The organism is Paenibacillus mendelii (assembly GCF_024498075.1).
Lineage (GTDB): Bacteria > Bacillota > Bacilli > Paenibacillales > Paenibacillaceae > Paenibacillus_Z > Paenibacillus_Z mendelii.
In genome coordinates, this window is record NZ_JANHOF010000001.1 from 1,497,525 (window position 1) to 1,583,036 (window position 85,512).

At 50.3% G+C, this 85,512-nt stretch carries 71 protein-coding genes, 1 rRNA gene and 1 pseudogene (1 of these 73 cut by a window edge); 15 read left to right on the top strand and 58 right to left on the bottom strand.

The window, feature by feature from the left end:
• The 5 genes from NNL21_RS06830 to NNL21_RS06850 all read right to left on the bottom strand — a co-directional run.
• Nucleotides 1–525, bottom strand: partial view of a carbohydrate ABC transporter permease gene (locus NNL21_RS06830; protein ID WP_204816640.1) — the 5' portion only. Its footprint begins 372 nt before the window's first position; the window shows 525 of its 897 coding nt (coding positions 1–525); it begins with the start codon at nt 523–525; its stop codon lies off the left edge, out of view.
• Nucleotides 526–537: 12 nt separating this feature from the next.
• Entirely contained in the window at nt 538–1,494 is a 957-nt protein-coding gene (locus NNL21_RS06835) for an ABC transporter permease (protein ID WP_204816824.1), read from the bottom strand.
• A gap of 113 nt (nt 1,495–1,607) precedes the next feature.
• A complete protein-coding gene (locus NNL21_RS06840) occupies nt 1,608–3,422 on the bottom strand; it encodes a cache domain-containing sensor histidine kinase (RefSeq protein WP_204816641.1) in 1,815 nt (604 codons plus the stop codon).
• The gene (locus NNL21_RS06845) at nt 3,422–4,441 is read right to left on the bottom strand and encodes a response regulator transcription factor (RefSeq protein WP_204816642.1); all 1,020 of its coding nucleotides are present in this window, start codon (nt 4,439–4,441) and stop codon (nt 3,422–3,424) included. Before NNL21_RS06845 ends, NNL21_RS06840 begins: the two co-directional genes overlap by 1 nt.
• Before the next feature lie 123 nt (nt 4,442–4,564).
• On the bottom strand, nt 4,565–5,923 hold the full coding sequence (locus NNL21_RS06850) for a sulfatase family protein (RefSeq protein WP_256555071.1): 1,359 nt from the start codon (nt 5,921–5,923) through the stop codon (nt 4,565–4,567).
• 85 nt (nt 5,924–6,008) lie between these two features.
• Here NNL21_RS06850 and NNL21_RS06855 point away from each other — a divergent pair, with 85 nt between their 5' ends.
• On the top strand, nt 6,009–6,875 hold the full coding sequence (locus tag NNL21_RS06855; protein ID WP_204816644.1) for a helix-turn-helix transcriptional regulator: 867 nt from the start codon (nt 6,009–6,011) through the stop codon (nt 6,873–6,875).
• 198 nt (nt 6,876–7,073) lie between these two features.
• Here NNL21_RS06855 and NNL21_RS06860 read toward each other — a convergent pair whose 3' ends face one another.
• The 3 genes from NNL21_RS06860 to NNL21_RS06870 form a co-directional block, all read right to left on the bottom strand.
• Nucleotides 7,074–8,309, bottom strand: a complete 1,236-nt coding sequence (locus NNL21_RS06860) for a Gfo/Idh/MocA family protein (protein ID WP_204816645.1) — start codon at nt 8,307–8,309, stop codon at nt 7,074–7,076.
• 375 nt (nt 8,310–8,684) lie between these two features.
• Nucleotides 8,685–9,065, bottom strand: a complete 381-nt coding sequence (locus NNL21_RS06865; RefSeq protein WP_256555072.1) for a zeta toxin family protein — start codon at nt 9,063–9,065, stop codon at nt 8,685–8,687.
• Nucleotides 9,058–9,234 carry a hypothetical protein gene (locus NNL21_RS06870; RefSeq protein ID WP_204816646.1) on the bottom strand — a complete coding sequence of 59 codons (177 nt, stop codon included), beginning with the start codon at nt 9,232–9,234 and terminating at the stop codon, nt 9,058–9,060. The genes NNL21_RS06865 and NNL21_RS06870 overlap by 8 nt, the downstream gene beginning before the upstream one ends.
• A 337-nt stretch (nt 9,235–9,571) precedes the next feature.
• On the opposite strand from NNL21_RS06870, the gene NNL21_RS06875 reads away from it, so the two are divergent.
• The gene (locus NNL21_RS06875; protein ID WP_204816647.1) at nt 9,572–10,495 is read left to right on the top strand and encodes an ATP-dependent DNA ligase; all 924 of its coding nucleotides are present in this window, start codon (nt 9,572–9,574) and stop codon (nt 10,493–10,495) included.
• A gap of 172 nt (nt 10,496–10,667) precedes the next feature.
• Here the strand turns inward: NNL21_RS06875 and NNL21_RS06880 are convergent, their stop codons facing one another.
• The 8 genes from NNL21_RS06880 to NNL21_RS06915 all read right to left on the bottom strand — a co-directional run bounded on the left by NNL21_RS06880 (nt 10,668) and on the right by NNL21_RS06915 (nt 22,183).
• Nucleotides 10,668–11,342 carry a Sir2 family NAD-dependent protein deacetylase gene (locus NNL21_RS06880; protein WP_309145307.1) on the bottom strand — a complete coding sequence of 225 codons (675 nt, stop codon included), beginning with the start codon at nt 11,340–11,342 and terminating at the stop codon, nt 10,668–10,670.
• Nucleotides 11,343–11,768: 426 nt separating this feature from the next.
• Nucleotides 11,769–13,886, bottom strand: a complete 2,118-nt coding sequence (locus NNL21_RS06885) for a DUF5054 domain-containing protein (RefSeq protein WP_204816648.1) — start codon at nt 13,884–13,886, stop codon at nt 11,769–11,771.
• A 26-nt stretch (nt 13,887–13,912) separates the two neighbouring features.
• Nucleotides 13,913–14,806 (bottom strand): carbohydrate ABC transporter permease, encoded by an 894-nt coding sequence (locus NNL21_RS06890; RefSeq protein ID WP_204816649.1) that lies wholly within the window; start codon nt 14,804–14,806, stop codon nt 13,913–13,915.
• A gap of 20 nt (nt 14,807–14,826) precedes the next feature.
• Nucleotides 14,827–15,717, bottom strand: coding sequence for an ABC transporter permease (locus NNL21_RS06895; RefSeq protein ID WP_204816650.1), 891 nt, complete (start codon nt 15,715–15,717; stop codon nt 14,827–14,829).
• Between the two features lie 78 nt (nt 15,718–15,795).
• On the bottom strand, nt 15,796–17,454 hold the full coding sequence (locus NNL21_RS06900; RefSeq protein ID WP_204816651.1) for an extracellular solute-binding protein: 1,659 nt from the start codon (nt 17,452–17,454) through the stop codon (nt 15,796–15,798).
• 166 nt (nt 17,455–17,620) lie between these two features.
• A complete protein-coding gene (locus tag NNL21_RS06905) occupies nt 17,621–19,369 on the bottom strand; it encodes a sensor histidine kinase (protein WP_256555099.1) in 1,749 nt (582 codons plus the stop codon).
• Entirely contained in the window at nt 19,369–20,751 is a 1,383-nt protein-coding gene (locus tag NNL21_RS06910; protein WP_204816653.1) for a response regulator transcription factor, read from the bottom strand. The genes NNL21_RS06905 and NNL21_RS06910 overlap by 1 nt, the downstream gene beginning before the upstream one ends.
• A 994-nt stretch (nt 20,752–21,745) precedes the next feature.
• Complete coding sequence (locus NNL21_RS06915; RefSeq protein ID WP_204816654.1) at nt 21,746–22,183, bottom strand: phytanoyl-CoA dioxygenase family protein; 438 nt, start codon at nt 22,181–22,183, stop codon at nt 21,746–21,748.
• A 64-nt stretch (nt 22,184–22,247) separates the two neighbouring features.
• Here NNL21_RS06915 and NNL21_RS36465 point away from each other — a divergent pair, with 64 nt between their 5' ends.
• Complete coding sequence (locus NNL21_RS36465) at nt 22,248–22,391, top strand: adenylyl-sulfate kinase (RefSeq protein WP_373567528.1); 144 nt, start codon at nt 22,248–22,250, stop codon at nt 22,389–22,391.
• A 110-nt stretch (nt 22,392–22,501) separates the two neighbouring features.
• Entirely contained in the window at nt 22,502–22,771 is a 270-nt protein-coding gene (locus NNL21_RS36470; protein WP_309145313.1) for a hypothetical protein, read from the top strand.
• Here NNL21_RS36470 and NNL21_RS06925 read toward each other — a convergent pair.
• The 29 genes from NNL21_RS06925 to NNL21_RS07065 form a co-directional block, all read right to left on the bottom strand.
• Complete coding sequence (locus tag NNL21_RS06925) at nt 22,750–24,552, bottom strand: ABC transporter ATP-binding protein (RefSeq protein ID WP_204816655.1); 1,803 nt, start codon at nt 24,550–24,552, stop codon at nt 22,750–22,752. The genes NNL21_RS36470 and NNL21_RS06925 overlap by 22 nt on opposite strands.
• Before the next feature lie 13 nt (nt 24,553–24,565).
• Nucleotides 24,566–25,501, bottom strand: a complete 936-nt coding sequence (locus NNL21_RS06930) for a phosphoenolpyruvate carboxykinase (ATP) (RefSeq protein WP_204816826.1) — start codon at nt 25,499–25,501, stop codon at nt 24,566–24,568.
• 109 nt (nt 25,502–25,610) lie between these two features.
• On the bottom strand, nt 25,611–25,751 hold the full coding sequence (locus NNL21_RS06935) for a paeninodin family lasso peptide (protein ID WP_204816656.1): 141 nt from the start codon (nt 25,749–25,751) through the stop codon (nt 25,611–25,613).
• Nucleotides 25,752–25,781: 30 nt separating this feature from the next.
• Nucleotides 25,782–27,722, bottom strand: coding sequence for an asparagine synthase-related protein (locus tag NNL21_RS06940; protein ID WP_204816657.1), 1,941 nt, complete (start codon nt 27,720–27,722; stop codon nt 25,782–25,784).
• Nucleotides 27,723–27,864: 142 nt separating this feature from the next.
• Nucleotides 27,865–29,031 carry a nucleotidyltransferase domain-containing protein gene (locus NNL21_RS06945; RefSeq protein ID WP_204816658.1) on the bottom strand — a complete coding sequence of 389 codons (1,167 nt, stop codon included), beginning with the start codon at nt 29,029–29,031 and terminating at the stop codon, nt 27,865–27,867.
• 2 nt (nt 29,032–29,033) lie between these two features.
• Nucleotides 29,034–29,447, bottom strand: coding sequence for a lasso peptide biosynthesis B2 protein (locus NNL21_RS06950; protein ID WP_204816827.1), 414 nt, complete (start codon nt 29,445–29,447; stop codon nt 29,034–29,036).
• Between the two features lie 43 nt (nt 29,448–29,490).
• Complete coding sequence (locus tag NNL21_RS06955; protein ID WP_204816659.1) at nt 29,491–29,787, bottom strand: lasso peptide biosynthesis PqqD family chaperone; 297 nt, start codon at nt 29,785–29,787, stop codon at nt 29,491–29,493.
• Nucleotides 29,784–30,731: an HPr kinase/phosphorylase gene (locus NNL21_RS06960; RefSeq protein WP_204816660.1), complete on the bottom strand. Its 948-nt coding sequence runs from the start codon at nt 30,729–30,731 to the stop codon at nt 29,784–29,786. The genes NNL21_RS06955 and NNL21_RS06960 overlap by 4 nt, the downstream gene beginning before the upstream one ends.
• A gap of 101 nt (nt 30,732–30,832) precedes the next feature.
• Nucleotides 30,833–30,970 carry a paeninodin family lasso peptide gene (locus NNL21_RS06965; protein ID WP_204816661.1) on the bottom strand — a complete coding sequence of 46 codons (138 nt, stop codon included), beginning with the start codon at nt 30,968–30,970 and terminating at the stop codon, nt 30,833–30,835.
• Nucleotides 30,971–30,999: 29 nt separating this feature from the next.
• The gene (locus NNL21_RS06970) at nt 31,000–32,940 is read right to left on the bottom strand and encodes an asparagine synthase-related protein (protein ID WP_204816662.1); all 1,941 of its coding nucleotides are present in this window, start codon (nt 32,938–32,940) and stop codon (nt 31,000–31,002) included.
• Entirely contained in the window at nt 32,937–34,199 is a 1,263-nt protein-coding gene (locus tag NNL21_RS06975; RefSeq protein WP_256555073.1) for a sulfotransferase family protein, read from the bottom strand. Before NNL21_RS06975 ends, NNL21_RS06970 begins: the two co-directional genes overlap by 4 nt.
• Nucleotides 34,196–37,144 carry a chitobiase/beta-hexosaminidase C-terminal domain-containing protein gene (locus NNL21_RS06980; RefSeq protein ID WP_256555074.1) on the bottom strand — a complete coding sequence of 983 codons (2,949 nt, stop codon included), beginning with the start codon at nt 37,142–37,144 and terminating at the stop codon, nt 34,196–34,198. Before NNL21_RS06980 ends, NNL21_RS06975 begins: the two co-directional genes overlap by 4 nt.
• Nucleotides 37,145–37,167: 23 nt before the next feature.
• Entirely contained in the window at nt 37,168–38,508 is a 1,341-nt protein-coding gene (locus tag NNL21_RS06985; protein WP_204816664.1) for a UDP-glucose dehydrogenase family protein, read from the bottom strand.
• 72 nt (nt 38,509–38,580) lie between these two features.
• The gene (locus NNL21_RS06990; protein ID WP_204816665.1) at nt 38,581–39,951 is read right to left on the bottom strand and encodes a sugar phosphate nucleotidyltransferase; all 1,371 of its coding nucleotides are present in this window, start codon (nt 39,949–39,951) and stop codon (nt 38,581–38,583) included.
• A gap of 14 nt (nt 39,952–39,965) precedes the next feature.
• Nucleotides 39,966–40,922, bottom strand: coding sequence for a polysaccharide pyruvyl transferase family protein (locus NNL21_RS06995; protein WP_204816666.1), 957 nt, complete (start codon nt 40,920–40,922; stop codon nt 39,966–39,968).
• Nucleotides 40,923–40,977: 55 nt separating this feature from the next.
• Nucleotides 40,978–41,562 carry an acyltransferase gene (locus NNL21_RS36185; RefSeq protein WP_309145308.1) on the bottom strand — a complete coding sequence of 195 codons (585 nt, stop codon included), beginning with the start codon at nt 41,560–41,562 and terminating at the stop codon, nt 40,978–40,980.
• A 23-nt stretch (nt 41,563–41,585) separates the two neighbouring features.
• A complete protein-coding gene (locus NNL21_RS07005) occupies nt 41,586–42,929 on the bottom strand; it encodes an oligosaccharide flippase family protein (RefSeq protein ID WP_204816667.1) in 1,344 nt (447 codons plus the stop codon).
• 31 nt (nt 42,930–42,960) lie between these two features.
• Nucleotides 42,961–43,848, bottom strand: a complete 888-nt coding sequence (locus tag NNL21_RS07010) for a glycosyltransferase (RefSeq protein ID WP_204816668.1) — start codon at nt 43,846–43,848, stop codon at nt 42,961–42,963.
• Entirely contained in the window at nt 43,845–44,888 is a 1,044-nt protein-coding gene (locus NNL21_RS07015) for a glycosyltransferase family 4 protein (protein WP_204816669.1), read from the bottom strand. Before NNL21_RS07015 ends, NNL21_RS07010 begins: the two co-directional genes overlap by 4 nt.
• A gap of 2 nt (nt 44,889–44,890) precedes the next feature.
• Nucleotides 44,891–46,111, bottom strand: a complete 1,221-nt coding sequence (locus NNL21_RS07020; protein WP_204816670.1) for a glycosyltransferase family 4 protein — start codon at nt 46,109–46,111, stop codon at nt 44,891–44,893.
• Nucleotides 46,108–47,418 (bottom strand): O-antigen ligase family protein, encoded by a 1,311-nt coding sequence (locus NNL21_RS07025; RefSeq protein ID WP_204816671.1) that lies wholly within the window; start codon nt 47,416–47,418, stop codon nt 46,108–46,110. The genes NNL21_RS07020 and NNL21_RS07025 overlap by 4 nt, the downstream gene beginning before the upstream one ends.
• A gap of 32 nt (nt 47,419–47,450) precedes the next feature.
• Complete coding sequence (locus NNL21_RS07030) at nt 47,451–48,707, bottom strand: glycosyltransferase (RefSeq protein WP_204816672.1); 1,257 nt, start codon at nt 48,705–48,707, stop codon at nt 47,451–47,453.
• 20 nt (nt 48,708–48,727) lie between these two features.
• Nucleotides 48,728–49,420 (bottom strand): sugar transferase, encoded by a 693-nt coding sequence (locus NNL21_RS07035; protein WP_373567535.1) that lies wholly within the window; start codon nt 49,418–49,420, stop codon nt 48,728–48,730.
• On the bottom strand, nt 49,404–50,303 hold the full coding sequence (gene galU, locus NNL21_RS07040; protein WP_204816673.1) for a UTP--glucose-1-phosphate uridylyltransferase GalU: 900 nt from the start codon (nt 50,301–50,303) through the stop codon (nt 49,404–49,406). Before galU ends, NNL21_RS07035 begins: the two co-directional genes overlap by 17 nt.
• 258 nt (nt 50,304–50,561) lie before the next feature.
• Entirely contained in the window at nt 50,562–51,203 is a 642-nt protein-coding gene (locus NNL21_RS07045) for a CpsD/CapB family tyrosine-protein kinase (protein ID WP_204816674.1), read from the bottom strand.
• Nucleotides 51,184–51,942 carry a YveK family protein gene (locus tag NNL21_RS07050; RefSeq protein ID WP_204816675.1) on the bottom strand — a complete coding sequence of 253 codons (759 nt, stop codon included), beginning with the start codon at nt 51,940–51,942 and terminating at the stop codon, nt 51,184–51,186. The genes NNL21_RS07045 and NNL21_RS07050 overlap by 20 nt, the downstream gene beginning before the upstream one ends.
• A gap of 240 nt (nt 51,943–52,182) precedes the next feature.
• Nucleotides 52,183–52,851 (bottom strand): response regulator, encoded by a 669-nt coding sequence (locus tag NNL21_RS07055; RefSeq protein ID WP_204816676.1) that lies wholly within the window; start codon nt 52,849–52,851, stop codon nt 52,183–52,185.
• 5 nt (nt 52,852–52,856) lie between these two features.
• The gene (locus NNL21_RS07060) at nt 52,857–53,552 is read right to left on the bottom strand and encodes a sensor histidine kinase (RefSeq protein WP_204816677.1); all 696 of its coding nucleotides are present in this window, start codon (nt 53,550–53,552) and stop codon (nt 52,857–52,859) included.
• A 722-nt stretch (nt 53,553–54,274) separates the two neighbouring features.
• Nucleotides 54,275–54,787 (bottom strand): acyltransferase, encoded by a 513-nt coding sequence (locus NNL21_RS07065; protein WP_256555075.1) that lies wholly within the window; start codon nt 54,785–54,787, stop codon nt 54,275–54,277.
• A 436-nt stretch (nt 54,788–55,223) separates the two neighbouring features.
• Between NNL21_RS07065 and NNL21_RS07070 the strand changes: the two genes are divergently transcribed.
• Both NNL21_RS07070 and NNL21_RS36740 read left to right on the top strand, forming a co-directional pair.
• Entirely contained in the window at nt 55,224–55,736 is a 513-nt protein-coding gene (locus NNL21_RS07070) for a hypothetical protein (protein ID WP_204816679.1), read from the top strand.
• A gap of 62 nt (nt 55,737–55,798) precedes the next feature.
• Nucleotides 55,799–56,026, top strand: a pseudogene (locus NNL21_RS36740) (IS630 family transposase); the annotation flags it as partial.
• Between the two features lie 361 nt (nt 56,027–56,387).
• Here the strand turns inward: NNL21_RS36740 and sigK are convergent.
• Together sigK and NNL21_RS07080 are read right to left on the bottom strand one after the other, a co-directional pair.
• Nucleotides 56,388–57,086 carry an RNA polymerase sporulation sigma factor SigK gene (sigK, locus tag NNL21_RS07075; protein WP_204816681.1) on the bottom strand — a complete coding sequence of 233 codons (699 nt, stop codon included), beginning with the start codon at nt 57,084–57,086 and terminating at the stop codon, nt 56,388–56,390.
• Between the two features lie 131 nt (nt 57,087–57,217).
• Nucleotides 57,218–57,961, bottom strand: coding sequence for a phytanoyl-CoA dioxygenase family protein (locus NNL21_RS07080; protein WP_204816682.1), 744 nt, complete (start codon nt 57,959–57,961; stop codon nt 57,218–57,220).
• Nucleotides 57,962–58,108: 147 nt separating this feature from the next.
• Between NNL21_RS07080 and NNL21_RS07085 the strand changes: the two genes are divergently transcribed.
• The 3 genes from NNL21_RS07085 to NNL21_RS07095 all read left to right on the top strand — a co-directional run bounded on the left by NNL21_RS07085 (nt 58,109) and on the right by NNL21_RS07095 (nt 61,266).
• The gene (locus tag NNL21_RS07085; protein WP_204816683.1) at nt 58,109–58,924 is read left to right on the top strand and encodes an AraC family transcriptional regulator; all 816 of its coding nucleotides are present in this window, start codon (nt 58,109–58,111) and stop codon (nt 58,922–58,924) included.
• A 366-nt stretch (nt 58,925–59,290) separates the two neighbouring features.
• A complete protein-coding gene (locus tag NNL21_RS07090) occupies nt 59,291–60,259 on the top strand; it encodes an acetylxylan esterase (RefSeq protein ID WP_204816684.1) in 969 nt (322 codons plus the stop codon).
• 269 nt (nt 60,260–60,528) lie between these two features.
• Complete coding sequence (locus NNL21_RS07095) at nt 60,529–61,266, top strand: histidine phosphatase family protein (protein ID WP_204816685.1); 738 nt, start codon at nt 60,529–60,531, stop codon at nt 61,264–61,266.
• Nucleotides 61,267–61,364: 98 nt separating this feature from the next.
• Here NNL21_RS07095 and NNL21_RS07100 read toward each other — a convergent pair whose 3' ends face one another.
• The 3 genes from NNL21_RS07100 to NNL21_RS07110 all read right to left on the bottom strand — a co-directional run bounded on the left by NNL21_RS07100 (nt 61,365) and on the right by NNL21_RS07110 (nt 66,236).
• Complete coding sequence (locus NNL21_RS07100; protein WP_204816686.1) at nt 61,365–62,090, bottom strand: NAD-dependent protein deacylase; 726 nt, start codon at nt 62,088–62,090, stop codon at nt 61,365–61,367.
• A gap of 172 nt (nt 62,091–62,262) precedes the next feature.
• Nucleotides 62,263–63,414: a sugar phosphate nucleotidyltransferase gene (locus tag NNL21_RS07105; RefSeq protein ID WP_204816687.1), complete on the bottom strand. Its 1,152-nt coding sequence runs from the start codon at nt 63,412–63,414 to the stop codon at nt 62,263–62,265.
• A 203-nt stretch (nt 63,415–63,617) separates the two neighbouring features.
• Entirely contained in the window at nt 63,618–66,236 is a 2,619-nt protein-coding gene (locus NNL21_RS07110; RefSeq protein WP_204816688.1) for a glycoside hydrolase family 2 protein, read from the bottom strand.
• Nucleotides 66,237–66,518: 282 nt separating this feature from the next.
• Between NNL21_RS07110 and NNL21_RS07115 the strand changes: the two genes are divergently transcribed.
• Nucleotides 66,519–67,661, top strand: a complete 1,143-nt coding sequence (locus tag NNL21_RS07115) for a GntR family transcriptional regulator (protein ID WP_204816689.1) — start codon at nt 66,519–66,521, stop codon at nt 67,659–67,661.
• A gap of 113 nt (nt 67,662–67,774) precedes the next feature.
• Here the strand turns inward: NNL21_RS07115 and NNL21_RS07120 are convergent, their stop codons facing one another.
• From NNL21_RS07120 to NNL21_RS07145, 6 genes are all read right to left on the bottom strand, one after another.
• Nucleotides 67,775–68,161, bottom strand: coding sequence for a hypothetical protein (locus NNL21_RS07120; RefSeq protein ID WP_204816690.1), 387 nt, complete (start codon nt 68,159–68,161; stop codon nt 67,775–67,777).
• The gene (locus tag NNL21_RS07125; RefSeq protein WP_204816691.1) at nt 68,145–68,753 is read right to left on the bottom strand and encodes an HNH endonuclease signature motif containing protein; all 609 of its coding nucleotides are present in this window, start codon (nt 68,751–68,753) and stop codon (nt 68,145–68,147) included. Before NNL21_RS07125 ends, NNL21_RS07120 begins: the two co-directional genes overlap by 17 nt.
• Nucleotides 68,750–71,890 (bottom strand): ATP-binding protein, encoded by a 3,141-nt coding sequence (locus NNL21_RS07130; protein ID WP_204816692.1) that lies wholly within the window; start codon nt 71,888–71,890, stop codon nt 68,750–68,752. Before NNL21_RS07130 ends, NNL21_RS07125 begins: the two co-directional genes overlap by 4 nt.
• 82 nt (nt 71,891–71,972) lie before the next feature.
• Nucleotides 71,973–72,593 (bottom strand): hypothetical protein, encoded by a 621-nt coding sequence (locus tag NNL21_RS07135; RefSeq protein WP_204816693.1) that lies wholly within the window; start codon nt 72,591–72,593, stop codon nt 71,973–71,975.
• Between the two features lie 14 nt (nt 72,594–72,607).
• On the bottom strand, nt 72,608–74,869 hold the full coding sequence (locus tag NNL21_RS07140) for a dynamin family protein (protein WP_204816694.1): 2,262 nt from the start codon (nt 74,867–74,869) through the stop codon (nt 72,608–72,610).
• Nucleotides 74,862–77,249, bottom strand: coding sequence for a dynamin family protein (locus NNL21_RS07145; protein WP_204816695.1), 2,388 nt, complete (start codon nt 77,247–77,249; stop codon nt 74,862–74,864). Before NNL21_RS07145 ends, NNL21_RS07140 begins: the two co-directional genes overlap by 8 nt.
• A gap of 474 nt (nt 77,250–77,723) precedes the next feature.
• Between NNL21_RS07145 and NNL21_RS07150 the strand changes: the two genes are divergently transcribed.
• From NNL21_RS07150 to NNL21_RS07170, 5 genes are all read left to right on the top strand, one after another.
• Nucleotides 77,724–79,535 (top strand): sensor histidine kinase, encoded by a 1,812-nt coding sequence (locus tag NNL21_RS07150; protein ID WP_204816696.1) that lies wholly within the window; start codon nt 77,724–77,726, stop codon nt 79,533–79,535.
• A complete protein-coding gene (locus NNL21_RS07155; protein ID WP_204816697.1) occupies nt 79,532–81,109 on the top strand; it encodes a response regulator transcription factor in 1,578 nt (525 codons plus the stop codon). The genes NNL21_RS07150 and NNL21_RS07155 overlap by 4 nt, the downstream gene beginning before the upstream one ends.
• Nucleotides 81,110–81,233: 124 nt before the next feature.
• Nucleotides 81,234–82,577 (top strand): ABC transporter substrate-binding protein, encoded by a 1,344-nt coding sequence (locus NNL21_RS07160; RefSeq protein WP_256555076.1) that lies wholly within the window; start codon nt 81,234–81,236, stop codon nt 82,575–82,577.
• A gap of 125 nt (nt 82,578–82,702) precedes the next feature.
• Entirely contained in the window at nt 82,703–83,584 is an 882-nt protein-coding gene (locus NNL21_RS07165) for a carbohydrate ABC transporter permease (RefSeq protein ID WP_204816698.1), read from the top strand.
• A gap of 25 nt (nt 83,585–83,609) precedes the next feature.
• Nucleotides 83,610–84,440, top strand: coding sequence for a carbohydrate ABC transporter permease (locus NNL21_RS07170; protein WP_204816699.1), 831 nt, complete (start codon nt 83,610–83,612; stop codon nt 84,438–84,440).
• Between the two features lie 200 nt (nt 84,441–84,640).
• Here the strand turns inward: NNL21_RS07170 and NNL21_RS07175 are convergent, their stop codons facing one another.
• Together NNL21_RS07175 and rrf are read right to left on the bottom strand one after the other, a co-directional pair.
• A complete protein-coding gene (locus NNL21_RS07175) occupies nt 84,641–84,844 on the bottom strand; it encodes a hypothetical protein (RefSeq protein ID WP_204816700.1) in 204 nt (67 codons plus the stop codon).
• 348 nt (nt 84,845–85,192) lie between these two features.
• Nucleotides 85,193–85,309 (bottom strand): 5S ribosomal RNA (gene rrf / locus NNL21_RS07180).
• Nucleotides 85,310–85,512 lie beyond the last annotated feature (203 nt).

The window sequence follows — 85,512 nt, forward strand, 5'->3', positions numbered from 1 at the left end:
CTCCAATAATTCATCCGGGAACGTGGTACGAAAATAGGTTCTGGCAATGATTACATTCCATACCCCGATCGCTCCAGGTAACAATAAGGCCCATCTCGTATTTAACAACCCCAGATCCTTTACGAGCAAATAGGAAGGGATCAGACCGCCAGAAAAGAGCATCGTAAATACGAGAAGCGCCATGATCCAATTTCGGATATAGAAATCTTTTCGTGAAAGCGGGTACGCAGCCATCAAAGTAAACACGACGTTGATAGCTGTCCCGACTCCTGTATAGAACAGCGAATTCACAAAGCTTGTCCCAATCAGCTTGTGCTTGAATACCGCTTGGTACCCTTCCAGCGAAAAGTCGACCGGCCACAGCCACACCTTCCCCGACATGACGGATTCAGGCGAGCTGATTGAGGCGCTTACTATGAAAACCAACGGATACAGCACCGATACGGTAAAAAGGAAGAGCGTAGTATTAACTACAATATTGAACAACCGATCTCCATTCGACTCTTTAATTGCCTTGCTTTTCATCTCTCTCCCCCTTTACCAAAGGCCTTCTTGTCCGACTTTTTTCGAGAGCCGATTGACAAAGAGAAGCAGGACCAGGCTAATGACGGATTTAAACAGTCCGATTGCCGTTGAATAAGAATAATTGATTACCGTTGATGCAAGCCCCACCTTATACACATAGGTATCGATCACTTCCGACACGTTCAGATTGAGTGGATTTTGCATAAGCAGCACCTTCTCGAATCCCGTGTCCAATATCCGACCCGTATCCAGAATAAGCAGAATGACCGCAATGGGAAGTATCCCTGGCAAATCAATATGCATCATGCGCCGAGCCTTGCTCGCTCCGTCCATCACTGCCGCTTCATGAAGCGAGGGATCAATCGAGCTCAATGCAGCCAAGTAAATAATGCAGGAAAACCCGACATTTTGCCAAAGCCCGGACCACACGTATATGGATGTAAAGTATCCCGGATTGCCTAGAAAATTGATCGGCTCCATGCCCATAAACTGCAGGATACTGTTAACCACGCCCGTACGCGGGTCCAGCACTTGAAAAATTATGCCGACCATGACAACTACCGAAATAAAGTGCGGAGCGTATGTAATCATTTGCACGGACTTCTTGAAGAACGCGTGCTTCACATAGTTAAGGCATAGTGCCAGCAAAATCGGAAACGGAAAACCGACCAGCAGCTGGTAGAGGCTTAACCAGATCGTGTTTTTCATGATGCGCCAGAACTCGTACGATTCGAAAAACCGTTGAAAATATTTGAGACCGACCCACTCGCTTCCTATGATCCCTTTGGTAGGCACGAAGTTTTTGAACGCGATGAGCGCGCCATACATGGGCACATACTTGAAAATCACGATGTACAGGACAGGAAGGAGCATCAACACGTACAGCTGCCAACCTTTTTTCATGCTGCGAAGCAACGCATTTCCACTTTTGGAGGTCGTCAAGTCTACATGATGCCTTTCCCTGCTCATATCCAATTCTAAATCTCCCTTCTTCGAATGTTGTAAGCTGCTGCAACTTGATTACATATTAGCTCCGCTGCGACTGGTATACATCATCAAAATTTATGGTCATATGAACGATTTTACGTTATCGATAACTTGCCGGTCGTTTGAGCGGCAGGCATCCGAAGCAGGACTGTAGTCCCTTCTCCAAGCACGCTGTTAATGGCCAGCCCGTACTCGTCCCCGAATACCATCCGTATCCGGCTATGGACGTTTAATAATCCGATCCCGCTATCAGTTTCGGACTTACTACCGAGCATTTGCGAGGGCTCATGCCTCATCAGCCTGCTTTGTATCTCTGACAAACGCTCGGCAGACATGCCAACTCCGTTATCCGAAATCACGATCAGGAATAAATCGTCCTCAAGCTTGGCATCGATTTTAATCGTATGGTACTCATCTATGCCATCAGGAAAAGCATGTTTAAAAGCATTTTCTACGACAGGCTGCAGTGTCAGTGTGACCATCTTCTCCAGAAGAAGCTCGGATGGAATGGCGATATCTAGCGGAAACTCCCGTTCAAAGCGATGGTTCATGATCGTCATATAGTGGAGCAAATGCTTCAGTTCATTGGCAACCGTAACCTCTTCGAGATCCGTTCGAATCGCATAGCGAAGCATATAGGCTAGAGCCCTCACAATTTCTCTTATTTCTTTGGAATCTTGTATGATGGCATAGCTGACGATCGTTTCTAACGTGTTGTACATGAAATGGGGATTGATTTGCAGCTGCAAGGCCTGAAACTCCGCCGTTTTTCGATGCAGAAGATTCGCCCTGTTTTCCAATTCCGTCTTGTACACTTGATCCACTAAACCGGACAATCGATCCACCATGATGTTATAACTTAGAATAAGCCTGTCCCGTTCGTCTTTCTTGCCGAGCAGAGGAACACGCGTCCAATTTCCTTTTTCCGTTTCGCGCATGGCCGCGACTAGTAATTGAATCGGCTTGGTAATTGATCTGCCGAATTTGAAGGCTACGAGCAGCGCAGCGAAGCATGTCAGAATCGCGGATACGATTGTCGTTTGTCTGACGTTCATGATCGGTTTTCTCGTCTCCGCAAGCGAGGTGGTGGCAACAAGCGTCCAGCCGGAATATTCCGATCTCTTGTTATAGAAGACGCGGCTAATTCCTTCATGCTCGGATATGACAGACGAGTTTTGATGATCCATGATCAGCGTAAACAAATCGCCGTCCAGCTGTTTGCCGATCTTATCGGAGTTGGGATGGAAAATAATTCTTCCTCTATCGTTTACAATAAAGAAATACCCGCTGTCACCAAGATGAATGTCCTCCCATAGCGTTTTTAACTCCTCGATCCTCAATTCGATACCCAATATTCCCTTAAATGCTTTCGAGGTTTGCCGATTGGCAATTTTCCGCGTCAACGCAACCGTTCCGTCTACAAAGCTGTAATCCATAACCGTCATCCGTCCGTCTTCTCTGGTTTGCTGCTTCAGTTCTTCAAGACTGTCCTGAATAACCTCATCTTTGGAGGCGGTAACATTGTTGATATCCGATATGATTTTCCCGTTGTAGCTGAGCAAATATACCATAACAATTTCAGGATTGATGATCATGACGGGACGGATTACCCGCTCAATCATTTCATTGGACTTCGAGTAATATTGAAAGGCGTTTTTGGCGTCAAGCTCAAGAAATTCTTTAACAAGCGAGGAAGTAAGCACGGAAAGGGTCGCACGCTCGTATTTTTCCAGATAGAGGTCCGTGTGGTGCAAGGCATTATTCACCAGCTGCGTCAACATATCCTTATTGTAGCGCTCCAACTCGGCGGATGAACGGACGTATATAGAGACGCTCGTAATCGTGAGGGCAAATAGAATCAGAACGACAAAGCTCGTAAAAATTTTGAAAGCCAAATTCGATCTGAACATTACTTGATCCCCATCATGGTCCGGTATTCGGTCGGCGAATATCCGGTCATCCGTTTGAAAACTTTATGAAAATATGTATAGTTGGGAAAGCCGACCTCAAGTCCGACATCCACTACTTTGTACTGCGGCATCTCCAGCAATGTTCTCGCAAGCTCGATACGTTTGCGCATACGGTATTGCACAAACGATTCTTTGGCTATTTTCTTGAAATAATGACTGAAATACGCGGGCGTTAACCCGATCTTCTCCGCAATGTTCTCCAGACTGACATCCTCTTTAATATGCAAGTCGATATACTGAATCGCTTCATCGAATAGCTTCTTTTGGTTTCCGCCTCTGTAATCGACAATTTGTTTGGCAATCTCGCGAATCGCGTTCTGAAAATATTCGGCTCCCTCATGGATGCTTAATACGGAGACGACGTTATGCGGCAAGGCAATTGTAATGCCTCGTGCTTGAAGCCTTCTTAACAAAATATCCAGTCCGTCGGAAACGAGCTGTTGACATTGACTCACTTGAACGCCTTCTTCCGCGTAAGTTGTCTTCCAACGCTCGAGCAATTCCGCCAGCCGGCAATCATCCAATGTCCATATCGCCTCCTCCGCTTCCTTCAGCCACTCTTCGTACAAAGAAAGAGAAACGGAGGTATGTTTACGCAAAGAAAGCAGCTTATCCAGAACCGGATAGAGCTCCGTTTCTGTAACCGGTTTCAATAAATACTCCTTAACTCCGTAGGAAATGCATTGCTTCGCATAATGGAAATCATCGTAACCGGATATGATGACGACGCTCGTATTCGTCTTTGTTTCATGGATCGTTTTACTAAGCTCCAAGCCATCCATTTTGGGCATCCGGATGTCGGTTAGCACGATGTCCGGAGAAACATGCTGCATTGTTTGAATAGCGTCATGCCCATTATTCGCGGAATACACTTCCAGCGCGGCATCATATTGCTTCACTAGTTTTATGAAGCCTTTCCGAATCATCGGTTCGTCGTCTACAATAAGGACTCGCTGCATAGGAATGCACCTCTCTATCATGATAAAAGCTCACCTCATTGTCAGCGATTAGGGCGCCGACAATATAGGTGAGCGTAGCACAAAACATACCGGAACGTCTGCCATTCTGCCCGTGGAAAAATATTACACAAACAATTCGGCGTAAGGATCACGGACTCGCTTCATCCAGGCAGCCAGTTCCTGCTCAAGCATATCCATTTGCGGCCGGTATCGGGGATTGGAGGCCAGATTGTTCAACTCCCACGGATCGTTCGCAAGGTCAAACAATTGCACGTAATCGCTTCCTTGACCCGTGTCCGCCGAACGGCGGTAACGGATCATTTTGTAGCGATCGTCCTTCACCATGCGTTGAATATCTTTATATAAGGAATATACAGTATTCCTTCCCTTGTCCGTCTCGCCTTGGAGCAAAGCTTTCATGCTCCTTCCCTCGATATTAGCAGGCACTTCAATGCCCGATAGATCGCACAAGGTCGGAAAAATATCAAACTGATAGACATTCGCTTCGATGCGCTGCTGCGCAGGGACCCCGGGTCCTTTGATCAAACATGGTACACGAATGCTGTGATCATACATATTTTGTTTGCCGAACAAGGCATGCTGACCTACGGCAAGGCCGTGATCCGACGTATAGACGATCAGCGTGTTATCCTCTTTTCCGCTTGCGGTCAGTGTTTGCAATACTTTACCAATATGATCGTCCATATGGGAAATCATCGCGTAATAATCGGCAATATGCTGACGAACCTCCCCTTGCTTGCGCGGATATGCGGCCAGTTTCTCGTCACGGATATCGAGTTCTCCGTTATCGAATGGATGCTCCTCCATATAGCTTGGGGGTAGCTGCAAGCTCTCCGGGTCGTACATGCTGGCATACGGCTCGGGTGCCGTTCTCGGATCATGCGGAGACGTATAAGCTAAATAAAGGAAAAAAGGGGCCTCACTATCGTATAGCTCTATAAAATCGATAGCCGAATCCGTAAATAGATCCGTCGAAAATTTCATTTCGAGCCTACGTGCTTCAGGCGGATATAGTCCGTCTGCGTTGTAATCGAAAACGGGCACCTGCCGATGATCGCTCATCCCTCCGAAAAAAAGGGCATCGCCGCTGCAGAAGCCGGCGGAGAAGCTGGCCAAATCGTTGTGCCACTTGCCGATCGCGTGCGTATTGTAGCCATGTGCACGGAACCATGACGGCATCGTAGCCGCTCCTTGACGAATGACATTTGTTCTCGCATGATCGCCGATTTTCTGGCTTTCCGTTGCCTGAAAAATATGAGTGCCCGTATTTACGCAAGCTCTGCAGGGAACGCAAACGGCACCGTCGACTCCTCCGATAATATGGGTCGCAGCCATCATTGTACCAGAACCGGCCAAAGCATCCAGCACCGGCGTTTGTACCGCCCTATCGCCGGCTACCCCGAAAGCGTTATACCGGTGATCGTCAGCAATGATGAAGATTACATTAGGTCTCGCAGCCATAAGCTCCTCCTTGAATTCCATGTCATGATGGCTATAATTATAGACGTCATGGTTTGCAATCTACATGGCATAAAGGAGGAATCGCATGTCAAAAAGTCTAATGAATCACGAGGCTTCCGTCTTCTTGGACTCCCTTCTTCATTTGGCGCTTTCCACACAAATGTTCCCTATCCATACTTGCTTTAACGTGACGGTTCCCTCATCTTGGCGCATCGAGGAACGCGTGCTCGATGAGATTCATATTTTGTATGTCAGAAGCGGACGCGTCACGTATCAGATTGACGGCGATCCGGTGAAGCTTACGGCAGGCAACCTGCTGTTTCTGTCCGACGGTATGGTACATTCGGCGTACAGGGATCTAAACGAACCTTTAAGCATCATCCCGATTCGATTCAAAATAAGCCAATATGGGGATGATAACGGGAATTTCTTCACAACGCCGATCCCATGCTACTTCTCCTTCCTGCCGCGGGACACGCATAAATTCCGCTTGCTGTTCGAGGCAATTCACCGCCATTATTGTCTTCCTCCTTCCATAAGAAGGGATGCATTGTGTCACTCTTCCATCTGCCAAGCTTTGGCCGAAATGTCTCTTGAACTGGAAGTATTCGAACCATGCAAGCCAATTCATCCTGCCATCCTGCAGATCAAGAACCATATGGATACGAATCCGGCCGACCGGCTTTCGGTGAAAGAGCTGGTTGCTCAATCCGGACTAACGCCCAAGTATTGCTCGCAGTTGTTTCAACAATTGTTCGGTCTAACTATCAAGGCGTATCAGATCAAAGCTCGTATCGAATACGCTCGTTATTTGCTGGAGCATTCGGATCAATCCGTCAAAGAAATTTCGTTTCATCTCGGTTATCCCGACCCCTTCGTTTTCTCAAAGCAGTACAAAGCCGTCACGGGTATAGCGCCTTCCAGAACGCTGCGGGAGGGGCCCTTTAAATAGCTTGCCAACAATGCGATGTGCATTTTAATAAATCGCTGCTATTTGAATTTCATTCCAATGTGTATATGGTTTATAGCTATATAAGAAAACAGACGTCCGGGCTTAACGAAATCGTCTGTTTTGGGTTGAGGCGGGCTTTCTGTACTGAAATAGGCTCGATACAATTATTGCCGCTCGCAATATTGGTGTCCTTCCAACCTAAACTTTCTCCTTCACCTCGAACCCAGAAGGCAGCTGAAAACGACTATAGTCCTCCATGCGCACAGGCGTGGTTGGCGAAGCCCATGCGAATGAACATTCCGAAAAAAGTACTCCTCGTTCAGTAATCTCTTTCATCCGTGCCGACAACCTTGGCAGCAGGCATACAGAAGATTGACCTTCTTCCCGTTCCACAATGAATTCAGCTGGAATCCGCCGAACGGCTAAGGAGGACTCATAAGCGCCGTTGGATACGAGGACGAAGCTCCGGCAAGCGTCAATCGGTGAAAACAGAGGCATGTCGTTATCCTCGATCGCCTGCATCAGGTTCAGATACATGCCGCACATCATATTCTCACTTCCATAGGAACAAACCTCTTCCTCATGACCATGGCGGATCATCAGCTTATTATCGTAGGACCAGCTCATTTCACCATCCGTCCCGGTGACCGAAATAGAAGGAATCTCGTCGTTCTCATGGCACAGCATCGCGTAATAGGAGACGGTAGCGCCGCCAACGGTACGGATGCGCATACAGGATATGTCATCGCCTTCGATCTCATTCACGTGATACAGCTCCGCTTGCACCGATTCGGGCAGCATGAGGGAAGGATCCGCGGCTCCCGCGGCAAGCAGACAATTATTCAATAAATGGGCAAGCGGATTGTTAAACGTTCCATCCAGCACATATTGTCCACGATGAGTAAGCTTGCCCGCCCACGGGGTTCGATCATAATAAGCTCTCGACCGCTTCCACATGCCGACACCGGTTACCTGCGAGACTTGTCCGATCTCTCCGGCGCGAAGACGCGCCAGCAGCTCCTTGAATGCCGAACCCGCCGTGTGCTGGAAATTCACCTGGCACAATCGGCCGCTAGCCCGCTGAGCTGCAATCATTGCATCTATGTCCTGTATCGTTACCGCGGGCGGCTTCTCCACTAGTACGTGGAAGCCCATCTCCATCACCCGGATGCACATTGCCTTATGTGCTGCGATCGGCGTCGCGATCACGACGAAGTCGACTTCCGGATGCTCCGCAAGCATATGCTCATAATCTATGTAATGAGTGGCGCCGTTCGCGGTCAATTGATCAAAATATTCCTGATGGGCAACCGTATTCAGTTCTGCAAAAGCGGTGACTTCTACCACCCCTTCATGGGCCAAATCCATAAGCACGTTGACATGCGCTGCACCGAAGCCCCCAATACCAATAATTGCGGCACGATAGGTTCTCATCAATGATTCCCTCCAATTGAGTGACGATTCCAGTGTTAAGGGTGCGGAAAAGGTTATGATCGGCGGATCTCACTCTTCAGCCCTAAGATTCGACAGCAAGTTCCATATTCCTTCCATTTGAATGTTCTGTGCGTGTAAGAAGTCGCCACCAAGTGATTAGAACCACACAAAAAATCGCTCGGATAAGCCGAACAGTTTTATCAACTGTACCTCAATGTGCGCTGCGAGCCTATACCGGATGCGCAAAGATCCAATAATTAATAAATGAACCGGCCACATTGTATCTGTGATCGGTTCATTTATGTTGGGAATATTCAATATGCAGTTGTTGCTCGATTGCTTTTACCCATGTCGGAATTGGGACTTCCCGGTATCTCATAGCTTTACTGTCAGCATCAGCTTCCAAAACAATCTCACCGCCTGACGAAAATCCCCCAACCCTACATAGAACATGATTACCTCAAAACCGTTATCTTTTGCCTCACGCATCTGACGAATGACATTACCGCCTGCCAGAGTCGTCTCTACTGAAAAATCTCGCTTGTTACGATTGCAATCCCTAGCCAACTTGATTGCTTCTTTTCCTGCTGATATCTTACGTCGCTCTGGGTTTTTATTATCAATCCCGCGAGCTAATGCATCTGGATCAATATTAACACTTACTCCAAGTCGGTCTATAATTAGATTACGGATCGTACTCTTACCACTGCCATTGCTCCCTGCAAAAATAAACATAACTGCATTTGGCTCATCCATGAGAAAGATCTCTTTCATCTATTCTTTCAACGTCACCATTATTGTACTCTCTCACAAAATGACCTTCTCTTGTCATATAAACAATATAGGTGCCATTTGCTTTAGCGTCCAGTTTGGCGCGATCACCCGTTAAATTAATTAACTTACTCAGATCCTTTGTGCGATTCATGACTCTTCCACCTTCCTTATCAACGAAAATCCACGAAGCAAATGCCTCTCCTACCGGAAATATATCACAATCTTATAGTCACAAGTACGTCGTATGGTTTAACTTTTCAACATTCATTGGTAAAGAACAGCGAATGTACTTTAACGTTTATGTCATTGCCAAAAGATATGAACTTTATCTCACTAAAAAAACTTCATGCTCTTCCTTGTTTCGTTCCGATCGGGCAGTGAAGCGATATGTCCTTATCGTTCCTTCCTTTTCACTCATTTGGACATATTAATATCGCTCCCCTTATTTTCATATGGTTTCGATCCTCTAATTTGTGAGAAGATTAGTAATGGTGATGCTAATGCTCTTTACTCAGATTAATCCTATGCTTGTTACCATGGGTACACAGGCGTTTGATGCAAATGATTGGATATTTGAACCGAAGTATGACGGGTGGAGAATCCTGATTCATAAAGAAGGCAAGCGGGTCGAAGCCTTTACACGGAACGGCCGAAATGTGACGAGTAAGTTCCCAGAACTTCGGAAAGCTATGGATGCCATACATGCGCATACAGTAATTTTGGATGGTGAAGGGGTCTGTTTCCGTGACGACCGAACAATATTTGACGACTTCGCATATCGTGGGAGACTCAGCGATCCCATAAAGATTGAGGCAGCGCGCCAGACACATCCCGCGACATTCGTCATTTTCGATGTGTTATACGCCTCCAGTGACCGTCGCAATGAATTGCTGCTGGAGAGAAAACGGATTCTTAATGAAATCGTTGAACCGTCCCAACAGTTTATCCCAACCATGTACGTTCATGAACACGGGAAACGTTTAAGCACCCTCTCTGTCGAACGGGATTGGGAAGGAATTGTGGCGAAACGTCAAGACACAACCTACATCACGGACATACGAACAGCTAATTGGCTGAAGATTAAGAATTTCAAAATGATTGATACTGTCATTCTCGGGTATCGGACCGTACCAACTTTCGCACTTGTAGTCGGGCTTCATTTTCGCACGATGAGAAACAAACCTGTGGCTGTGGTTGAGTTTGGGTTTACAGCTGATGAACGACTGGCCTTCCTTCAAACCGCGGAGAAGATCCAGACGAATTATAAAGACGGCACACAGTATATTGAACCCGTATTGTGCTGTAAAGTTAAGTACCTGGAACGAACTGAAACTCATCATTTGCGGACAACTTCGTTCAAGGGATTTTTATTTGACAAAAAACCTGAGGATTGTTGGTGGCTATATCGATAACAGGACGTACAAGTTAAGACATCGGAGCTGGGTCCAGACTTACACGCTCAAAGAGACCGGACACATTGTATCTGGGGCCGGTTCATCGATGGTAAGGGATTAAGAGTGAAGACTGTCAACAACTTCACAGCCTCCGTCATCGTTCTTCAACCCATTTGTTGATCCGTGTTGCTCAATACTTCACCAATGGAAGATCCAATGATCTTGTCTGCGTACTTATCAAGAGGAGTGGGGTCATGGTTGACAATAACCAGCTTAGCGCCGCGTTGTTTTGATTGGCCGGGCTTACGAGAAGGGAAGATCCTAAAACAATAATAAGGTCTATGCGCTCTAATAAGTTCTCAGCAAGATCAAGTGATGTTTGAGGCAGCATTTCTCCAAATAGGACTACATTCGGACGTAAAAAACCTCCGCAGCTGCATGAAGTTATTGCGTCTGGAGGTAGATAAAGCTGAGATTCATATTGCTTTTTGCAATTCATGCAGCGCAATGTTCCAAGATCACCATGAATCTTTGCAATACGCTTCGTTCCGGCTTGTTCATGATAATTCTCCACATTTTGTGTAATAACGCCTCTGATCACCCCTCTGCTTTCCCATTTTGCGAGAATCCGATGACCTACATTGGGCTGATGATTCATCATTTCTTGGATGCGCCATTGATAAAACCTAATAAACTCAGACCGATTCGAATCGATGGCCTCGATGTCCGCAAGTTCGATAGGATTACGATTATTCCACATTCCTCTGTCAGCAGATCGAAAATCTTGCAGCCCGCTTTCTGTTGACATGCCGGCTCCAGAGAAGATGACTGTCGAAACGGATTCCTTAAGTAATTTTGTTAGCAATGGATTCACCCCTATAGTACAGTCTTCATGGCTTCGATTGCCCGGAGCTTCAATTCCTTATCCATTCTCCATCTTCGTGGATGTGAATAACGTCCTTTGTCGTCTATTGCACAAACACGACGCTTTTTTATGCTTTCCGACCAGTAGAATGACGAACTAACAGAATTTCCTTGTCACTGATAAACCGAACCATTGTAGCAGTAACTTTCTCAGGATATTATTTTCGTGTCATCCTTATTTCCTCACTTCTTATTTTTACCTTCTTATACCAAATATATTGTATTCATAGGATCTTATTTTATCAATTGCATAATGTGAAACGCCTACGCTCACTCGATGCTTACTGTATCCAAAAATCCCTATCAACAAAACAAAGAGACCCTCACAGGATCTCTTTGTTCAATGAAATGGAGCTGTTCACTCCCACTAATAACTGTTTAGCTGAAGCTGGAATCGGAACCTGCAATCCTCTCCAAACCACATGGGGAAATTCGTTCCCCACGCGTTGTTATATAGCAGGACGTGAATTCCTCCTTCTAAGGGAGAAAAGGTATTATCGAATTGCAGCAGCCTTCTCTCTCCCATTGCCAGAACAGGAGCATCATAGGTCGCCACGGATGCCACTCCGTCCGAACCTTGATAGTGAACGCCGGTTGATACGGAATGAAGATTCCGGTTCCCGTTCTTCACCACTTCTAGAGGGGAAATCAACTGACCCATCTTATCCATCTTCCATAAGTTACTGTTCGCAACCAACGGGGCAAACGAGAACCAGATCGCTTCAGGAAGACGGCTTGCTTGCTTGGAATACCAATTCAGAGCGATATCAATCTTTGCCTCTACCTTGCTAAATGTATACGTTACGCAAAGTTTACGGGGAGCGCCCAACCGCGCTGCTGCTTCTTCCGGCAGAGTCAGCTCCAGCTCGACAATATCTGATGATGGTCCATATTCCCCACGTATAGCCCGCAATTGGGGAGAAAATAATTGATGGCGGGGTGTCGGCAAGGCATTCTCCATCCCCGGCTTGCCAAAGTCAGCATCCGACCAGCCATGCGTTACTGCCCGATTCACAACGTATTGTTCAAACCACGTATGATAATTTTCCACCCCGAACGATTCATAGATGAATGTGCCTAACGGATGATGATCATCTGCCCAGACCTTGTCCTTCTGGTCCATCAAACTAATTATGGAGCCATCTCGGCCGAACACCACTTGGAACAAACCAAGCCGATAACAAGTATGAGCAGTCATCTCGCTCCAATCCTTCGACATCCCTGCCTGCGGCTTCAAATGCTCCAGCACCTCGCGCATTTCTTGCTGTTTATCTTTTTCTAACCCGCTTATAGCCTGCTCCAGATAATTCCGCTGCTCCTGCCAGGAGCTCTCGAATAATCGATAAGACCTTCGACCGGTGCTGACATGTCCCTCGAATTGCGCCTTGGACATCTCATCTTCGGGATTCATCGCGAATGCACCGATATACTGATACTTAGCGGGTATCGCCTCTTGCGTAACGATATCTCTTTCTCTCGCCTCGGCAAAGCTTTGCGAGGTGTAGGATACGTAATCACCCAGAAACTTTTTCTCATCCATCCCCCATGTATGCTCTGCCACTAGGAGAAGGTTATTGGAGAAGCGATCACACTCCTCTGTTCCTTCGATGAGCCGCCCTTCGTCCAGCCAGCGCGCTCTTATTCGCTGCATTTCGCGGAAGTTAGCTATTTTTATCGGGTCGGAAGCCACTCCATGAATCCACGAATCACCAATCTCCTCCGTCAAGACGGGAAGGGTGTGCTTGAAGGCGAGCAGTTTAGCCGCGAATGCATCCATCGTCGATGCCTGCACGCGAGCACCCGGAAACCGCTCACGCAGCCTTTCGAATTCTTCGCGGACGTCCTCCATCGACGGCGGTCCGTTATTATCTCCGGTATGGGCAAAATACAACGCATCCTGCAGTCCGGGAACCTGCACAGTATTTCCGTAATTATCCGCATAATTCACGATGAGGTCGGAACCATCGGCAGCCCGCCACACAAACAGCGACGGGACACTTGGCACTCGGGAGGCCGGATTTACGCCTAGATGCAAGTAATGGATCCCTTGCGCGGACAGGTACGGAATGATGGACCGGGTATGCCCGGGAACATCTGTCATTTTCGCCGTTATCGTCTTCCTGCCATACTGCTTATCCAGCCGATCCGCAATCGATAGTCCATGTTGGAACAAGGAGGAGTCAAGCAGCTCGGTATGCGTTGTGAAGGGAAGTCCATGCCACGCGATATGTCCGTTCCGGATGGCCTTCTCCATCCGCTCCTTCTCTATGGGCGAAGCATCTGACAGGTACTCTTGAATCAGCCATGACCCCGTCGTCCAGATGAAGCCTGCCTCCTCCCCAGCCTCGGCAAATTCCTCTGCCAAGGACAACGCCTTTGGTATAAAATCTTCCTTATATTTGCGTATTACATTGGCGGCAAAGTCTGTAAATCCGATATCCAGATGGGTTTTGAACACCACATGTACGGTCTTGATCCCGGTCATGATGATTACACTCTCCTCCTATATACTTACTCTTTAACGGAACCTAGCACGATCCCATGGACAAAATATTTTTGCAGGAACGGATAGATGACCAGCAGCGGGATCATGGCAATGATTAATTTGGCCCCATTAAGCGTTCGGTCCGATGCTTTACTAAGTCGAATGAGGTCATCCGTTGTCATCCCTTTCATTAACTCCGGATCAATTCGTACAACAAGCTGCTGAATATACGTCTGAAGCGGATAGTTCTCCGGCTTACTCATGAAAATAAGTCCATCAAAGAAAGAGTTCCAATGGCCAACGATGCTAAACAACGTCACTGTTGCGAGCGAGGGCAATGAAACCGGGAGAAACACCTTGAACAGCGTCTGCCAGGGTCCGGCGCCGTCGACAACGGCCGCTTCATCCAGCTCCTTGGGTAAGTTGCGGAAGAAATTCATAATTAGAATGACATTGAATATCGGTACCGCACCCGGCAGAACGAGCGACCACAGCGTATTCTGGAGATGAAGCTCCGTGACCGTCATGTATAAGGGAATCAGCCCGCCGGAGAATAGCATGCAGAATACCAAGTACCACATATAAATATCGCGACCCGGGAATATTCGGCTAGGCTTGGACAAGGGGTACGCCATAATAACGGTGAGCGCCATATTAATGAAGGCACCTAAAAGCACTCGTTCCACGGACACCCTGAAGGCCGCAAAGAACTTATGATCCTCTAAGATGATTCGATAGGAAGTCAAATTAAATCCCTTCGGCCACAGCAGTACGTCTCCAGCATTCGCAGCCGACTTCTCACTGAAGGAAATCGCCAGCGTATGTACCAGCGGGAACAGCGAGATGAATGAAATGATGGCAAGAAGAACTACAATGGTAACGTCCGTACTCTTGCTGAACAACGTTGTTGATTTGACCATATCATTTCTCACCACTTTAGTTAGAATATTCGATAGTTCGCATATTTCGAGGCCAATTTATATGAAATCATGATCAGTATAATTGCAACTACGGATTTCAAAAGTCCGACGGCCGTTGCCAGCCCATATTGGTTCTCAATTAATCCCATGCGGTACACATACGTGTCTATAATATCGCCTGACGAGTAGACGAGTGGATTGTAAAGGTTAAAAATTTGATCAAAGCCCGCATTCAAGACATTTCCTAAGCTTAACGTGACGAGCAGAACAATCGTAGGTGTAATACCAGGCAGCGTAATGTGAATGAGCTTCCGGAAGCGATTGGCGCCATCGATCTCGGCAGCCTCATATAAAGACGGATTAATACCGGTCAATGCGGCCAAATAGACAATAGCCGAAAAGCCGAATTCCTTCCAAACGTCACTGCCTACTACAATGGGCCGAAACCAAGTATTGCTCGCCAGAAACATAACCGGCTCAAAACCGAATAATTTGAAGATCATATTCATTACACCATCCAGCGACAGCATGGAAACCATAATACCCGCTAAGATGACCCAGGACATGAAATGTGGCAAATAGACAATCGTTTGAACAAACCGTTTGAACCAGCTCACTCTGACCTCATGAAGCAGAAGAGCAAATATAATGGGAACGAACGTCCCGACTACAATCTTGGAAGTAGCGATTACGATCGTATTGATAAATACCTGTTTGCTGTCTGGGATATCCATCATAAATTTAAAATTCTCGAGTCCGATCCAATCTTGTTCCCAAATTCGGATACCAGGGATAAAGTCTTGAAAGGCGATCACGATGCCGAACATGGGAATAATGGAAAATATGAACAGGAGAATAATACCTGGCAGCAGCATTAGATGATAATTCACAATAAAGCTTCTGTTCCTCATATGTCCCTGCCACCTGTCATTGGATAAGCAAGGGTCGCTCCTTTGTAAGGCTGAAGAGCGCCCCTTGCTTGACTCCGCTTATTTTTTTATTTCTTCATTAATTTCCTTCAAAACTTCGTCTCCGCCGATTTTCTTCCATTCCTTCACAAAATCATCGAATTTATCAATGGGCTCGTCACCGAGTACGATTTTCAAGAAGGTTTCATTCTCGAGCTTCGTCAATATCGCCCACTTGCGCTGCATCGTGGCTGTTTTACCAAAATAAACGTTCCTCACGATATTGAATTTGTCCGAACCAAGCTCCGCCGTTCCATCCACTCTCGCTGCTGCGTTCGACCATGCCGGAATATCCTTCTTCGGATTTTCTTTGTTTTTCAAATAATCGTCATAATAGCCCTTTAATTCATCATTCAATCCGGAGGGATCTTGGGCATCGAGGGCCTTCTTCAGTTTGACATACACATCATACGCTGCATTCTCACTGTCCAATTGCAGACCGAACGGCCATACGCCCCAATTAATGCCCAGCCCTTTATAGATATCGGCTGAACCCGGGTCCAGGAGACGAATACCTTCGGTTTGCACGTTCAACACCTTGAGAACGGCTTCCGGATGCTTGTAGTTCTTATTCACGACAAGGAAATTCGCCGTTGGATCTTGATCATAAATATTAAATTTGCCTTCACTGTCGAGCGGTCCGGTAAATGGCCTCCACTCTGCTTTCATATCATTCTTAACGGAATCCGGCAGCGGTCCGTACGGGCTCCACCATGGACCGAACATAATCCCAACCTTGTTGCCGGCAATGAGCTCATTCGGGTCTTTGCGCACAGCAAATTCTTTATCGAGGATTCCTTTTTGGTATAATTCCTGGAGCTTCGCCAATGCTGTTTTCATCTCTGGAAGGGTTGAGCTGTACGCAACCTCACCGCCCGCGTCGTTGATGAACTGTCCTTTATACGCTTTGTAAGCACCGAATATTGGGTCCAACGTATTTGGCGAGTTCCAGCCCGTAAGCTGGGGAAGTGATGTGAAGCCTACTGTATCTGCCTTGCCGTTTCCATCGGGATCCTTCTCAATGAACGCCTTGGCTACAGACTCCAGTTCATCCATTGTCGTCGGCATCTGCATGCCAACCTTATCGAGCCAATCTTGTCTAATCCAAGTGAAGCTATGCTGCCCACCAATCTGAGTATCGGGGAAGGCATACAATTTGCCGTCAAAGGTAGCTCTGCTCAGCACTCGATCGCCATACGAATCATAGTAGCCTTTAACGAGGTCGCCAACATAATCCTTGTAGACATCTGTTAAATCCGCAACTAAATCCGCTTTGACCAGCTGCTTTAATTGTTGTTCGTTGACGATGAAAGCATCCGGCAGATCCTGACTGGCGATGGTGACACCGATTTTTTGCTGGTAAGCGTCTCCCGTCTCGGTTTGCCAGGCGAACGATACTTTAACATTCAGCTTCTTCTCCAAGTAACGGAAATACTCATTATTCTCCAATGTATCTCCGTTAGGAAGCTTCAGATCCTTCGTATTGTAATTCTTCGCAATCTTGAGCGTAACGGGTTCGTTATACTTGCCGTGAGGATCCTTGTCTGCCGGATTATTGGTTGATGCCGCTTCTTTATTGCCCGATGAAGACGAGTTATTCGCTGTATTATTCGAATTCCCGCATGCCGTCAACAAGAGTAAAAGTGATGCTAACAACAGTAATGTGACCCTCTTCTGCATACTCTGTTCCCCCAGTTATCAATTTGTGTAACACAGCTATCGTAATTCACCCGGCTCGTTTCGCGAATGAGAACACAGTCGAATTCATGGCGAAAATGGTTGCTTCGATTGAAAGGCCATCATTTTCGACGAAATTCATACCTCTACCGACCAATTCCAACCACGATTAGGATTCTAGCGACAGGGGAATAGAAAGGGTAACAATTGTTCCCTGGCCGACCGTACTGGATATCTCAAAGGTATAGCGGTTCTCGTAATGCGCTTCAAGCATTCTCCGGACATAATTGAGTCCAATACCGAGCCCTGTCCGCTTACTCTTCTGGTTCTCATCCGCTAATAAGCAATCGATCTCTTCTGCCGTCATCCCGCTTCCGTTGTCCATAATATGGATGACCATAGCCGTGTCAGCCTTCGTTATCTTCACTTCGATGAGTCCCTTATCCGTATCGATTCCGTGATAGAGCGCATTCTCAACCAATGGCTGTAAGATGAACTTCGGGATCGTCAACGTCGAGGCTAGAATCGTCTCATCCACCTGGAACAGAACATCAAATTCATAGTCATACCGGATTTGCTGAAGCTCAATATAGTCCTTGAGAGCCGCTAATTCTTCCTTGAGCTCGACCGTCTCGCCTCTTTTATCCAAATTATAATGAAGCACCCTCGTGAAAATAGAAACCATTCGGTCAATATCCTCTTGGCCGTTCATTCTCGCCATGAACTGTATGGAATTGAGCGTATTATGAATAAAATGAGGATTAATCTGATGAAGCAGCTTCTCCACCTCTAATTGTCTCTTGGCTCGCTCGCGGTTCTCGACCTCTAGAAATAAGAATTGAATGCGCTCCCGCAATTGATTCATCTTCTTCACGAGAACATCGAATTCGATAATTCGGGTCAATGTCATCGGTTTATTGGATTGAAGCACATCGACCTGCCCAATATCATGTCCGATCTTCTTCAATGGCCGATAAACGGACTTCCAAATGACTGCTGCAAATATGATACTTATGGCAATTCCCCCAAGCAAGACAGCGAGAAACTTGGTTAACCAATTATTAAATTCCTTGTTAATCTCGCCTTTATGGATCGTGACAATCAAGCTCCACCCTTGCTCGCTGTCGACCTTATACAAATAATAGTCGTCCGTCTTAAGTGAAGCGCCCATCTCCTGCAGCTGCTGAAGTCTTGCTCCTTTCGGGAACTCTCTATTTAAATCCGTAAAGACAATTTGCCCCGTTTGGTCCAACAGGACATGCGAGACCTCCATGCCATATTGATGCTTGCTAAGCAGCTTCTCGAAGAGCTTCACATTCGTTTCCATGTAAACGTAGTACGAGCCGCTCTCACTCGGAGCACCCGGAGATTCGACAGGCCGCACCAAGGAAAAGACGTCGTATTCCCCATACCGATAGGCCGTCTTTCGCGGTCCGTAGAAGGTAACGCCATTTACTTTGGAGGATAGCGTTGTGGCGTCATTATCGTTCATGAACCCGTCCCGAACCACAAGGTTGTTGAACATAACCTTTCCACTATCGTCATAATAGAGAATGACACCCAGAAAGGGATTCGTAAAATTAACGAGATTCAAGTTCTTCTGTATCTCTTGCCGCAGGGCGTACTTCTGGAAATTGCTCGGATTGATTAAGAGATCATAAAAGTTCTGTCCCACGCTTCCCTCCATGGAGAGCTGAAGCGAGGCGTACTCCATATTATCAAGCGTGCTCTCAAGTCCTGATTTCACATTAATCAGCGTATTCTTGATACCGCTTTCAATCTTGTTGCTATAAATCTCCTGAATGGCTACATAGCTAATCGCGCCCAGCAGCACAAGGGGGATAAAGACAATGAGCATCAATACCGAGAATAGCCGCCTGCGTAAGGATACATTGATGTCAGTTCGCATGAGTCGCATCACTTGTTTATTTCTCCTTGCTGCATTCTTTTCCGGTACTCCGTCGGATTCAGACCATATTGAATACGGAACAATTTGCTGAAATACTTCTCGTCTTTGAAGCCGCTCTTCAAGGCAATTTGATAGACCGGCTCATTACTTTGCACCAGCAAATGCGCCGTCTTGGCGATCCTGCCTGCCCTCACATAATCACCGAATGCCATGCCAAGGATGTCCTTGAAGCATTGACTAAAATAACTGCTGCTCATCAACAGCCTCGAAGCTAGCTCGTCCCTGTTCAAGCTGACATCATGTCCTTCTTGAATATAGATCACAGCTCTAGCTATCGTCGTGATTACAGCTGGCGAGTAGGGAATTAATTTCATTTGCTGCATGAGCCGCTCCCTTATGAAATCCAGCCTTTCCTTCCATTCATACCAAGCCGCGAAAGCCTCATTCCTTATTTCTATTTCCCATCCGGTTCGCACAATGGCCTGCCAAGGCTGCAGGCAAGTAAGCAACAGTTGAAACAATTCAGCAGGATCGATTCTGCTATTCACGGTTAGACGAATAGCGTCTTCATAAGCAGCTTCATTCGTCATCCATTCCTGTGCTTCCCAAACCTGAATCACTTGGGACTGTTCTGCCGCGCCCTTGGAGCATTCGTACGGGAGAGTTAGCTCGTAATAGGATTGTCCCGCCTTCCGTTCGTAGAACAGAAACACGGGGATAATCTTGCTCAAATGACCGCTCAGAGCGGCTGCATTACTTGCGGTTCTGTCCATTATTCGAACCACAGCCCAGTCTCCCTGTTGATACCAGGTTCCGGTCGGCTTCCTATCGGCCTCCAGCTCCATGACAGCGGGAACAAACCACGAATGGCCGGAGATTTCTACCAGGCTGTCTTCCGCTGCCCATCCATGACCGATGATCAACTCTTTACGATGCTCCCCCTTGAGATCGGCAAATACATATCCGCTGAAGCTCGCCTGTTTCACAGCCGGTATAAAGCGATGCGTCTTCTCATACGAGACTCTTTCGATGATCCTCGTAAAGATATCATCCAATTTATCTTGTTCGAATTGTGTTTTTACGATGTAATCAATCGCCCCAAGGCGCAGCGCCTCTTGTACATATTCAAAGTCCTGGTGACAGGTCAGCACAACGATCCATACATGGGGATAGTGTTGGCGGACAGCCTTCATCAAATCAAAACCATCCATGACCGGCATCGAAAGATCGGTGAATAAAAAATCCACATGATGTTCCTTCAGAAAGTCCAACGCGCTCTTCCCATTGTTCGCCTCACCAATGACCTCCATACCGAATTTGCTCCACGGCAGCAAGGCTATCAGTCCTTTACGAATTAGCTTCTCATCGTCTGCAATTAATACATTGAACATCTCTTAGGCCTCCCTGCGAAGCAGTAATGTCGTGCGGTGTAAACATATGATAATGTACATTATCCCATTTTTCTTCCGTTGTCCACAGATGGATGAGTGGGCAGATCGGGAAGAAAAACAGAAAAACACGCCATGATGAATGGCGTGTTTTTCAGGAATAATCCTTTTATTCGAAGACGCTTATAACACAAAGACAGCCGCAAATGATCACGTATTGAATTCTTGTTCCCATCCGGTATTACCGGTCATCCAGCTCGACAGATCTACCGTATTACCAAGCGTAGTAAAGCCATCTTTGTTCAGGAGTTGTTCTTGATTATCAAACAGATCGTCGATTGTAAGGTCTTTCTTCCAGAAATCTTTGGTTTTTGATCCGATAAAATTCAGGGCTGCCCGGCCGGTGGTATGCTCCCCAAATAGTAGACAGGTGAAATAATAAAAACCTGATGCTATGAGGGGAGCATTTTCATGTCTAGAGTTCAATATAACGCGAAGGAGAAACTCGCCAGTATCGAAGAGATCGAAAGTGGTGAACTTGGCCTCATGGCCGCTGCGTATAAATGAGGGATATCCAAAACAACCTTGGTGAAATGGCGACGTCGGTATGAAGTCTATGGTTTCGAAGGGTTAGAGGTAGGTTCGAACAGGCACCCGCAGCTATTCCGCAGAACTTAAGCTTCAGGCGGTGTTGGATTACATCGAGGGGGAACTATCCCAATACGATCTCATTGATAAATACAAGATTGCGAGTAGAACAGCTATCGAACTGGGTGAAGAAATACCGGAACAGCGGTCAAGATGCGCTGCAGGATGGCCGTGGCCGTAATAAGGCAGAAGCGGAGTTAACCGACGCAGACTCGGTAATTCGTTGAAGGTATTATTTCATCCGGCCTGACCAGTCCTTCTGCGTAGAAAGAGACCCGATTATGCGTCTCTAAATAAGATGATTGTCTACATCGGTATAGCTGCAATAAACCGTTCTGGAGTTGCTGCCTTAATACAGATCGATTTTTCGTTTCAAATCTTTCCGCAGCGTTATATTGGAATCGTGCCGTATATAATGGCAAACATAGGATCTGCGGAATCTGTCCTTTGTTTTGTTGAGAGTAGAGGAATGGACGAGCAAACTGTGAAAAAACAGTATATCCCCTTTTTCCAATACAACGGGTATTTCTGCCGTCAAATCCACGCCTTCCGTTTCCATTGTCCAATCCGCGTGCTCCAAGATGTTTTTCACCTTTCCGTGTGGGAGCGGTCCTAGCTTGTGACTGCCTGGAATAACCCCGAGGTATCCGTTTTCTTCATCATTTTTCTCCATCGCAATGGACACAGCAATCATTGTATTCGGTTCATGATGAATATATTCGAAATCTTGATGCGCTGCTTGTCCTTTTGAGCCAAAAAGCGGCCATATTTCACGGCAGCATTCCATGGTAACGAGGCAAGACAGTCAGCGGAGAACCCGTCACAATAGATGTGCGCTCTGATTCACCGGTTTGTCCGGCTCGGAAAAATCGACGCTCGCGTTCGCTTTGGAAAAGGAGCTTCATGCTAGAAATATCGCTTCCTATGTCTTGGATGGGGACAATATCCGGCATGGCCTCAATCGCGACCTCGGATTTTCGAGTGACGAACGGTAAGAAAGCATCCGCAGAATCGGGGAAGTTTCGAAGTTGTTCGTGGACGCCGGCTTTTTGTCTTGTCGGCTTTCATCTCGCCGGACGAGAAAGACCGCCTGATGGCCAAAGAGATGTTCCAGCCGGGCGATCATATCGAAATTTACGTGAAATGCTCGTTGGAGGAATGCGAGAAGAGGGATCGACGGCAAATACGACATCCCCGGCAGTCCGGATCTGATCATCGATACGGAGCACATGACGGTCGACCAGTCGCTGGCCTTCCTATTGGCTTACCTGGTGGAGCGGAACTACCTCGCAAGCTGTTGCTCTTCCTTGTGCCGCTGCTTGCGGGGCGTTACCGGCTATTTCGTGGATTTGGTTATGCGTGTACCCCGGCTTGAAACTCCAGCAGTTTGCCGAACGTCCCCTTGGTGTCCGCGGAGAGCTGTTGAAATCCGCCCCGCTGGATCACCTGCCCTTTTTCCAAAACAAGCACTTGATCTGCGTTCCGGATGGTCGACAGCCGATGGGCGATGACGATGATCGTCGTTCTGCCCTTCAGTCGATCCAATGCGTTCTGAATTTTCGCCTCGTTCTCGCTATCCAGCGCGCTGGTCGCCTCGTCCAGAATAAGAATCGAAGGCTTCCGCAAAATCGCCCGGGCCAATACGATCCGCTGCCGTTCCCCTCCCGAAAGCCTCACCCCGCGGTCTCCGAGGACCGTATCCAGTCCCTGGGGCAAATTCCGCACGAATTCATCCGATGCGGAGAACTGCAGAGCCTCCCACATTTGTTCCTCGCTTGCATTAGGCGAGGCGATGAGCAGGTTTTCCCGGATGCTTGCATGGAAAAGGAACGGGTCCTGCGAGACGTAGCTCACGGACCGCCTCAGCGAGAAGCTATCGTCATTCGCAAGACTTTCTCCATCTACCAGAACTTCTCCCTCTTCCGGCCGGATGAGTCCGATCAGAATATCGATCAAGGTGCTCTTACCGGCGCCTGATTTGCCGACGATGGCCGTCATGCTGTTAACCGGGATCGATAGGCTAATATCATGAAGGGCATAGGAGGAGCCGCCGCCGTCATAGCGATAATAAATGCCGTGGCATTCGATCCCTTTCCCCATGCGCACGGGTTTGCGCTTGGATGAGATGTCGAAAGAATCCAGTTCCTTGGCCAGCGCGCAGTCCCTTTGAAGCTCCGCAAGGCTCTTAAAGGCGGGCAGCGACTGGGCGATCTGCTCCCAGTTAGCCTGCAGAGTCGAAAACTTCGGCCATAACCGGGAAAAGATCACGATAATCAACACGAGCTTCTCGGCCGGTATAAGGAAGACTTTCAAGGATAAGAAAACAAACAGCGAGATTAGAATAACGGATGTCACCTTGTAAACATACTGGGAGGCGGACTGCGTTTTCCCGAAATGAACGAGATTATCCTCCATTTGGCCGCAAAGTGTACGGAACCACGTCAAATGCTTCGCTTCCGTCATGTTGCTTTTAATGTCCTTCATGCCGTTGAAATGATCGGTCATCCCGCCGATATAATTTTGCGCGAGCTCCGATGTTTGATCCCCTATGGTTTTCGATCGTTTAATGAACTTGCTGGAATAGACCGCAACCGCCAAGCCACAGATCAGGACCATGGCCGTAAGCTTTACCGACAACCACAGCGCAAAGCCGATCTGGACTGCGGTAAACAGAAGCGTCGTCGTTAATCGCAGCACGAGATAGGTGCTCATGCTGACGCGCATCAGCTCGTTCGTCATGACATGCGTGAAGTCGGATCTTCTATTTCTCAGAAAGAAAGCCCAATTCGCCTGCAGCAAGCCTTGATAAATTTCCACGCGAAGGTACCTAATAAATCCGTGTTGAATTTCCAAATTCAAATTGGTTTGCTTGCGCTGCATAAGGGCATGACCTGCAATCAATAGAATGAACCCGCCCAGCAGCACAGGCAGTCTCATCCCTTCCGGAATGGCCTGCAGCGGATTGACCAAATACGAAACGAACGGAATTCCGCTCGTATCCATGTGAAATATCCCGATCAAACCGAGCGCGGGGACAAGCAGGAAGATGCCGATGCCCTCTAGGAAGCTGATGAGCGTCATGCCGATCAGATTGACATAAAGCTTGAATCCGGCAAATTCGCGCAGTTTTTTGATGTATATCAGCAGATGTCTCAATTCCGGTCTCTCCTTATCCGTGCGAAATCTTCGCGTCTTCATTTACCGCATTCAGAATTCGGCTTACCAAATCGTCAATGGTAAATCCAACAGCCGGCCTGCGCAATTGGTACATGCTGACGCGATCGAGGACTGATACGGAGGTAGAGAAATGCCAATGCTCCAATCCCAGATGAGCGATCAGGAAAGGGCGGTAGGTATGATAGCGGAGGATAGGCAGCCGATCCAGTCCCTGGAGATGACGAAGCTCCGTCGCTTCCTTGTCCGTCTTCGCGAGTTCGAAGATGCCTGCCAGCGGAATAGGCTCCTTGCAGAACCCGGACGTTACGGGTATCGCATATTTGGTCTCGTACAGCGGAAAATAGCGTTCGGACTGCATGCCGAGCTTGTCTAGGCTTTCCTGCCAGAGCTTTTGCTGCGGATAAGCGGGAATGACGAAGGGGACGCGGACGCGTTCAAGCGTTACGGCAATGACATCGTCGGTTAGAAGCGGATAGCCGAGCCTTAGAAAGGCGGCAGCAAGGGTCGATTTGCCAGCGCCGGAATCGCCTACGAACGCATAGGCCTTGCCGTTAATGACTACGGCGCTTCCGTGAAGAGGCAGCAGCTTGCGCTGGAACAGCAGCGCACCCATACAGGTTCCGAGCAGATACAGCCGTACGGCGGTTTCTTCGGCACCGGTCGCCGGAGAGAAGCTGATTCGGTTTCCTCCCCGCACGCTGTAAATCCCCGTGCCGTCTATGTTGAGCATAAATTCGCCGTTGTCAAACGCATAATAATCGTCGTTGCCTTTTCGCTTATTCCATGCGCAAGTCAAGTCTGCCTTCTCGATATAAACATCCGCGTCGCAGGCTTGATCCGTTTCACGCAGCAGCTCCGGCAAAGCGATATCGCTCGCGATCGTCAGCCCGAATGCTTTGTAGATCGTCCGTATGGCAGTAGGGTTCATTTTCATCACCTTTTTTCTCCAGTAGAATCGAACTAAACAATAATGAAGAAGCCCTTATACGCTTTTATTCGCATAAGGGCCAAATGGTGCTGTCAGGGATCACGGGCATTTACGATTCATGGGCCTGTCCGTTATTGCTGCCTTTGCCGTTCTTGTCCGGGTACACCCCGTTCGGTCCGCCCATCGTCATGTTGACGTCGAGTACTTCCAACGTTGGCTGCTGCCATTCATTCCGCGTTTGCTTTTCCATCTGTTTCACCTCCTCTCATAGTATCGCTTATTATTGGAATTGCCGCAGGAATCGGTATGCAATCAAGGCTCGCATCAATAACCTGGCATCCGTGTCGTAAGCGTACTCCGGCTTGGGGGTTTGTCCGATTTTCTCGAGCGACGTCTTGATCTGATCCACGTTCAAATAATGCGAGGCGACGGGATCGCGGCATAACTTCCGCAGCTCTTCGATAAAACAGCGCCACATCGGAATCATGCGATGAATCCAATCCGCCCCTTGAACGCCGCGAACGCGTTGGTTTAACCGAACGTCATCAGGCAAATACGATTCGGTCGCCCTTCGGACGAGCGAACGGTCCATCCCGTTCTGGACATACTGCTCGATCGGCACGGACAGGCAGAAGCGAACCACTCTCGGATCGGCTGTCGGGTCCCGTTCCCAAACGGAGTAGTGCAAGGAAAACTTGGTTATGGATGTACCTTGATGGTTAGAGGCTGCCAAATTTCCGAATTGATAGTCTCTCGCCTCGAACTCGTCGAATGAGGCGCCTTCCAAGCCGACATCATGAAGGCGAAGCTTTTCGAAAACGTTCGTTCTTGCCGCCAAATCCGGATGGATGACATTCGGAATTTCGTTCTTCGGCCTTCTGGAATAAAAAGATCGGGTCGCATATGGAAAGGCTTGTTTGCCGATGATGGGTAGCAACCGGGATCTTCCGATATTCATTCGTCTTCCATAATGCTTGAGCTCGCGGTAAAAATGGAACCAGCGCAGCTTCCTTAAAAGTTTGGCATAATAATCCATGGCCGGGCCCCAGGAAATGGAGTAATTCCCCCGCGCGCCAGTCAAAAGCACGCCGACGCCATCCTGCTGAGCTTTTTCAAGAATCCCTTTGATCCAGAACGAATTCTCGAAGAACTTATAAGGCGCCTCCAGAAGCCCAATCAAATCGTCGATTTCATCGAACGAGTTTCTGCCTGGAAAATCCAAGCCGTTGTGCGTGATATTCCCTACGTGCCGTACTGCGGCTTGAATGTAAGGACTTTCGTCGGCAACCATCCTTCTCGAGGTCCAATCCACGAAATCGGGCGAAGGAACGTAACTGTAGGTATGCAAGGTTTTCCCTTCTTTAAGCAAAGGGTTCGCGGCAAAGCCGACAACTGCGCCGGAGTCCAATCCTCCGCTTAAGCTTGCGCCGACCTGCCGGAATGTCCGAAGCTTCGACGTGACGGCTTCCTGGAAAACGTCTCGAAACGCTTCCTCGTATTCGCCGTTCGTTTTCAGCCGAAGCTGCTCCCGAGGCGCTTCCAACGAATCGTACTGCCCCAGCGCCAATTTCCCGTCCTCGACCGTAAGCCAGTGTGCTGGAGGCAGCTGCTCGATATCGCGGTATACCGTGGCATTCACCTCGATGGAGTCGAGAATAATGGGAATAGCCAGAAACTCCGCAAACCATGACTCGTTAAGCGCCTTCTTGACGCCGGTTAGTTCGAATAACGGATTGACCGCTGTGCAAAAAGCGAACTGCCGCTCTTGCCGGTGATAATACAGCGTACGGCTTCCCAATAAATCGCGGGCTCCGAACAGAAGGCGCTTCTTCTCATCCCAGAGGACAAAGGCGAAATCGCCGATCAAATAGCGAGGGGCTTCCCTCTCCCATTTCAGGTATGCCAATAAAATAAGCTCGCTGTCGGTCATCCCTTTCCGCCGGTCATGATCAACCTGCAGCCGGTTAAACAATTCCTCCCGGTTGTCGATGATCGCATCCGCGGTTATGGCCAGCCGTTTGAGACCGTCATAATAGGGCAGACGTTCATGGACCGATTCCGGTGTAATCCATTGGGCATGGCAGCCCAGAAATACGGGTCCGTTTTGCCAGATTTGCACGTCATCGGCCGGGTATCTTCGCAATGCTTGCATAAGCTTCTTGCTGTCCTCTATCGATACAGTCTCTTCGTCATAACAAAGAATGCCGGCAATTGCGCTCATATTTCCTCCGATGTTGCTTGACATCCCGCTGTGCGGAATCGTTTTATCATATCCGGCAGTAAAAATGCCTTATTTTTATATTATTTCGAATATTCACTTTACTTTAAGGGGGTCGTCCCTGGATTAGCATGTGGAGGGCTTATCAGGCTCCCTGCCTCACCTGCCGCCATAACCAAACGAACGGCCTTAAAGGAAAATACAGAAAATGCAAGGACTTCGGAAGCGGCAGCGCCTCTGTATCCCGGAAGCTGGGATATAACTGACTGATCAAATAAACCGACTTTTGCCACTTCGTCTTCAATGCAAACAAATATCGTTTATACGTTCTGTCCAATTCCTTGGAGCCCGGCGCAAAAGAGACCATGTCCCGGATGAAATAGAGCGCACGCTGCGCCAGTTCGCGCTGATGCGCGCCTAGGAGCATCGGCCCTGCTTCATGCGGAATCGGCGTACGGAACAAGCCGGAGGCCAGCGTAAGCGCCTGCCCGCCCAAATGCAGACAGTGGTAACGGCGCATGAGCGGGATGAGCATGCCCCAATTCAAGTTTCGGCGCGCCATCCTGTCGATGTCCGCCAGCCAGCGGAGCCGAAACCAGCCGTGACGGGCGCCATGCGATACGAGATACATGAAGAGGTCTTCGCTCCCGAGCAAAAAGACGTCATGTTTGGATAGCGGGCTGCGCCTTCTCCGTTTCCAGAGCTCTTCGAACGGCGGTTCTTTCCCCATGTCGGAATTGAGCCGCCAATGAATTTCCAATTGAATTCTCGTTTGCGGGTGCGTAAAGGAAATATGGTGAACCTTCCACTTCCAGTTGAATACGCGCGGAACGCTTTTATCGCTATTATAGCCAAGCTGTAGCAGCATGTTCTCCACGGTCTCGACGTCGGCCATCGGAATGAGAATGTCCAAGTCCTTGGACGTCCTGAGAGAGAGATCCCCGTATAAATCCTGGGCAAGCACCGGCCCTTTCAGGACTAACGGAAGTACTCCGTTCTCCTGAAGGGTCCTGCAAACCCGTTCCATTTCTCCGCTTAAACGAAGCATTTGAAACGTATTTTGAACGAAATCGCGATGAAGGACTTGCAGAACATCGGCAGGAATCAATTCGCTGGTTTTCATAGTGGCATACAGCTGCGGATAAACCCGGTGATGTCGGACCAGTGCCAGAAATTGATTCCAATCGATGTTCGGCAGCGATGGTTTATCCGATTGCTGCGCTTGTGGATCGGCACCCGTCCGCATGAACGCCAGCATGATGTTTAATTCCTCCGGAAAAGCCCTTAAATCAAGCGTACAATCGTTATCCATATTCAGGCACCTTCCATCCTCTCCGCGCGTTTTTCCGATCCGAATAAGGCCACCGCCGTGAACATCCGCATTTCCTCGGCTCCGGTCACATAGAAGGGCCCGCTTCGAAGCCAAGCATGAGCGATCATCTTCCCTTCGGCATCCCTCGCCGTTCCCAAATAAAGCGTACTCTCGATCTTCCGCCGTTCCAGCATTTTTTTGGCGGCGATCGCCCTGACCAAACATTGGCTTTCCCAGAACGTGTGGCGGCTCATGACCCTGACCGCCTGCGATACGCAGCGGATTGTGTTCTCATCCGACGGAATGCGAGCCAGCGGCGTTTCCATCATGCGTTTTCCTAGGGAAGGCGCGATCCTGGAGAACGGCATCGCTTTCATCACGCGCGCCAACCCCAAATACATCAGCGCTTCCAGCATCAGCCACTTCCTCTCCCCAGGCAATGACAGAAACTTCGCCAGGTTACGCTTCACCTTTCCGGACCTCGATCAACGCTTCCTCCTGCAGGTTCCTCAGAAATGCGGCCACCTGTTCCTCGCAAGCCGAGCGCTCGACGTTGTATTCGGACACAAGCTCGTCAACCAGCTGTCTTACCGGGATTGGCGAAGCGATAAGCTCCCAAACCCTGCCGCCGACCGCGCCAAGATTGTAATATTTTCCGGAATCGACGCAGAACATGACCTTCTCTCCGCTCATGTCGCTAACAACGCTGCCCGCCGACTGAACGACCGTTTGTTCTTCAACGTTTGAATTCGTCATTTGTCTTCCTCTCCTTCTCTAATCGTTTGAATGATCTCGGATACAAGTCGATTGGCCGTAACCCCTTCAAGCGGCCTGTTTAATTGATACCCCTTCATTTGCTTAGCTATGCCCTCCGAAACCTTGAAATGCCATTGCTCCAGCCCGAGACGGCGAATCCGTCTGTTCCGGTACGTATGAAGCAGCATGACGCCAAGCCGCTCGAGATTCGGCAAGGGTCTAACGCTGACTGCTTCCGCCTGCGACTTTACCAGCTCGAACGCTCCCTCAAACGGGATTGGACCGTCGCAAACTCGGGTGGCCACCGGCTCGGCGTATTTCGCGATTTCCCGGTAACCCGGCCGATAATTCCCTCGCTCCATGCTCATACCAAGATCGAGGCATTCCCGCCACAGCTTCTGCTGCGGATAGGATGGCGCAACCACAGGCATTCCGCCGTCGCCCGCCAGGGTAACCGCAATGACGTCGTCGCTTATAAGGCGATGCCCCTCACTGACAAAAGCGGCCGCGAGCGTCGATTTCCCCGCTCCCGAATCGCCAAGAAAGGCATACGCTTTGCCGTCGATTTCGACCGCGCTTCCGTGCAAAGGCAGCGTATTTCGAATCATCAGCAGCGTATCCATGCAGGGGCCCAACAAGTACACGCGAACTTTCTCCGGATCCGCTCCCGCAAGAGGAGAAACCGTAATTTTGCGTCCATCCTCGATGCAATAAAAGGCCGTCTCCGGAATAAGAAACAGAAACCGGTTATCGATGCGCGCGAAATTACTGCCGGCGGACTCCAACTGGACCCATAACCGGTCCGGAACGCCCGCTTCAATGACGATATCCGCATTTGCACGTTCTTCCACATCAACGGATACGGGCAGCTCAGGCAGCGGAATTTCGCTTGAAATCCGTAAGCCGAAGGCCCTATATTCGGTTTGCTGCGCCACTGATATCATACCGTTCACCTCTTTCGCCGTTAATGAGGGAAGATGTCCTTATATAATCCTTAGTGGATGGTATAAGGACACATAAGGAATAAATGAAAAGAAAAGTAAATTTAGCTTGGATTGTAGATGTCCATATCGTCTGTCGTAACGAAGTCGATCGTTGTGTTGCCTTTGCCATACATCGTTTCACTTACGTTGAGGGATTCCAGAGTCGGAACCATCCATTCTTTTTTCGCTTCGTTTGTCATGTTTCTCACCTCCCTTCAGTATTTTCCCTTCACTGCATTCGTTTCAGGAACCGGTATATGATCAGGCTCCGCATCAGCATTCTCATCTCCGGCTGGAAAGCCTGCTCCGGACGCGGTTCCACGCCGAGCCGCAAAACGGCTTCTTTGATCCGGTCGACATAGAGATAAGCTGCCGCAACGGGATCGTCGTAAAGCTGCCGCAGCTCGCTCTCGAGTAATTTCCATCCGGGAATGATGCGGTGTACCCAATCGGCTCCCTGTACGCCCCGCACGCGCTGATTCAGCCGTACTTCGTCGGGCAAATAATGCTTCGTCGCCCTCCGGATCAGTGCGCGATCCAAGCCGTTTCGAACATATTGCTCCACCGGCACCGAGAAGCAGAAGCGAACGACCCTGGGATCGCAGGTCGGATCTCGCTCCCATACGCCGTAGCGCAAGGACAATTTAGTTGCCGATGCGCCGTTCTTGTTGCCGACAGGCAAGCTCTTCATCTTTTCCTTCCGAAGCTCCAGCGGATCGGCGATCATGGAGCCGTTCACGCCGATCCCGCTGTCCCGAAGCTTGGCGAACACGTCGGTCCGCCTGGCAAAATCGGGATGGATCAGCATCGTCGGAATGTCGGTTCCGCCGTCCGTGTTCGAACGTTTGGCGAGGATGGGGAAGGCCTCTTTGCAAATAATGGACATGAGGCGCTTTCCGCCAATTCCTTTATTGGCGCTGTACAGACGAAACTCGCGCATGAATTGCTGCCATTTCAGCTTCCTTAGCAGCTCCGCGTAATAATATACGGCAGGTCCCCACGAGACCGTGAAATTCCCTCTCGCTCCGGTTAACAGGACGCCTACTCCCTGCTGTCCGGCCTGCTCGTGCATCCCTTTCAGCCAGAACGAATTCTCGAAAAACTTATAGGGCGTCTCAAGGATGTCCAGCCAATCGTCCACCTGGGACATCGGACTGATCCCCTCGAAATCCATATACCGCTCCGAGATGTTTCCCGCATGGCGAACCGTGGCTTGAATGAACCGGCTCTCGTCGGCTGTCGCGCTTGAAGGCGTCCAATCGGCAAAATCGTGTGTTGGGATATAGCTGTAGGTATGCAGCGATTTCCCTTCTTCCCGCAAAGCGCGCGCCGCGAAGCTGGCGACCGCTCCCGAGTCCAAACCGCCGCTTAACGTTGCTGCCACCTGGCGATGCGTCCGGAGTCTGGACTTCACCGCTTCCCCGAATACGTCCCGGAACGCCTCCTCGTACTCTCGGTCGGATTTGAGCCGCAGCATCTCCTTCGGCTCGAGGGAGCCGTGAGCGGAGAGCGAGACTCGTCCGTCCGAGACGGTAACCGTATGCGCCGGCGGCACTTGATGAATATGCCGGTATGGCGTGGAGCCGACGTCCGTTGATTCGTACATTTCCGGAATGGCCATGAATTCCGCGAGCCAAGGCTCGTAAAGCTCCTTCGCGACATCCGGCAGCGCAAACAAGGGCGCGATCGTTGTTCCGAAGGCAAAACGCCGGGCATCGCGATGATAATACAGGCAGCGGTTACCGAACAAGTCCCGCGCGCCGAAGAGGAGCCGCTCCTGTTCATCCCAGATGACGAAGGCGAAATCGCCGACCAGATGCTTCGGAGCTTCCCGCCCCCATTTCCGGTAAGCAAGCAAGATAAGCTCGCTGTCGGTCATGCCGGCGCGATCGGTAGGACGAACCTGCAGCAGGTCAAACAATTCCCGGCGATTGTCGATAATGGCATCCGCAACGATGGCCAGCCTAAACGCCGGATCGTAATAGGGCAGCCGTTCGTGTACGGACTCGGGCGTAATCCATTTGGAACGGCAGCCGAGAAAGATAGGACCGTCCGTCCAGGTTTGGACATCGTCGGCGTCGTACCGCTCCATGGCTTCCATCATGGCGCTGCCGTCCTCGAACCCGGCAGGCTGCCCGTCGAACCTGAGCAGGCCGGCAATGGCGCTCATTTCTTCCCCCCGCCGCTGGTCAAGTAGGTCGACGCCAGTGTCGACAGCCGGCTGCCGAAGGGAATCAGCGATTTCAACCGGGAGATTTTTCGGTTCATGGCATCCAGCTGCGATTTTAGATGCCTCTTCTCCATGGCGCCGAGCTCCAGGCGCTTCTCGAGCGCGCGCACAGTCATCTGCAACTGAAGCGTATTGTCCGGGCGGGTCCCGTCAACCGGAACGAACTGGTGCTCCGTCAACGCCAAGCTTCTTCCTGCGGCGGCTTCGGATTTCATCGCATAGCCCTCTTCCCATCTGCAGCCCGTCGCATCCGCCAATTGCTTGGCGCGCAGCGCGATCAGCTCTGTATCCGGCTCCATCTCGAAGCGTACGCCCGTCAGCTTCTCGGCCTCGTCCAGCTGCTCGGCATAGCCGAGATCGTGAAAGATTTGCGCCCCGAGCGCCCGGCCGTACAGTTCGATCTCCCGCTTGTCCAATACCCCTTTCCAGATGGCGACTGATTCCTGATTGGGTTCCGTATGGTTCGCCACGAACGGATCGCCTACGCCCATGCTGAAGTATAAGTCGGACTTGGCGGAGTTCATGAAGTTCCCGTACTTTTCCATTCCCTCTTCGTAATCGCAGCCGAGAAACCGGCAAACCTCCGATAATTGCGCCTTGGGATCCGCCACCAGTCTTTCGTAATGCAGCCGATGCGCGTACAGGTTATCTTTGGCGAAATATTGATAATACCGGAACAACCCAACGGTAAGATCGGCGATTTTCATATCGAAGCCCGGATTGCGCAGGCCTTCCGTCAAATCGAAGCCTACGCCTCTTTGCTGGTTCACCTTCTTATAAGAGGCGAGCACCGAGAACGGGTTCCGGATGAGCCAGATCCGCCTGGAATGCGGAAACAGCGCGTCCAAAAATTCCAGCAGATAGTAATAACGGGGCGACTTGTCGATGACCAGCTCCGCTCTTGCACTGCTTTGCAGCAAGCCGTTATATACCTGAAGCGCGAATGCCCTGCATGCGTCTTCGAAGGTTTCATGCGGCAGGACGCCGTTGAAAAATTGGGATACGATGCCTGTTCCGCCGTATGCCCTGCGCTGCGGCGATTGCAGGTCGACCAGACTCATCAGAAACCACATTTCCTGCGTCGCGAACATTTTGCTGTGATTTTGGAGCATCACCGTAGCCAACGAACTTCCGCTTCTGGGCGTGCAAAGCAAGAAAACAAGATTGTTGCCTTTCGAATCGATCAAATCACTCTTCACCCTTTGCTGAAATCATAGTAATATTTCGGCCGTTCCCCGAGAATCAGCTTGTAGACATCATAGTTCGTATCCATGATGCCCTTCAGATAATCCTTATAGGGCCGGTCCGTGACGTTTACGAGCCCGGAGTTGTAATGTTCTCCCCATTCGCCCTGCCAGTATCTGCCGAGACTGGCTTGATCCACGTAATTAAACACATGCGCGCCGACAATGTAAGGCAGGGTGACGGCCTTCTCCACATAATTCCGGTAACGCATCCCTCTCTGGAACTGGTTCGACGCCGAATTCGGAAGGAGAGGGTTCAGTCCCTGCTCACCGGTGCCGTACCCGAATTCGCTGAGCAGGATCGGTTTGCCGCCCGACTTCGTGTAGACATCCTCCAAGAGGTCGGTCTCAATCTTATAGGTATAATAGTTGATGCTGATGACATCGACGTATCTGCCTTGCGCTTCGGCGAGCGGATCCCGGAATTTCTTGTTATGGAAGGACGTCGTAATCCACCGGTCTCCGAGCAGCAGATGATTGGGATCGTATTTGCGATAGATCCGTGAAACGGTCCCAAAAAACGTATCCAGGTAATAAGCGAAAAAATCGTCCATGTCGCGCCAAGACGCCGACGTTTTTATCGGCAGTTCGGCTTCGTTCATGTCTTCGAACGAGTTGAACTTCGTGCCCCAGGCGGCGTTGAAGGCGGCGACAGTATGATATTTATCCCTCAGCGTCTGGACCAATTTCCCTTTGATGGCGGCCGAGCTCGCCTTCAGCTTCGGTACGTTGGAATAAAATTTATGAAAATCGTATTCGTTGTCGATGAAGTACCCGACCAGCATCCGGTCGTCTTTATGCGGCGTCAGCGTTTTTTTGAACGCGTCATCGATCTTCGCCTCGGCATTCGGCGCAAAGATATCGAAGATCGAAATACCGTCCAGCTTGGCCCAGCTCATGCTGTTCAGCGGAAGCATTTTTACGTAAGGCATTTTGCCCATTCCGCCGTATTTCTCGGGCGAATAGCCGCCTATGCCGGTAAAGCCCCATTTTTGAAGCCGTGATACCGCTTCCGAATAGACGGAATGCTCGGTGGGGAAAACGCCAGTCTTGCGGTAAATATTGGCCATATAGAAGGAGAAGTTGTCCTTCCCGATAAAAGCGCGCTTATAATCGCCCTCGTACGGGGGAATGGATTCGAACTTCTGCTCCCGTCCCGTTACCCTCGTATACGTCTCATTGGCCGTGACGCCGTTCACCGCCAGGCTGAAATAGAGATTCCCGTTCGGCGTCGTCATGACTTTGCGGCCGTCCAACTGCTGGATCGCAAAATAACCTTTCGCTTTCAAGCCATTTTTCTCGGCGCTGCCGGCCAGTCCGCCGTAATTGTCGCGATCGGCAGGAGGCTTAAGGCTGTCGTAATAAGCGTCATCCGCTTGGGTGTCCGCAGCCAATTCCGTGTCACTCGTCACCTTCCCGGCGAATTTCGCATTCTTCATCTGACCGTACTTATCGACCACGACATCACTGCTGGCATTAACCGTGAATTTACGGATCGGGCTCGGCATCATGCCGTCCTTGACCGCGTACGTTTCCACGACGTTATAGCCCGTAAGCTGCAGCGGCGCTCCGTAGGGCAGGAAATCGGGTCCCTTGTTCAAACGGTAATAGATGCGCGCGTCTTGCGTTTTCGTCGACAATTCGGTCTTGACCGCCCCGGCGGTTTGGGATGAAACGAGCTTTACGGAGGCCGTGTTTTGATTAAGCACGACCTTGGAAACCTGCGGTGACCAGGCTTTGACCGATCCGACCAGCATGATTTTCAAAAACCGCGTATTCGCGGGCGTGGACGAAACTTCATACGCGTACGGCTGCCAATTGCTTTGCTGGTAGCCGGCCGGTCCCGCTTGCGCGGAAATCTCCGTATACTGTTTGCCGTCAGGCGATACGAAGAACCGTTGGGCTTCGACCGGAACTCCCGTAAAGAAGCTGCTGTAGACCGTGAAGGAACCAATATCGTAATCTGTATGGTAAACGATACTGCCCGGCCCCGTGGTGGAGCGCGTTACTCGGCCCCTGTCGTTGTCGAAGAAACCGGGGTTGTTCTTGGCGATATACAGATTGGAACGGCTGGCCATTTGTTTGAAATTATCCAGCGTATCGACCATGCCGACAGGCGCATCGGCCGTAGAGGCCGGGGTGTACAGGTAAGTTGAAACCATGCCGGCCGCCGACTTGCCCGAGTCCGAATGGTTTACGGCGGTCGTCTTCAACAGCAGATTGCCGAGTACCGGAATTGGAGAATTGTAATGCTTGCGGGTCAGCGAAAACCGCGGATCGCTACCATCGGTCGTATAGTATACCGTTTCTCCCGCTTCTCCCCTGTTCAGCAAGATCATGCGGCCGTAAGGCACCGTTCCCGATGGAACGCTGGCATCTACGTTCGAAGGACCGTTGAGCACGACCTTCCCTATCGAAGGCGATGGGTCGGTGATCTTGCCTTGAAAGGTGATTTTCAAATATTTCGTGTTCACCGGAAAGCCCCTCGACTCATACTCGACGGCGTTCCCGCCGCTTTCATGGATGTCCGGCGTGATCTCCTTGTAGGTCTTTCCGTCGCCGGATATCGAAATGGTTGGATGTACGTATTTATGACCTGCCGTGTAATAAGCGTAAATCGAAAAGGAACGAAATAAGCTATTCTTTTGGGCCTTGTAGACCATGTATTCGCCTAAAACGCCGCTTGGCTTCACGCGCGTCGAATCCAGGGGATTGCCCGGAAGCTTCTGCAGCTTGAGCGAATCCGAATGTTTGTAGACTGCGTTCCAATTCTGAAGGGAATCGACTTCGATTTCATAGGAAGGCGAGATGCCGTCTCCCAAAACATGTACCGGGATCAGGCACACGAACATCCCGTATACCATCAGACACACGAATAGACACACTAATTTCTTTTTCACGATTTTTCTCCTTTTTTGCCCCTTTAGTCGCTCAGGGCTGACATTTCCTCCTTGGCCCCTTGGTTCAGACGCGGCCGGCCGATGGAATAATAGATGAATGACGTTTCCGCTAAATCGTCTTCCTTGAATACGTTCCGCCCGTCGATCAAAATCGGCTTTCTTAGTATTGTTTGCAGCATTTTGAGGTCCATATGAACGAATTCGTCCCATTCCGTCAGCAGGCACAGCGCATCCGCGCTCGTTGCGGCCTCCAATGCATCGTCGCACCACATTACGCCGTTATTCCCGTACATGCTTTGGAAGTTTCGAATCGCGATCGGATCGTAGGCCTTCACGCGAGCCCCGCTCCGGACCAAATACTGAATGATCTCGAGCGCCGGCGATTCCCGGACGTCATCGGTATTCGGCTTGAAGGCCAGCCCCCAGACGGCGATCGTCTTCCCCTGCAGTTCCCCGTCGAATATCGTTTCCAGCTTCCGGATGACGCTCATCCGCTGATCCTGGTTCACTTCTACGACCGCACGAAGCAGTTTGAATTCATAATCGACGTGACCCGCGATTTGGATCAGCGCTCTCGTATCTTTCGGGAAGCAGGAGCCGCCATAGCCGATCCCGGCTTTAAGAAACGCTGAGCCGATCCGTTTGTCGTACCCCATGCCTTCCGCGACGCGGGTGACGTCGGCGCCGACCTTCTCGCAAATGTTTGCGATTTCGTTGATGAACGATATTTTCGTCGCCAGAAAAGCATTGGAGGCGTATTTTAACATCTCCGCGCTGCGGATGTCCGTCACGACGATTTGCTCCGTCAGCGGCCGATGCAGCTCTACGATCGTTTCGACGGCGCTTTGGGAATCGGCGCCGATCACGATCCGGTCGGGATGAAGCGTATCCTGTACGGCCGAACCCTCCCGCAAAAATTCCGGCAGCGAGATACTGTCGAACCGCTCGACAGTCCGGCTCCGAATCAGATTCCTCACGCGTTCGTTCGTTCCGACGGGCACGGTGCTTTTCACGGCAATGATTTTATACCCGTTCATCGCTTGCGCGATCTCGGCGGCCGCCTGGTCGATATAAGACAGATTTGCCTCTCCGTTCGGAAGAGAAGGCGTCCCGACCGCAAGAATGACAAGGTCCGATTGCTTAACCGCCTGGTTCAAATCGTTTGTGAAGCTCAGCCTTCCGGCAGCCATATTCTTGACCGAAAGTTCTTGCAGGCCGGGTTCGTAAATTGGGATGCCCCCGTTTTGCAAGGTTTCGACTTTGGGCAGGTCCTTGTCGACGCAGACGACGTGATTGCCGAGTTCCGCATAGCAAATCCCCGACACGAGCCCGACATAACCGGTGCCGATGACTGTGATGTTCATATTTTCAGCTCCTAAAGCGTTTTTCGTAGAAAAACGCAGCATCGTAAGCATAAGCTTGGCGTTTTCATTACTTTATACACGGCAAAGTTGAATGATTTCGTTCCAATCGAGCTCGAGCCTTACGATATCCTCTTCGATGAGCTGCGATCCGGTTTGGACTTCAATGATTTCGATATCCGTTTCCGCCCGCAGGCTGTGTTTGTTATCCTTCGGAATCGCGAGGACATCGCCTGCCTTCACGGAGAAGCGGTGTTCGTTCAATATCATGTCTCCGTTTCCGGAGATGACCGTCCATACCTCGTCCCGGAGGCTGTGGTATTGGTAGCTCAAGTTATTGCCGGCGGAAATGAAAATCCGTTTGGTGAGCACTTCCCTTCCGTCCGGGTACGTGATGTAATCCAGCACGCGATAACGGCCCCAGCGCCTCTCCTCGTACATCGGACGCTGATCCGAATGCTTCATGACTTCCTTGATCATCGGACTTGACGCTTTGTCCGCGACCAGAATGCCGTCTGGGCTTGCCGCCACGATGACATCGGACAGGCCCATCAGCGTAATCGGGATATCCAATTCGTTAATGATATGCGTATTGATGGAACCTTCCGTGATGATGCCTTTGCCGGTCAGCGAGGTTTTGATTTCCTCGGTCAGCGTATTCCAGGTGCCCAGATCTTTCCACGGTCCGTCATAGCGAACGGCGGAAATCCGGTTCGCTCTTTCCACCACTTCGTAATCGAAGCTGATTTTGGGAAGCTTGCCGTACCGCTTCAGCATTTCATCGTACTGAATCGGCAGTTCGTTCGCGATCAGGATGTTAATGAGGAAATTCAGCTTGAACGCGAACACGCCGCAGTTCCAGAGCGCTTCCCGGCGAATCAATTCCTCCGCTTCTTCCTTGCGGGGCTTCTCGCGGAAGCTGTGAACGTCAACGAACGGCCGATCAGCGCCGGCTTCCTCCTTCGGAAGGATATAACCGTATTTCTCCGATGGATATGTCGGTTTTACGCCCATGAGGGCCAGGTCGGCATCGGAATGGTCAAGCACATGCTCTAACTGCTTCAGCGCCTGAAAGAATGAATTTTCGACGTAAGGATCGACGGGCATCACGACAATCGTTTCTCCCAGACTCACGCCTTCGACCGAATATAAATACGTTGCTGCAAGCGCGATGGCAGGAAACGTATCCCGTCTTTCCGGTTCTACGATCAGATTGATTTCATTGCCCAATTGGCTATAAATCATTTCGACCTGAGGCTTGCTTGTCGCCACGTATGCGTCCCTGCGCAAATCGGCTTCCTCTAGCTGACCCCAAACCCGCTGTATCATGGACTCTAACCGGCCGTCGCCGTTTTTGAGGATTTTCAGAAACTGTTTCGAACGGGAGTCGTTCGACAGCGGCCACAGCCTTTTTCCCGATCCACCCGAAAGAAGTACGATTTTCATACCAATCCTCCATTCTATTTTCCCGTTGGCTCCGCCATTAATTTCGCTGACGTTATGCCTCCGGTCCATGTACGGTAGTAACTGGCGTTCTTGCCGTACGAGTTATCGAGCAGGATGTTCGGCTTATCCATGAGACAAGACAGAATATGACCGTGAAGCCTTGAAGTCTGTACGGTCTTATAGTCGCTGAACCGGTTGACCGCCTTGTTCACGAGGTAATCGGTGTACTTCCCCCAGAACTTGCTTAGTGGCAGTTTGCCGCTGCCCTTTTGCAGCATTTTGCCGAAAACGCGGATCGATTTATGCTCGACCCCGTTAAAGAGCGTCGACCAGTCCAAATAATCGCCCTTGCCCGAAGCTTCCAGCCGCTCCTGCTCCGCTGTCTTCTCGATATCGGTCCGGAGAAAACAGAGCAGCTCCTTGCCCGGCATGTTCTTGCTGCGAATCGGCCACAGCTGATGCGCCATGTCCGGAGACAAATAGACATTGCATGTCTTGAACTTGGCCTTCGCCATTTCCTGCGACAACGTGTCGCGGACATATAGATGCAGGTCCGAATGACGGTTGAAGACTGCTGCCGTCCGGTCGAATTCGGCTTCGTTCTTGTAGAAAATCGTCTGGGGCAGCATGACCACGCGATGACCGGGATAATCGGCCACGATCTTCTCGCGCAGCTTCTGGTGCGCCGGATACAAGTCGCCGAAATTTCCGCCGCCGTGCAGGACGATGATATGATCCTTCGGAATGGCCAAGCCGTCCGGGAAATCCAATACGCTGTACCGCGCCTGGACATGGATGCGATGATCCTTGAAAAAAACTTCGGTCCCTTTCATAATCAACAGGTCGCCGCCGTTGCCGTGCACCGGATAATCGATGTAATAGATCTTGGAATGGGGCGGGATCACGTTCAAAATGTGCCGAAGCCGGTTTTTGAGCTCATCCATCGGATGAACGAACTGTACGGTTTCCATCAATCCGTCTCCTTCTCCATTGGGCGTATCTTCTCTCTTCTTAGGATCGATCCCGTCAAATGTGCCACTTGATGTTCTCTTTGATCGGCTTCGCCGGAACCCCGGCTACGAGCGAATAGGCAGGCACGTCCTTCGACACGACCGACCCGGCCGCAACGACAGCGCCTTTGCCGACCGTAACGCCCTTCAAGATAATCGCCTTGCTACCGATCCATACATTGTCCTCGATGACGGTCGGCTTCGTTTCCGCCATCCCCTCGATGCGATGAATGTCAGTATCCATGATGGCGACATCCCAGGAAATCGCGCAGTGGCTTCCGATTTTCACATGCTTCTTACAAATGATCTCGGTTCTTCGATTAATGAAGGTATGGTCCCCGATTTCGATAACCGCTTCACTGGAATCCAAGTAAAAGCCGGTGTTTCGAAACAGCAGGACGTTGTCGCCGATGATGAGCCTGGCCTGCTTTGCCTTTGAGACCGTCACGCCGCCGGCTACCCGCAGCAGCTTCCCGCATTGGTCGACCTTCCTCCTGAACAGCATGCCGAGCAGGATGCGGTAACCGTATTTGGCATATTCCCCGACGCTTCTCTTTCTTTGGTTCGTACCGGCCTTTGCGGCCGCAAGCACATTTTTCACTTCATTTCACTTCATTCCATTCGTTAGGATGGCATGCTTCGCGATAACCGCTTGAATAGAGAGCGGATATCGTCTTTGTCAAAAAGTATGTCGGCGATTCTCACCTTGAAGACTACCCGCATGGCCGCGATCGTAATGACGATCCGGATAACCGAGCCGAGCAGCAGGGCAAACGCAATGCCGTTCAGCCCGTACAGCGGCGTAAAGACGAAGAATAATCCGACCGTTATCACAAGCGCGACCGCCTGCCGGATAACCACAAGTCCAGGTCGGCCCATAGCATTGAAGGACGAGGCGAGAATCCACGATCCGCCGCCTAGAATGCATTCCAGAGAGAGCAGGTAGAACGCGTTGCCGGCTTCCAGAAACTGCGCGCCGAACAGGAGGCCCAGCAAGAAACGGCCGATAATCATGCCCGGAATGACCGCTGCGGTCATGAGCAGGAACGAGAGCCGGAACGCTCTGCCGACCGTTGCGATGATTTTGTCCTTGTCCATGCCGGTGACCTTCGGGAAAATCACGTTTGAGATGGCCATCTGAACGACATTGAACACGCGGGACAGCGTATAGACGACCGTATACAGACCAAAATCCTTCGGTCTCAGCAGCGATAAGATGATGAGCTTGTCGCACTGCGAGTACAATGTCCCGAGCAGCTCGACGCCGAACACCCTTCCGCCGTAGCCGAACAGCGACTTGAACACGATGCGGTCCGCGAACGGTTTGAACCAGTTAAAGATCAATTCGCGCCGCAGCCGGTACAGCGACCAGACGATGACCATCAGGCTGGTGGCGAAAAAGGCAATAGATGCATAAGTGATCGTCAATTTGCCAATCGCCCAAAGCACCAGCAAACCGGCCAGGTTGCTTAGCGGGACGTATAGCCGCAAACCGTTATACAGGCTGAACTTATCCATGCTTTGCGTCAGCGCCGCAAGCAAATTAACGGCAAGCAGCATCGGCAGCGTCAGAACGGTATACCACCTGGCGACTTGGATCACGGCATCCGAATATTGCCCCAGCCAGACGGGAAGATAGATCCAGGCAATGATGCCGACGATGAGACTGACGGGAATTTGGAATAGAAATCCCGCCCTGACGTATTCGGTCGCTTTGCCCGCATTCGTCCTCATATTGAAAATGAGGGAAGTCGGAAGCCCGAAGCTGACGAGACCCGCCAGCAAAGTCGGCCAGAACAGAATAGCCGAGAATTCACCCTTACCCGCCACTCCGAACAATCGCGCCGTCACAATGGAGGTCAACGTGCTCAGTATCATAATCAGAAGATTGGCGGCGCTTGTATGCAGAATCGTTTGAATGGCTCCGCGCCCGGTTAACCTTTTTTTGACGGCTTGTAGACTGATCATATGTTCGACATCCTTAAACCGCATATTCTCTTCACTGATACATCTTCAGCACACCACGGAGCTGCCCGTTGCTGTATGAAATTTTGCTGATATTCCGGAGAATTTTGCGTTTGTCGTATGCGAATACGACGGTGAGCAGGGCGAACAACGGCATCTTCACGAGCGATTTCATCAAGATTCCCGCCTTCTTCTTCGAGGAGACCGCGCTGCTGACCCCCTGCCAATAAATTCGCCGAAGCAGCCATTTCCGGCTGATCCGGCTGCGGGGAATCTTGTGCAGCACCGAAGCGTGAGGCGTGTAAAAGACCGAATAGCGGGCGCGGATCCGCTCGATAAGCTCGGCTTCCTCGCTGGACAACAAATTGCTGCCTACTCTGCCGAGGTCCTCCCGGAAGGGTTCCATCGAATCGAAGACCGATTTGCGGAAGGCCACGTTGGCGCCGAACGGAATGGCAGGCCTGCGCATTTCCACGATTTCATCCGAATAATCCAGGATCGTATATAGCGTCCGGTTCTCCGGGGGCAGCCACTGCGGAGCGCTTCCTTCCCAGGCTGGCTCGATTTTGCCGCCTATGCAGCCGATTCGCGGATCAAGCTCGAATAAGGCGACAATGCAGCGGATCCAATCTTCGGAGGCTACTGCGTCGTCGTCCAGGAAAAGCACGTACTCGCCGGAAGCTTCGCGAATCGCGCGGTTCCGGGCGACGGAGAGGCCAAGCCGTTCTTCGTAAAGATAGACAATCGGGACATCGACCAGCCTCTGAAATTCTTGAACGACCTCTCTGGTATGATCGGTGGAACGATTATCGACCACGATCACCTCGTAGGAACCGTTAAAGCTTTGCTGCAGCAGGCTTAGAAGCGCTTCTTTCACGTCCGCTGCCCGATTATGCGTACAAATCGCTATGGTTGCTTTCATGCGTTCACCTCGTACCGCTTCGTACCGGTATAGACCTGAATCATTTTACCGGCTATCCGGCCCCAATCCAGTTCCCGGAGCTTCGCCGCAATGTGCATCTCCGTTTCCTTCACGTCCATATTCATGGACGCTTGGAGGGCCTTGCGCAAGCCGTCCGGATCGTCCGGATCGTACAAGACGCCGCATCCGTCGGATACATATTCGCCGAGCGCGCCCAATCTGGGCGCAACGACCGGCTTCTTGTGGGAAAGAGCGAGAATCGCGCTCCCGGAAGTCGAAATTTGTTTATAGGGAAGTACGATCACATTAGCTGCCTCCAAGAAATCGGCCAGTTCATGGTCATCCACGAACTGCGGATAAATACGGATCGTGCCGTCATTGACCCGGTCGATGAAATCGAGGCTGTACCCCGAATCGACGTGCCCCGCGATAAGCAGGTCGCAAGATTCCAGCTTGAGCGACGAGAATGCTTCGACGAGTTGATCGACCCCTTTGTAGGGATTGATCCGGCCGATAAACAAGAACAGGAAGCTCTCCGGGGAAATGCCGAATCGCTTGCGGATATCCGTGCCCTTGCTTGCATAGGCATCCACATAGTGACCGTGCGGCGTAACGACAAGCTTGCTTGCCGGCACGCCGAACGTTGCGGCAACCTCCCCCTTCACCGTCTCGCTCAGGACGAAGGCCTCATGACAGACGGTCAAAATATACTTGCGCATCAGGCGGTCCCAGCGCGTCTTGCCCGTATGCGGCCAGACGTTATGAACCGTCCAGAACAGCCGCGCGCCTCTGCATCTGAAATAGAGAAGCAGCAAGGCGAAAAACAGCGACTTCGCGATCGTCAGCGCAAAGACCGACGACGTATACGAGTTGCTCGGCCAGTGCAGGTGCACGATGTCTCCCCTGCGGGGCTTGAACATCGCCTCCCGGTCGTAATGCTCGACCTGCAGGCCGTTTTGCTCGATCGACCTGGTCAGCAGTTCGCTGTATTTATTGTGCGGGCTCCACTTGGGCCACATGTAAACGGTCGGTTTGCCCATCTTCATGACCTCCCGTTTGCGGCTGCTAACGTGTATGGATGGCTGCCTGATTTCGTTATTCGTGTGTAGAGAGCAAGGTGGTTTTCCAGCAGCGATCCCTTCGTAAACCCGCTGCAATGCTTCAAGCATTGCGCTTGAATGCTTCGTTTCTCGTCGCCCGACAAGTCGTAAAACGCCGCGATTTTCTCCTTGATCGCGTCCGCGCTCCCCGGCTTGAACAGGAAGTCGTCCGGATTCCAGACGGCATCCGGAATGCCTCCTACGGCCGAAGCGTATACGGGCGTGCCGACTTGATAGGATTCGATGATCACCCGGCCGAACGGCTCCTCCCATATTGAGGGAACGAACGTGACGTCGGCCTTCGCCATGAAGCCGCGCACTTCCTTCGGCGTAACCTTGCCGGTGAACACGAAACGATCGTCGCTGCGGCAGAGCTCGACAATATTTTGCCGAAAGCCCCCTTCGCCGCAGATGATGACCTGTTCCACCATCTCACGCGGGAGGGAATGGACCGCTTCGACCAGCTCGCGGACGCCTTTCTCGGACTCGATTCTTCCGAAATAGCCGATGCGAAGCGGCTTGCGGTCGAAATCTTTCGAAGCGCCGGTGATATCGCCGTCCACGACGTTCGGAATGACCAACTTGGCCGCATTCGGGAACAGCCCGGCATTCGTATGGCGCTTCAGGATGTGCGAAGAGATGCCGACGACCGCAGACACCCGCTTGCTGACGACGAGGGAGCTCAAGTGATACATCCGCGCCAGCGCCGGGTTTGCGATCGGCGAGCTGACCGGCGAGAGGAGCGAATAATCCCGGAGCGTATGCACGATCGGCACGCCCGCCTCCGCCGCCGTCCAAATCGCTGCGCCGAACCCGGATAAATTTTGGGTATGAATCAGATCCGGGCTGATCTTATTCAGAAGCTTGCGAACATCCCGGATCTGAACCGGATTGTATAGATCGATCAATCGCCGGAGCATTTTCTTAAACGTCCCGGCATTGTTCCCTTCGCCGATCCAATACAGATTGTTGTAAGGCAGGCGGTGCACGGTTACCCCGTTAATCACCTCCGACTCTACGCCGGCGCTTCGTTTCTGCCCCCCTACCGTCAGCACGTGAACTTCGGCCGCGGGGACGAGCGTTTCCGCCAGGATTTGCGTCGAAATTTCAGCGCCGCCAATGATATGCGGCGTATAAAGACTGTTTACAACCACGATTTTCATGCGACATGTTTCATTCCCTTCATGCTCTGCGTATCTATTCCGGTCTCCTGTAAGGCCGATAGTCCATCGAAGAAGCCGCCGCGAATGAACCCGACTAACAGCCAAAAGTTCACGAAGGAATAGGAATCGAAATTCATGACGAGCGAAACGCACAGCGCAAAAGCGAATTTTGCGTACGGGTTCCCTTCAGCACTCTTTAAGATCGATGCCATAAAGCCGAAGATCAACATGGCGCCGACCAAACCTTCCTCGGCGAATACCTTTGACAGCAAGTTCCGCGACGTCGCCATTTCCGGACGGTTGAATACGAGATCGGACACTTCCTCGAATTTCAGCCCATCGCTGAAATGCTTGAGCAGGAGATCCGCAAATTCCTTGTAATAATAGCCGCCTCCCACGCCGAATATCGGGTGGTGTGCAAACTCGATGAAGCCGATCGCCGGGAAATAGACCCGAACGAAAAGGGAATTGTCCGTTTTGATCAAATGGTTGAAATTAAATTGAAAGCGATCCGTAAAATAGCCGCTAACGTGGAACGTCTCGAGCAAATAAGGGACGCCGACCACGATGACAAGGACACAGACGGCCAACACGAGCAGCATTTTCCCGCGGTTCTTATTCGTAATGAGCACATAGATCAGCAGCGCGGTCAGCAATACGCTGTAGGCATAGGCCGAGAACGACAGCACCGTCAGCACGGCGGTGCCGATCAGCAGCGGCAATTGTCGTCGGTAGCCTTGTTTGAACAGGAAGAGCATCAGGAGACCGCCGCTCAGCATGTGGATTGCAGCCCAGGAAGGCTCGCCCGACAGCATTTGAATCCTGCCCTTGTACACCTTCTCCGAGAACAATCCGGTGAAGGCTCCGGAGAATCCGCTGTGGACGAACAGCGAATCCAGCAGCTGGAGAAAGCCGGCCGCGAGCGGCGGCACGAATGCGACCATCAGGCTTTTGGCGATCCATCCGATCAGGGCGGGATCCTCTTTCGTCTGCTGAGCAATATATACTGACGTCCGGTACATAGATAGGCCGAACAACAGCGTAATCACATGCTTGAAGCTGCTGCCCAAGTCCTCGTAGCCGATGGATACGACCAGGGAATGTCCGATGCTGTACATCGCGAATGCCAGCAAAAAGTAATCTCCCATTTTGAACCGGTATCCGGTAAACAGCAGCAAAAACGAGGCGGCGAACATCGAAAACATGGAAAGCGGACGGTACACCGAAAAGTGGAAATACGGCAAACTATCGTACGAGAGGACCGCGACCGAGAAGAGAAACAGCACGATAATGAGCTTTCGAACCATGGCTGCTTTTGCATGGCTGGCGATATAAGGCGCTATGATAGAATCAGCTCCATGTTTTTAAGGGTCGCGGAGCTGCTGAAATGGCTGACCACGTAGCGGACCGAATTGCGCGATACCTTCTCATTGAGCTCGTCGTTGTTCAGCAAAAGCAGCACGTTCCGAACGATTTCCTCGTCCGAATCGCAGACGAACAAGTCCTCTCCATGGTTCGCGTCGATCCCTTCGATGCCGATCTGATTGGTCACGACCGGAACGCCCCAGGACATGGCCTCGACGATCTTCGTTTTAATGCCCGTCCCGAACAGCATCGGAGCGATCATCAGCGCCGAATCGCCTACGACCCGCTTCACGTCGTCCACTTCCCCGGTCACGATAACACCTGGGTAAGTCTCCTGCAGGCGCAGCACGTCGGCGGTTGGATTCTTCCCGACGATGTAGAACGTCGTCTCCGGCGCCTGCCGTTTGATGCTCGGCCATACCCGCTCGCAGAAGTAAGCGACGGCGGAGCTGTTATGCGGAATATCCATCTTCCCTACGAATACCAGCTTGTTTCGATCGTATCGCCGCGGCCCTTTGCCCCTGGTTTGATCCGGGTCGAACTTCATCGGAATACCGTAGCACGATTCGTGACGGGTGAGCTTTTGGAAGCTTTCCGCTTCGACCGGCGAAGTGAACACGAGATGATGAAAGAGCGAAGCCACTCGTCTCTCGTATTTGCCAAGCAGCCTGCTTTCGAAGTCGATCAGCCATTTCTGGATAAACTTCATATCCGCCAATCGCTTCATGCCGCCGGGCAGCTTGCCCGTGAAGCCGCCGAATATCGACGGAATGTATTGAAACCATTCGAGTTGCCGCCGATAGCGCAGCGACAACAGATCGTCATAGCTGAGCACCTTTTGGCCTTGTTCGTCCGACAAATATTCCGCTACCCGCACCATATCGTATAAGATGAATTCCGGCTGCTCGGCTTTGATAATGTCTTTTACTTTCCGGTGCGTTTTCCGGGAATAATAGAGGGATACCTGGAGCGGCCATTTTCTTAAGAGCAGCGAATAGACCGCAATATTGTACAGCTTCTCGGCCAGACCGGGCAGCTCGAGGCAAACCAGCCGGTCGATCTCGTCCGGGCGGTCCTTTAGGTACTTGGCGTCGTCCACGAAGGATAAGTTTACGAGCTCGCTGTCGGGATAAATCTCCTTCATTTGACGGATGTACTGCAGCAGCATGTTTTTCCGTCCGTCCGTATTCGGGAAGGGAAGCCGGTTCGTAATAAACATGATTTTCTTCATCGCAATCCCCGTCCCATCCGTTAAAAAGCATCCTTCGCCCCGATAAAGAGCTTGAATGTTTTGAAAATGATCTTCAAATCCCCCACAATGCTTCTGTTTTGGATATATTTCAAATCAAGCTCGACCATTTGCTCGAAACTGAGCTCATTGCGCCCGCTCACCTGCCAGAGGCCTGTGCAGCCGGACGTAACGGTCAACCGAAGCTTGTCGTATTCCGAATACTCCGCCACTTCTCTTACCAGCGGCGGCCGTGGACCGACCAGCGACATGTCGCCTATTAGCACATTGATAAGCTGCGGCAGTTCGTCGATGCTCGTTTTTCGGATGAATTTTCCGACTCTTGTGATGCGCGGATCGTCCTTCATCTTGAACATCGCGCCTTGAATTTCGTTCTGATTGAGCAGGTCCTTCAGCTTTTCCTCCGCGTTCGATACCATAGAGCGGAACTTGAACATTCTGAAGGGCTTCTCGCCTTTGCCAATACGGGTCTGATAGAAGAACACCGGCCCTTTCGGGTCTTCCAGCTTGATCAGGAGCGCGACGAGCATAAACAGCGGTAAAAAAAACAGGCACCCAAGCAGCGCGCCCGAAATGTCGATCATCCGTTTGACCACATTGTAGGAAACAAGATCGCCGTCTTTCGCCAGCTCAAGCCGGATCGAATCGTATTCCGATAACTTCATGATCGCATCCTGATCATACCGCTGGACCATTATGCTCACTCACTTTCTCTCGTTCGAGCATTCTCTCAAGCGCTTCGACGAGGGTATATCTGAGTTCGCTGTTACGAAGGGCGAATTCGACCGTCGTCATGATAAACCCGAGCTTCTCGCCGACATCGTAGCGAATGCCTTCAAAATCATAAGCATAGACGCCGATATCTTCATTCAATTTTTGAATCGCATCGGTCAGTTGAATTTCACCGCCCGATCCGGTCTCGTGTCTACCCAAATAATCAAAGATCTCCGGGGTCAGCACATAGCGGCCCATAATTGCCAAATTCGACGGTTCTTGTCCCTTTGGAGGCTTCTCCACGAAACGGTTAATCTTGTAGAGACGTTCGAATTTCTCGAGCGGATCCACGATGCCGTAACGATCCGTCTGTTCGGGGGAGACGGTCTGAACGCCGATGACCGACCTTCCTGTTTGCTCATATTGCTCGATCAGCTGTCTGGTGCAAGGAACGTCAGACTGAACGATGTCGTCGCCGAGCAGCACCGCAAACGGTTCGTCGCCTATGAAATTCCGCGCGCACCATACGGCATGTCCCAGTCCTTTCGCCTCTTTCTGACGGATATAGTGAACTTCAACGTTCGAGGACTGCTGGACCTTCTTAAGAGTATCCAGCTTCCCTTTTTCCTCCAGCGACTGCTCAAGCTCAAAGGCGATGTCAAAGTGATCTTCGATTGCCCTTTTCCCTTTGCCTGTGACGATGATAATGTCCTCAATGCCGGATGCGATCGCTTCTTCCACGATATACTGAATGGTTGGCTTATCGACGATTGGAAGCATTTCTTTCGGCATCGCTTTGGTTGCGGGCAGAAATCGGGTACCGAGTCCAGCCGCTGGGATAATCGCTTTTCTCACTTTTTTCATATGATCTCACCCTATCCGTTTTTTCTGTCCATCTGTTTTTTATGATGCTAAAAATACGAGCTATGTTTTCTCCAGTTCGAGTAAACATAGCTCGTATTTTCAGATAAAACATAGAGAAGCGGGCATTCAACCCATCCTCACGTCATACCCTTGACAATTAACGTCTAAGGTTGGCTAACCCACAGCATGACCGAGTGCCTCCGGTGATAGAGGAGCAGGAGACATTTCCTAATAACCAACTGGTTATAACGACAACGATTACCGATTGACGTTATTCAATACAGCGCCGATAATCTTTACTTGCCCATAATCCAACGTAGCCTTCGCTTCTAGCGCGATTTCGTTTTTCACTTTTCCTGCTTTCATGACCAGTACAACGCCATCGCTCTTGCTGGCCACGACCAGCGCATCCGACAAAGTCATGACCGAAGGCGTATCGATGATAACGATGTCGAACCGTTCCTTCGACGTTTCCAGCAATTCCGTCATGGATATCGATTCCAGCAGCTCGGATGGATTCGAAGGGATGGGTCCTGCCGTAAGCACCTCGAGATGATCGATATTCGTTCGCTGAATCACATCGTCGAGCCCGCTGCGCTTCGTTAGCACCGTGCTCAATCCGTGACGGTTGGATAGCCCGAACAGCTCATGTTGGGCGGGCTTCCGCAGATCCGCATCAATGATCAGCACTCTCCTGCTCGTCTGGGCATAAGCCACGGCGACGCTGGCCGTGACCGTGCTTTTGCCTTCGCCGGGCAGAGCGGACGTAACCGAGATGGTTTTCAATGCCTCGCCCCGGATAGAGAATTCAATGTTGGCCCTCAGGCTGCGATAAGCATCCGAAATCGTCGAGGTCGGGTACTCGGCAATTAAACGCTGTTTAAGAATCGAGCGTGACATTTTCTTTCCCCCCTGCCAGATTCATGATCTGCGGTTTATTGCGCTGACCGGACAAAACGCGTCTTTTCGCCTTGGGAATTGCCCCCAATGCGGGAATCCCGAGCAGCGTCCTGATGTCTTCTTCGTTTTTAACCGTGTTATCCAGCTGATCGAGAACGAAAGCAATACCGATTCCGATCATCGTTGACACTATAAAGGCGACCATAATGTTCGTCGTCGAATGAGGTGATATCGCCCCCGACTGCTTCGTCGTATCGGCCCAGTTCAGGACGGACACGTTATCCAACTTCATGAGCGTGCGAACTTCCTGTTGGAATACTTTCGAAACGGCATTTGCCATCTTAGCCGCCCGCTCATAAGAATTATCCCTGGCGGATATGGACATCACCTGGGTTTCATTCATGGAGTTGACGCTGATTTTCGCTATGAGTTCATCTGCGGTAGCGTGCAATTCAGGATATTGCGTCGCGACTTTCGTCATTATACGAGGTGCTCGGATAATTTCCTTATAAGTTTTGATCAGCATGATGTTGGAGTTGATGGATCCGACATCGACATTCGAAACTTGCGTTTTGGGGTCCGCTTGCGGATTGTTGACGATCAGTTCGGCGGAGGCTTCATATTGCGGCTGCAGGAAATGATTTGAGTAATAGCCGACAGCCGCACAGCTGACAATCGTGATCAGCGCAATCATCCATAGCTTTCTTCTGATAAAACTCCAATATCGTAGCAATTCCAAGGTGCTTCCTCCGATACTGATTTCGTTCATTTCGAGATGAACAAAACTTTTTTTCTGAATATTCCGACTATTATTGACCTTTTCGTCGTTCGGTTACTGCGTTCATTCATCAAATTTCAGCATGTTTCTTTTTTCTCTTTCATTCTAAAGCTTCAAAGCCTTACAAAACTATTACACGGCAGGATGATTTTATTTATACTCCCGTCGTACTTCATTCTGCCGCATCCGAGCTAATGCTTGTTACACTTTAGTACCAGTCGAATCGAAATTCTCTTCTCCTCGATCCTCCGGCGGCGAATAAGTCGCCATGCCCCGCGACTGCGCATAAAGGGCAGCTTGGGTGCGATCGCTCAGATTTAATTTTTGAAAGATGCGGCTGACATGTTTCTTGACCGTGAATTCGCTATTCATCAGCTTCTTCGCCATAGCGCCGTTAGACAATCCTTCGCCGAGCGAGATCAACACTTCTCTCTCCTTCGGCGTCAGCTTCTCGAGCGGATCGTCCGCTTCCTTCCGGATCAACACTTCCATGAGACCTTGATCGAAGTATTTTCGTCCCCTGCCGACCATTTTGATGGCGAGCAGGAGCTCCTCAGGCATCGAATCCTTCAACACATAGCCGTCGGCGCCGCTCTCCTCGGCCCTGCGAACGTCAAATTCCGCCGCAGACGAAGTGAGCATGATGAAACGGCATGGAAGATGACGGAGATTTTCCACCAATTCGAACCCGGATTGATCTCCGAGCCTGATATCGATAATCGCCAAATCAGGCTCCGTCCTCTCTATCGTCTCCAGCGCATCTTCTACCCCCTCCGAAACCCCGACGACTTCGATTTCCTCTTCATTTGCAAGAACGGCAATCAACCCTTTTCGGACCAATGGATGGTCATCAACGATAACGACCTTCATGCGTATCACCCGCTTTTCGTATTTTGACTGGTTGCTTCATCTGCCTTGACAACGTCGGCCAGCGGCAACCAGAGAAGTATCCGGGTTCCGAATCCTTCCTTGCTCACGATATCAAAAGTGCCACCAAGCGATACGGCCAGCGCATGCATATTGCATAACCCGAAGCCGGAATTGGTTTTGTTCATCTTAGACCTGACGTCAAAACCGACACCATTGTCTTCAATCATGAGTTTGACGACATCTTGCTTCAGGGTCAAATCGACGTGCACGCAGCTGCTCTCGCCGTGGCGGATCGCATTTCCCACCCCTTCCAAAATGATTCGGTACAAAGCTTTCTGGTGGTTGATGGATAGGAGGCTGCAGGATTTGGGGGCTTGAAAATCGATGCTGATACCGTTGAGCTTGGCCTGATTGGCCAAATGTGATTTGATAATTCCGATCCAGGAGGCTTTTCCGCTCTTGGATGAGCTAAGGCTGTGGATCGTGGCCCGCAGATCACCTGAAGCCGACGAAGCCGCTTCCTGGATTTCCTTCATCTGCTCCAGCTTTTGTTCTTCGGTCATGTCTTTCCAGCCGCATTTCATGGAATGGATGGCGTAAATGATACCGAACAAATGCTGGGAAACGCAATCGTGAAGCTCCTCGGCGATCCGGTTTCGCTCCTCAATAAGAAGCCGTTTTGATTCGATCTGAATTGTCATCGTTATCATCACCTTTCTTGCCGCTCATTGAACACAATTGCCGTCGTAAAATTCAGAAAACCTGTGATCTTGACCTTCCCGGAATGATCAAATGCGCTGCGGATAATGAGAAATCCCTAATGTATTCGTCATATATCTCATTTTTTGACAACGCTTTCTATTCTCAACATATCTCGTGGGAATTGTCATGGACATGCTACAGGAGTACCGAATTTGTTAATCAAACATCCACACGTTAACAGTGACTTTGGTCTCAATTCCTTCGTATAGCTTTTGTCGATTGATCTCTTTTTTCGAAGCTTCGACCCTTTCGCGGACTCGGAGCGAAAATTTGCAGGATTGCAGAATTTGAAAGAAATCCGTAAGGTTTGAAAGCGTTTCTTAATTTCGCTTTTGAGATGTTACAGTATGTGTCGGGCGCGCAGGCCTCATTACCCATACTGAACCATGAATTCGTAGCACTTGGGATGGCATCGGTTGACGCCAGTTTATAGCTTCGGACACAAATTAGACACAATTAATGTTATCATCATACAATATATACAAATATTTCTATAGAATTTTATGTAATTTTTGTTTTTCTCATCCACCATCTGCGCAAATAGTGGTATTAGGCATGGTGCTTTTGCACAAAATAAAGCGGCAACGATTAGATTTATGAGAGAAAAAATGTTGGATATCGAGCAAAGGAGATCCAACATTTTTTCTCTCGCGGCGAGTCGTTACTCCCTGATCCATCCTGCTGGAATTTCGAGCTCGCGGATTATTTTTGCCGGTATTCCGGCGACAAGGACATTTTTGGGAACGTCTTTATTCACGACGCTACCGGCGGCGACGACCGAGTTCTCGCCGATTGTCACGCCGGGAAGGATCGTGCACCGCGTCCCGATCCATACATTGTTCCGAATGACGATCGGTTTGCTCGAACTCGGATCGTCGTTAACGTCCAATTGATGATAGGTACTGTCGAGGATGCTGGTACGAGGGCCGATTTTGACATTGGATCCGATCGTAACGCGGTGACGGGCGGCTATGCCGACACCTGCATTGATAAACGTATTATCGCCGATTTCCAATACTGCCCCTGTTTCTACAGTAAGCTGCGTTGCCCAAGGTTTTCCAACGAATCGAACTCGTTTCCCTATTCGAATCGTCCCCGATTTGTTCACGTACAGCTTTCCTTTAATCCAAGGAAGTTCTCGCAGACTGTGACCCCCTTTTCCAAATCTGATCATCCATTTAATCTTCCTGAACGCATTGACAAACATCATAAAATCATCCTCCAACATCAGTTTACGTTTCGGCAAGCATTTACCCACTGCGGTATACATTTGAAACACCGATTTTAATGAAAAACCGCAAACTTATAAAAAAATAGCATTATCGCAACATGAAAATCTCAAAAATAATTTAATAACTTGAGTGTTGCAAAAATTTTGTTGTCGACAAAAGCCAGTTAAGGCCAAAATTTTAGAAGCTTTGTCGAATGACTAAATAGAGAGAGGACACCCGCCTTTAGTAGAGAAATTTCTGGTTACCAGACCAAAATTCCCAGATAAAGGAAGAGACATAAACCGAAAACGCACAGGCAAGAAACCACTAATCGCTCGGACGGATGAACTGCTCTCAATTCATATTCAAAAATGAGAAGCCAGGACATGGGTGATCTCGATGGCTTGTCAGAAACCGAAGGAGTTCGGCTACTCCTACGAGGTCTGGGCCCATCGCCTGCTGGTCAGCCACGTCCGGGATCATGCCAAAGAGCAAAGCCATAACTGTTTAGCGCGCATGTCTGCCAGCAGTGTCTCCCGGCTTTTGGCGGCCCATGAGTTACAACCGGACAAAGTTCGCTATTACCTTCAACGTCGGGACCCCGAATTTGATGTGAAACGGGCCGAAGTCCTTTGTGTGTATCAGCAAGTCGAGTATATTGTGCAGAACGAAGAACTTAGGCCGCTTTGTGATGTTTATTTGTCCTACGATGAGAAACCTGGCATCCAAGCCATCGAGAATACGGCAGCCGATTTACAGCCTGTACCGGGCGAACATCAAACGTTTGGTCGTGACCCGGAGTACATCCGGCATGGCACGTTAAGTCTGCTTGCCGGTATTGATCTGGTGAACGGTGAGATTATTGGTTCGGTCGAGGAACGCCACCGCAGTAAAGAGTTCGTTAACTTTTAAAGAAACTCAACGCCCATTACAAAGCGGATTTACGGATCCAGATCATCTAAGACAACCATTCCGCCCACATTTCCAAAGTGACAAGGGCCTATTTGGAGACAGTTCCAGATCGGTTTGACTTTGTCTTTACACTAAAGCACGGTTCCTGGCTCAACGTCATTGAAGTTTTCTTTGCTAAGATGACTAAACAGGTACTTCGCCATATCCGTGTAAAGTCTAAGGAAGAACTGAAGGAACGTATTGAAATGTACCTGAAGGAAGTCAACGAAAACCCGGTTCCATTCCATTAGAAGTACGGTATGGAGCACTAACTTCTAAAGATACGTTATTTCAGGATCGTTCTACTAGTACCCTTTGGTCTTATTTGCAGTAGTTTAAGTTCATGGCTTTCCATAGATTGTGTTACTTTTTCTAGCATTAATTTTTCTTCGGCACTGCCTCCCTTATAAGACTTTGATGGAAAGTCAGAGTAATTCACGGGACCCTCGAACTGGGTCTCTTTATTTATTTGGACAATACACGTACACAGATAAGAACAAACAAGGTCATCAATTAAAGGTTTTCATAAAAAAACAGGCATCTGCTATCGACAGAAGCCTGTTCCTCTAACTTTTCGCATAGCAATTTTCATATTGTAATAATGGGTTCCAATTACCTTTTCACCTTATAAAACTCATGATAAAGCTTCATCAATGCTCGTTTCTCTATCCTTGACACATAGCTCCGGCTAATGCCGAGCTCCTTCGCAATTTCACGCTGCGTTCTTTCTTCTCCGCCGTGCTCTAGGCCGAACCGGCCAACGACGACTTCCTTCTCGCGGTCATCCAATATGTCCAGGTTCTTATAAATCTTCGACTTCTCGATTTTCAGCTGCACCTTGTCAATGACGTCGTCCGCTTCCGTTCCAAGGATATCGATCAGGGTAATTTCATTCCCTTCCTTGTCCGTCCCGATCGGGTCGTGAAGAGATACATCCTTCCGGCTCTTCTTCAGTGACCTCAAGTGCATAAGTATCTCGTTCTCGATACATCGGGCTGCGAAGGTAGCAAGCTTCGTCCCTTTGCCGGTCTGAAAGCTCTCGATCGCCTTAATCAATCCGATCGTGCCGATCGAGATCAGATCCTCCAGGTCTTCGCCGGTGTTATCAAATTTCTTGACGATGTGCGCTACGAGCCGCAAATTATGCTCGATCAGCAGGTTGCGCGAATGCTGGTTCCCATCCGCCATCAGGTGCAGGTGCTTCAATTCCTCTTCTTCCTGAAGCGGCTGCGGAAACGCGTTGTTCTTCACGTACGATACGAGCAGCGATAGCTGCTTAATGAACAGTGCAATAGCAGCAAACAATCCCATGAACCGTACACCCCCAAGCTGATTTGCCGCTGGCTTGCTTCCTCTCCAGCGCACAAGAAGTTCAGTTCTACAGTGTATGTGGGCGACGGCCTAGAAGTGCATGTACGGTGAAACGGACAGGTGAAATAATACTAATAGAGCGGATATTTCACGCGAAGATCTTCCCTATGCAGCACATTCGAATCCTCGCGGATATAATGGCACACATACGAACGGCGCCAGCGGTCTTTGCTCCGGTTTTTATTCGAGGAATGAATGAGAAGCTCGCTGAAGAACAATATATCGCCCTTCTCCATCGGAACCGGAATTTGTTTGACGGTATCCACCCCTTCGGTTTCATCCGTCCAATGCTCATGCTCCTCGATGTTTCTTACTGCCCCATGCGGCAGAAGCCCCAGCTTATGCGTTCCGGGCATGACCCACAGGCAGCCGTTCTCGACATCGACGACATCCTCCATCGCCACCCAGGCCGCAATCATCGTCATCGGATCGTCCTTGATGTAATAATAGTCTTGATGTGAGGCCTGTCCGGGCGAGCCGGGTTCTTTGTAGAAATACATGCTTTGTACGCATACCGCCTCACTGCCCATCAGCTGAGCGAGCCCGCCCCGTACGACAGCATGCTTCATCATCTGTCTGGAGAAGCTGTCGTGCTGATGCGGATTGAACAGGCGGATCGAATATCTCTTGGCTTCCTCACATTTTGCCCATTCGGGCATCGGAGATTGGTTGCGGATATCATAGATGTGTCCATTAAAGGCATCTATAAGATCTGCCGACATCCCTTTCTTGATGAGGATATATCCTTGTTCTCTAAAAAACGCAATCTGCTCGTCAGATAGCGGCGTAAGCGGAGGTGTAAAAGTCTTATTCATTTCAACGTCTCCTTTGTTGAAACCGATTTGGCTTTGCTATACTCACAGCATACGGCCTCGCCGCTCAGCTGAACATGGCTGCAATTTGCTAATATGTATCTATAATTGATATCACATTATTCGACATTCCCCATCGGAGGTGAGTTCATGCTGCTCAATCAAACGGCCATCCCATTCGATGCCATATCGGCCGCAGCAGCCGGTTCCATCGTATATCCGCCCGGCGGACGGTTCGGCCCTCGCATCCAGCAGGATATTCAGCTCGTCATGCTCTATACCGGTGAAATGATCGTCACAATTGACGGGCGTGAGCTTCGTGTCCAGCCTGGTCACGTCGTGCTCCTGAAGCCGGGCCATGAAGAGTCGTTCGTCTTCTCCAGAACGGAAGAAACCTGGCACCGCTGGATTGCCGTCCACGTGCCCAGGCTTGAAGACGAGACAAGAGAACGTTTATTCACGCTTCCAGAATATCTGCCACTTACCGAGGGAATGAACCGGCTGACGGATCTTATGCTCCAAATGCAGCGGCAAGCTCTGCCGACCGATCCCGTGCTGCTTAGCCTGGGGCTCGCCGCGCTACATCTGTATCCGAATGAATCGACTCAGGTGCTCCTCCAGAAAGAAAAGCATCCCGCCGTTTATGCCGCTCTCTCCTGGATACACGAGCATTACGCCGAAGACGTTACTCTGAAAGATATCTCCAATCACGCCTGCCTGTCATCTGAGCATCTGGTCCGTTTGTTCAATCAATTTGAACAGACGACTCCCATCCATTACTTATGGCAATACCGCGTAGACCGATCTGTTGAGCTGCTGACGAATACGGGTCTGAACGTCACCGAAATCGCGCATCGCTGCGGCTTCAAGACATCCCATCATCTCGCAAGGCTGATCAAGCAGTCGACGGGAAGAACAGCATCGGAGATACGCCTGCTGTCTTGGAGCGGACTGCGCAAAGCATAGGGCGTCATGGGCATCGGGCGGGTTACTCAGACGGCTATATCTGAGGTCTATGGCCTTCAACTCTACTTGCAGGGTGGACCTTCATATCGAAATAGAAAATAACCCATTGCAACTCTTATTGAGTTGCAATGGGTTAGCTAAATGACTATTAACGGCACACCCAACTCTTCCTGAACAAATTTCATATCATGATCCCTGGATACAAGACTAAATTGAAATCCGGATGTTCTTGACCATGCAAGCACGACTCTATATGTTTGATATTGAGTACATTTCATATGAATAGTATACTTTTTTAAGTAAGTGTATTCAAAACATTTTAGAACTAATCAAGCGGGTCCATAACAAAAAAAGGGAGTTGAGGCTATGCCCCTGCATGAAATGCCTTATGAGGAGTTTGTTTCATACAAGCCCAAGCTGACGATGGAACCGGATTTCCATTCGTTCTGGGGCGGGCTTCAAGCGGAATCTTCCCGTCGGCCTCTGCGGGCAACAATGGAGAAGTCCGCGGATCCTTACAAGCTTTGCAGCGTTTACCGGGTACAATTCGAAGGAATGGACGGTTCTCCCGTCCGGGGATGGTACTTGACACCTGCAGGTGCGTCCGCCTATTCGCCCGTTCCTGCACTTGTCCGCTATCACGGCTATACGGGCAGCGACCGCGCTTATCCGCATCATCTTACCTATTGGTGCTCACTCGGGATGGCTGTGCTGTCGATTGACATTCGCGGTCAAGCGGGAGACACCCCTGACCCGGGGGTGTACGCGAATGACGGCATTACAGGCTGGATTACCCGCGGACTGCTGGATCGGGACAATTATTATTATAAACAGGTCTTTATGGACTGTTTGCGGGCCGTCGATTTCGTGTGTGAGCGCGCCGAAGTCAATTCGCAGCGGGTAGCTGTCTACGGCGAAAGCCAAGGTGGCGGGATCGCGTTAATGGCAGGCGCCCTCGATTCTCGTCCAAAGCTGGTCCTCTCGATCTTCCCTTTCTTATGCCACTGGAGAAGATCCGTTGACATGGCTGCGGATGTCCCGTATAAAGAAATTACGCAGTGGTTCGTGCAGTACGATCCTGCGCGCACCATAGAAACCGAGGTGTTCCGGACGCTAAGCTACTACGATGCCATGAACATGGCCTCGCTGGTCAAGGCCCGGACCTTCATGGGCATCACGCTGCAGGATACCTGCTGTCCTCCGCCCGCAAGCTTTGCCGCTTATAATCATTTGAATGCTCCCAAAGAGCTGATTGTCAATCCGGATTACGGCCATGTCGGAGGCATTCCGAGTTTTCAGGAAGCGATGATGCGCTTTCTGGACCGCTATTTATAGCATACGAACCCCCATTGAATTGCCCTAACACGAACGAACCCAATGTCAGCTCCTAACGAGAGGACTTTGGGTTCGACCTGCTTCTCATGAATGGAGAGAAACCATTTATCTTAAGGACTAATGTAGTTTGTTGCTGAAAACAGTTGAAACCGCCTCCATTAACGATACAATGAAACATAATTGGTGAATTTCAGTTCCACTCGCAAACGGGGGGACGCTGGCTTGCCTCCTCACCATATGGAGAAGCACACAAAAGGACGTGAACAAGTATGATACGGATGTATGTCGTTCGCCATGCCCAGCCAGCCGACCAAGAACCGGGATATTCAGGAAACCCCAACGCGCCTCTCGGTATTCATGGAAAGAAACAAGCCGAATGTGTTGCCGGGCAATTTGTGAGATGGGGCAGCAAGCTGGATGCGATCTACTCCAGCTCCTTGCAGCGGGCCTTGATGACCGCTGAGCCCACCTACCGCCAACTAGGAATTCCATGGCACGTATGGCCCGCGCTTAGCGAAACAGGCCGCAGGGAGTGGCCGAAGATGCGGCAGCTGGAGCTTGACGGCCAATACATCGCTCATTTCGAGCAGCAATCGGGGATTAAAGCAGGACAAGGGGAATTCCATCCGAAATTATCGCATTTGCATCGTACGTTTCCAGGCGTACAGGTCGAGCAGCCCTACGAATGGCCGGACGACTGGGCCCCTCCGCTAGAAGCAGAAACAAGAGAGAAGACGTATAACCGCGCGCAGCAGGTCATTGCAGCTTTCAAACAAAAATACGAAAATGCCGATGTGCGAATTGCGGTTGTATGCCACGGTGCTTTTGGATCGGTTCTGATCAATGAGCTGATGGGCTGCAGCCCGTGTGATCATAACCGTTTCAGCCAAGCGCATTCCGCTATTTCCAGAATCGATATCGCTGACGACGGTGAGACGAGCATGCGGATGCTCAATTATCTTGGCCATCTGACCCCCGATATGATTACCGAGGGCGTCAGCTTATAAGTCAGCACTTACCGCCGTATGCAATCAAATAAGGAGGCCCGCGAGAGAGCGGACCTCCTTATTCTTCAATCTATATAACAGCGCTGCCAACCGATCATTTAATCTACTAAAGCCTGAAGAACACGCCCGATACTGTCGGAGATCACATAGTTGGCAAGTCCGTCCATCGGAGTCGCGCCCCTATTAATAAGGACGAATGCATCTCCTTCATATAGGCGAGTTAGCCCAGCTGCTGGCTGAACCGTGAGTGAGGTGCCGGCAACGATAAGCACATCCGCTTGTTTCAGATAGGCCGCCGCGGTCTCCAGCACGTTCATATCCAAATTTTCTTGATATAAGACGACATCCGGCTTTATGATGCCGCCGCATTGCTCGCACTTCGGTACACCGGTTGATTCCAGTACATAGGCTAACGGATATTTGACATGACAATTCATACAGTGATTGCTCTGTACGGATCCATGCAGCTCAAGCACCTGTTCACTTCCGGCCAGCTGGTGCAAGCCGTCAATGTTCTGCGTAATAATCGCCTGCAGCTGCCCTCTCCGCTCCAGCTTCACCAAGGCTTCGTGGGCCTGATTCGGCTTCGCATCCGGATGGATCATTTTGGATTTGTAGAAGGCATAGAACGCATCGGTCCGCTCCAGGAAAAAATCCCGGCTTAATATCTCTTCCGGTGCATACTGCTCTTCATCACTCGCATGATAGAGTCCATCGGCTGATCGAAAATCGGGAATTCCGCTCTCGGTCGAAGTGCCGGCACCTCCAAAGAAGACAATGCGGCTGCTCTCGTTAACCCTTTTCTTCAATGTATTAAAATCCATTGCTGGCTGTGGCCTACCTCCCCTCGAAGCAAGGAAAAGCACCTGCTTCGCTTCTCCGGGAAGCCGAGCAGATGCTGTCCATATCGTAATCTATATTATATCATACAAGAAGACACGGCTCACGTCGTCCTATCGCGGCGTGACGAAAAACTATATTTTGGCAACCATCAGTCTACGCTTCGAGGATGAATCCCGTTCGCGCGCCAACTCGTTCCCCGGCGCCGATAACCGTCACTTCCCCGTCTAGAGAGTCAATAATCGCCCCATCTTCGATAATGGCGCCTTCACCGATGATCGCTCTTATTATGCGGACATTCCGACCGATCTGGGCATCCGGCATGATGACACTTTCGCGAAAAACAGTGCCCCTTCCTACCGATACTCCGCCGAAAACGACCGATCGATATGCAGAGCCTTCAATATAACTGCCCTGGTGAATGTATGAGTTTCGTACAACGGCATGCGGAGTCAGAAAAGATGGATAGCTGTGCTTCCTATCCCGGGTCAGCACCGGCCATTGCCGTTCATCACACATCTCTCTATCAAATAGATCCATATGGGCTTCCCATAGACTTTGGACTGTTCCAACATCACGCCAATAGCCTTCAAACCGATGAGCCATAAGCCTATTCCCCGCTTCCAGCATGCGCGGAATGATATCCTTGCCGAAATCACGGCTGGAATTCGGATCGCTATGATCCTCCAGGAGCGCATGACGCAAATCCGCCCACTTGAACATATATATCCCCATCGAAGCTAGATTGCTCATCGGCCGGATTGGCTTCTCAGTGAAATCAATAATCTGATCCTGTTCATCCGTATTCATAATACCGAACCGTCCGGCTTCCTTCCAGGGGACCGGTTTCACCGTAAGCGTAGCCGTGGCGCCGCTTCTCTTATGGGAATCTAGTAATTCACGATAATCCATCCGATAGATATGATCACCGGAAAGCACGAGAACATTCGCTGGACTCAGCCTGTCTATATAGTCCAGGTTTTGATACAACGCGTCCGCTGTGCCGGCATACCCCTCCGTACCGATTCGGCTTGATGGCAGCAGCTCGATCGATGACCGGACTGCGCTCCCCTCTTTTTCCCAGGCTGTTCCATCACCAATGTGGTCATGCAGCGACTGCGCTTTATACTGCGTTAATACCCCGATTGATGAGATGCCTGAGTGGACGCAATTGCTAAGTGAATAATCAATGATTCGGCAACGTCCTCCGAAGGGAACGGCTGGCTTGGCCTGGTGATCCGTCAGCGGCGCCAATCGCCGGCCTTCCCCTCCCGCTAGCAGCATCGCAATACAATCGTTCGTTATCATCCAATTACCTCCGGGCGAGTATTCGTGCGACTTGTCAGCTCATCGAGGCATATATCAACTTCTGCCCTGATTAAACGCACACCATACTAGTGATATGCGGATCCGCTGCTCATTAGAACACTTGGCCGCCCGGGCATACATGCCGATAATATCGCAAAGAACCCAAGCATCGCTTGAGTTCCCCTGTCCGGCATAATGTACTGTTATTGATTGACTGTAATCTCGAGCTCGGGTACATTAAGCGCGTACACCTTATACCTTTGTATAGGATTACCGGCTTCCAGCATACAGCTGATCGTTTCACCCGGGAATACGATGAATCCGTCTTGAAGCGGGCGGTAAGTTAGATCCTCTCCATCCAAGCCCTCGATCCGCACCCATAAGGCTGCCTGCTTACCATCGTTATGAACGAGGAGCTCTTGCCGGGTGCCGCCGACGGAAGCGAGGGTAACGTTCAAGTGCGTGCGCCCCAGCTCGAGAAAAGGACGGAGCGGTTGTTCGCCGCGAGCTCCTTCGAGCGTCACGGTAAACGCATATTCGTTCTCGGCGAGCCGGTCGTCATTGCAACCTATCAACGCCATAGACACATAGAAGGACGACAACCCCATTGGAATCTCCCAACTGCAGCTTCCTAACGATTCCGTCATTCCGCCATCCGGGTTGCAGGAAACCGTGTGCTCATGAAACATGCGCCCTGCTGCATCACGAACCTTCACAATCAGCTGATGCGGTTCCTCTCCACTGCGAGACGTCTCTCTCCAGCCTCCATCCCGCGTCAAATACAGCTCACCTTGGAATGCTTCACCAGGAAGGTAGACCAACCGGTCATAGCGCATGGACACATGCAGGGAACGATTAGCGCGGGCAACCCAGCTGTAGGCCAGCTTGGGATCCCCGTAATAATCGACCGCATTCGTGCAGGAGACATTGGGAAACGGCTCGTTCATCTGCCATAGAATACTGCCGCTGCAGCGGGGCGCTCGACGACGGTTCGACTCCACGCCGTAGCGGATCCCCTCCGCCTGAAGCCATTGGCTCACCTGAACCTGCGTCGCCAGATCAGCAATGGAGCCGAACAGGGAATGAATCTGATCCTTCATGTTCCAAAACTCATACCCGTGATGAAGCCACGGAAGCGAGTCCGCTTGCTCAGCTTGAAGCCACTCTGCGCCCAGAAATTTACGCATACTGGTTATGGAAGCATAGCCGTCTCCGCCGTACTCGCTATGCAGCAGGGCATCACTGTTGTTATAGAGTCGGTAATGCTCCTCTACTCCCGCATATTTCCAAGGACCATGAACATCATGCAGCTTGCCCTTTCCCGAGTCTTCCGCATTCAGAAAGAATGTCGGTCCGGTCGGAGAAGTAGCCAAATACAGCTTCTCGGAATCTAAATCCGCCACCAAATCCCGCAGCACGCGAAGCGCCGGGAACTGATCTGAGAGCGGCACCATGGACGCGTTCAGATGCCCGCCCTCTGTCAGCTCGTTCCCCCCGCACCAGATGACGAGGGAAGGGTGATTCCGCTTCTCCTTAATGACGCAGCGCATGACCTGGTAGAGTGAATACATGTACGATGGGGAGGATGAAGGTTCATTGTTGAATCCGGAGCTGGATTGCATCATCTCCTGCCAGATCATAATTCCAGCCCGGTCACAGAGATCATAGAACAGCTCCCGCTCGATCAATCCCCCGCCCCATACGCGCAGCAGATTGACATTCGCTTGTTTCGCCAGCTCAATCAATCTTTCGTAATGCTGCTTGCGTTCCCGGCCGTACAGCTGATCGACCGGCACCCAATTCCAGCCTTTGATATAGATAGGCTGATTATTGACCGCTATCGTATACGCCAGCGATTCTTCCGGCGAATCCGGATTCTGATGGAAGGCCAACGAGCGAATCCCGATATGAGTGCTTCTCGCATCTGATAGGCTATCCGCCGCGCTTTCCGAACCATCCTCCGAATCCCATATTTGCGCTTCCACCTTGTACAGTGGCTGCTCCCCGCTTCCGTTCGGCCACCACAGCTGCGGATTGGCAATGGGAAGCTCGACATGCACGGTTTGTATACCCGGACGCCCAGTTATGGATTTCGTTAGTTGACTGCAGCTGCTGCCATCCGGGCTGCTGATCTGCACATTCAGCAGCGCAGAACCGCCTGTTTCACTCTCCAGCTCAAGCCGTATGTAAGCAATCGCGGCATCACCGTTCACTTCCGTTCGAACATGCATATCCGAAATCCATTGTCGCCCGGTTATCCACAGCGATACCGGCTTCCACAGTCCGGTATGGATGAGACGCGGCGAGAAATCCCATTTATACCCGAAGCGGCTCTTCAGATGATCGACTTCATTCGTATAGCCTAATTGCCCAATGCCTTCGGGACTCTTCGAAATACCGATAAGCAGTGAATTAGGCGCATCGATATTCAGATGAGGAGTCAGATCGACCACAGCGGGGGTGAACATGCCTTCATGCTCATAGATTGGCATCCCATTGAACCTGATCTTCCCGGCATAGTCTATCCCTTCGCAGACGAGCCTTACCTTCTTGCCCTTCCAGCTGGGATCCGTCTGGAATTCGGTCCGATAGAGCCAGTCCCGTTCATTGACCCATTCACTGGAGAGCGACTGCATCTCCCAATAGGGATCCGGAATGATCCCTGCCCGGTGCAAATCCCAATGCACGCTGCCGGGTACTTCCGCGGGTATCCACGGTATAATGCCTCTCAACTCGGTATTAAGCTCCATGCTGCGTCCAAATTCCCAGAACCGGTGGAAGGATCCCGTCATCATCCACGGCTGATTCAATTCGATTCTCATTTCTTTCACCCTCTCCGAGCTTGGAGTTTCTTCATAATAATTGAAATATTACATAAGGTCATTTTATAAGTCAATTATAATAATTCAATGTCCGCTTTGAAGCTCCATAGATGAATAGGCAATCGTGTTACACAGCCAAACATCTGGCATTTGCAAGATTACCTTGCTTCTTGACGGTTCTTTATGCATACGATAAAATGTTATAATACAATAGTATCATTCTCTATGAGGCGCCGGGTATAGAGTGGTCTTCAATAAAGGTAAGATTGGAGAGAACGATTGATGAGAAATGCCAAAATCCCTTTATACGTCAAAATTAGGGAATACATTAAGAATCAAATTGACAGCGGAAGCCTTAAACCAGGGGATCAGGTTCCGACAGAAGCGGAGCTTATGGATAAATTTCAAGTAAGTCGCGTTACGATCACAACTGCCATTAAGCATTTGGTCGAGGAAGGTCTTGTTTACCGAATAGCCGGCAAGGGGACGTTCGTTGAGGCTTACAGTGCCGATACCCCCCGCACGGTATCGCCGGCATTGCCATCGATTTCGTTCCAGATGAACGCAATCGGGTTTATTATGTATCCCGCACGCGACCTGTTCATGTACCGGCTGCTGCTCGGTATCGAGGAAGCTTGCAGAGATCAAGGATATGCGCTGATGGTTCGATCGTCGCTTTCCCAGAAAGACGAGATTCAAGCCATTAAAGAGCTGGTTGCCGCAGGGGTGAAGGGATTGATCATCTACCCGCTGGACGGAGAGGCATATAATGAAGCCATTCTCGAGCTTAAAGCAAATCATTTTCCATTCGTCTTAGTCGACCGCTATTTGCCTGGCATCAAGACGAACTCCGTGTACTCCGATAATTATGGCGGCGCCATGCAGGCCACGGAGCATCTGATTGCGCTTGGACACCGGAACATTGGCGTCGTCTCCTCGCCCAAATCGAAGACCTCAAGCGCCGAGGAGCGGTTTCAAGGTTATCTCGAGGCGATCCGCCTGGCCAAGATTCAAGTCCAGCCGCATCATTGGCTAACTCGCATTGATGATGAATCGCCCTTTCATGACGAGATTACAGCCATCGAGCATATTGAAGAGTGGTTATCGGAGAATCGGGATATCACGGCCATCTTCGCCGTCCAGTCGCAGGACGCCATCTACATCTCCAAAGTCGCTGCGCAGCTTAACATACGGGTACCTGAGGATCTATCCATCATGACCTTCGATAACCCTGGAATCAGCGTATTAAACAACGCCTATTTCACCCACATGGAGCAAAACCTCGAATTAATGGGCAACCGGTCCGTCGAATTATTAATTAAAGGGATTCAGAACCCCCAGATCGCGGAGCAAATCAATATTCCCGTCACATTGATTAATGGCCAGTCGACGCTAGAAGTGAAACGAGACGAATCCCCACTGTAGCCCAGCCTCACTTGAGTGATTCTCGCTGCCGTCCTGTCATAGGGGCCGCACATTCGAAACAAAGAAGCCTCCGCACCACTACACAAGTGGCCACGGAGGCTTCTTTGTTTCATTTAGACCGTAAAGCCCAGCTTCTTTAACAGCTCTTGAATCGAGCTGTTCTGGCCGAACAAGCTGTAATCAATAATGTTAAACACGCAGAACCGATGGTCGGTGAATTGATAGCATATAAAATCATTCTCGTGCAGATCGAATAGCGGCAGCAAGCTTCTGCCCGCAAAATCCACGTGAAGATAGGCTTCGGCATGAATAATCTCCTCCAGCCCTATGAATCTTAGCGGCGGTTTACCCGAGTAGACCGCCGTCCCTCCAAGCTCAAGAATACGTAACACGTCGCCGGTTGGTTGGAATCCGTATCGTTCTTCTATCATTTTCAACATCGAAGCTATCTTTTCTGCCGGCATCGGCTCTGCTTGGAGTTGCTTAAGAAGCTTTAGCATCGTCATAACCTCCCCCTCCATACCAATCGTTCAACGCTTCGCCGATTCGGGCAAATACACCGCCGGGAGCGTGAATGCCTTGTCTGTCATAATGGTCTTCGGCATGCAGCGGCGTTAAATTATCTGCCGAATTGTCACCACCGAACTCAAGCGGACGAATGTGATGGGCATCGTACAGATCGCCGGCGCTTCGGATTTTGATACCGTTGTTCGAATAGATGTCCTCTCCATAGGTCGGCCATTCGATGCCGGTACGCTCTTCCCATTGTTGAATGAGGGAATCCTTCATATTACGGAACTCCATTCGGTTATCAGCCACTTCATCAGGCGACACCTTCTTCCATTCCGAGATGTCCATGTCCGGAAGGGTCTCGGGGTAAGGTGACAGATCCCGCAGCTCCTGCCCATACTGCTTGGCCAGCTCGCTCAGATCCGCCGCTTCCGTCACTTTGCCCAGCAAAGGCTTATCCGCAACCTCATAATTGGTCACGGACTCGGCTTTCATTCCCTTCACGAATTCCGGGACCGAGGAGCCCTGTGCTGACAAGCCCTCCTTGGCAACCTCTTTCAATGCCGCGACTGCCTCTATCATGCGATGCCCCCCTCATTGGCATGTTCCACCCATAGAAAGTAGAACTGCTTTGATTCCTCATTTTCCAGCGACTGCTCCCTCAAGAGGCACTGCAAAACCGCGTTCTCTACGATTTCATCCTGAAACAGCTCCGAGGCGGTACGAACAGATCGGACGGCTTGCTCATTCCACTGGGGCAGCCCTTCCGCCAATCGGGCACTTTTCAGTATGGCTCTGCCGTCATATAAGGCATACAGCGTGGAAGACAACCGTTCAAATTGTTCCTCCCGCCAGAGCTCCATCCGGCCTTCTTGCTTCCACCGGTCCATATCTTCCAGAAGGAATGCCGTTACATCTGGAGCAAGCTTCCGGCCCAATAGCCACCGCTTCATCGGATCCCAATCGACCATCGCCGGATCAATCACCGGAGCATCAGCTGTTCTTGCGGCGAGAAGGAGTCTTGTCAGGCTTCCCAGCATCCGCCGATGAAGCTGCTTGTCCGATACTGCGGCAGGGCGGTATTCGTACTTCTGACCACCTTCGAACCGATCGACGAGGCATAGTACAGGCTGCAGCCAGTTATTCTGATAGATGGCCGATACGCCCACCTTAAGCTTGGCCAGCTCGACGATCTGTTCGTCGTTCAGATTGGCTGATTTACCCACAAGCTGCCGGTCGCTCTCATCTGGCAGCCTGAGAATCAGCTTCGTATTCGTGTTGCGGATAACAGACATGTCGAGGAGGCTCGGGGACTGGTCCACGATAATGAAGCCTTCGCCATATGTCCGCATCTCGGCGATCGCATTCGATAGCATCTCCACGGCTTTCCCTTGCAAATTGCTGCCTTCCTGCGACTGCTCCTGCGACGTGCGGCGAAGCAGATGATGCGCCTCTTCGATAACCGTCACATGCTTCAACGTTCCGTTCATCTCGTTACTGAAGACGGAACGATGCTCTTGAAGCCGCATGACCAGTACCCCCATCAGCAGCGCTTTCGTTTCCGAAGAGCCCACCCGACTCAAATCTACGATGCAGTTCTGATCGAATAATACTGTATTATCCGTCTCCTGCGCTGTGAAGATCTGACCATTGATGCCATTGGTTAGCGATTTGACCCTGGTCATTAACGCTCCCGTGTAATTTCCTTTGACCTCCTGCGAATATTCCGATTCGCGGATAATCTCCGGCAGGATCCCCATCAGTCCCAAGAAGGAAGGAAACACCTTGCCCCCATTGTAATTAACCGATTCCTCCAGATCCCATCCGCAGTCCAGATACGCCCGTTCAATAGCTTCCTTTAAGACGGCCGGCATCGCGGCATACATCGGCCAGCAGGCGTTGAATATTTCCACCAGCCGGTCGATATGCTCCAGCACATGTACGCCATCCGGGAATACGAACGGATTAATCTTCAACAGCTCCGCCACGGCGGGGTTCGTTCCGAACACCCGAACATCCTTGCGTCCGCCGAACACATGCTTATACTCGCCCTTGGCCGGTTCGATGACCAGGAACCGAACCTGCTCCTTCTGCAGCTTGTCGAGAAGCTGATAAAGCGTGTTCGACTTGCCCGAGCCGGTTGAACCGGTTACGAACGTATGCATCGCGAGGCTGTCTACATCCACAGTCACTTCTGTTTCTTCAGGTGCCCCCATATGAAAAATATGGCCGAGCGAAATTCGCCTTCCGCCTGATGCGGAATCGTAGGTGACAATGTTACGTCCGAATTCCGCCGCTTCCATGACCGGCAATCCGGAAACCGATTTGAGCGGCAGCCCGACCTGTATTGCCAGCTCGAAGCCATTGACCAACGAACCTGGCGTAATGACAGCAGCTTGCTCTTCGCGTGAACCGTTCAATTCAATGAGCGGGTGCCGAAACTTGCTTACATATTCGATCACTTTGACCAGATTGCGCTTATTGCTGTTGTCCCATGTATTTACACAGGCACTTTCCACGGAGGAATTGTCGCCGCGCATAAGCGATTTATACGTATTCGCTGCAATTTTCGAGGTTTGCGCATCCTCTGCTATGAAATACGCGGCACAGTTCCACATCCCGAGATCTTCCGATTTCTTCAATCGCTGCAGCTGCTCTTCAATTCGTTCAAGCAGGGTCTGCACGCTTTTATTCGCAAATTTCAACGAGAGGCTTCGGCTGCTTCCTTCTGTCACGGACTTGGAGGAGGATTCCTGCGAAGAATCCATTCGGGAGGTCCCCGTCGTCTCCCCCTCCGTCCTCGAGGTGGAATAACCGGTCGTCGAGCTCGCGCTGTCGGAGGTTGAGCTTTTTCCGCCTGTCACCCGCACGAAGGCCGATGTTAAAATATTGCGCGCATAATTCGTCGATTGATTATTCGTTGTGGTCATATTCTCGGTTGTAGCTTGCGTTTTCGATAAGCTTTGGTTGATGCTTTCCGAGAAGCCCTGCGTCAATCCTTCCGTCACGGCCGTGCTGTCATTGGCGCTGAACTGAAGGTCACTTGCCGCAAACGGCGAGAGCTGTGTATATAAGTTTTCATAGCCCCGGCGAATCTCGTTTAAAGCGCCGTGCGGAACTGGATCCGCGACGTATAGAATGGAGAACTTATCTCCCCTCATCGCATCGATCAGCTTCTCAATGCCTTGAACGAAGTCAGCCTTGTCCTCTGATCGCAGGGAGGCAACGCCGGATACGGCAGAGATCGCGAGCGGGCTGGACTCCATCTCCGAGGTGAACACCCGCTCCATAAGCTCCTCGACTTGATTATTTCGGATGCGATTCAGCTCACTCCCCGGAAAGTTACCCTTGAACGCCTTCTCAAGCGTCTTCTGGCAGGAAGAGACGCTTCCCGGTGTGGAATCGGATTTGGTTCCGATGTAGAATTCCGTCTTCGTTCCATCACTGGTGACAAGAACGATCAGCGCTCCTTTATTGCCCGCCAGCGCATTATAGACGCTGGATAGCTTATCAAGCACGTTCTCATTCTTGTCGTGTACAACCTTGCCTATCCGCATTAAACGAGTGGTCTCGCTAACCGGGAGATGCTTGTCGCTGTCTTCCATCGGAATGATTTCAAGTCGCGCAAGGTCGGGCAAATAGCTCTTCGTTACGATATGATCTGCTCGTTCGAATGCTTGCGTAAGCTGCTGCTGCTGCCTGATATCGAGCTTGTCCAAGGTCTACCCCTCCATATCTCTATCTAGTCTTGGCGTATATGCAAGTCCATGATGGAATCGAATGCTTGCCGGTTTTTACGCGTTACTTCGCTTTGCGAATCAAGTAGATCGTCCCGCCGATCAATACGGCCGCGCCCGCAATCAACAGTCCTTTCTTGAAGCCGATCGCTGCTGCCCCCGCTACGGCTATCCCCGCGATAATCGCAGCGGTGCCCAGCTTTTTTGCGTTGTTATCCCCGCTCCGGCGAACCCGGCCGGCCGGACGTCCATACGAAGGTCGAGCAGATGCCGAATAGGTCTGTGAACGCGGTGCGGGACGGGAAACCGGCCTTGAAGCCTGCGGTAAGACTTGCTTCTCTTCCGTACGCGGCGAGCCCGCTTGCATCGTCTGTGGAGCGCCGAACAGCTGGCGGCCGACCTGCTTGATATGCTCCACTCGCGGCATAGAGAAATTATCCATTAAATCGGACATCACCAGTGCCCAATACTCCTTATCCCAGTGCTCGCGATCTGCGAAGGGTCTTCCGTCATGCTCATGAATAAGATCCGGGATATCCTGCCCTTGAATATAACGCAACGCTTGCGCATACTCGTTTGTCACGAAGGATGGATCTTTATGAATAATGCTGCAAAGCTCATTATAAATTTGTATATAATTACGTGTTTTGACAGCGTTCTGTAGATAGTCGCTCGGAGTCCACATCGGGTAAATCCCCCTTAAATTTCCAGAATCGCATCCAATTTGATTTGGAAGGCATGCAGCCATTCCATCTTCTGGCGATCGTTCCGGATGCGTTCTTCGAGTTGATTGTTATTTCCAGCCAGTTCCTTAAGCTCTGTCACCTTCTGCCTGATCACGAGCTCCAGCTTGTCCAGCTCCTTCAGGAAGAAGGTCTTTAGACGATCCGATTCCTCCTGCATATGCTCTTCGGCTTTTTTCATATTTTCATAGAAATTGCCCCGGACCGGTTTGATGAATTCTTCGAATACCTTCGCTCCGTCAACGTACTCTCTGTCCTCAAATATGTCTCTGAAATAGCCCTTTTTTTGCGGCCAAGTCCACGGCTTGTACCATCTCTTCCCCTCATTGTCGACCCACTTCTCGCCAACCTTCTCCTGCTCCGTCCGCTTGTGCTTCTCAATGAGATGGGATGCGTCCGGCATCTCGCCGAGGATGAACTTCTCGCTTCCGACATCCAGCTTGCCCAGCTTCACGGCCTTGTCCTGCATCAAGCTCTGGATGTAGCCCGAGTATTCGGCAAGCAGCTTCTCAGCCTCGGACCGCAGCCCCTCGTTAACCAATTTCTCCAGCTCCGTAATCACATCGCTCTGCAGGTTATCGACCTTCCTGATCAGCTTCGACATCTCCTGGTCCATCTCGATCATCGTCATCTTCTCGGAGGCTTTGCCCTGCAGCATGGAATCGATTCGGGATTTGATTTTACGTATCCGATCATTCGTGTCCTTGCTGTAAGACAACTGCTGGATCTTATGTTTGAAGCGCTCTGTTGCCTTTCCTTCGTTTAACTGCGCCTCAACCCGCTGCAGCCGCTCGTTGATCCGCTGCTTCTCCTCGCTGTTATGCTCGATTTCCTTCAGCAGCATATCCAGCATCCGCTTTTCCTCGATTTTCTTTCTGAACGTATCTACAGCGTTTTTAATTTTGGCGGTTATGGCGTATTTGTCCAAATACTCGTTGATCGCCTCCTCAATGGCGGGAACCCCGGTATGGATCAACGCTTCGCCGTAAGTATCGCCAGCATCCTTGGCAAGGCGGGCCTTCTCTGCCAACTCCCCCTTGGCGGACTCAGGCAGCATCGCATATTTCGTCAGATGCATCTGGGGGACGTCATTGAATAAATCGTATTCCGCCAATGTTTTCTCCTGCTTCCGGGTTAGCGCCTGCCCGCTCAGGTGAAGGCGAATGACCTTTGCCATCTCGGCAGAGATCGGGAATACATTCGGGTTATCGATACCGTATTGAGCCAGATATTGACGAATATTTCGCAGCGCCTCATCAATGCTGTCCGCCCGCTCCGTATCATATTCGTCGATCTTGTTCACGGCGAACAGGAAGCGGTCCTTCGATTGTTTACCGCCGACCTTCATTGCTTCGGCCACGCTGCCAAGCAGAATGCTGTCGTCATTCGTTGCCAGCTGGGTGGCATTCAATACATACAGCACCATGGGCTTGGACGCATTCTTAATAATCCGGTAGGTATGATCGCGGTGGTCTGAGTTTCTAGAATTGTTCGGTCCAGGCGTGTCTACAAGAATCAGATTGGCTTTGCGTGTTTGAATAAACGGGATATCCCCGTTCACCTCGATATACGACACACGCTCGTCCTCATTAAATCGCTTCATCGCCTCAAGGTCTGCCGTTTGCTCCTCATAGATGACCTCTTCGTTCTGATTCAGACATTTTGCCGTATAACCGTCCATCCCATCCTGATCTCTTATTCGGGCGATCGTGGCCGTGCAGGCTTCATTCTTGGCAGGCACGAATTCCCGTCCCAGCATCGCGTTGATCAACGTCGACTTGCCGGAGCTCATCGTGGCAATGACACTCACCTCGAATTCGGAACCCAGCGCCTTTTGGAAATTTTCCGTAATATGCGCATCTTTCAGATCCTCGAATGGCCCTGCCTGCATCTCCTCGAACAAGTTCACCAGCTCGCGGAACTTATCGTCCGTTTCCTTGGCCGGTATATGGTCCAATGTATAGGTCACTTCCGAATGCTTAATCTGTGACAGGTAATCCTTCATATCCTCGTAATCGAGAGATGTTCCATGAAACGTGATATGTATGGCGTCGTCGTTACACTCTTCCTCTAGAATCGGGCCCAGCTTCTCCATCCATACCTGCAGTCTTTCGTTCTTGTAGGCATGAAGCTTGCTGTCTTCCGTCATTTCCCGGCCATTGAACGAGATGACCGAGTCTACGGTATAAGGGTTATATTTGATCGATACGTTAGCCATTGCTCCGCTTGCCTCCTTGTTTGTATGCCAACTGATTGATATAGGCCTCTACTGCCAGAATTCCCGTGCGCTGCAGGGCCTGCAAGAGATCACTTCCCCGGTACTGCTTCTCTCCGATCGCAACAAGGGCTGGGTATGCTGCTGGATACGCTTCTGAATCCGTTACCTGAGCCAAATCAGGGATACGGGCATATTGCGTCAAATCCACGCCATCCTCGATGAAGAGCCGGTACAAAGCATCCATATCCTTCATTTCCTTCTTGCTTATCTGCCGGCCTGCTAAAGCCATCCGAAACAGCTTGGCCCCGTAGGAAGAGACCGGCACAATCGCCGGCTTGTCGAACCCGGCTTGAGCCAAATCACGACATACGCTGCTTACAGAAGCCTCTAGATCGTCGTCACCCTCCAAATCGAATTCGTCGGCTTTGTTGAGCAAGAATACGATATTCGTCGGTTGAGGCCCCCCCGTCTTCATGCTATCTGTCACTTTATGAAGCAGTACGCTGTTGTCATCGGTCGATATCTGGGTTGCATTAATCAGATAGACAATCAGATCGATCGTCTGCTCTTTCAGAAATCGATAGGTAACCTCGTTGTGGCTGCCGTCCATCGAATAATTGGTTCCTGGCGTATCGTAGAAAGAAACAGCATAATCGGCGCTGTAGCTCCCTGCCAATGAAGCCTCCAAATAAACTTCGTTAGATCCGCCGATCCCGTTCCAGCGCGTCGTCTGTGATTCATCGACGAAGCCCGAATAATCGCAGTCGCCCGCTGCCGTGCGGGAATACCCGATCGCGTGACGCATACCAGCGTTGTGGACAAGCTTCGTTATCTTGGCTGTACACGCTTGGTTTTTGGAAGGCAGCAGATCCATTCCCGCTAAAGCATTCAAGAATGTGGACTTACCAGCGCTCATTGTGGCGACTACTGCCGTTTCGAAGCGGCTCTTATTGCCCATGGACCTATCGTCGACGGCTCTTTGATACAGGAACCCGAGACTTTCTCTCATTTTGCGGGACATCTGCGAGTAGAGCTGAAGCTGTGCGGCTTTCATCTCTCCCTCCCGCAATAAAGCACAGTAATCTATCATGGACTTGCGGTCGCTCGGCGAAATCCCGAGCGACTGGCCGTACAAGTGAGCAACCTCTTCCTCCGCTTTCCTGCCCGAGAGCCACTGCCTCGTATAGAGAAACTCGCCGAATACCGCATGTTTATACGAATAGCGATTGTAAAAGAGCCCTTGCCGCTTGCGCCACCGCGTTTTCTTGACTGTCCGGAGAGCTTGGCCTAACTCCGGGGGTGACGTGCTCGAATTGAAAGAACGGATCGGTTCCGCGTCCTCTTGCCGGATAACAAACATAGCCGCATATTGGTCCAGCAAGCTGTCTACGACACGATGCTCCCGCTTCAAGTCTTCTACTCCATAGAAGAGGACCATCATATAATGAAGACGGCTTTCATATGGCGCCTCCGAGATTGGATGCTTCTTGAAATCCTGCCTAAGCAGACGGAACGGCGGGTCGATCTCCCCGCTGGCTTCGATTGAGACGGAAGCTGCTGCATGGCCTTCTGCGAGGGACTCCATGCTGGCGGATCGGGATCCGGATAACACGGATACGGCCTGATCGATCTCCGAATATGCAAGGTCCGAAACGCGGACCGGCGAGCTTGCCTGCTCCAGCTTAGTCAGCTCGGGACGCTGCTCGTCCGTGGTACTGCGGCTTCCCCTCTTGACCAGATAACGTTTCCCGCCGCGCTCCACCCGAACGATTTTCTTGCGAATAATCATTCTTTCAACCAGTGCCATCACATAGCCGACAGCTTCGCCGCGCCGCTTCGAATCGGTTATCCGGATAATCGTTTCCAGCGACTTCTCCTCGATCGGCGCTTGCTGCTTGTTGAATCTCCGCTTCAATTGCTTATAGGGGCGAATCATCGCGGACAAGCTGGTTAGCAGCAAGAGGGCAGACATCCCGGAACCTGCAAGCGTAACAACGGCAGCATTCGGACTTGCGTTAAGCTTGTCCTGAAGCCAGTCATAAGGGAATGACCGCTGCAGCGCAGCATACAGCAGATAGATGGCATACAAGGAAGCCCATACATGATCCAGCTGTTCGTCTGCATAGCTGATTTTGCGAGCTACCACTTTCATATATAGCGTTCGAATGACGGCCCAAACCGTCATGATAATAATGCCGAGGAAGAACAAGAAGTACCAATCGTGGGTAACGTCGGTCACGTTTAATAAAACAAAGAGTGCAACGATGGAAGAAAACAGGCGCAGACGAATCCATTTAATGATTTCGTTCAAGATAAATCCGAAAAACAAGGAAACCATAAACATAATAACGATTCCGGCGGTCGTGATGACAATGCTCATTAGGGTCAGCTCTTTTCTGCATATCGAGTAGATGAATGGGTATGATTGTAGCATATAACATCAGCAAGACACTTCGTTGTCACCAAACGAATGTTCTGTTATACAATTTAAAAATATTTATATGTAATTAAATAGTATTTTATCTATTATTTTCTTGTAATATCTCAAAATCATTATACCACGCCGTGAAACATATTTTTGTCGATTACTGTCGATATAACGTGAATTTACTCCTATTTTAGTTCTTTAGCTTGATGATATTTCGAAACACCAAGCTATGTCTCCTTATAGAACTATGAGTCTATATTCCCATGAAGGATGGTACCACGACTGGCTGTCATCGATTACAATTAGACAAACGACATCATCGGAGATAACCTTATAGTAATATAATAAGACCGCTTTCCCTTGGGAAGAGCGGTCATCTTCCTGTTAGACCCATCGATTCTCAACTCATCTGCGGAGGTAAAGCCTGTGTTGATCAGACTGTCTAAACGCTTCTACCACTGGGCTTATTCCCAGTCCATTCACAAACGGATCATCTTCTTCTTCACGGTTGCGCTCTCACTCATCATTATTGCTCTTGCCGTATCCAATTACCGTATTTCCTCCTCCATCCTCATCAAGAAAGCGATTCACAGCACATCGGAAAATTTAGTGCTGGTCACCGACAAGCTTGATCTTATTTTGGATAACGCCGAAAGCTACGCGAAGATCGTCATTCAAAACCGGATTATCCAGGAGACATTAATCGGAACTGCGGATCCTACCGTCGATCCGAATCTGTCCTTCTCCTATTATCAGCGCTATATTACCGTACAGAATGCGCTTAGCAGCATCGTTGACGGCAAGTCTTTCGTTCATGCCATCATCATGTACGACAACTATCATAATATTTATGACTCCGGCGGCTTACAAAGCATTCGCGATGTTAGCAGCTATTATTTCGAGCGCTTCAAAGGCTCCTCTTACGGATTGGCATGGGAAGGAACAGCCCCGAGCAATTATGAGAAGGATTCCAAAACGAACCATATCGTCTCCCTGTTCCAACGCTTCAATTCCATGGAGACCGCGGCTTCTCTGGGCATTCTTCAATTATCGATCGATGAGCGCTATATCCATGACCAATACGCCAACATTCAATTGGGGCACACGGGCGAAATCTATATCATCAATGATTCCGGACGAATCGTGTCCGGCGCAAAGAAGGACCAGCTCTACAGTTCCATAGAAGGCAAGCCGTTCTTCCCTGCCGTGTTGAAGCAGCAAGGAGGCCGAACGTTCTCGATGAACGGACAGGATTACCTTGTCATCTCCCGCGATTACAAGCGGATGAATTGGACCATTGTCGGCATTGTGCCCATTAATGAAATCACAGAGGATAACCGTTCCCTCACGAACCAATTGTTTACACTCGGGATTGGATTTATTGCGCTTGCCATCCTCCTTACTTTTCTGATTACCAAGTCGATTACCAAACCGCTTGGCCGCATCAAAGCAACGGTCAAACGGGTCAAGGAGGGAGATTTGAATGTATTCCTTGATCTGGAATCCCGGGATGAGATCGGTGAGCTTGCCGTGGAATTCAACCGGATGGTTAGCCGTACGAAAGCGCTTATGGAAAGCCATGTGGAGGAAGAAAAGAAGCGTAAGGAATATGAGCTCGCGGCCATTCAAGCTCAGATCAACCCGCATTTTTTATACAACACGCTCGAAAGCATCTGCGGCCTTGCCGAGCTCAAGCGAAACGACGATATAATCAGCCTCGTTAATCAATTGGCCCGTTTTTACCGCGGTGTTCTCAGTCAGGGCAGCTCGATCATCTCGATTGAAGCCGAAATATCGATTACACAGCATTATTTGGACATTCTAAAGGTACGATATGGCGATAAGCTGGACTATACGATTTTCATTGATCCCTCTGTGCAATCCTGTGCCACGGTGAAACTGCTGCTTCAGCCGCTTGTCGAGAACTCGATCTACCATGGCTTGAAGAATAAGCGAGGCAAGGGACTCATTGAAATCAAGGCATACCTGCAATCCGGCCGCCTCATCCTTGAAGTAACCGATAATGGGATCGGGATGGAGCCCGATACTATCCGCCGTCTGCTAGGTTTCAACGGGATCGAAACGGTGTCGCGCAGCTTTGGCGTCAAGAGCGCCAATGAACGGGTCAAACTATATTTCGGGCAGGAGTATGGGCTGCACATCGACAGTTCACCGGGAGAAGGAACGAAGGTAACCGTCATTCTGCCCATACAGGAATACAAGGGGGATCGAGCATGATTCGAGTCATTATCGTAGATGACGAATATTTGGTGAGAGAACGTCTCAAGCATGGCCTCGACTGGCGAGCGCTCGGTTGTCTCATCGCCGCAGAAGCGGATAACGGTGAAGATGCCCTAGAGCTGCTGGCGGAACAAGATATACAGCTCGCTATTGTGGACATTAATATGCCAATTCTAGACGGATTGGCCTTCGCCGGATTGGCGCGCAGCTCATATCCTTTTTTGAAAATCATCATATTAACCGGATACGGCACGTTTGAGTATGCCCAATCCGCTCTTAAAGCAGGCGCAAACGACTATATGCTGAAGCCTGTCGATACAGAGGAGCTCAGCGCAGCGGTCATAGCCTTGTCGAATGAAATCCGCTCGGAAGCCGATGCGCGGCAGCTCAATGACTCCATGCGGAAGCAGCTGCAAGAGAGCCGAGACATCCTTCGTGACAAATTTATGCACAAGCTGCTCTTAGAAGGCACTATTCGTCCTACTGCTGACCAAATGCTGCAATATTGCCCGAAGCTGACGGAGGCGCCATGCATTGTATTGTCTGTTAGTGCCGACCTGAGCAGCGATACGGTTGAGGATGATCCGGCAGATGCTTATCGAATCGTGAACGACTGCTTCGCTTCCGTACCCGGGACAGAAACATGGCTTAGCGATGAAGGTTTATTTATTATCGCCAATACCGAAGCGGCCGTCGCCGATGAGAGAATGTACAAGCTCCTTCAGGACTGCCGGATTGCCATGAACCGTATCCGAAGCTCGAATTCGATTACCGTTACCATCGGAACGGGAAGATTAAAAGAGGGATACGATGGCCTGCAGACTAGCGCCCGTGAAGCCTTGACTGCTTGCTCTTACAAAACACTCCTCGGCGGAAACCGTATCATCCGGTATGAAGAGCTTCCTTCGAATAAGTCGCTGCCGAACCTGACGAATGTCCGCGAAAGTATGCTCATCCAGCTGAGGCTGGGCAGCCTTGAAAGCGTGATGGCAAACATGCATGCCTTATTTGCAAATTTAAGAAACGAAGAAGCAACGCTTGAGCATCTTTATTTCCTGCTTAGCGAGCTGGTCATTGTTCTGAAGCTGTATGCCTCCGAGAACCAGTCGGCTGCGGACCCCGAGCTCGCCGACTCCTTCGTGCCGGATGTCCTTGTACGCCAGCTTCAAACATTGGATGAGATTGAGGCATGGGTTGGAGATAAATACAGCAAAGCGATCGGAACGAGCGAATACACGAAGCGTTCTACGCCGGCAAGGCTCGTGGAAAAAGCAAAACATTTTATCGATATCAGCTATGCGGACCCCACACTCGACCTCAATAGTATTGCAGCGAGCATCCATGTCAATCCAAGCTACTTGAGCCGAATATTTACGAAGGAAACCGGCAGCTCGGTCGTCACCTATTTAACGAAATGCCGCATGTTGAAGGCTAAGGAGCTCTTGGATAGCGGATTTCAGAATTTAACTTATTTGGCCGAGCAAATCGGTTTTACCGATACGCAATATTTCAGCAAATGCTTTAAAAAACAGTTCGGTTTGCCGCCATCTCGATTTATTGTCAAAGAGTAATAACGTAAAAATCGCACCGGTAGGGTAAAGATATTCCCTTCTTAAGCTTGTTTCCGGTTTATATAATGGCTGTATCAGAAGAAACTTTCTTCCGAGGATCTATCACATCATGGGAGGTTTTGAAATGGTTCGGAAAAAGAGAAACGCTCTACTCGTCTTGGCCATGATTATGCTGATCTCCGTATTCACGGCTGCATGCGGATCTAAAAATGATCCTGCTGATTCGTCGAATGCAGGCAGCGGGAACGGTGCCGGCGACGGGAACGAGAAAGTAAGCATCACGATCCTATCGCGCGCATCGGGTACAAGCCCGGCAGCGGTCGCGTTCCAGAACTTGCTTAAGAAGTTCATGGATGAAAATCCAAACATTACGGTTGTGGATGAGTCGCTCAATGATGAGAACGCATTCAACAATAAGCTGAAGACGAGTTTAGCTACCGGTAATGTACCGCATATCTGGACGAACTACGGCGGAGAAGCGTTCAAAGATTATGCGAAGAACATCGCCCTTGATTTACAGCCTTACTTGGACGAAGACACGAAGTGGTCTGGTGATTTCCTCCCGCTGCTTGATACGTGGCAGTACAAAGATCTGAAGGGTACGTATGGCGTTCCTTCGGAGTTCTACAGCATCGCGATCTACTATAACAAAGAGCTGTTTGAGAAAATAGGTATGGCTCCACCAACAACGGTTGAAGAAATGGCCGCCGTTTCGGCGAAGTTCAAAGAAATCGGTATTACGCCAATGGCCATCGCCGATAAAGAAAACTTCCGCGGCGGACACATGCTGACCAACCTGTCGTTGAAGAAATTCGGACAAGCCAAAACCGATGCACTCGTGTCCGGTGAAGCTAAGTGGAACGACGCCGACATGCTGTCCCTGTTTCAATTGATGAAGGACTGGCAGGATGCCGGCATCTTGGGAAAAAACATCGTGACAACGGATAACAATGCCGTTACAGCGAACTTCATCGCAGGCAAAAGCGCAATGCTTTACGAAGGTTCATGGGGCATTAGCCAACTGGCTGAATCCGCAATTGCGGACAAAGTCGGCGTGATCTCCTTCCCTGGCTTTGCAGACGCTCCAGACACCAAGGATATTTGGTTCGGCGGCGCTGGCGGCTACTCGGTATCCAAAGAAGCAAAAGGCGCTGAGCTGGATGCAGCCGTTAAGCTGGTTAAATTCCTTACGTCCGTTGAATCGTTCCAATACTACCTGGAATTCACTAAAGGCGGCGTATACCCTGTAAAAATGACGGTTGACCCAGCTGCGGTTGATCCAGTTACACAAGCATTCATGGCTGCTCAAAATACAGCTTCGGGCTTCAAAGGCGAGCTGTATGCGTATGATCCAATCGCACAGCTGCAGGATAAAGTACGTAATGAAATCCAAGGCATGTTCGCAGGCAACTCCCCGCAAAAAACGGCAGACGCGATTCAAAGCTTTATTGAATCCAATCGCAAATAAGTACTTGCAGTTCCATTAACGTCCGTCCCGCATCATCCCGCTCATTCGCGGACGGGAGATGCGGGACGGCGTTTTTATTCACACGCAGTGTTTATTAGAATCCAGAGAAGCAAGGAGGCCATCTTATGTTTGGACGCAGAGTCTATCCGACCGTCATTCTATTTCTGCTCCCCGTCTTTCTGCTGTACACCCTGATCTTCATCGTTCCGGTTTTTCAGACAGCGTACATGTCTTTCTTCAGCTGGAATGGCATCAAGAGCGTACCGCTTGAATACGTCGGTTGGAGCAACTATGTCGACATGTTTCAGAAGCCGGAATTTTATCGGTCATTAAAAAATGTCGGTGTCTTCATCCTCGCTTCCTTCGTGCTCATTTTGCCGATCGGCTTCACGCTTGCCTTGATCATCACAAGCAAAATGCGGGGGCGCCGCTTTTTCAAGGTTGCTTACTTCATGCCCGCCATCCTTCCCCTCACATCCGTAGGTCTGATGTGGCAGTTTCTTCTGAAGGGTGATGGCGGTTTTGTCAACAAGGTTCTAGAGATCATGGGTCTTGGCGTGCTCCAGCAAGATTGGCTCGGACAGCCCGCTATCGCGATTTATGTTGTCGTCGTAGTCAACGCATGGATCTATGTCGGCCTGAACATGATCATCTTTGCCAGCGGTATCGTGTCGATTTCCGATGAAATTTATGAAGCGGCTTCGCTAGACGGCGCTGTCGGTTGGAAAAAGATTCTCTACATTACAGTCCCTCTTATGAGAGAGACCTTCAAAATCTTCTCCGTGCTTGCCGTTACTCAGTCCCTCCGCGTCTTTGGCCAGATCTTCGTCATGACTGGCGGCGGCCCAAACGGAGCGACAGATGTTCCAACCACTATGCTTTACAATGAATCGTTCAAATACAACAATTTCGGCATGGGTAACAGCATCGGTACCTTTATTATTGTGACAGGCTTCATCCTAACGATCCTGCTCAATAAACTGATGAGCTCCAAAGAGAGCCGATAATTAAGGAAGGCAGGTGAATGCAGTCATGGTCAAATCTCCTTTTCGCATCGCAATCTACGCCTTCGCGGTATTATGCGCCGTCGTATTTCTATATCCGCTGTTGTTCTCGTTTCAGAACTCATTGAAGGATAATACCGAGATCTACGGTGATGCGGTGTTCTCGTTCCCCACGGACTGGTTATGGGCAAACTACAAGCAGGCCGTCGTTGATGGCAATATGCTCTGGGCCGTCTTCAACTCTTTCTTCTATGCGGCCGCCGGCACAGCGCTAGCCCTATTGCTCGCACTCATGGCCTCGTTCGTATTGTCACGCTTGAACTTTAAATTCAGAGAAATCATCTATCTATATTTCATTACCGGCTTGATGATCCCTGTGTTTTCATTGATGATTCCAATATCCAGATTGATTGGCACCGTGAACGGTTTCAATAACTATTTCGTACTCATTATCCTTTATGCCGTTATCGAGCTTCCTTTCGCCATATTCCTTATTACAGGGTTCATGCGCGGAATCAGTAAGGAAATTGATGAATCAGCTGTTATTGACGGCTGTAAGCCGCGTACGCTGCTGTTTCGGATCCTATTGCCATTAACGATGCCGGCCATCTCAACGGCTGGAATCTTAGCCTTCTTTAGCATCTACAACGACTTGATTTGGAATGTCCTTCTTATTACCGATAAGAATATGTATAACATCTCCATGGCTCTCTTCTCGTTCGTAGGCCAATATGGAGCGGTACAGATGGGCCCGACATTCGCGAGTATCATGATCACCATCATCCCCACCGTTATCGTCTACCTGCTCTTTCAGGAGAAGGTCGAGAACGGACTCAGTGCAGGCGCAGTTAAAGAATAAAGGCATGACATGGATAAGGGGGCTATATGCCCCCTTAAACCGTTCTAGGAGCTATGCTCCACTAATAAATCCGTTTTTGCTTTAGCCCTCGAGTGACCTATTAATCAACCACCAATACCTCGGTGGACAAGGATAATCAACCGCCTGCAGAATCAGCCTCTTGCTCCGTGCCTCATATACAATCATCATTAATAGACTGCTCATTGCTTCCATTTACTGCTTTTGCTCAGGAACCTCGTTAGATGCTTTGGAACGGCTTGTTTGGCATCTTTAAGACGAATCGATAAAGGTGGTACGGTTAGAGAAATCAGTTTTCCAACTGCTTCGCTGCGAATGGCCGATAGTTCCTTGTACTCCTCCAATGTTAAGACAGGTATATCCACGCTTGCTTGATCATCATTCATATCCCATACACCGCATTCGACGAGGGTTGGCATATTTCAAAAAACAAGAGATTATATCCCGTTGCATCCGTATTGATTTTTCACTTATGATTTACAACATCTGTGCTAAATTGCCATCTTGCATGACAAAGCTGCCTTACATCTATCACTGCATTTCAAAACGGTGTATCCGTATGCGTTCAAACGCAACTAGCTTCTTCTGCTTAGCCTCTCACATGCTTCAGAATACCCGTCCCCATACATGAACTTAACTAAAAATAAAAATGAAGCAGAAGCTATGCTCCTACCGCGTCCTATTCATAATTATAAATAAAAAAACCGACCCCATAAATGCGGTCGGTTCCTCGTGCTTGGCGACGTCCTACTCTTCCAGGACCCTGCGGTCCAAGTACCATCGGCGCTGAAGGGCTTAACGGTCGTGTTCGAGATGGGTACGCGTGGTTCCCCTTCGCCATTACCACCAAACGTTTCAGGTGTGGTTACACCTTCAAAACTGGATACGAGTTTGCGCAACTCTATAGCTGTGTTTCCCGAATGAGTATCGGGGTCCCCGCAAAGTATTCGGAATCAGCTTCGAAGCTGTTCGTCACTTTGTGGGGTATCTTTTAGGATAAGCCCTCGACCGATTAGTATTCGTCAGCTGCATGCATTGCTGCACTTCCACCTCG

Excerpts from the sequence above, each read along its gene's own strand:
- NNL21_RS07100 (WP_204816686.1), bottom strand. The coding sequence starts at position 62,090 with ATGGATTTTAATACATTGAAGAAAAGGGTTAACGAGAGCAGCCGCATT.
- NNL21_RS06945 (WP_204816658.1), bottom strand. The coding sequence starts at position 29,031 with ATGGATAACGATTGTACGCTTGATTTAAGGGCTTTTCCGGAGGAATTA.
- NNL21_RS07115 (WP_204816689.1), top strand. The coding sequence starts at position 66,519 with ATGAGAAATGCCAAAATCCCTTTATACGTCAAAATTAGGGAATACATT.
- NNL21_RS07090 (WP_204816684.1), top strand. The coding sequence starts at position 59,291 with ATGCCCCTGCATGAAATGCCTTATGAGGAGTTTGTTTCATACAAGCCC.
- NNL21_RS07175 (WP_204816700.1), bottom strand. The coding sequence starts at position 84,844 with ATGAATGATGATCAAGCAAGCGTGGATATACCTGTCTTAACATTGGAG.
- NNL21_RS06930 (WP_204816826.1), bottom strand. The coding sequence starts at position 25,501 with ATGAACCCTACTGCCATACGGACGATCTACAAAGCATTCGGGCTGACG.
- NNL21_RS07140 (WP_204816694.1), bottom strand. The coding sequence starts at position 74,869 with ATGGCTAACGTATCGATCAAATATAACCCTTATACCGTAGACTCGGTC.
- NNL21_RS06845 (WP_204816642.1), bottom strand. The coding sequence starts at position 4,441 with ATGCAGCGAGTCCTTATTGTAGACGACGAACCGATGATTCGGAAAGGC.
- NNL21_RS06865 (WP_256555072.1), bottom strand. The coding sequence starts at position 9,065 with ATGGATGAGCCAAATGCAGTTATGTTTATTTTTGCAGGGAGCAATGGC.
- NNL21_RS07135 (WP_204816693.1), bottom strand. The coding sequence starts at position 72,593 with ATGTGGACTCCGAGCGACTATCTACAGAACGCTGTCAAAACACGTAAT.
- NNL21_RS06955 (WP_204816659.1), bottom strand. The coding sequence starts at position 29,787 with ATGACGAATTCAAACGTTGAAGAACAAACGGTCGTTCAGTCGGCGGGC.
- NNL21_RS36470 (WP_309145313.1), top strand. The coding sequence starts at position 22,502 with ATGTTCCAGCCGGGCGATCATATCGAAATTTACGTGAAATGCTCGTTG.
- NNL21_RS06995 (WP_204816666.1), bottom strand. The coding sequence starts at position 40,922 with ATGGAAACCGTACAGTTCGTTCATCCGATGGATGAGCTCAAAAACCGG.
- NNL21_RS07005 (WP_204816667.1), bottom strand. The coding sequence starts at position 42,929 with ATGATCAGTCTACAAGCCGTCAAAAAAAGGTTAACCGGGCGCGGAGCC.
- NNL21_RS07165 (WP_204816698.1), top strand. The coding sequence starts at position 82,703 with ATGTTTGGACGCAGAGTCTATCCGACCGTCATTCTATTTCTGCTCCCC.
- NNL21_RS07020 (WP_204816670.1), bottom strand. The coding sequence starts at position 46,111 with ATGAAAATCGTGGTTGTAAACAGTCTTTATACGCCGCATATCATTGGC.
- NNL21_RS07170 (WP_204816699.1), top strand. The coding sequence starts at position 83,610 with ATGGTCAAATCTCCTTTTCGCATCGCAATCTACGCCTTCGCGGTATTA.
- NNL21_RS06895 (WP_204816650.1), bottom strand. The coding sequence starts at position 15,717 with ATGAGGAACAGAAGCTTTATTGTGAATTATCATCTAATGCTGCTGCCA.
- sigK (WP_204816681.1), bottom strand. The coding sequence starts at position 57,086 with ATGGGATTGTTTGCTGCTATTGCACTGTTCATTAAGCAGCTATCGCTG.
- NNL21_RS07080 (WP_204816682.1), bottom strand. The coding sequence starts at position 57,961 with ATGAATAAGACTTTTACACCTCCGCTTACGCCGCTATCTGACGAGCAG.
- NNL21_RS07045 (WP_204816674.1), bottom strand. The coding sequence starts at position 51,203 with ATGTCACGCTCGATTCTTAAACAGCGTTTAATTGCCGAGTACCCGACC.
- NNL21_RS07025 (WP_204816671.1), bottom strand. The coding sequence starts at position 47,418 with ATGGTTCGAAAGCTCATTATCGTGCTGTTTCTCTTCTCGGTCGCGGTC.
- NNL21_RS06935 (WP_204816656.1), bottom strand. The coding sequence starts at position 25,751 with ATGGAAAAGCAAACGCGGAATGAATGGCAGCAGCCAACGTTGGAAGTA.
- NNL21_RS07145 (WP_204816695.1), bottom strand. The coding sequence starts at position 77,249 with ATGAGCATTGTCATCACGACCGCCGGAATCGTTATTATGTTTATGGTT.
- NNL21_RS07070 (WP_204816679.1), top strand. The coding sequence starts at position 55,224 with ATGGCTTGTCAGAAACCGAAGGAGTTCGGCTACTCCTACGAGGTCTGG.
- NNL21_RS07160 (WP_256555076.1), top strand. The coding sequence starts at position 81,234 with ATGGTTCGGAAAAAGAGAAACGCTCTACTCGTCTTGGCCATGATTATG.
- NNL21_RS07035 (WP_373567535.1), bottom strand. The coding sequence starts at position 49,420 with ATGGTCCAGCGGTATGATCAGGATGCGATCATGAAGTTATCGGAATAC.
- NNL21_RS06985 (WP_204816664.1), bottom strand. The coding sequence starts at position 38,508 with ATGAACATCACAGTCATCGGCACCGGTTATGTCGGGCTCGTGTCGGGG.
- NNL21_RS06870 (WP_204816646.1), bottom strand. The coding sequence starts at position 9,234 with ATGAATCGCACAAAGGATCTGAGTAAGTTAATTAATTTAACGGGTGAT.
- NNL21_RS06960 (WP_204816660.1), bottom strand. The coding sequence starts at position 30,731 with ATGATATCAGTGGCGCAGCAAACCGAATATAGGGCCTTCGGCTTACGG.
- NNL21_RS06835 (WP_204816824.1), bottom strand. The coding sequence starts at position 1,494 with ATGAGCAGGGAAAGGCATCATGTAGACTTGACGACCTCCAAAAGTGGA.
- NNL21_RS06850 (WP_256555071.1), bottom strand. The coding sequence starts at position 5,923 with ATGGCTGCGAGACCTAATGTAATCTTCATCATTGCTGACGATCACCGG.
- NNL21_RS07105 (WP_204816687.1), bottom strand. The coding sequence starts at position 63,414 with ATGATAACGAACGATTGTATTGCGATGCTGCTAGCGGGAGGGGAAGGC.
- NNL21_RS07085 (WP_204816683.1), top strand. The coding sequence starts at position 58,109 with ATGCTGCTCAATCAAACGGCCATCCCATTCGATGCCATATCGGCCGCA.
- NNL21_RS06890 (WP_204816649.1), bottom strand. The coding sequence starts at position 14,806 with ATGGTCAAATCAACAACGTTGTTCAGCAAGAGTACGGACGTTACCATT.
- NNL21_RS06840 (WP_204816641.1), bottom strand. The coding sequence starts at position 3,422 with ATGTTCAGATCGAATTTGGCTTTCAAAATTTTTACGAGCTTTGTCGTT.
- NNL21_RS07010 (WP_204816668.1), bottom strand. The coding sequence starts at position 43,848 with ATGAAAGCAACCATAGCGATTTGTACGCATAATCGGGCAGCGGACGTG.
- NNL21_RS06940 (WP_204816657.1), bottom strand. The coding sequence starts at position 27,722 with ATGAGCGCAATTGCCGGCATTCTTTGTTATGACGAAGAGACTGTATCG.
- NNL21_RS07060 (WP_204816677.1), bottom strand. The coding sequence starts at position 53,552 with ATGACAATTCAGATCGAATCAAAACGGCTTCTTATTGAGGAGCGAAAC.
- NNL21_RS07125 (WP_204816691.1), bottom strand. The coding sequence starts at position 68,753 with ATGATAGAGGCAGTCGCGGCATTGAAAGAGGTTGCCAAGGAGGGCTTG.
- NNL21_RS07110 (WP_204816688.1), bottom strand. The coding sequence starts at position 66,236 with ATGAGAATCGAATTGAATCAGCCGTGGATGATGACGGGATCCTTCCAC.
- NNL21_RS07120 (WP_204816690.1), bottom strand. The coding sequence starts at position 68,161 with ATGCTAAAGCTTCTTAAGCAACTCCAAGCAGAGCCGATGCCGGCAGAA.
- NNL21_RS07055 (WP_204816676.1), bottom strand. The coding sequence starts at position 52,851 with ATGAAGGTCGTTATCGTTGATGACCATCCATTGGTCCGAAAAGGGTTG.
- NNL21_RS07030 (WP_204816672.1), bottom strand. The coding sequence starts at position 48,707 with ATGAAGAAAATCATGTTTATTACGAACCGGCTTCCCTTCCCGAATACG.
- NNL21_RS06900 (WP_204816651.1), bottom strand. The coding sequence starts at position 17,454 with ATGCAGAAGAGGGTCACATTACTGTTGTTAGCATCACTTTTACTCTTG.
- NNL21_RS06885 (WP_204816648.1), bottom strand. The coding sequence starts at position 13,886 with ATGACCGGGATCAAGACCGTACATGTGGTGTTCAAAACCCATCTGGAT.
- NNL21_RS07015 (WP_204816669.1), bottom strand. The coding sequence starts at position 44,888 with ATGGGCAAACCGACCGTTTACATGTGGCCCAAGTGGAGCCCGCACAAT.
- NNL21_RS06915 (WP_204816654.1), bottom strand. The coding sequence starts at position 22,183 with ATGGAATGCTGCCGTGAAATATGGCCGCTTTTTGGCTCAAAAGGACAA.
- NNL21_RS06970 (WP_204816662.1), bottom strand. The coding sequence starts at position 32,940 with ATGAGCGCCATTGCCGGCCTGCTCAGGTTCGACGGGCAGCCTGCCGGG.
- NNL21_RS06965 (WP_204816661.1), bottom strand. The coding sequence starts at position 30,970 with ATGACAAACGAAGCGAAAAAAGAATGGATGGTTCCGACTCTGGAATCC.
- NNL21_RS06950 (WP_204816827.1), bottom strand. The coding sequence starts at position 29,447 with ATGCTGGAAGCGCTGATGTATTTGGGGTTGGCGCGCGTGATGAAAGCG.
- galU (WP_204816673.1), bottom strand. The coding sequence starts at position 50,303 with ATGAAAAAAGTGAGAAAAGCGATTATCCCAGCGGCTGGACTCGGTACC.
- NNL21_RS06905 (WP_256555099.1), bottom strand. The coding sequence starts at position 19,369 with ATGCGACTCATGCGAACTGACATCAATGTATCCTTACGCAGGCGGCTA.
- NNL21_RS06860 (WP_204816645.1), bottom strand. The coding sequence starts at position 8,309 with ATGAGAACCTATCGTGCCGCAATTATTGGTATTGGGGGCTTCGGTGCA.
- NNL21_RS06910 (WP_204816653.1), bottom strand. The coding sequence starts at position 20,751 with ATGTTCAATGTATTAATTGCAGACGATGAGAAGCTAATTCGTAAAGGA.
- NNL21_RS07095 (WP_204816685.1), top strand. The coding sequence starts at position 60,529 with ATGATACGGATGTATGTCGTTCGCCATGCCCAGCCAGCCGACCAAGAA.
- NNL21_RS06855 (WP_204816644.1), top strand. The coding sequence starts at position 6,009 with ATGTCAAAAAGTCTAATGAATCACGAGGCTTCCGTCTTCTTGGACTCC.
- NNL21_RS07155 (WP_204816697.1), top strand. The coding sequence starts at position 79,532 with ATGATTCGAGTCATTATCGTAGATGACGAATATTTGGTGAGAGAACGT.
- NNL21_RS06990 (WP_204816665.1), bottom strand. The coding sequence starts at position 39,951 with ATGAAAATCGTACTTCTTTCGGGTGGATCGGGAAAAAGGCTGTGGCCG.
- NNL21_RS06875 (WP_204816647.1), top strand. The coding sequence starts at position 9,572 with ATGGTGATGCTAATGCTCTTTACTCAGATTAATCCTATGCTTGTTACC.
- NNL21_RS07065 (WP_256555075.1), bottom strand. The coding sequence starts at position 54,787 with ATGATCAGATTTGGAAAAGGGGGTCACAGTCTGCGAGAACTTCCTTGG.